This window comes from Conexibacter sp. W3-3-2, assembly GCF_009707605.1.
GTDB lineage: Bacteria > Actinomycetota > Thermoleophilia > Solirubrobacterales > Solirubrobacteraceae > Paraconexibacter > Paraconexibacter algicola.
The window spans coordinates 3252866-3365499 of record NZ_WLYW01000001.1; the positions used below are offsets into that span (position 1 = coordinate 3252866).

Annotated in this window: 104 protein-coding genes, 2 pseudogenes and 2 riboswitches (2 of these 108 running past the window's edge); of the genes and pseudogenes, 53 read left to right on the forward strand and 53 right to left on the reverse strand. The window is 75.3% G+C overall.

What is annotated here, in order from left to right; translation table 11 throughout:
• Positions 1 to 816, reverse strand: the 5' portion of a protein-coding gene (locus tag GKE82_RS15810; protein WP_196189263.1) for a glycosyltransferase. 237 nt of this gene lie to the left of the window's left edge; only the first 816 of its 1053 coding nucleotides appear in the window; it begins with the start codon at positions 814 to 816; its stop codon lies beyond the left edge, outside the window.
• Between the two features lie 48 nt (positions 817 to 864).
• Between GKE82_RS15810 and GKE82_RS15815 the strand changes: the two genes are divergently transcribed.
• Entirely contained in the window at positions 865 to 1572 is a 708-nt protein-coding gene (locus tag GKE82_RS15815; protein ID WP_107567957.1) for a DUF554 domain-containing protein, read from the forward strand.
• On the opposite strand, the gene GKE82_RS15820 is transcribed toward GKE82_RS15815, so the two are convergent.
• Both GKE82_RS15820 and otsB read right to left on the reverse strand, forming a co-directional pair.
• Positions 1565 to 1738: a hypothetical protein gene (locus GKE82_RS15820; protein WP_154733949.1), complete on the reverse strand. Its 174-nt coding sequence runs from the start codon at positions 1736 to 1738 to the stop codon at positions 1565 to 1567. The two genes, GKE82_RS15815 and GKE82_RS15820, sit on opposite strands and share 8 nt — an antisense overlap.
• Before the next feature lie 349 nt (positions 1739 to 2087).
• Positions 2088 to 2921: a trehalose-phosphatase gene (gene otsB, locus GKE82_RS15825; RefSeq protein WP_309233632.1), complete on the reverse strand. Its 834-nt coding sequence runs from the start codon at positions 2919 to 2921 to the stop codon at positions 2088 to 2090.
• Positions 2922 to 2939: 18 nt separating this feature from the next.
• On the opposite strand from otsB, the gene GKE82_RS28685 reads away from it, so the two are divergent.
• From GKE82_RS28685 to GKE82_RS15840, 4 genes are read left to right on the forward strand one after another with little or no spacing between them, the layout of a single operon-like run.
• Positions 2940 to 3302: a sulfite exporter TauE/SafE family protein gene (locus GKE82_RS28685; RefSeq protein ID WP_233243756.1), complete on the forward strand. Its 363-nt coding sequence runs from the start codon at positions 2940 to 2942 to the stop codon at positions 3300 to 3302.
• On the forward strand, positions 3299 to 3667 hold the full coding sequence (locus GKE82_RS28690) for a sulfite exporter TauE/SafE family protein (protein ID WP_309233634.1): 369 nt from the start codon (positions 3299 to 3301) through the stop codon (positions 3665 to 3667). The genes GKE82_RS28685 and GKE82_RS28690 overlap by 4 nt, the downstream gene beginning before the upstream one ends.
• Positions 3668 to 3692: 25 nt before the next feature.
• Positions 3693 to 4451, forward strand: coding sequence for a bifunctional 2-polyprenyl-6-hydroxyphenol methylase/3-demethylubiquinol 3-O-methyltransferase UbiG (locus GKE82_RS15835; RefSeq protein WP_154733950.1), 759 nt, complete (start codon positions 3693 to 3695; stop codon positions 4449 to 4451).
• Positions 4452 to 4458: 7 nt separating this feature from the next.
• Positions 4459 to 4872 (forward strand): thioesterase family protein, encoded by a 414-nt coding sequence (locus GKE82_RS15840; protein ID WP_107567963.1) that lies wholly within the window; start codon positions 4459 to 4461, stop codon positions 4870 to 4872.
• Between the two features lie 4 nt (positions 4873 to 4876).
• On the opposite strand, the gene GKE82_RS15845 is transcribed toward GKE82_RS15840, so the two are convergent.
• A complete protein-coding gene (locus tag GKE82_RS15845) occupies positions 4877 to 5410 on the reverse strand; it encodes a glycine cleavage system protein R (protein ID WP_154733951.1) in 534 nt (177 codons plus the stop codon).
• 20 nt (positions 5411 to 5430) lie between these two features.
• Entirely contained in the window at positions 5431 to 6330 is a 900-nt protein-coding gene (locus tag GKE82_RS15850) for an OB-fold nucleic acid binding domain-containing protein (RefSeq protein WP_309233635.1), read from the reverse strand.
• A gap of 25 nt (positions 6331 to 6355) precedes the next feature.
• Here GKE82_RS15850 and GKE82_RS15855 point away from each other — a divergent pair, with 25 nt between their 5' ends.
• Positions 6356 to 7228 (forward strand): PAC2 family protein, encoded by an 873-nt coding sequence (locus GKE82_RS15855; RefSeq protein WP_154733952.1) that lies wholly within the window; start codon positions 6356 to 6358, stop codon positions 7226 to 7228.
• Positions 7229 to 7303: 75 nt separating this feature from the next.
• On the opposite strand, the gene GKE82_RS15860 is transcribed toward GKE82_RS15855, so the two are convergent.
• Positions 7304 to 10498, reverse strand: a complete 3195-nt coding sequence (locus tag GKE82_RS15860) for an ATP-dependent DNA helicase (RefSeq protein WP_196189264.1) — start codon at positions 10496 to 10498, stop codon at positions 7304 to 7306.
• 19 nt (positions 10499 to 10517) lie between these two features.
• On the opposite strand from GKE82_RS15860, the gene GKE82_RS15865 reads away from it, so the two are divergent.
• The 5 genes from GKE82_RS15865 (at position 10518) to GKE82_RS15885 (ending at position 20029) form a co-directional block, all read left to right on the forward strand.
• The gene (locus GKE82_RS15865) at positions 10518 to 11387 is read left to right on the forward strand and encodes an inositol monophosphatase family protein (protein ID WP_107569663.1); all 870 of its coding nucleotides are present in this window, start codon (positions 10518 to 10520) and stop codon (positions 11385 to 11387) included.
• Positions 11388 to 11482: 95 nt separating this feature from the next.
• Positions 11483 to 12430 carry a zinc-dependent metalloprotease gene (locus GKE82_RS15870; protein ID WP_309233814.1) on the forward strand — a complete coding sequence of 316 codons (948 nt, stop codon included), beginning with the start codon at positions 11483 to 11485 and terminating at the stop codon, positions 12428 to 12430.
• A gap of 198 nt (positions 12431 to 12628) precedes the next feature.
• Positions 12629 to 13399 carry a hypothetical protein gene (locus GKE82_RS15875; RefSeq protein WP_154733955.1) on the forward strand — a complete coding sequence of 257 codons (771 nt, stop codon included), beginning with the start codon at positions 12629 to 12631 and terminating at the stop codon, positions 13397 to 13399.
• A 238-nt stretch (positions 13400 to 13637) separates the two neighbouring features.
• Entirely contained in the window at positions 13638 to 14804 is a 1167-nt protein-coding gene (locus tag GKE82_RS15880; protein ID WP_107567977.1) for an Mrp/NBP35 family ATP-binding protein, read from the forward strand.
• 245 nt (positions 14805 to 15049) lie between these two features.
• Positions 15050 to 20029, forward strand: coding sequence for a kelch repeat-containing protein (locus GKE82_RS15885; protein WP_154733956.1), 4980 nt, complete (start codon positions 15050 to 15052; stop codon positions 20027 to 20029).
• A gap of 75 nt (positions 20030 to 20104) precedes the next feature.
• Here the strand turns inward: GKE82_RS15885 and GKE82_RS15890 are convergent, their stop codons facing one another.
• Both GKE82_RS15890 and GKE82_RS15895 read right to left on the reverse strand, forming a co-directional pair.
• Positions 20105 to 20671: a hypothetical protein gene (locus GKE82_RS15890; RefSeq protein ID WP_107567980.1), complete on the reverse strand. Its 567-nt coding sequence runs from the start codon at positions 20669 to 20671 to the stop codon at positions 20105 to 20107.
• A gap of 67 nt (positions 20672 to 20738) precedes the next feature.
• The gene (locus tag GKE82_RS15895; protein WP_107567982.1) at positions 20739 to 21002 is read right to left on the reverse strand and encodes a ferredoxin family protein; all 264 of its coding nucleotides are present in this window, start codon (positions 21000 to 21002) and stop codon (positions 20739 to 20741) included.
• A 99-nt stretch (positions 21003 to 21101) separates the two neighbouring features.
• Here GKE82_RS15895 and GKE82_RS15900 point away from each other — a divergent pair, with 99 nt between their 5' ends.
• Genes GKE82_RS15900 through GKE82_RS15910 form a run of 3 tightly spaced genes read left to right on the forward strand, consistent with a single transcriptional unit; the run spans position 21102 to position 23305 of the window.
• Positions 21102 to 21725, forward strand: coding sequence for a sulfite oxidase-like oxidoreductase (locus GKE82_RS15900; protein ID WP_107567984.1), 624 nt, complete (start codon positions 21102 to 21104; stop codon positions 21723 to 21725).
• On the forward strand, positions 21725 to 22654 hold the full coding sequence (locus GKE82_RS15905; RefSeq protein ID WP_154733957.1) for an NAD(P)H-binding protein: 930 nt from the start codon (positions 21725 to 21727) through the stop codon (positions 22652 to 22654). The genes GKE82_RS15900 and GKE82_RS15905 overlap by 1 nt, the downstream gene beginning before the upstream one ends.
• A gap of 27 nt (positions 22655 to 22681) precedes the next feature.
• Positions 22682 to 23305, forward strand: coding sequence for a hypothetical protein (locus tag GKE82_RS15910; RefSeq protein WP_154733958.1), 624 nt, complete (start codon positions 22682 to 22684; stop codon positions 23303 to 23305).
• Here GKE82_RS15910 and GKE82_RS15915 read toward each other — a convergent pair.
• Positions 23302 to 24750, reverse strand: a complete 1449-nt coding sequence (locus GKE82_RS15915; protein WP_154733959.1) for an amidase — start codon at positions 24748 to 24750, stop codon at positions 23302 to 23304. The two genes, GKE82_RS15910 and GKE82_RS15915, sit on opposite strands and share 4 nt — an antisense overlap.
• Positions 24751 to 24816: 66 nt before the next feature.
• On the opposite strand from GKE82_RS15915, the gene GKE82_RS15920 reads away from it, so the two are divergent.
• Genes GKE82_RS15920 through GKE82_RS15930 form a run of 3 tightly spaced genes read left to right on the forward strand, consistent with a single transcriptional unit; the run spans position 24817 to position 27841 of the window.
• Positions 24817 to 25467 (forward strand): ABATE domain-containing protein, encoded by a 651-nt coding sequence (locus GKE82_RS15920; RefSeq protein WP_154733960.1) that lies wholly within the window; start codon positions 24817 to 24819, stop codon positions 25465 to 25467.
• Complete coding sequence (locus GKE82_RS15925) at positions 25464 to 26768, forward strand: MFS transporter (RefSeq protein WP_154733961.1); 1305 nt, start codon at positions 25464 to 25466, stop codon at positions 26766 to 26768. Before GKE82_RS15920 ends, GKE82_RS15925 begins: the two co-directional genes overlap by 4 nt.
• Positions 26765 to 27841, forward strand: a complete 1077-nt coding sequence (locus GKE82_RS15930) for a citrate synthase 2 (protein ID WP_154733962.1) — start codon at positions 26765 to 26767, stop codon at positions 27839 to 27841. Before GKE82_RS15925 ends, GKE82_RS15930 begins: the two co-directional genes overlap by 4 nt.
• On the opposite strand, the gene GKE82_RS15935 is transcribed toward GKE82_RS15930, so the two are convergent.
• Complete coding sequence (locus tag GKE82_RS15935; RefSeq protein WP_154733963.1) at positions 27838 to 28287, reverse strand: MarR family winged helix-turn-helix transcriptional regulator; 450 nt, start codon at positions 28285 to 28287, stop codon at positions 27838 to 27840. The genes GKE82_RS15930 and GKE82_RS15935 overlap by 4 nt on opposite strands.
• Before the next feature lie 103 nt (positions 28288 to 28390).
• On the opposite strand from GKE82_RS15935, the gene GKE82_RS15940 reads away from it, so the two are divergent.
• A complete protein-coding gene (locus GKE82_RS15940) occupies positions 28391 to 28972 on the forward strand; it encodes a hypothetical protein (protein WP_154733964.1) in 582 nt (193 codons plus the stop codon).
• A 290-nt stretch (positions 28973 to 29262) separates the two neighbouring features.
• On the opposite strand, the gene bluB is transcribed toward GKE82_RS15940, so the two are convergent.
• Entirely contained in the window at positions 29263 to 31074 is a 1812-nt protein-coding gene (gene bluB, locus GKE82_RS15945) for a 5,6-dimethylbenzimidazole synthase (protein ID WP_154733965.1), read from the reverse strand.
• Positions 31075 to 31162: 88 nt separating this feature from the next.
• A riboswitch (cobalamin riboswitch) is annotated at positions 31163 to 31282 on the forward strand.
• Positions 31283 to 31331: 49 nt separating this feature from the next.
• Here bluB and GKE82_RS15950 point away from each other — a divergent pair.
• From GKE82_RS15950 to GKE82_RS16020, 15 genes are all read left to right on the forward strand, one after another.
• Positions 31332 to 31520, forward strand: a complete 189-nt coding sequence (locus GKE82_RS15950; RefSeq protein ID WP_107568004.1) for a CbtB domain-containing protein — start codon at positions 31332 to 31334, stop codon at positions 31518 to 31520.
• Positions 31521 to 31538: 18 nt separating this feature from the next.
• Positions 31539 to 32291: a CbtA family protein gene (locus GKE82_RS15955; RefSeq protein ID WP_107568006.1), complete on the forward strand. Its 753-nt coding sequence runs from the start codon at positions 31539 to 31541 to the stop codon at positions 32289 to 32291.
• A gap of 211 nt (positions 32292 to 32502) precedes the next feature.
• Positions 32503 to 32982, forward strand: a complete 480-nt coding sequence (locus GKE82_RS15960) for a histidine phosphatase family protein (RefSeq protein ID WP_230316954.1) — start codon at positions 32503 to 32505, stop codon at positions 32980 to 32982.
• Positions 32979 to 33905 (forward strand): CobD/CbiB family cobalamin biosynthesis protein, encoded by a 927-nt coding sequence (locus GKE82_RS15965; RefSeq protein ID WP_154733966.1) that lies wholly within the window; start codon positions 32979 to 32981, stop codon positions 33903 to 33905. The genes GKE82_RS15960 and GKE82_RS15965 overlap by 4 nt, the downstream gene beginning before the upstream one ends.
• On the forward strand, positions 33902 to 35440 hold the full coding sequence (locus GKE82_RS15970; protein ID WP_154733967.1) for a cobyric acid synthase: 1539 nt from the start codon (positions 33902 to 33904) through the stop codon (positions 35438 to 35440). The genes GKE82_RS15965 and GKE82_RS15970 overlap by 4 nt, the downstream gene beginning before the upstream one ends.
• Positions 35425 to 39225 carry a cobaltochelatase subunit CobN gene (cobN, locus tag GKE82_RS15975; RefSeq protein WP_309233636.1) on the forward strand — a complete coding sequence of 1267 codons (3801 nt, stop codon included), beginning with the start codon at positions 35425 to 35427 and terminating at the stop codon, positions 39223 to 39225. The genes GKE82_RS15970 and cobN overlap by 16 nt, the downstream gene beginning before the upstream one ends.
• Positions 39222 to 41159: a VWA domain-containing protein gene (locus GKE82_RS15980; protein WP_154733968.1), complete on the forward strand. Its 1938-nt coding sequence runs from the start codon at positions 39222 to 39224 to the stop codon at positions 41157 to 41159. The genes cobN and GKE82_RS15980 overlap by 4 nt, the downstream gene beginning before the upstream one ends.
• The gene (cobO, locus tag GKE82_RS15985; protein WP_154733969.1) at positions 41156 to 41776 is read left to right on the forward strand and encodes a cob(I)yrinic acid a,c-diamide adenosyltransferase; all 621 of its coding nucleotides are present in this window, start codon (positions 41156 to 41158) and stop codon (positions 41774 to 41776) included. The genes GKE82_RS15980 and cobO overlap by 4 nt, the downstream gene beginning before the upstream one ends.
• Complete coding sequence (locus GKE82_RS15990; RefSeq protein ID WP_154733970.1) at positions 41773 to 42663, forward strand: hypothetical protein; 891 nt, start codon at positions 41773 to 41775, stop codon at positions 42661 to 42663. The genes cobO and GKE82_RS15990 overlap by 4 nt, the downstream gene beginning before the upstream one ends.
• Positions 42660 to 44033, forward strand: a complete 1374-nt coding sequence (locus tag GKE82_RS15995; protein WP_375337046.1) for a cobyrinate a,c-diamide synthase — start codon at positions 42660 to 42662, stop codon at positions 44031 to 44033. The genes GKE82_RS15990 and GKE82_RS15995 overlap by 4 nt, the downstream gene beginning before the upstream one ends.
• Positions 44030 to 45721 (forward strand): bifunctional adenosylcobinamide kinase/adenosylcobinamide-phosphate guanylyltransferase, encoded by a 1692-nt coding sequence (locus tag GKE82_RS16000; protein ID WP_309233638.1) that lies wholly within the window; start codon positions 44030 to 44032, stop codon positions 45719 to 45721. The genes GKE82_RS15995 and GKE82_RS16000 overlap by 4 nt, the downstream gene beginning before the upstream one ends.
• Positions 45718 to 46938 carry a precorrin-6y C5,15-methyltransferase (decarboxylating) subunit CbiE gene (gene cbiE, locus GKE82_RS16005; protein ID WP_154733973.1) on the forward strand — a complete coding sequence of 407 codons (1221 nt, stop codon included), beginning with the start codon at positions 45718 to 45720 and terminating at the stop codon, positions 46936 to 46938. The genes GKE82_RS16000 and cbiE overlap by 4 nt, the downstream gene beginning before the upstream one ends.
• Positions 46935 to 47687 (forward strand): precorrin-4 C(11)-methyltransferase, encoded by a 753-nt coding sequence (cobM, locus tag GKE82_RS16010; protein ID WP_107568024.1) that lies wholly within the window; start codon positions 46935 to 46937, stop codon positions 47685 to 47687. Before cbiE ends, cobM begins: the two co-directional genes overlap by 4 nt.
• Positions 47684 to 48445, forward strand: coding sequence for a precorrin-6A synthase (deacetylating) (gene cobF / locus GKE82_RS16015; protein ID WP_309233639.1), 762 nt, complete (start codon positions 47684 to 47686; stop codon positions 48443 to 48445). Before cobM ends, cobF begins: the two co-directional genes overlap by 4 nt.
• Positions 48442 to 49182 (forward strand): cobalt-precorrin-6A reductase, encoded by a 741-nt coding sequence (locus GKE82_RS16020; protein ID WP_154733975.1) that lies wholly within the window; start codon positions 48442 to 48444, stop codon positions 49180 to 49182. The genes cobF and GKE82_RS16020 overlap by 4 nt, the downstream gene beginning before the upstream one ends.
• Before the next feature lie 85 nt (positions 49183 to 49267).
• Here GKE82_RS16020 and GKE82_RS16025 read toward each other — a convergent pair whose 3' ends face one another.
• The 12 genes and pseudogenes from GKE82_RS16025 to GKE82_RS16080 form a co-directional block, all read right to left on the reverse strand.
• On the reverse strand, positions 49268 to 49450 hold the full coding sequence (locus GKE82_RS16025) for a hypothetical protein (protein WP_107568027.1): 183 nt from the start codon (positions 49448 to 49450) through the stop codon (positions 49268 to 49270).
• Between the two features lie 50 nt (positions 49451 to 49500).
• On the reverse strand, positions 49501 to 51063 hold the full coding sequence (locus GKE82_RS16030; protein ID WP_154733976.1) for a precorrin-2 C(20)-methyltransferase: 1563 nt from the start codon (positions 51061 to 51063) through the stop codon (positions 49501 to 49503).
• On the reverse strand, positions 51060 to 51698 hold the full coding sequence (locus GKE82_RS16035; RefSeq protein WP_154733977.1) for a precorrin-8X methylmutase: 639 nt from the start codon (positions 51696 to 51698) through the stop codon (positions 51060 to 51062). Before GKE82_RS16035 ends, GKE82_RS16030 begins: the two co-directional genes overlap by 4 nt.
• Positions 51695 to 52852, reverse strand: coding sequence for a precorrin-3B synthase (locus GKE82_RS16040; protein ID WP_154733978.1), 1158 nt, complete (start codon positions 52850 to 52852; stop codon positions 51695 to 51697). Before GKE82_RS16040 ends, GKE82_RS16035 begins: the two co-directional genes overlap by 4 nt.
• A gap of 37 nt (positions 52853 to 52889) precedes the next feature.
• A riboswitch (cobalamin riboswitch) is annotated at positions 52890 to 53016 on the reverse strand.
• 48 nt (positions 53017 to 53064) lie between these two features.
• Positions 53065 to 53715: a hypothetical protein gene (locus GKE82_RS16045; RefSeq protein ID WP_154733979.1), complete on the reverse strand. Its 651-nt coding sequence runs from the start codon at positions 53713 to 53715 to the stop codon at positions 53065 to 53067.
• Between the two features lie 4 nt (positions 53716 to 53719).
• Positions 53720 to 54454 carry an MOSC domain-containing protein gene (locus GKE82_RS16050; protein WP_154733980.1) on the reverse strand — a complete coding sequence of 245 codons (735 nt, stop codon included), beginning with the start codon at positions 54452 to 54454 and terminating at the stop codon, positions 53720 to 53722.
• Between the two features lie 27 nt (positions 54455 to 54481).
• Entirely contained in the window at positions 54482 to 54916 is a 435-nt protein-coding gene (locus tag GKE82_RS16055; RefSeq protein ID WP_154733981.1) for an organic hydroperoxide resistance protein, read from the reverse strand.
• Between the two features lie 32 nt (positions 54917 to 54948).
• A pseudogene (locus GKE82_RS31515) lies at positions 54949 to 56506 on the reverse strand (AMP-binding protein).
• Between the two features lie 190 nt (positions 56507 to 56696).
• Positions 56697 to 56879 carry a hypothetical protein gene (locus GKE82_RS16065; protein ID WP_154733982.1) on the reverse strand — a complete coding sequence of 61 codons (183 nt, stop codon included), beginning with the start codon at positions 56877 to 56879 and terminating at the stop codon, positions 56697 to 56699.
• 234 nt (positions 56880 to 57113) lie between these two features.
• Complete coding sequence (locus GKE82_RS16070) at positions 57114 to 57509, reverse strand: DUF2237 family protein (protein ID WP_107568047.1); 396 nt, start codon at positions 57507 to 57509, stop codon at positions 57114 to 57116.
• A gap of 16 nt (positions 57510 to 57525) precedes the next feature.
• Positions 57526 to 58371 carry an ABC transporter permease gene (locus GKE82_RS16075; RefSeq protein WP_154733983.1) on the reverse strand — a complete coding sequence of 282 codons (846 nt, stop codon included), beginning with the start codon at positions 58369 to 58371 and terminating at the stop codon, positions 57526 to 57528.
• Positions 58368 to 59351: an ATP-binding cassette domain-containing protein gene (locus GKE82_RS16080; RefSeq protein ID WP_309233640.1), complete on the reverse strand. Its 984-nt coding sequence runs from the start codon at positions 59349 to 59351 to the stop codon at positions 58368 to 58370. Before GKE82_RS16080 ends, GKE82_RS16075 begins: the two co-directional genes overlap by 4 nt.
• 147 nt (positions 59352 to 59498) lie before the next feature.
• Between GKE82_RS16080 and GKE82_RS16085 the strand changes: the two genes are divergently transcribed.
• On the forward strand, positions 59499 to 60962 hold the full coding sequence (locus GKE82_RS16085; protein WP_154733984.1) for an MFS transporter: 1464 nt from the start codon (positions 59499 to 59501) through the stop codon (positions 60960 to 60962).
• A 27-nt stretch (positions 60963 to 60989) separates the two neighbouring features.
• On the opposite strand, the gene GKE82_RS16090 is transcribed toward GKE82_RS16085, so the two are convergent.
• The 3 genes from GKE82_RS16090 to groES form a co-directional block, all read right to left on the reverse strand.
• Positions 60990 to 61589, reverse strand: coding sequence for a hypothetical protein (locus GKE82_RS16090; RefSeq protein ID WP_154733985.1), 600 nt, complete (start codon positions 61587 to 61589; stop codon positions 60990 to 60992).
• Positions 61590 to 63777: 2188 nt separating this feature from the next.
• Entirely contained in the window at positions 63778 to 65403 is a 1626-nt protein-coding gene (gene groL / locus GKE82_RS16095; protein WP_107568059.1) for a chaperonin GroEL, read from the reverse strand.
• A gap of 15 nt (positions 65404 to 65418) precedes the next feature.
• Positions 65419 to 65715 carry a co-chaperone GroES gene (gene groES / locus GKE82_RS16100; protein ID WP_107568061.1) on the reverse strand — a complete coding sequence of 99 codons (297 nt, stop codon included), beginning with the start codon at positions 65713 to 65715 and terminating at the stop codon, positions 65419 to 65421.
• 200 nt (positions 65716 to 65915) lie between these two features.
• On the opposite strand from groES, the gene GKE82_RS16105 reads away from it, so the two are divergent.
• Both GKE82_RS16105 and GKE82_RS16110 read left to right on the forward strand, forming a co-directional pair.
• Positions 65916 to 66074, forward strand: coding sequence for a hypothetical protein (locus tag GKE82_RS16105; RefSeq protein ID WP_154733986.1), 159 nt, complete (start codon positions 65916 to 65918; stop codon positions 66072 to 66074).
• A 12-nt stretch (positions 66075 to 66086) separates the two neighbouring features.
• Positions 66087 to 66899, forward strand: a complete 813-nt coding sequence (locus GKE82_RS16110) for an FkbM family methyltransferase (RefSeq protein WP_154733987.1) — start codon at positions 66087 to 66089, stop codon at positions 66897 to 66899.
• On the opposite strand, the gene GKE82_RS16115 is transcribed toward GKE82_RS16110, so the two are convergent.
• The 7 genes from GKE82_RS16115 to GKE82_RS16145 all read right to left on the reverse strand — a co-directional run bounded on the left by GKE82_RS16115 (position 66896) and on the right by GKE82_RS16145 (position 74060).
• Positions 66896 to 67135 (reverse strand): hypothetical protein, encoded by a 240-nt coding sequence (locus tag GKE82_RS16115; RefSeq protein ID WP_154733988.1) that lies wholly within the window; start codon positions 67133 to 67135, stop codon positions 66896 to 66898. The genes GKE82_RS16110 and GKE82_RS16115 overlap by 4 nt on opposite strands.
• Before the next feature lie 148 nt (positions 67136 to 67283).
• Entirely contained in the window at positions 67284 to 70589 is a 3306-nt protein-coding gene (locus GKE82_RS16120; protein WP_154733989.1) for a PKD domain-containing protein, read from the reverse strand.
• A 100-nt stretch (positions 70590 to 70689) separates the two neighbouring features.
• Positions 70690 to 71088, reverse strand: a complete 399-nt coding sequence (locus GKE82_RS16125; RefSeq protein WP_107568069.1) for an ASCH domain-containing protein — start codon at positions 71086 to 71088, stop codon at positions 70690 to 70692.
• Between the two features lie 11 nt (positions 71089 to 71099).
• Positions 71100 to 71531 carry an NUDIX hydrolase gene (locus tag GKE82_RS16130; protein WP_107568071.1) on the reverse strand — a complete coding sequence of 144 codons (432 nt, stop codon included), beginning with the start codon at positions 71529 to 71531 and terminating at the stop codon, positions 71100 to 71102.
• On the reverse strand, positions 71531 to 72214 hold the full coding sequence (locus tag GKE82_RS16135; protein WP_107568073.1) for a Crp/Fnr family transcriptional regulator: 684 nt from the start codon (positions 72212 to 72214) through the stop codon (positions 71531 to 71533). The genes GKE82_RS16130 and GKE82_RS16135 overlap by 1 nt, the downstream gene beginning before the upstream one ends.
• A 98-nt stretch (positions 72215 to 72312) precedes the next feature.
• Positions 72313 to 73575: a DUF4349 domain-containing protein gene (locus GKE82_RS16140; protein WP_154733990.1), complete on the reverse strand. Its 1263-nt coding sequence runs from the start codon at positions 73573 to 73575 to the stop codon at positions 72313 to 72315.
• Positions 73572 to 74060 (reverse strand): RNA polymerase sigma factor, encoded by a 489-nt coding sequence (locus tag GKE82_RS16145; RefSeq protein WP_233243763.1) that lies wholly within the window; start codon positions 74058 to 74060, stop codon positions 73572 to 73574. The genes GKE82_RS16140 and GKE82_RS16145 overlap by 4 nt, the downstream gene beginning before the upstream one ends.
• 94 nt (positions 74061 to 74154) lie before the next feature.
• Here GKE82_RS16145 and GKE82_RS16150 point away from each other — a divergent pair, with 94 nt between their 5' ends.
• Positions 74155 to 74676: a hypothetical protein gene (locus tag GKE82_RS16150; RefSeq protein ID WP_154733991.1), complete on the forward strand. Its 522-nt coding sequence runs from the start codon at positions 74155 to 74157 to the stop codon at positions 74674 to 74676.
• Here the strand turns inward: GKE82_RS16150 and GKE82_RS16155 are convergent.
• The 3 genes from GKE82_RS16155 to GKE82_RS16165 are packed head-to-tail and all read right to left on the reverse strand — an operon-like array spanning position 74666 to position 77549.
• Positions 74666 to 76060, reverse strand: coding sequence for an NAD(P)/FAD-dependent oxidoreductase (locus GKE82_RS16155; RefSeq protein ID WP_154733992.1), 1395 nt, complete (start codon positions 76058 to 76060; stop codon positions 74666 to 74668). The genes GKE82_RS16150 and GKE82_RS16155 overlap by 11 nt on opposite strands.
• Positions 76057 to 76776: a glycerophosphodiester phosphodiesterase gene (locus GKE82_RS16160; RefSeq protein ID WP_154733993.1), complete on the reverse strand. Its 720-nt coding sequence runs from the start codon at positions 76774 to 76776 to the stop codon at positions 76057 to 76059. The genes GKE82_RS16155 and GKE82_RS16160 overlap by 4 nt, the downstream gene beginning before the upstream one ends.
• Positions 76773 to 77549: an Fpg/Nei family DNA glycosylase gene (locus GKE82_RS16165; protein WP_154733994.1), complete on the reverse strand. Its 777-nt coding sequence runs from the start codon at positions 77547 to 77549 to the stop codon at positions 76773 to 76775. The genes GKE82_RS16160 and GKE82_RS16165 overlap by 4 nt, the downstream gene beginning before the upstream one ends.
• Positions 77550 to 77577: 28 nt before the next feature.
• Between GKE82_RS16165 and GKE82_RS16170 the strand changes: the two genes are divergently transcribed.
• Entirely contained in the window at positions 77578 to 78921 is a 1344-nt protein-coding gene (locus GKE82_RS16170; RefSeq protein ID WP_196189265.1) for an FAD-binding oxidoreductase, read from the forward strand.
• Between the two features lie 96 nt (positions 78922 to 79017).
• Positions 79018 to 80211 (forward strand): hydroxymethylglutaryl-CoA reductase, encoded by a 1194-nt coding sequence (locus tag GKE82_RS16175; protein ID WP_154733996.1) that lies wholly within the window; start codon positions 79018 to 79020, stop codon positions 80209 to 80211.
• Here the strand turns inward: GKE82_RS16175 and GKE82_RS16180 are convergent.
• Positions 80190 to 81233: a DMT family transporter gene (locus GKE82_RS16180; RefSeq protein ID WP_154733997.1), complete on the reverse strand. Its 1044-nt coding sequence runs from the start codon at positions 81231 to 81233 to the stop codon at positions 80190 to 80192. The two genes, GKE82_RS16175 and GKE82_RS16180, sit on opposite strands and share 22 nt — an antisense overlap.
• Positions 81234 to 81345: 112 nt before the next feature.
• On the opposite strand from GKE82_RS16180, the gene GKE82_RS16185 reads away from it, so the two are divergent.
• From GKE82_RS16185 to GKE82_RS16195, 3 genes are all read left to right on the forward strand, one after another.
• Complete coding sequence (locus GKE82_RS16185) at positions 81346 to 81801, forward strand: Lrp/AsnC family transcriptional regulator (RefSeq protein WP_154733998.1); 456 nt, start codon at positions 81346 to 81348, stop codon at positions 81799 to 81801.
• 230 nt (positions 81802 to 82031) lie between these two features.
• Entirely contained in the window at positions 82032 to 82472 is a 441-nt protein-coding gene (locus tag GKE82_RS16190) for a YciI family protein (RefSeq protein WP_230316188.1), read from the forward strand.
• A 62-nt stretch (positions 82473 to 82534) separates the two neighbouring features.
• A complete protein-coding gene (locus GKE82_RS16195; protein WP_309233642.1) occupies positions 82535 to 83731 on the forward strand; it encodes a DUF6596 domain-containing protein in 1197 nt (398 codons plus the stop codon).
• 102 nt (positions 83732 to 83833) lie between these two features.
• Here the strand turns inward: GKE82_RS16195 and GKE82_RS16200 are convergent, their stop codons facing one another.
• From GKE82_RS16200 to GKE82_RS16210, 3 genes are all read right to left on the reverse strand, one after another.
• The gene (locus tag GKE82_RS16200; RefSeq protein ID WP_154733999.1) at positions 83834 to 88411 is read right to left on the reverse strand and encodes a DEAD/DEAH box helicase; all 4578 of its coding nucleotides are present in this window, start codon (positions 88409 to 88411) and stop codon (positions 83834 to 83836) included.
• A 78-nt stretch (positions 88412 to 88489) separates the two neighbouring features.
• Positions 88490 to 89149 carry a uracil-DNA glycosylase gene (locus GKE82_RS16205; protein WP_154735208.1) on the reverse strand — a complete coding sequence of 220 codons (660 nt, stop codon included), beginning with the start codon at positions 89147 to 89149 and terminating at the stop codon, positions 88490 to 88492.
• 86 nt (positions 89150 to 89235) lie between these two features.
• Positions 89236 to 89919: a TetR/AcrR family transcriptional regulator gene (locus GKE82_RS16210; protein WP_154734000.1), complete on the reverse strand. Its 684-nt coding sequence runs from the start codon at positions 89917 to 89919 to the stop codon at positions 89236 to 89238.
• A gap of 27 nt (positions 89920 to 89946) precedes the next feature.
• Here GKE82_RS16210 and GKE82_RS16215 point away from each other — a divergent pair, with 27 nt between their 5' ends.
• Together GKE82_RS16215 and GKE82_RS30870 are read left to right on the forward strand one after the other, a co-directional pair.
• Positions 89947 to 90372, forward strand: a complete 426-nt coding sequence (locus GKE82_RS16215) for a nuclear transport factor 2 family protein (RefSeq protein ID WP_196189266.1) — start codon at positions 89947 to 89949, stop codon at positions 90370 to 90372.
• Between the two features lie 16 nt (positions 90373 to 90388).
• A complete protein-coding gene (locus GKE82_RS30870; RefSeq protein WP_154734002.1) occupies positions 90389 to 91597 on the forward strand; it encodes a lipase family protein in 1209 nt (402 codons plus the stop codon).
• Between the two features lie 20 nt (positions 91598 to 91617).
• Here the strand turns inward: GKE82_RS30870 and rfbD are convergent, their stop codons facing one another.
• Positions 91618 to 92466: a dTDP-4-dehydrorhamnose reductase gene (rfbD, locus tag GKE82_RS16225; protein WP_154734003.1), complete on the reverse strand. Its 849-nt coding sequence runs from the start codon at positions 92464 to 92466 to the stop codon at positions 91618 to 91620.
• A gap of 135 nt (positions 92467 to 92601) precedes the next feature.
• Between rfbD and GKE82_RS16230 the strand changes: the two genes are divergently transcribed.
• Positions 92602 to 93222, forward strand: a complete 621-nt coding sequence (locus GKE82_RS16230; RefSeq protein ID WP_107568100.1) for a hypothetical protein — start codon at positions 92602 to 92604, stop codon at positions 93220 to 93222.
• Between the two features lie 78 nt (positions 93223 to 93300).
• Positions 93301 to 93897 carry a hypothetical protein gene (locus GKE82_RS16235; protein ID WP_154734004.1) on the forward strand — a complete coding sequence of 199 codons (597 nt, stop codon included), beginning with the start codon at positions 93301 to 93303 and terminating at the stop codon, positions 93895 to 93897.
• 4 nt (positions 93898 to 93901) lie between these two features.
• On the opposite strand, the gene GKE82_RS16240 is transcribed toward GKE82_RS16235, so the two are convergent.
• The 4 genes from GKE82_RS16240 to GKE82_RS16255 all read right to left on the reverse strand — a co-directional run bounded on the left by GKE82_RS16240 (position 93902) and on the right by GKE82_RS16255 (position 99541).
• Positions 93902 to 94387, reverse strand: coding sequence for a pyridoxamine 5'-phosphate oxidase family protein (locus GKE82_RS16240; RefSeq protein ID WP_154734005.1), 486 nt, complete (start codon positions 94385 to 94387; stop codon positions 93902 to 93904).
• A gap of 30 nt (positions 94388 to 94417) precedes the next feature.
• On the reverse strand, positions 94418 to 95761 hold the full coding sequence (locus GKE82_RS16245) for a hypothetical protein (protein ID WP_154734006.1): 1344 nt from the start codon (positions 95759 to 95761) through the stop codon (positions 94418 to 94420).
• Between the two features lie 142 nt (positions 95762 to 95903).
• Entirely contained in the window at positions 95904 to 97346 is a 1443-nt protein-coding gene (locus GKE82_RS16250) for a calcium-binding protein (protein WP_154734007.1), read from the reverse strand.
• Positions 97347 to 97486: 140 nt separating this feature from the next.
• Entirely contained in the window at positions 97487 to 99541 is a 2055-nt protein-coding gene (locus tag GKE82_RS16255; protein ID WP_107568105.1) for a YafY family protein, read from the reverse strand.
• A 151-nt stretch (positions 99542 to 99692) separates the two neighbouring features.
• On the opposite strand from GKE82_RS16255, the gene GKE82_RS16260 reads away from it, so the two are divergent.
• Together GKE82_RS16260 and GKE82_RS29970 are read left to right on the forward strand one after the other, a co-directional pair.
• On the forward strand, positions 99693 to 100328 hold the full coding sequence (locus GKE82_RS16260) for a response regulator transcription factor (protein ID WP_146175288.1): 636 nt from the start codon (positions 99693 to 99695) through the stop codon (positions 100326 to 100328).
• Positions 100329 to 100330: 2 nt separating this feature from the next.
• Positions 100331 to 100528, forward strand: a complete 198-nt coding sequence (locus GKE82_RS29970; protein WP_158276704.1) for a histidine kinase dimerization/phospho-acceptor domain-containing protein — start codon at positions 100331 to 100333, stop codon at positions 100526 to 100528.
• Between the two features lie 4 nt (positions 100529 to 100532).
• Here the strand turns inward: GKE82_RS29970 and GKE82_RS16270 are convergent, their stop codons facing one another.
• The 4 genes from GKE82_RS16270 to GKE82_RS28715 form a co-directional block, all read right to left on the reverse strand.
• Positions 100533 to 101519 (reverse strand): 3'-5' exoribonuclease YhaM family protein, encoded by a 987-nt coding sequence (locus GKE82_RS16270; RefSeq protein WP_107568107.1) that lies wholly within the window; start codon positions 101517 to 101519, stop codon positions 100533 to 100535.
• 96 nt (positions 101520 to 101615) lie between these two features.
• Complete coding sequence (locus GKE82_RS16275; protein WP_107568108.1) at positions 101616 to 101951, reverse strand: hypothetical protein; 336 nt, start codon at positions 101949 to 101951, stop codon at positions 101616 to 101618.
• A gap of 28 nt (positions 101952 to 101979) precedes the next feature.
• Positions 101980 to 102429 carry a hypothetical protein gene (locus tag GKE82_RS16280; RefSeq protein WP_154734008.1) on the reverse strand — a complete coding sequence of 150 codons (450 nt, stop codon included), beginning with the start codon at positions 102427 to 102429 and terminating at the stop codon, positions 101980 to 101982.
• 4 nt (positions 102430 to 102433) lie between these two features.
• A complete protein-coding gene (locus GKE82_RS28715; RefSeq protein ID WP_154734009.1) occupies positions 102434 to 103102 on the reverse strand; it encodes an EcsC family protein in 669 nt (222 codons plus the stop codon).
• A gap of 52 nt (positions 103103 to 103154) precedes the next feature.
• Between GKE82_RS28715 and GKE82_RS31520 the strand changes: the two are divergent.
• From GKE82_RS31520 to GKE82_RS16305, 4 genes and pseudogenes are all read left to right on the forward strand, one after another.
• Positions 103155 to 103841 (forward strand): annotated as a pseudogene (locus GKE82_RS31520) (alpha/beta hydrolase); the annotation flags it as partial.
• 22 nt (positions 103842 to 103863) lie between these two features.
• The gene (locus tag GKE82_RS16295; protein ID WP_154734010.1) at positions 103864 to 104028 is read left to right on the forward strand and encodes a hypothetical protein; all 165 of its coding nucleotides are present in this window, start codon (positions 103864 to 103866) and stop codon (positions 104026 to 104028) included.
• Between the two features lie 39 nt (positions 104029 to 104067).
• Positions 104068 to 105144 carry a L,D-transpeptidase gene (locus GKE82_RS30875; RefSeq protein WP_309233644.1) on the forward strand — a complete coding sequence of 359 codons (1077 nt, stop codon included), beginning with the start codon at positions 104068 to 104070 and terminating at the stop codon, positions 105142 to 105144.
• An 83-nt stretch (positions 105145 to 105227) separates the two neighbouring features.
• Positions 105228 to 106676, forward strand: coding sequence for an alkaline phosphatase family protein (locus GKE82_RS16305; RefSeq protein ID WP_309233645.1), 1449 nt, complete (start codon positions 105228 to 105230; stop codon positions 106674 to 106676).
• Here GKE82_RS16305 and GKE82_RS16310 read toward each other — a convergent pair.
• Genes GKE82_RS16310 through GKE82_RS16325 form a run of 4 tightly spaced genes read right to left on the reverse strand, consistent with a single transcriptional unit; the run spans position 106673 to position 111648 of the window.
• Positions 106673 to 107884 carry an Nramp family divalent metal transporter gene (locus GKE82_RS16310; RefSeq protein ID WP_309233646.1) on the reverse strand — a complete coding sequence of 404 codons (1212 nt, stop codon included), beginning with the start codon at positions 107882 to 107884 and terminating at the stop codon, positions 106673 to 106675. The two genes, GKE82_RS16305 and GKE82_RS16310, sit on opposite strands and share 4 nt — an antisense overlap.
• A 26-nt stretch (positions 107885 to 107910) precedes the next feature.
• Positions 107911 to 109815: a glyoxal oxidase gene (locus GKE82_RS16315; protein WP_154734011.1), complete on the reverse strand. Its 1905-nt coding sequence runs from the start codon at positions 109813 to 109815 to the stop codon at positions 107911 to 107913.
• A gap of 46 nt (positions 109816 to 109861) precedes the next feature.
• The gene (locus GKE82_RS16320; protein WP_309233647.1) at positions 109862 to 110674 is read right to left on the reverse strand and encodes an HNH endonuclease family protein; all 813 of its coding nucleotides are present in this window, start codon (positions 110672 to 110674) and stop codon (positions 109862 to 109864) included.
• 56 nt (positions 110675 to 110730) lie between these two features.
• Positions 110731 to 111648, reverse strand: a complete 918-nt coding sequence (locus GKE82_RS16325; protein WP_107568116.1) for an oxygenase MpaB family protein — start codon at positions 111646 to 111648, stop codon at positions 110731 to 110733.
• 63 nt (positions 111649 to 111711) lie between these two features.
• Here GKE82_RS16325 and GKE82_RS16330 point away from each other — a divergent pair, with 63 nt between their 5' ends.
• Positions 111712 to 112634, forward strand: partial view of a CdaR family transcriptional regulator gene (locus tag GKE82_RS16330; protein WP_196189267.1) — the 5' portion only. It continues 346 nt past the right edge of the window; only the first 923 of its 1269 coding nucleotides appear in the window; the start codon lies at positions 111712 to 111714; its stop codon lies beyond the right edge, outside the window.

Below are 112634 nucleotides of genomic sequence, written 5' to 3' on the forward strand. Positions count from 1 at the left end.
CACCAGCGCGCAGCCGTCGGCGAGCGCCTCGAGCTGCGCGAGCCCGTAGTCCTCGCGGCGCGGCGCGGTCACGTAGGCGCGGGCCCGCCGCAGCAGCGCCCGGTACTCCGCCGGCGCGAGCGTCGGGTGGACCTCGACCCCCGCGGGCACCCCGGTCATGCCGCCCTCTCGCGCCGCGTCCAGCACCTGCGCCGGGCTCGCGCCGGCCACCGCGAGCGTCTCGCCGTCGCGCCGCGCATACGCCCACGCGGCCAGCACCCGGTCCAGGCCCTTCTTGCGCCAGTTCGTCGCGTAGGTGACCGCGGCGAGATCGCGTGGACCATCCAGGTCCGGCGCCGACGGCTCGACCGGGATCGGCAGCACGATCGCGGGCACGGTCGTCACCGGGGACTCCTCCAGCGTGCCCGGGGACTGCGGCAGCAGCAGGTCCGCCTCCTGCAGGCGACGGCGCTCCGCGCCCCGCTGCCACACGCCGTGGCGGCCCGGCCGGTTCGCCGCGGCGGGCGCGTCGTAGCGGATCGCGCGCCGCACGCCCGCCGGCACGTCGGGCCACAGCAGCGCGCTGGTCACCGTGGAGAACACGACCGCGTGCCGCGGTGGATGGCCGAGCAGCCCGGCCTGCGCGGCGCGCCGCGCCGCCCGCGCCCACTGCAGGTCGGTCAGCGCGAGCGTCCGCACGTCGCGCGGCGGGGAGCTGCGCACCACCCAGACGTCCGCGCCCGCCCGGCGCAGGCCGCCGAGCAGCTCGTCCTCCGCGGCGGCGAGGCCACCGGTCGAGCCGAGGGCCACGAGCAGGATGTCGCAGGGGGTCGCCACGGACCCGAAGCCTCGCACGCGGCGCCGCTCTGCGACGCTCCGCCGTGCATGACCGGCACGCTCATCAACGTCGGCACCGTCCTCGCGGGCACGCTCGTCGGCTGGCTCGTCGGGGCGCGGCTGACGCCGTCCCTGCAGGACCGGGTGCTCGCCGGGCTCGGCCTCGTGACGCTCGTCCTCGGGGTCGACCTCGCGCTCGCCTGGCAGGACACGAGCCCGCTCTACGTGCTCGGCGGCGTGCTCCTCGGCGGCCTGGTCGGGGAGGCCCTGGGCATCGAGGACCGCCTCCAACGGCTCGGGGACCGCATCCAGGCCCGCACGAGCCGCGGCGACGCGACCGGCTCGACCGTGAGCGAGGCGTTCTTCACCGCCTCGTTGCTGTTCTGCGTCGGGCCGCTGGCGGTCGTCGGCTCGATCCAGGACGGGCTGACCGGGGACTACGACGCGCTGGCCACGAAGGCGCTGCTCGACGGGTTCGCGTCGATCGCGCTGACCGCGTCGCTCGGGCCCGGTGTCGCGTTCAGCGCGCTCGCCGTGCTCCTCTACCAGGGGTCGATCTCGCTCGGGGCCGGCGTGTTCGAGAACGTGCTCGCCGAGGGCAGCGAGGCGCTCGCCGCGCTCACGAGCGCCGGCGGCGTCCTCATCATCGGCATCTCGCTGAAGCTGCTGGCGCTCAAGGACGTCAAGGTCGGGAACTTCCTCCCGGCCCTCGTGATCGCCCCGGGGCTCGTCGGGCTCGTGTCGCTCGTCAGCTGATCCGGCGCTCGCGCCGGAAGCCCGGCGTGCGCACGAGCCGGATCGCGCGCAGCGGCGACGTCGGGTCGACGTGGAACGTCACCCCGTCGCGCTCCTCGATCGCCCGGACCGCGAGGTGCTGCCGGCGCCACGACAGCGCCCAGATCAGCGTGAAGCCCGCGGCCACCGCCGGCACCTGCGGGGCGAGGGACCGCCATGCCGCCCGCGGCCACGGTGCTGAAGATCAGCGGCCACAGCCGGTTGACGACGATCGCGCCCGGGCGCTGCTCGGGCATCATCGTCGCCGCCTTGCTGTCGGCGAGCAGCCGGCCGATCGCCGGTGACGCGTCCTCGTGGCGGCCGAGCCAGGCGCCGATCAGCGACGCCAGGATCCACCAGCCGGCCGACACCCAGACGATGTTCTCGTCCTGCTCGCTCGTCGCCGCGCCGAGCGTCACGAGCGCCAGCGCGGTCGCCGCCGCGGCGCTCAGCAGGACCGTCGTGCGCAGGAGGTCCGTGAACCGCATCGCTCGCGCTCAGGCCGCGGTCGCGTCGGCGAGGACCTCGAGCACCGTGCGCACCCCGGCCGGCCCGTCGACGAGCAGGTCGGCGCCGTCGGTCAGCTCGTCGGGGGTCTCGTCGGAGGTGACCCCGACGCACAGCGCGGCGCGCAGCGCGCCTTCGGCGACGAGCTCGCGCAGCGTGTCGAACGCGTCGACGTCGGTGCGGTCGTCGCCCGCGAACAGCGCGACGTCGACGTCGTGCGCCTCGAGCAGCTTGCGGATGCCGGTGCCCTTCGTCGCCTCGACCGGCGCGCGGACCTCGAGCACCTTGCGACCCCAGTGGGTCGCGAGGCCCGCGGCGCGGGCGCGGTCGTCGACGCCCTCCATCGCCTTCTGCGCCGCCGCCTCGTCGGGCACGCCGCGCCAGTGGTAGGCGACGATCGTGTCCTTGTCCTCCTCGCGGATGCGCAGCCGCAGCAGCTCGTCGCTCCACACGTCCTTGGCGAACGCGCGCACGCGGCCCGTCCACTCGGCGATCTCGGGCTCGACGTCGACCGACGTGGCCCCGCCGCGCAGCACCTCGCCGCCGTGGTTGCCGACGTAGGTGATCGACCCGAGCGACACGATCCGCCGCGCGACGCTCGCCCGGCGGCCGCTGATGCAGGCCACGAGCCCGAAGCGCCGGGCGATCGCGATCAGCGGCAGCCGCGTCGGCTCCGGGACGTGCGCGTCGTCGGCGTGGCGGACGATCGGGGCGAGCGTGCCGTCGACGTCGAGCAGCACCCCGGCACGCCGGGGGTCGTCGACGAACGGGGCCAGAGCGGCCCGGAGGGCGGCATCGTCGGCGAGGACGTGATCCGCGGGCACCGTCCTAGTATGGCGATCGTGGATCGCCGCCGAACGCTCACCCTCGCGGTCATCGGCACCGCCGCGGGGCTGTTCAGCGGGCTGTTCGGCGTCGGTGGGGGCACCGTGATCGTCCCGCTGCTGATCCTCTGGCTCGGGTTCGGCGAGCGCGAGGCGACCGGCACGTCGCTCGCCGCCATCGTCCTGATCGCCGCCGTCGCGGCCGCCACCCAGGGCGGGTACGGCAACGTCCACGTGCAGGAGGGACTGCTCGTCGGCGTCCCCGCGGTGGCCGGCGTGCTCGCCGGCACCTGGCTGCAGCAGCGCGTCCCGCCGCGCGCGGTCAGCCTGCTGTTCGCCGCGCTGATCACCGTCGTCGCGATCGACTTCCTCGTCCCGTGACCGTCGCCGCGATCCTCGTCGGCTTCTGCGCCGGGGCGATGGCCGGCATGCTCGGCATCGGCGGCGGCGCCCTGTTCGTCCCCGGCCTGGTGCTGTTCCTCGACCTCACGCACGTCGAGGCGGAGGCCACGTCGCTGCTGGCGATCGTCCCGGTCGCGGTCGTCGGCGCGTGGCGCCAGCACCGCTACGGCAACCTACGGCTGCGCGACGGGCTGCTCGTCGGCGGTCTCGCGATCCCGGGCTCGATCCTGGGGGTCGTGCTCGTCAACGCGCTCCCGGAGCGGGCCGTGGAGATCGGCTTCGGACTGCTGCTGCTGTTCGTCGCCTCGCAGCTCGTGCGTCGGGCCCCGGACCCGTCGACCTGAGCCGGTCGGTACCGTGCCGGGACAGATGGCGCAGATCGAGGACCTCGAGCAGTTCTACGAGGACTGCTACGTGGCCGCGGCCACCCCGCAGGACGCGGAGCGCGCGCGGCGCTGGCGCGCCCTGAGCGCGGGGCCCAAGGCGGACCACGTCATGACGCTCTGCCGGCGCGCGAAGGTGACGCCCGCGACGGTCGCGGACGTCGGCTGCGGCGACGGCGCGATGCTCGCCGAGCTGGCCCGCCGCCGCTTCGGGACCACGCACGTCGGCTTCGAGCTGTCGTCGACCGCGGTCGAGATCGCGCGCAACCAGCCCGGGGTCGCGGCGGTGCACGGCTACGACGGCCGCCGTCTCCCGGCGCAGGACGGCGCGTTCGACCTCGGGATCCTCTCGCACGTGATCGAGCACGTCCCGCACCCGGCGGCGACGCTGCGCGAGACGGCGCGCGTGTGCCGCGCGGTCGTCGTCGAGGTGCCGCTGGAGAACAACGTGTCCGCCGGGCGGCCGGTGAAGCGGGCGCACGCCGAGGAGATCGGGCACCTGCACCGCTTCGACCGCGCGCAGGTCGACGCGTTCGTCGCCGAGGCCGGCCTGCGCGTCGTCGCCCGGCTCAGCGACCCGCTGCCGCTCGCGGTGCACACGTACTTCGCGACGACGCCCGTGCAGCGCGCGGCGGGCACCGCGAAGTGGGCGATGCGCGCCGGCCTCGGGCTCGTGCCCGCGGTCGGGGAGCGGCTCGTCACCGTGCACCACGCGGTGCTCTGCGTCCCCGCGCAGCAGCGGTAGGGATCGCGTGGCCGCGTTCGTGACGCCGCTGCGCGTGCGCTACGGCGAATGCGACCCGCAGGGCATCGTCTTCAACGCGAACTACGTCGCGTACTTCGACGTCGTGCTCACGGAGCTGTGGCGCGCCGCGTTCGGCAGCTACGACGCGCTCACCGACCGCGGCCTGGACATGGTCGTCGGCGAGGTCGGGGCGCGGTTCCTCGGCTCGGCGCGGTTCGACGACCTGCTCGACCTGTCGCTCACCGTCGAGCGGCTGGGGACGACCGCGATGACCTGCGCGATCGACGTCGTCCGCGACGGCGAGGTGCTCGTCGCCGGCTCGATCCGCCACGTGTTCGTGGACGCCGCGACGATGACGAAGACCGCGATCCCGGACGACGTGCGCGCCGCGCTCGCCCCCTGGACCGCCGCGGGCGCGTAGCCGCTCAGTCCTCCGGGGCCGGGCGCAGCTCGATGTCGAGCTCGCGCTCCCCGGCGATCGCCTGCAGGGCGGCGTCGAGGGTGCGCGGCTGCACGTCGGGCGGCAGCACGACCTCGAGCATCATCGCGTGCAGGGGCTCCTCGTCCTCGTCCCCGATCCGTCGGGTCTGGAGGTCGGTGATCCCCGCGCCGTGCCGGGCGAGCTGGTGCGCGACCGCGTGCACGATCCCCGGGTGGTCGGTGCCGCTGACCGTCACGACGTGCGTCGGGTCGGGGGTCCCGACGCGGTGCAGCGGGTCGATGCGGTTCGCGCTCACCACGTCCATGCCGAGATCGCGGCCGATCTCCAGCAGGTCGCCGAGGAAGACGCCCTCGTCGAGGTCGTCGGAGGCGTCGACGATGAGCATCATCGTGAAGCGCCCGGAGAGCACGCCCATCTGGGCGTCGGCGATGTCGGCCCCGTGGGCGACGAGCACGCCGGTGACGGCGGCGACGATGCCGGGACGGTCACGTCCGACGGCGGAGACGGCGAGCTGCATGCCCGACCTACCGTAGTGGGTCAGGGGCCGAGCCCGTGCTCCAGCGCGCCCTTGACGGTCGCGTCGAGCGCGTTGATGCGGTGCAGCGCGAGCGCCTCCGCCGAGGCGAACCGGCGGCCCGGGGCGGCGTCGGGGCCGTGGTGGGTGAGCACGCAGTGGGCGAGCGCGAGCCGCCGTCCCTCGTCGAGCCCGACCTGTGCCATCCGCGGCTCCAGCAGGCGCAGCCCGAGCTCGACGTGGCCGAGCAGGCGGCCCGCGTCGCTCAGCCCGATGTCCGCGCCGTAGGTGAACTCGCGGGTCTTGCCGAGGTCGTGGACGAGCGCGGCGCAGAGCAGCAGGTCGCTGTTCAGCCGCACGTGCAGCTGGCAGGTCTCGAGCGCCAGGGTGCCGACCGCGACCGTGTGCTCGAGCAGGCCGCCGAGGTAGGCGTGGTGACCGCCGCGGGTGCAGGGCGCGCGCCGCCACTGCGCGCGCAGCTCCGCGTCGCCCAGCAGCTGCCGCAGCAGCGCGCGGTAGCCCGTGTCGTGGACCTCGCCGGCGAGGTGCTCGAGGAAGCCGTCGAGCTCGTCGAGGTCGCGGTAGGCGACCGGCAGGAAGCTCGCGGGGTCCGCGGCGTCGGCGGCGGCCCGCGTGATCCGGTGCACGTCGAGCTGCAGCTCGTCGCGGAACCGCTCGACGCGGCCCGTGACGCGCACGAGGTCGCCGCGGTCGAACCCGGCGGCGAGGCGGTCCGCGTCGCGGAACACGCGCCCGGGGATCGAGCCGCTGCGGTCGCGCAGCTCGAGCGCCAGGTACGGGGTCCCGGACTTCGCGAGCAGCCGGTCCTTGCGCGCGCAGGCGAGCACGAGGTCGATCGCGTCCCCGGGACGGAGGGTCGCGACGGTCTGCACCGGGGGCGCCGGCGTCTGCGGTTCGGCCACGAACCCATCATGTACGGTGGATCGGATGCAGTCCTTGCACTGGGAACAGCGTCCCGACGGTCTCCGCGCCCCTGCGCTGGTGTGCGCCTTCACGGGCTGGAACGACGCGGGTGACTCCGCGTCCGCGGCGCTGCAGTTCGTCGGCTCCTCGCTGCAGGCGACGCGCTTCGCGACGATCGACCCCGAGGAGTTCTTCGACTTCCAGGCGACGCGACCGAAGGTCCGGATCCTGGACGGCCGCACGCGCGAGATCAGCTGGCCGGAGACCGAGTTCTACGCCGCCCGCGTGCCCCGCGCGCCCCGCGACCTCATCCTGCTGCAGGGCCCGGAGCCGTCGATGCGCTGGCGCGCCTACTGCCAGCAGATCGTCGACCTGGCCGAGGCGATCGGCGTGCAGCTCGTCGTGACGCTCGGGTCGCTGCTGGCCGACGTGCCGCACAGCGCGCCGGTGTCGATCACCGGCCTGGCCTCCGACGACGCGCTGATCGACCGGCTCGACCTGCGCGGCGCGTCCTACGAGGGACCGACCGGGATCACCGCGGTGCTGCACGACGCGTGCGCGGCGGCCGGGATCCCGTCGGCGTCGCTGTGGGCGAGCGTGCCCCACTACGTCGCGGCCGCCCCGAACCCGAAGGCGGCACTGGCGTTGACCCGCAAGCTCGAGGGCCTCGTCGGCGTGTCCGTCGACGCGTCCGAGCTCGAGGAGGCCAGCGCCGACTACGAGCGCCAGGTCTCGCTGGCGGTCCAGAGCGATCCCGAGGTGCAGGCCTTCGTCGAGCGCCTGGAGCAGGCCGCCCAGGAGGAGGCGCAGGAGGTCGACCCGACGGTCCCGTCCGGCGACGTCCTCGCCCGCGAGTTCCAGCGCTTCCTGCGCCAGCGCGGCCCGGACGCCCAGTAGCCCGCCCCCGGGCCCCCGCCGCACCCGCGGGCGCCCCGGCCGCCCCCGCCGCCCCCGGGGCGGGGCGGGGCGGGGTCAGCGCTCCGCGGCGGGGCAGGCGATGCGGAAGTCGCACATCGAGCAGGCTGCGTAGCTGGGGGTCGGCTCGAAGTTCTGGCCGAGGATCTCGTCGGCGACCTCGAAGACCGTCTGGCGGATCCAGTCGGGATCGAGGGCCTCCTGCGGCACCTCGATCTTCTCGTCGTCCAGGACGTAGTGGTAGGCCTGCGAGGAGGACTCGAGCTCCCACGCCTCGCGCGCGCCGACGGCGTACAGGGCGAGCTGCACGTCCTCGCGCAGCTGCGCCAGGGTGCGGGGGCGGCCGGTCTTGTAGTCGATCAGCTCGTGCGTGCCGTCCGGCTTGCGGTCCACCCGGTCGACACGGCCGCGCAGCACGTGCGGGCCCATCCGGAACTGGAACCCGCGCTCGAACCACACCGGCTCCGTCGCCTCCGCGCGGAACCGCTCGACGTACCGGTGCAGGCTGTCGACCGCCTTGGCGCGCAGCTGCCGCTCCTGGTCGGTGTCGCCGAAGCCGCCGCGACGCCAGCCGGTCTCGAACAGGTCGAGCAGGCCGTCGAGCGTGCCCGCCAGCGGGCCCTCGTCCTGGTGGAAGCGCTCGAGGGCCTGGTGGACGAGGATGCCGAAGCGCTGGTTCATCGTCGGCTCCTGCGGGATGCGGAAGACGCGCGCGAACTTGTACTTCAGCGGGCACGAGCGGTACGTCTCGATGTCCGACGCGCTGAGCACGAGCCCCTCACCGCGCGTGGGCAGGAACGGCGCGAGCGACGGCTCCTCCCGGGCGGCGACCGCCGCGGCCCGGGCGCGCGCGTCCTGCTCGGCGCCGACGATCACGTCGTCGAGCGTCGAGGACAGGAAGACCTCGCGCTGCTGGGCGGTCGCGGCCTGCAGCACGCGCGCGTTCACGTCCGGGAGCGCGTCGGCGATCGACACGCCCGGCGGGCGGTCCATCAGCGCCGCGAGCTTCACCAGCTCGAGGTAGCGGACCGCGCCGTGCGCCACGTCGAGGTCGGTGTCCAGGCGCATCTCGCCGAGCATGCCGCCGATCTTCGGCACGCCCGCCAGCAGCTCGTCGCGCAGCTGCTGGAAGGTGGCGTGCAGCGCCTCGTCCGGGCCGAAGAGCTCCTCCTCGCGGTCCTCCCAGCCGGTGCCCAGCGCGGCGCGCGCCTCCTCCGCGAACGGGGACGGCGGCTGCCGCGCGCCGCGGTCCGAGGAGGCGGCGTAGGCGAGCACGAGCCCCTCCCGCGCCCGGGTCATCGCCACGTGCAGCAGGCGCCGCATCGCGGCCGCGTGCTCGGCCGGCGAGTCGACCGCCTCGGGCGCCCCCGGTGGGGGATCGACGACCGTGCGCCGCGCCCCGGGCATCCGCGAGGACTGCAGGCCGAGCACGAAGACGCGGTCGACCTCCAGGCCCTTCGCGGCGTGCATCGCCAGCACGGCGACGCCGGCGCGGCCCGCGCCGCCCGCGGTGTGCTCGGCGGCCGCGGCCCGGTCCTCGTCGTCGAACAGGCCCGGGGCGCCCGCGTCGGCGACCGCGGACAGGTAGCGGGCGAAGTCGCGCGCCGACGCCTGCGGCGCCCGGCGCGTGTACGCGGCGGCCATCTCCCCGAGCCGGGCGAGCTGCACGAGCCGCTCGACGACGTCGGCCTGGGCGGCGAAGAGCTGCTGCCGGCGCAGCCCCAGGTGGTCGATCAGCCGGTGGACGAACAGGTCCGGCCGGGACGTGTCGATCGCCCCGGACGCGCTGCGGTACAGCCGCAGGAACCCCTGGATGCGGTCGCGCGCCTCCGGCGGGATCTGCGGCGACTCGGTCGCGGCGTGCAGCGCCCCGACCATGTCGACCTTGCGCCGCCGGGCGATCTGCACGCACCGCGCGAGGTCGATCGCGCGCAGCTCGACCGGCGGCCGCGCCAACGCCCGGACCACGGCGCCCGCGTCGGAGGGATCGGCCAGCAGCCGCAGCCAGGCGAGCACGTCCCGCACCTCGGCGCGCTGGAAGAACGCGGCCGCCCCGACCAGCCGGTACGGCACGGCGCGCTCGTCCATCGCGACCGCGACCGCCTGCCCCTCGCGGCGCACGCTGCGGACGATCACCGCGATGCGCTCGGGCGGCGTCCCGGCGCGGATCAGCCGCTCGACCTCGGCGGCGACGCCCTGCGCCTGCGCGCGCTCGTTGGCGCAGCGCCAGAACCGCACGCTGCCGCCCTCCGCCCCGACCAGCGGCTTGGACACGCGCCCGGGGATCGGCTCGACGACCGCCGCGGCCGCGCGCAGGATCCGGTCGCGGCCGCGGAAGACGCGGTCCAGCACGATCGTCTCGAGGTCGTGGTGGCGCGGCGACAGCGACGCGAGCGTGCGCCCGGCGCCGGACGCGCCGAGCCGGACGGCCTGGTCGTCGTCCCCGGCGACGACGAGCGCGGCGGGCGCGGCGCCGAGCAGCTCGACGAGCGCGACCTGGGCGGGCGGGAGGTCCTGGAACTCGTCGACGAGGACGTGCGGGCGCCGCGCGGCGACCCGCTCCCGGACCTCGGGGCGCGCGGCGAGCAGCGCGTGGGCGCGCAGCACGAGGTCGCCGGCGTCCAGCGGGTGCGCGGCGCTCTCGGCGAGCATCCGGTCGTGGGCGCGGTAGAGCGCGGCGAACTCGCGCTCGCGGTCGGCGTGCGGGGCCTCGTCGGGGAGGGCGGCGGCCCACGCGGCGACGTCGTCGGCGCTGCGCAGCTCGTCCTTGCAGGCGTCGATGCGGGCGACGATCCGCGCGAGCACGTTGGCGGGGGTGCCGCCGAGGTCGTGGTGGCGCAGCGGCAGCTCGTCCATGCGCTCGAGCAGCATCGCCAGCCGGTCCGACGGGGTCGCGGGCAGCGCGAAGGGATCGACGCCCGCGGCGAGCGTCTCCTCGTGCAGGACCCGGGCCGCGAGGTCGGGGACGGTGTGGACGGCGAGCTCCTCGAACGGCCGGTCGCCGAGCGCGTGCTCGATCTGCAGCCGCAGCTCGTCCGCGCCGCCGGGCGTGAGGGTCAGCACGAGGATCTGCTCGGGCGCGACACCCTCCGCGACGAGCCCGGCGAACCGCGCGACGAGCGTGCGGGTCTTGCCGGTCCCGGCCCCGCCGACGATCCGCAGCGGCCGTGGCTCCCGGAACGTGACCGCGCGGCGCTGCGCGGGCGTGAGCCCGTCGGGCCCGGCCACGGTCGAGAGGGAGCGGAGGTCCACCTGACTAGGATAGGAGCGAATGCCCGCTCCGACCTCGCCAGTTCTCGAGCACGACTGGCTCGGCGCGTGCCGGCGGGCGCGCGAGGGACTGCAGGCCGTCCTGGTGGAGCATCCGACCAGCCGCGAGCGGGTCCTCGAGACCGGTGAGCGCGGCGAGGGCGGGGACCGCACGCTCGTCATCGACGCCGCGGCCGAGGACTGCGTCTTCGCCGAGCTCGAGCGCCTGCACGAGGCGGGCGCCCGCTTCACCGCGGTGAGCGAGGAGCGCGGCACCGTCGACTTCGGCGCCGGAGGCGGTCCGCCGTTCGTCGTCGTCGACCCGATCGACGGGTCGATGAACGCCAAGCGCGGCATGGCCCACCACTCGATCTCGATCGCGGTCGCCGACGGGCCCACGATGGGCGACGTCGTCTTCGGCTACGTCTACGACCTGGGCCCGCGCGAGGAGTGGCACGCGGTCCGCGGCGAGGGCGCGTACCTCGACGGGGTGCGGATCGACGCCGCCCCGCCGGAGCGGCTGACCGAGGACGGCCGGCTCGAGCTCGTGGCGGTCGAGTCGGCGCATCCGTGGTGGCTGCGCCAGTCCTCCGATGCGCTGCTGGAGCACGTCCACCGTATCCGGGCCATGGGCTCGATCGCGATCTCCATGTGCCAGGTGGCGCTGACGCGGGTCGACGGCATGGCGACGCTGTGGCGCTCGCGCGCGATGGACGCCGCCGCGGCCCAGCTGATCGTCCGCGAGAGCGGCGGCCTCGTCGCGTTCCCGGGCTTCGACGACCCGCTCGGGGCACCGGTCGCCGACCTCACCCCGATCGCCCCGGTGATCGCCGCGCGGAGCGCGGCGTCGCTGCGACGGCTCGCCGCGCTGCCGGCGACGGACGGCGACTGACCCGATGGCCCTCGATCGCGGGGTCGCGGCGGCCGTCGGCCGGGTCATGTGCGGGGGAGGCGGGCCCGCCCGACGCCCCGCCGCCCGTCGACCTGATCGGCGTCTGCGACCGGGCCGCGGAGCGCATCAGCGCCTACACGGGCCTGGAGCCCCAGCGCGAGCTGCCGACCCCGGAGTGGATCGGTCGCGGCGAGTGGATCGATCTGAACGTCGACGCGCTCGCCCCCGCGATGGACGCGACCCTGCGCCGCTCGGGCGACTCGCTCGGGCCGCTCGGCGGGCTCGCCGGCGGGGTGGCGGGCGCGGTCGCCGGTGCGGAGGTCGGGGCCATGACCGGGCTGCTGGCGCACCGCGTGATGGGCCAGGTGGAGCCGGGCCTGCTGCGCGACGACGACCCCGCGATGCGGATGGTGCTCGTCGCCCCGAACCTGACGATCGGCGCCGAGGCCATGGAGGTCGATCCGGCGGACTTCGTGCGCTGGGTCACCGTGCACGAGCTGACGCACGCCGTCCAGTTCACGGCGGTGCCGTGGCTGAAGCCGGAGATCGAGCGGCTCGTGCGCGAGCTGATGGGGTCGCTGGAGGTGCGCCTGGACGTCAAGGCGCTGCTGCGCATGCCGCGCCCGGCCGACCTCGCCTCGCTGATCGCGTTCGTCCGCAGCGGCGACCTCCTGTCCGCGGTCGCGGGTGAGGAGGGTCGCGAGCGGCTCGAGGCGGTGCAGGCGCTGATGAGCCTCGTCGAGGGCCACGCCGAGCACGTGATGGACGCCGTCGGCGGGGAGCTCGTGGGGGACCTCGCGAAGCTCCGTGGCGCGATGGACGAGCGGCGCGCGCTGCGCAGCTCGATGGTGCAGGCGTTCCTCGGCCGGATCCTCGGGCTCGACGCGAAGCTGCGCCAGTACGGGGACGGCAAGGCGTTCTGCGACGCGGTCGTCGTGGCCGGGGGCCCGGACGCCCTGCACCGGGCCTTCGCCGGGCCGGATCTGGCGCCGTCGCTGGCCGAGCTCGGCGATCCCGCCGGCTGGCTGGCCCGCACCGCCTGAGCCCTCCGGGCCGCTCGGTCGTATCGCTCTGCGAGCCCCCGGACCGGCGGGGCCGGGCACCGTGTTCGTGCGAACGGCCGTTCCGGGTGTAACGCCGGTCGTTCGGAGGTTTACAAACAGGTGTTCGCAGGGTACGCTCCGTGCGAACGACTTAGAAGTAATAACCTTAAGTCGCCAGCAGAGGAAGCAGAGACCACCATGGCCGAGACGAAGAGCACCCCCTCCACCTCCACCCCCGCCGCGAAGACCGCCGCCACGAAGCGGTCGACGGCCGCCAAGAAGGCCGCCGCGACCCGTGCGAAGAACGCCGCGGCCACGACGCGGAAGAGCGCGGCGACCCGCGCCACCACGAAGGCCAAGACCGCCGCGAAGTCCGAGGCCACCAAGGCTCGTACCGCCGCGAAGTCCGAGGCCGCCGAGGTCAAGACCACCGCCGAGACCGTCGCCGAGATCGCCGAGAAGGCCGTCCTCGTGCCCGTCGGCGCCGCCCTCATCGGCCGCGACAAGCTCGTCGCCACCGTCGAGGACCTCCGCTCCAGCTACGGCACGCGCGACGCGGCCGAGAAGGAGCTGAAGGCCCGCCAGAAGAAGCTCGAGACGCAGCTGAAGAAGTTCGAGCGTCGCGGCACGACCGCCCGCAAGAAGGTCGAGCGCGAGCTGAAGAAGACCCGCACCCAGGTCGAGCGCGAGCTGCGCCAGCGCCGCACCCGCCTCGAGCGCGAGGTCAAGAAGACCCGTACCCAGGCCGAGAAGGAGCTCTCCAAGCGGTTCGCGCCGTTCGAGAAGGAGCTGCAGGCCTTCCGCGCCGACCTCGAGAAGCAGGCGCAGGGCGTCTCCAAGGACCTGAAGGACATCTCCGCCCGCGCCGAGTTCGTGACCGCGCGCGTCGAGAACCTCGTGCAGACCGGCCGCACCGAGGCCGCGAAGGCGAGCAAGACCGTCCAGGAGCGCGTCGCCTCCCTCGTCTAGTGATCGCGGGGGCGCCACGTCCCCGTACCCACCACGACTTCCCGCCGCGGGTCCGGAGAGGGCCCGCACCCGGCGGAAGATCTGGCGGCCTCATATCCCGCCGTCAGACGTAGCACCCTCTCCTCCCTCGGCGTCGGGCCTGGTCTTCGGACCGGGCCCGACGTCTTGGTGCGCCCGCTGCGGCGTCGGGCGCGCCACGCGCACCGAGGACCCGGCCGCACTTTGAGACAATGACGGCATGCCTTCCCGCGAAGCCGTCATGGAGTCCCTCGGCGCCGTCATCGACCCCGAGCTGCGCGAGGACATCGTCACGCTCGGCATGGTCCGCAGCGTCGAGATCGACGACGCGACGGGGGCCGTCGCGGTGACCGTCTCGCTGACCACGCCGGGCTGCCCGATCAAGAACCAGTTCCAGACCGAGGTCGCCCGCGTCGTCGGCGAGCTCGAGGGCGTCACCGCCGTCGACGTCGCGTTCGACGTCCTCTCCGACCAGGAGAAGGGGGAGCTGCAGCGCAAGCTCGGCCGCGGCACGCTGCCCGCCGGCGCGCTCGCCCAGGTGCAGAACGTGATCTGCGTCGGCTCCGGCAAGGGCGGCGTCGGCAAGTCGTCGATGACCGCGAACCTCGCGGCCGCGCTCGTCGCCGACGGCAAGACGGTCGGCATCCTCGACGCCGACGTGTGGGGCTACTCGATCCCCCGCATGTTCGGGCTCGGCGGCCAGCGCCCGCCCGTCAGCGCCGCGCGCAAGATCGTCCCGATGGAGGCCGGCGGCGTGAAGGTCATGTCGATCGGCTTCTTCGTGCAGGAGGACAGCGCCGTCGTGTGGCGTGGCCCGATGCTCCACAAGGCGCTCACGCAGTTCCTCGAGGACGTCGAGTGGGGCGCCCTGGACTACCTGCTCGTGGACCTGCCCCCGGGCACCGGCGACGTCTCGATGACGCTCAGCCAGCTGCTCCCGCAGGCGAAGTTCCTGCTCGTCACGACCCCGCAGCCGACCGCGCAGAAGGTCGCGCGGCGCTCCGCCGAGATGGCCCACAAGGTCAACATGGAGGTCGCGGGCGTGATCGAGAACATGAGCGGCTTCACGACCCCGTCGGGCGAGCGCTACGCGATCTTCGACGAGGGCGGCGGGCAGGAGCTCGCCGACGAGCTCGACGTGCCGCTGCTCGGCAAGGTGCCGCTCACGATGCCGCTGCGCGAGCAGGCCGACGCGGGCGTGCCGGTCGTCGCCTCCGACCCGGACGACCCCGCCTCGCAGGCCGTCCGCCGGGCCGCGCGCGGCCTCATCGCGCTGACCCCGGCGCCGCTGCCGCTCGCGACCGCGGGCGCCCCGGCGCCCGCCTCGCCGCTGGACGTCATCCCGCCGTCGCCACCGGCGTCCGGGATGTCGCTCCCGATGGCCTGAGCGCCCGTCCGGCGCACCCTGGAGGTCCACGGCCGGCGCGCGGGCGCCGACCCGCGCGCGGTCGGCGTGGGGCAGATCGGGCGCCCACCGGCCCGCCGAGGGTGCATCCCGCGCGTCGGTCGTCCGTCCACGGGTGGCGGGAAATACCCACGCGGCGTTCGGCGTGGCGGGCGGTGCGGTGCTAGGTTCGCCGCCGTCACGCGACCGGGGGCGGTCGCGGCTTCACACCTCTTGGGGGATCCCGCATGGACTCGACCCGGACTCCGGGCCCGGTCGTCGGCGCGCTGCCGCGCCCGCGACCGATCATCGCCACACTCATCGCGCTCGTCGTGCTGCTCGTCGCACCCGCGGCCGTGCAGGCCGCGCAGGGCTGGCAGACGACCACGACCGCGCCGATGAGCACGGCCCGGTCGTACCACGTCCAGACGACGCTCGGTGACGGCCGTGTCCTCGTCGCGGGCGGGATCGACACCGCCGCGGCGAGCGGCGGCGAGGTCTACGACCCCGCGACCAACCAGTGGACGGCCACCGGACCGCTCGCCGCGTCGCGCTACGGCGCCGCGTCGATCCTCCTCGGCACCGGTCCGACCGCGAAGGTCCTGGTGGTCGGCGGGCGTCAGCCGGGATCCGGCACGTCGCGCGCCAGCGCCGAGCTCTACGACCCGGCGACGAACGCCTGGACCGCGACGCCGACCGTCCCGCACGCCCACGGCGACCCGATCCTCATCCCGCTCTCCGCCACGCGGATCATGGCCATCAGCGCCGTGGGCGTCGACGTCTACGACACGACGCTCGGCACCTGGGACGACGCGGGCACCCCGCCCGCCGCCGCAGCCCTCACCGAGCTGGGCGCGGTCAAGCTGCAGAACGGCAAGGTGCTCGTCTACGGCGGATCGGAGTTCACCCCGCCGTTCTTCTCCACGGTCAAGGACACGGCGCACGTCTTCACCCCGCCGACCGACCCCAACGACACGGGCAGTTGGGCCCTCGTGCCCAACGGCATGGTCGTCGCCCGCAGCCGCGCGCCGGGCACGCTGCTGAACGACGGCCGCGTGTTCATCTCCGGCGGCTACAGCGGCGAGTCGCTCGGCGGTCGGCGGCAGTCGACCGAGATCTACGACCCCGCCACCAACAGCTTCACGGCCGGTCCGAGCCTCGGCAGCCTGCGCCACCTCCACACGCAGACGCTCCTCTCCGACGGCTCCGTGCTCGTCGCCGGCGGCCAGACGGACAACAACAACACCTCCCTGTCCTCGTCCGACCTCTACACCCCGGCGACCGGCGCCATCGGGACGATCGCCTCGGGCGGCACGATGAACGGGCCGCGCCAGGCGCACGGCGTCTCGGCGCTCCCCGGCGGCAAGCTGCTCCTCACGGGCGGCACCGGCAACGGCTCGACCAACAGCTCCACCGAGGTCTACCAGGACGGCTCGCCGCCGACCGCGACGCTCACCGCCCCGGCCGACGGCGCGGTCTTCACCCGCGACCAGGTCGTCACGTCGAGCTTCGCCTGCGCGTCGACCACGTCGACGATCGCGTCCGGCGGCTGCGTGCTCGTCGTCGCCCACTCCTCCGGCACGCCGACCGTCACGCAGACCACCAGCGGCGGTGCCCTGCCGACCGCGGTGGCCGGCGACTACACCGCCACGCTCACCGCGACCGACGCCAACGGGCTGACCGCGACGACGACCGCCGACTACGCGGTCGCGGCGCCGCCGACCGCGACGATCACCGCCCCGGCGGGCGAGACCGTCGCGCTCGACGCCACGCTCACGGCGGACTTCGCCTGCGCCGCGGACACCGCGACGACGCTCGCCACCACCGGCGGCTGCGTCGCCAGCGTGTCCGGCCCGACCGTGACCGCCACCGCGGTCGCCGACGGGGACACGCTGCCCACCGCCGCGGCCGGCACCTACACGCTGACCGTGACCGCGACCGACGCGCTCGGCCAGACCACCACCGAGACGGCCACGTACACGGCGACCGACGGCCCGGCGGTCCAGCTGACCTCCCCGGCCCCGAACGCGGTGTTCGCGCGCAACCAGGCCGCGACCCTCACGTACACCTGCACCGCGGCGGCCACGGCGGTCGTCAGCTGCGGCGCGACGGTCACCCCGCCCGGCGGATCGGCCACGCCGCTGCCGTCCGGCAGCGCGCTCCCGACGACGGTCGAGGGCGTCCACGCCGTCGAGGTCCTGTCCACCGACACGCTCGGCCAGGTCAGCACCGTCACCCGCACCTACCGCGTGGTCGCCCCGCCGACCGCGACGATCACCGCGCCGACGAACGACCTGCTCCTGAAGAGCGGGGCGGGCGCCGTCGCCGAGTTCGCGTGCGCGTCGGCGACGTCGACGATCGCCTCGTGCGTCGCCCGGCTGACCAACCCGGCCGGCACCGAGACGACGGTCGCCCCCGGGGCCGCGCTGCCCACGGTCGTCGCCGGTCGCTACACGCTGCGGCTCACCGCGACCGACGCGGTCGGCCAGACCGCGAGCGCGACCGTCGCGTACACGGTCGCGGCACCGCCGACCGTGCGGATCGACGCGCCCGCCGAGCGGGCCGCGTTCCAGCCCGGTGACCGCGCGACCGCCTCGTTCGCGTGCGCGTCGGCGGCCTCGACCGTGAGCTCGTGCGCCGCGAAGGTCCAGCCGCCCTCCGGTGACCTCGTCACGGTCGAGAACGGCGGCGCGCTGCCGACCGGGACCGCCGGGACCTACACGATCGTGGCCACCGCCACCGACGCCCTCGGGCAGACGAGCACCACCTCGCGGCAGTACCTCGTCGCGGTCTGCGAGAAGCGCGTCGCGTTCGGCCTCGTCGAGATCACCACGAACGACTGCTTCGCCCGCTCCGGCAGCGAGGCCGTGCCGCGCTACGAGACCACCTCGGCGGTGACGGTCAACGGCGTGCCGCTGCCGGCGCCGCCGTCCGGTCAGCGGTTCACCGCGATCGCCCCGTCCCAGGGACGCCCGGGTGGCCGCATCCAGCTGTCGGGCGCCTCGATCAAGGTCGGCTCGCTGACCGTCTACAACGGCGACATCGGCTGGGACCTCCCCGCCGGTGGCGAGGGCGACGAGAAGAAGGTCGCCACCCTCGCGGTGCCCACCGGGACGACGTTCCAGGGCCTCAAGGTCCCCGGCTCGGCCGACATCCGCTTCGGCTTGCGCGGCGGCACCTACTACTCGGTGTTCACGCTGAACATCGGCCTGCCCGAGCAGTTCACCACGATGCCCGGAGCCCGAGGCGGCAGCCAGGGCGTCACCGGGCAGGGCTCGATCCGCGTCGACCGCAACGGCGTCCGCTACGACGGCATGATGCTCCACGTCCGGGACATCTACCTGGGCAAGCTCAAGGTCGACGAGGCGTGCCTCTCGTTCGTGCCCGCCGGCTCGAGCCAGGCCGTCGCCCCGTGCCCGGCCCCCGAGCTCAACGGGGAGCCGTACATCGAGTGCCCCACCGACTCGAACACGGCCCGCTGGAACGGCAACGCGAAGATCACCCTCCCCACGGAGGCGGAGACCGAGCTCGCGATCTTCGGCGGCCTCGCCGACGGTCAGGTGTCGAGCTTCGGCGGCTTCGTCAACAACCTCGGCACGAGCGTCCCGCTCGCGACCGGCGTGTACCTGAACCAGATCGGGGTCGGCCTCTGCCTCAAGCCGCCGCCCTTCAAGCTCAAGGGCTCGGTCGGCGTCTCGATCCTGCCCGCGGGCAAGAAGGACACGATCGCGCTCAACGGCGCCTTCACGTACACCGACTCGACGCCCGACTCGGTCTGGTCCGTCCAGGTCGAGGGTGACGTCGTCGTGCTCGGCACGAAGGTCGGCGGCGGTGGGGTCACCTACCGGCCCAACGGCCTGATCGACTTCTACGCCCGCGCGGCGCTGAAGTTCAGCGTGCTGTCGGTCGAGGGTCGCGTCGACGGCTTCCTCGACACCCGGGCCAAGCGGTTCAACATCGACGGGCAGGCCCGGATCTGCGTCGCACCGCTGTGCGCCGAGGCCCTCGCGGTCCTGTCGAACATCGGTGCCGCCGGCTGCGTCACGCTCGGCACGATCACGATCCCCTACCCGTGGCTCACGGGCTTCCCGCCGCGCTACGAGACGCGGTACAAGAAGATCCCGCTGAAGGCCGGTGCCGGCGTCAAGTGGTCCGGCGGCGCGGACGTCTGGGGTGGCTCCTGCGACCTCGACTCCTACCGCGTCGAGCGGCCGACCGCCCGCGCGGCGCAGGCCGGCCAGCTGACGTTCGGCGTCGCCGGCGGCCAGCCCGCCAACAGCGTCCGGCTCACCGGCCGCGACGCGCCGCCGTCGGTCACGCTGACCGGGCCGGGCGGCACGACGTTCACCAGCCCGACCGACGGCAGCGGCTACAAGCGCACCGACGACTTCATCCTCGTCGAGAACCCGGAGGACAAGACGACGTCGATCCTCATGATCAAGCCCAAGGCCGGTCGCTGGACCGTCACCGCCGGGCCGGGTCCGGAGGGCGCGGTGTCGATCGAGACCGCCGACTACAGCCCGCCGGCGAGCTTCAAGGGCTCGGTGACGTCCACGAAGAGCAAGGGCACCAAGCGCCTGGAGCTCCTCTACTCGCTCGACGAGGGCTCCAACGTCCAGATCGTCGAGGAGAGCGCCGACGGCCGGCTGACCGGCACGCTCGTCGAGCGGCTGACCGGCACGCGGTGCGGCAAGGGCGTCCCGTCCGAGCTCGGTGGCGTCCCGGTGCGCTGCGCCTCCGTGGCGTTCACCCCGACCGAGGGCCCGGGCGGACCGCGCGCGGTCTCCGCGGTGGTGACGAACGCCGCCGGCATGCCCCGTGAGCGGGTGCGCCTGGCGACCTACATCGCGCCCGACCAGGTCCTGCCGAGCCGCCCGCAGCGCGTGCGGATCCGGCGCACGGCGAAGAACAAGGTCGTCGTGACCTGGAGCCGCTCGACGCCCGCGATCGAGCAGATGGTCGGCCTGAAGCTGTCCGACGGCCGGCAGTTCGGCGTCTCGCTGAAGCGCTGCTCGTCGTTCGTGCTCCACGGGGTGCCCGCGGGCGTGGCCGTCGAGGCCCGCATCGCCGGCCGCCGTGCCGACAGCGAGCTGGGGACCGCCTCGCAGACGCTGCTGAAGCGGACCGCGAAGACCGCCGGCTGGAAGGGCAAGGACAAGCCGCGGACCTGCCGGCCGGAGTTCTATCCCGGCGGCTTCCAGTCCAAGCCGGAGCCGGGAGTCCGCTAGACGGGCCGCGACGCGGACGGGCGGCCTGTCGCAGGCCGCCCGTCCGGGTCCGTCACGGATGTCGGTACCGCCGCGTCAGCTCTTGGAGAGCTCGTCGCACTTCGGTGCCGCGTCCTGCAGCTTCTTCGGCGCCTTGAGGCTGTCGAGCGGGTTCTGCTGCTTGGCGAGATCGCCGAGGGCGCTCTGCAGCTCCATCAGGCCGCTCGTGTCGCCCTTCGCCACGCCCGACAGGTCGATGCCCTCCAGGCGCGTCGCCGTCGTGCTCGCGATCTTGGCGACCGCGTTGATGCCGGTCGTGAGCGTCCGGTCGAACGACTCGTACTCCTGCGGCACGTCCGCCTCGCCGAGCTTCTTGATCTCGGCGGTCAGGGTGCTCGAGTAGGACGACAGCACGTCCGCGAGCGCGCCCGCCGCCTTCTGCGGGTCGGCGCCCGCGCCGGAGGCGGCACGCTGCACGTCGGTCTGGAGCGACTGCTGCTTGGTCAGCAGGTTGCCGCAGAAGGTGTTGAGCGCCGCCGGGTAGTCCTTCGCGGAGGACCCGCCGTCGTCGTCGCCGCCGCAGGCGACGAGACCGAGGCTCGCGGACAGTCCGAGCACGACGGCCCCGGTGCGCGCCCGGGAGCGGAGGGAGGTGATGACCATGGGCGCAAGCCTAGTGCGTCCGCGCCCACGGCCACGCCGGGCCGGAGCCCGGCGCCCTCACAGCGGACTACTTTCCGGCGAAGTACTCCTGGTTGATCTGCACGAACTTCGCCCACTCGTCCGGGAGCTGGTCCTCGGCGAACGCCGCGTCGACCGGGCACGCCTCGACGCACGCGTCGCAGTCGATGCACTCCTCCGGGTCGATGTAGAGCTGATCGACCTTGTCGTAGTCGGGCTCGTCGGGCGTCGGGTGGATGCAGTCGACCGGGCAGACCTCCACGCAGGAGTTGTCCTTGGTTCCGACGCAGGGCTCCGCGATGACGTAGGCCATGTGTTTCCTCGTGTTCTCAGGACGGCAAGGGTGCGGCGTCATACTACGACAGGAACGCCACAGGTCCTCTCCTACCGACGGAAGAACGAGCACCCCCGAATGGGCATCACCTCCAAGATGATCGGCGAGCGCGGCCGGCGACAGGCCGGGAAGCTGGGGATCGACCCCGCCCGCGTCCCGCCCGGCCAGTACCTCACCGAGCGCTTCCCGGTGCTCACCGTCGGCCGCAACCCGACGGTCGACATGACCCGCTGGGACCTGAAGATCTGGGGCGAGGTCGACGAGCCCTACACGCTCACGTGGGAGGAGCTCCACGCGCTCCCGCAGACCACCGTCACCGTCGACATCCACTGCGTCACCCGCTGGTCGAAGCTCGACACCACCTGGACGGGCGTGCGCGTCAGCGACCTGCTCGACCGCGCGGGCGTCCGCGCGACCGGCACGCACGTCATGGCGCACTGCGACGGCGGCTACACGACCAACGTGCCGCTCGAGGCGCTGCGGGCCCCCGACGTGCTCGTCGCCCACAGCTACGAGGGCGCCCCGCTGGAGCCCGACCACGGCGGCCCGCTGCGGCTGCTCGTCCCCTCCCGCTACTTCTGGAAGTCCGCGAAGTTCCTGCGCCAGCTCGAGGTCATGCCCGAGGACCGGCAGGGCTTCTGGGAGCTCAACGGGTACCACAACGACGCGGACCCGTTCACCGAGCAGCGTCACTGGTTCTGATGCTGCTGCTCACCGGAGCGACCGGCACGACCGGCGCGGCGCTGCTGCGCCGCCTCACCGCCGCGGGCGTCCCCACGCGCGTCCTCGTGCGCGATCCCAAGCGGCTCGGGCCCGAGCGCGTGCGGGTGCAGATCGCGCTCGGCGACCTCTCCGACCCGCCGTCGTTCCGCAACGCGCTGCGCGGCGTGCGGACCGTCGTGCACCTCGCCGCCGCCAGCCGCGACCAGGAGCAGGGCTCGATCGAGGAGCTCGGCGGGATCGCCACCTGGCGCATGGTCGAGGCCGCGGAGAAGGCCGGGGTCGAGCACTTCGTGTTCTTCAGCGCGCTCGGCGCGTCCGCGCACAACCGCACGCGGTTCCTGCGCTCCAAGGCCCACGCCGAGGAGGCGGTCCGCTCCAGCGGGCTGCGCCACACGATCTTCGCGCCGTCGATGGTCTACGCCCCCGGCGACGAGGCGATGACGCTCATCGCCCGCCTGGCGCTGCTGCCGGTCGTGCCGATGAGCGGTCGCGGGCGCGCGCACTTCCAGCCGATCTGGGGCGACGACGCCGCCGACTGCGTGATGAGCGTCCTCGGCTACCCGCCGGTCGGCGCCACCGCCGAGCTGCCGGTCGCCAACGGCAGCCCGTACGTGCCGACCGAGAACGCCCGCTACGAGCTGGCCGGCCCGGACACGATCACCGGCCGCGAGATGTTCGAGCTCGCCGTCCGCGCCACCGGCCGGCCGCGGCCCGTCGTCCCGGTCCCGACCGCGGTCACCTACCGCGTGCTGCGCGCCGCCGAGATGCTCGTGTCCCACCGTGCGCTCGCCACGTGGGACGAGGCGGAGCTGCTCGAGGTCTCGATGACCTCGCGCTCGGGCACCGCCGACGCCGAGCGCCTCGGGGTCCGCCCGCGGCGCATGGCCGCGGTGCTCGGCGCCGCCTGAGCGCCGGCCCGCTACCGTGGCCCGCCCATGCGCGCCACGGTCCTCGCCCTGCTGCTGCTCGCCCTCGGCGCCACCCCGGCCGCCGCGGCCGGGCGCACCGTCGTCTTCGGCCTCACCGCCACCCCGCAGGAGCGGCCCGCGCAGGTCCCCCTCCAGGCCGACGCGGGACCGTCGCTGCAGGAGCTGACCTGGACGGACTGGGGCGCGGCGAGGACCACCGGCACCGGCACCTGGGTCCTCGACTGCACCCGCGGCGGCCCCTCGTGCGGGACCGACACGGGCGTCACCCGACACCCCGCCCGCTACACGCTCACCCGGCCCGCCGCCTGCCCGCGCCTGGGGCCCGACGTGCGCGCCTACACGCGCGGGACGCTCGTCGTCGACGAGCCCACCGGTCCCCGGACCGTCCGCCTGGACCCGGGCCGGGAGGCGTGCGCCCGCGCGCCCTCGCTCGCCGCCGCGACGCGCGCGATCCGCCGCTTCCTGCTGCGTCGCGGTCCCGTGGAGCGCCTGCGCGTGCGCTGCGACCGGCCGACCGGCGGCGACCGCGAGTGCCGCGCGCGGTACCGGTCACGCGGCCGCGCGCGCACCCTCGACGTGTTCGTGCTCGGGCGCCTCGCCGGCGCGCCCGAGGTCCGGCCGGTCGGCTAGCTGACCGGGGCGCGGCGCGCCGCCCAGGGGGCGGCGGCTTCAAGCTGCGCGCCGACCGCCAGCAGCGTGCCCTCGCCCGCGGGCTGCCCGACGAGCTGCACGCCCACCGGCAGGCCCGCGTCCGGGTCGCCCGCCGGGCGCTCGTACAGCGGCAGCGAGATCGCCGGGGAGCCCGTCAGGTTGCTGATCGCCGTGTAGGGGGTGAAGAGGCCCGAGCGCGCGAAGTCCTCCATCGGCGTGGCCGAGCACGCGTCGATCGTGCCCAGCGGCACCGGCGCCTCCGCCAGCGACGGCATCAGCAGCAGGTCGTACCCGGCGGTGAAGGTGACGATCGCCCGCGCGAAGCCCTGCAGCTGCGCGTCGGCGAGCGCCGCCTGCGTCGCGCTGATCCCCTGGCAGAGCTCCCAGATCGCCCAGCTCAGCGGCTCCATGTTCTGCGCCGAGGGCTCGGTGCCGTTGACCATCCCGGCGAAGGCCATCTGCATCGTCAGCGCCGGGCCGAACGACGCGCTGAACAGCTGCAGGACCCCCGGCACGGTCCAGGGCACGTCCTCCACCTCGACGACCTCGTGGCCGAGGCCGCTGAGCAGCTCCGCCGCGTCGCGCAGCGCCTGCGCGTGCACCGGGTCGAGCGTCGCGTCCTCCAGCGGGGAGCGGGTGACGAGCGCGATCCGCAGCCGGCCCGGATCGCGGCGCGCGAGCTCCGCGAACGGCGCCTCGGGCGCCGGGGCCCAGGCGATGTCGCCGAGCTCCGGTCCGGCGAGGACGTCGAGCAGCTCGGCGGTCTCCTGGACGGTGCGGGTGAGCACCCCGTCCTGGACGAGCAGCTGATACCCGAGCTCGGGAGCCAGGGAGATCCGGCCGCGCTGCGGCTTCAGGCCGACGAGCCCGCAGCACGCCGCCGGGATGCGGGTGGAGCCGCCGCCGTCGTTGGCGTGCGCGATCGGCACCATGCCGCTGGCGACCGCGGCCGCGCTGCCGCCGGAGGAGCCGCCCGGGGTGCGGCCGGTGTCCCAGGGGTTGCGGGTCGCGCCGAAGCGGCGGGTCTCGGTGACCGGGAGGATCCCGTACTCCGGCAGCGTGGTGGAGCCGACGATCACGAACCCGGCGTCCTTCAGGCGGCGGACGGTGTTGTGGTCGGTCGGCGCGACGAAGTCGCCCATGAGCTCGGCGGCGAACGTCAGGCGCCGGCCCGCGATCGAGCGGTTGTTCTTGATCGCGATCGGCACCCCGGCGAACGGGCGCGGGTCGCCGGGCGCGATCCCGTCCGCCTCCTCGAGGGCGTCGTCGTAGACGTCGACGAAGGCGTTCAGCTGCGGGTTCAGCGCCTCGATGCGGTCGAGCGAGGTCTGGACGAGCTCGCGGCTCGACAGCTCCCCGGAGCGGACCTGCGCCGCCAGCTCGGTGACGGGGCGGAAGAGGACGTCCTGCGCGGTCTCGGGCATGCGGCGACCCTATCCGGCGACGGACGACCCGCCGAGACGTAACCAGTTGACTGCTAGCATGTGGTTATGCAGCTGCGGGGCCTCGACGAACGCACCGACCTCGACCTCCCCGAGCAGCTCGAGCTGCCGCTGCGCTCCGGCGCGCCCTACTGGTACTGGCTGGGCGGGCGGCCCTCCCTCGACCTCGTCAACACCCGGCGCGAGCGCTGGCGCCGCGGCGTCGAGACGCTCTGCAGCGCCGCCGACCTCGGCGCCTGGCTGCACACCGCCGGGCTCATGGACCGCGTGCCCGCCCGGGTCGGGCGCGACGTGCTGGACGAGGCGCGGGCGCTGCGCGAGGCGATCGACCGGCTCGTCCTCGCCACCGTCACATCCGAGCGCGCCCGCCGCGACGACGTCGCCCTCGTCGACGAGTGGCTCGCCTTCGCCGGGACCCGCCCGCAGCTGCGCCTGGCGGACTCCGGCCTCGTCGTGCTCGGCGAGCGCGCCGCCGCCGACTCCCCCCGCCGCGCGCTCGGCGTGCTCGCGCAGGACGCGGCGACGATGCTCGGCACCGACGCCGGCCGCGCCCGCGTGCGGATCTGCGCCGCCGACGACTGCAGCGCCCGCTTCTACGACCGCTCCCCCGCCGGACGGCGCCGCTGGTGCTCGATGCGCACCTGCGGCAACGCCGCCAAGGCCAGGCGCCACCGCGCCCGCGCCCGGGGGGACGCATGAGCGGCGAGGAGCGCGCCCACACGCTGCGCTACCGCTGGGTCGTGCTCGCCGTCGGCGCGCTGGGCGCCGGGGCGTTCAACTCGCTGCGGATGGGCCTCCCCGCGATCTCCCCCGAGCTGCGGTCCACCTACGCGCTGTCGCTCCCCGAGGTCGGCCTCGCGTTCACCGCGCTCAGCGTCGGCGTGCTCGTCACGCTCGTCCCCTGGGGCCTGCTGAGCGACCGGATCGGGGAGCGGCCCGTCATGACCGTGGGCCTCACCGGCACCGCCGGGGCGCTGCTGCTCGCCGCGTCCGCCCGCAGCTTCGGCGCGCTGCTCGCCGCCTTCACCCTCGCCGGCATGTTCGGGGCCAGCGCGACCGGGGCGTCCGGCCGCGCCGTCATGGGCTGGTTCCCGCGGCGCGAGCGCGGCTTCGCCCTCGGCATCCGGCAGATGGCGCTGCCGCTCGGCGGGGCGATCGCCGCGGTCACGCTGCCCGCACTCGCCCACCACGGCGGCCTCGAGCTCGCGCTGCACGCCCTCGCCGGGGCGTGCGCCGGGGCGGCCGTCGCCGCCGCGATCTGGCTGCGCCCCGCCCCGCCCCTGCCCGCCTGGCAGGCCGCCCGGATCGCCGCCGCGCACGCGGGCGAGCCGCCCCCCACGCGCGACCCGCGCGCCTGGCGGCTCGGCGCCGGCAGCGCCCTGCTCGTCACCGCGCAGGCCGCGCTCATCGGCTTCCTCGTGCTGTACCTCGTCGACGTCGAGGGCCTCGCCCCCGGGCCGGCCGCCGCCGCCCTCGCCGCGACCCAGTTCGCGGGGGCGATGAGCCGCATCGTCGCCGGCCGCAGCAGCGACCGCGCCGGCGCGCGCCTGCCGCTCCTGCGCCGCATCGCGCGCCGCAACGCGCTCCTGCTCGCCGCCGTCGCGGCGCTCGTCGCGCTCGGCACGCCGCTGGCGATCCCGCTCGCGCTCGCCGCGACCGTCTCGACGATGTCGTGGAACGGCCTGGCCTTCACCGCCGCGGGCGAGATCTCCGGCCGCGACCGCGCCGGGGTCGCCATGAGCCTGCAGAACACGATCGTCGCGCTCGGCACCACGGTCGCCCCCGCGGTCTTCGGGCTCGTCGTCGCGTCCACCTCGTGGGCGCTCGGCTTCGCGCTCGTCGCCGTCGCGCCCGCCCTCGCCGTCGTCGTCCTCGCGCCCCTGGAGGGCGACGAGACCGCCCGCAACGCGCGCCGCGAGCGCGCGCGGCGATCGCGCCCGCCGGGCGGCGACGGCCCGGAGCGCCTGTCCACCACCACCCTCGGAGGGTCACCCGCATGAGCGACGTCCAGTCCGGCCTCGAAGGCGTCGTCGCCTTCGCCACCACCATCGCCGAGCCCGACAAGGAGGGTGGGGCGCTGCGCTACCGCGGCGTCGACCTCGAGGACCTCGTCGGCAGCGTCCCCTACGAGCAGGTCTGGGGCCTCCTGGTCGACGGGACCCTGCGGCCCGGCCTCGCGCCCGCGGAGCCGCACCCGCTGCTCGTGCGCTCCGGCGACCACCGCGTCGACGTCCAGAGCGCGCTGGCGATGCTCGCGCCCGAGTACGGCTACCGGCCCGTCATCGACATCAGCGACGAGCAGGCCCGCGACGACCTCGCGCGCGCGTCGGCGCAGGCGCTCTCGTTCGTCGCCCAGTCCGCCCGTGGGCTCGGCCGGCCGTGGGTGCCGCAGGAGGAGGTCGACCGCGCGACGACGCTCGCCGGCCGCTTCCTCACCCGCTGGCGCGGCGAGGTCGACCCGGCGCACGAGAAGGCGATCGACGCCTACTGGATCGCCGCCGCCGAGCACGGCATGAACGCCTCGACGTTCACCGCCCGCGTCGTCACCTCGACCGGGGCGGACTGCGCCGCCGCGCTCTCCGCCGCCGTCGGCGCCCTCTCCGGGCCGCTGCACGGTGGCGCGCCCTCCCGCGTGCTCGCGATGATCGAGGGCGTCGAGCGGACCGGGGACGCCGAGCGCTGGGTCAAGGACGCGCTCGACCGTGGCGAGCGGCTGATGGGCTTCGGCCACCGCGTCTACCGGGCCGAGGATCCGCGGGCGCGCGTGCTGCGCCGCACCGCGAGCGAGCTCGGCTCCCCCCGCTACGAGGTCGCCGCCGCGCTCGAGCAGGCGGCGCTCGCCGAGCTGCAGGCGCGCAAGCCCGACCGCGTCCTCGCGACGAACGTCGAGTTCTGGAGCGCGGTGATCCTCGACCTCGCCGAGGTCCCGGCGGACCTCTTCACCCCGATGTTCACCTGCGCGCGGGTCGCGGGCTGGTCCGCGCACATCCTCGAGCAGAAGCGCGAGGCGCGGCTGATCCGGCCGACCGCCCGGTACGTCGGCGAGGGGCCGCGCCCGGTCGGAGCGGTCTAGTCCTCGTCGGCGGCGCGCTGCGCGGCGACCGCGCGGCGCAGCAGGTCCCGCAGGACGCGCTGCTCCTCGCGGGGGAGCGCGGCCAGCGGGTTCGGTCCGGCGTCGAGCGCCGCGGCGATCTCGGCGTGCAGCGCGCGGCCGTCCTGCGTGATGACGAGGTGCTTGACACGCCGGTCGTGCTCCGCGGCGCGGCGCTCGACGAGGCCCCGCCGCTCCAGCCGGTCGACGATCCCGGTGACGTTGGAGTTGTCGCAGTGGAGCGTCGCGGCGAGCTCGCCCATCGGCGTCGGCTCGCCGCAGCTGAGGCGGCGCAGCGCCAGCCACTGCGGCGGCGAGAGGTCGCGCTCGCGCAGCGTGTCGAGGAACCAGCCGCGCGCCGGACCGGTGAGCTCGTGGACGAGACGCCAGGCCTCGACCGCGGGGGCCTGTCGGGTGCCGGTGGCCATCTCCCCGGATGGTAGCTGAGGTCCGCGATCGTTGATGACCTCAACGGTCGTGGGTGGGTGCGTATGCTTCGCGCCTGCGCCGTACCTCCGACCCACCGGATCGATGAGCGACTCCCGTCCCACCCCGTCCCCCGCGGCCGAGCGTCCCGCCGTCGCGCGGCGCTGGACGCCGCGCTGGATCGCCGGCGTGATCGCGCTGGTCGTCGCCGTGGTCGGCACGATCGCGGTCGGCCTGCAGGCCGGCTCGGACCTGCCGGGCGGACCCGACGTGCTGCGCGTGGCGTCCGCGACGCGCCTGGCCCCGACCGACCCCGCACCCGCGGCCCGCGACGGGCGGCTCGCGCTCGCCGTGGAGGGCGTCGCGTTCCCGGACCTCACCGGCCGCCCGCTGCGCTGGCAGGCCGTCGGCGCGCGCCGTGACGAGCTCGGCGGCCGCGCGATCACGACGGTCGCCTATCGCGACCCGGCGGGCGTCGCGATCGGCTACTCGATCGTCGCGGGGGCCGCGCTGGCCGCGAACCCCGGGGACGGCTCCGTCGAGCGCGACGGCACGACCTACCGCGTCTTCAACCGCGGCGGCCGCATCACGCTCGCCTGGGAGCGCGACGGCCACACCTGCGTCGTCGACGCCCCGCCCTCGGTCGACGTGCAGCGCCTCGTCGACGCGGCCACCGCCGGCGCGTAGCCGGGCCGCGCCCGCGATCCGGGCGTTCTGGGTGATCTGGAATCCATATGTGGCGCTCAGGTCACCCAGTACGGGGTGCGGGCCGTGCGGCGCCGGCGTTCTGGGTGATCCGGGACCCATATGTGGCGCTCGGATCACCCAGTACGGGGTGGGGTGCGTGGCGTGGGCGCGGCGCGGTGGCCGCGCGGACCGTGCTCGCCGTGGGCGTTCTGGGTGATCCGGGACCCATATGTGGCGCTCGGATCACCCAGTACGGAGGTGGGAGGTGCGCCCGCGCCCGCCGCGCGGCGTCAGGGGCGCTCGCGGAAGGCGCCCATCTCGCGGTGCAGGCGGCCGGCCTGGGCGATCAGGGGGAGGGCGAGCAGGGCGCCCGAGGCCTCACCGAGGCGCAGGCGCAAGTCGAGCAGCGGCTCGAGGCCGAGCTCGGCGAGCACGAGGCCGTGCGCGGGCTCGGCGGAGCGGTGACCGGCGATCAGGTGCTCGGCCAGGAGCGGCTCCTCCCGGACCGCGCACAGCGCCGACACGCTCGCCGCGTACCCGTCCAGCACGACCGGAAGCCGGCGGGCCGCCGCGCGCGCGGTCGCCCCGGCGAGCGCCGCCAGCTCCAGGCCCCCGGCCGTCCGCAGCGCCTCGTGGCCACCGAGCGCGCGCCCGCCGACCCGGGTCAGCACCGCCTCCACCGCGGCGCGCTTGCGGGCGATCCCGGCGTGGTCACTGCCGGTGCCCCGCCCGACCAGCCGCTCCGGGCCGGCCACGCCGAGGACCGCGGCCAGCGCCGCCGCGGTCGTCGTGTTGCCGATGCCGATCTCCCCGAGCACGACGCAGTCGACGCCCGCGTCGGCGAGCTCGTCGACGAGCGTCGCGCCCGCCTCGAGCGCCGCCCGCAACTGCGCCGCCGACAGCGCGTCCTCGCCGACGAGATCCGCCGTGCCGTCCGCGATCCGCAGGTCCCGCACGCCCGGCACCCGCGGTCCGCGCAGCCCGACGTCCGCCGCGAGCAGCCGGTGACCACCCGCCGCGCACAGCACCGCGACCGCGGTCTCACCGCGGCCGGTGGCGGCGAGGATCTCCCCCGACACGGTGCCGTCGAAGAGGCTCGTCCCGCGGCCGACGTGCCCGTGGTCGGCGGCCGCCACCAGGACCCCGGCGCGCAGCTGCGCGGGCGGGGCGGCCCCGGTGATCGACGCCCACCGCTCGACCACCGCGTGCAGGGCGCCGAGGCTCCCCGTGGGCGTGACGAGCTCGTCGAAGCGGTCCCGGGCGGCGACGAGCGCCCGGACGTCCGGCCCCGCACCGCCGAGCCCGTCACGGCCGGCGGAGGACGAGGCCCCGGCCGCTCGGGCGCGGGCGCTCACCGGCGCGGCGTCGTCCCAGCGGTCCTCCATCACCACGTCCCGCAGCGGCAGCCGCGCCGCCCAGCCCGCGGCCTCCAGGCCCGGCCGCACCGGTCGCTCGTCCGGCCAGCCGAGGCACAGCCACGCCATCGGCTCGACCCGCGCCGGGATCCCGAGCAGCTCGCGCAGGTCGTCGGGCCGGTAGAAGCTCACCCAGCCGACGCCCAGGCCCTCCGCCCGTGCGGCGAGCCACACGTTCTGGATCGCGCACGCCGTCGAGTACACGTCGGTCTCCGGGATCGTGCCGCGGCCGAACACCTCGGCCCCGTCCTCGCCGCGGTCGCAGCAGACGACCAGGCCGATCGGGGCCTCCACGACCCCCTCGATCTTCTGGTCCAGGAAGTGCCCGGCGCGCTCGTCGAACCGCTCCGCCTGTCGCAGACGCTCCCGCTGCGCGATCGTCCGCATCGCGCTGCGCGTGCCCCGGTCGCGCACCACCACGAACCGCGTCGGCTGCATCAGCCCGACGCTCGGCGCCCGGTGGCCGGCCGTCAGGACGCGCTCGAGGACGTCGTCGGGGATCGCGTCCGGGCGGAACCGGCGGATGTCCCGGCGCTGCTCGATCACCGCGTGGACCGCGGCACGGGCGTCGTCCGCGAACCGCCACGCGCGAGGGTCCGCCGCCCGCTCCGCGGCCCGTGACGGATCGAATCCCGCCGGGGTCGGCGGGCGCACGAACGCGTCGGAGGACGACGGGGGCCGGGACATGGGGGCGACAACGGTAACGCGACACGGCGTCGTTGACGTTCGTGCGTCGCGTTCGCTAGGTTGGCCGACGAACCACGTGGCGGCGCGCAGGAACCCGGTTGAAATCCGGGGCGGTCGCGCCACTGTGTCCGGGGAGCGACCCTCAAGCAGCCACGGCCCGCAACGGGCTGGAAGGCGAGGCGAGCAGCGATCCGGGAGCCAGGACACTCCGCCCGCCACGGCCCATCGATTCGGGACGCCTGATCCCGGGAGGCCTCATGAACACCACCGCTGCGCCCACGCCCGTCCCCGTCCGCGATCTGCTCCCCGCGATCGTCGCGGCGGCCGCGATGCTGGTGCTGCTGTACCTCGTCCAGTTCGACCAGGGCGCCGTCTCGCAGACCGGCAGCTTCCTGCACGAGCTGGTCCACGACGCCCGGCACCTGCTGGGCGTGCCCTGCCACTAGCGGCCAGGGGACATAGCCATGACCTGGGCTCCCATCCGCCGGGGGGTCGTCGTCGGCGTGCTCGCCGGGCTGCTCGCCGGCCTGTTCGCGTACCTCGTCGGCGAGCCGCTCGTGCAGGACGCCATCGACATCGAGGAGTCGAAGGCCGCCGCGCACGCCGGCCTGACCTTCATCCCCGCCCACATCTCCGACGTCGTCGTCTCCCGGGACGCGCAGCGCGGAGGCCTGTTCCTCGGCAACGTCCTCTACGGCGTCGCCATGGGCCTGATCTTCGCGGTCGTGTTCCTCGCGGTCCGTGGCCGCGGCCGCGCCCGCAGCGACTGGCAGCTGTCGCTCGTCATCGCCGGCTGCGCGTTCGTGGCGCTCGTCGCGCTCCCGTTCGTGAAGTACCCGGCCAACCCGCCCGCCGTCGGCGACCCCGACACGATCGGGGACCGCACCGCCTACTACGTGATCCTGCTCGTCGCCGGCGCCCTGTCGGTGCTCGCCGCGATCCGCGTCGGCCGGCTCGCCGAGAGCGGCGGGGAGGAGCCGTGGCGCCGGCCGCTGGCGATGGTCCTGACGTTCGGGGTGCTCGCGCTCGTCCTCGTGCTCGCGCTGCCCGACGTCGACGAGGTGCCGTCGGACTTCCCGGCGTCGCTGCTGTGGCAGTTCCGGCTCAGCTCGCTGGGCACGCAGCTCGTCTTCTGGACGTCGCTGGGCATCGGCTACGGCATCGCCGCCGACCGGGCGCTGCGCCCCGCCGCCGCGCGGGCCGCGGTGACGACCTAGGAGGCCCGGTGCGACGGCTGGTGCTGGTCCGGCACGCGCGCACCGCCGCGGTGCGCGCCGCCGGCTTCCCCACCGACGACGAGCCGCTGGACGCGACCGGCGTGGCCGCCGCCCGCGCCGGGGCCGCCGCGGTCGCCGCCGCGGGCTGGGCGCGTGACGGCGCGCTGCGCTCCCCCTGCCGCGGGCGGGCGAGACCGCCGCGCTGCTGGGCCTGCCCGACGCGACGCCCGTCGCCGCCCTGGCCGAGGCCGACTTCGGACGCTGGGCGGGGCGCACCCTCGCCGAGGTCGCCGCGGGGGACCCCGACGCGGTCACCGCCTGGATGACCGATCCCGCCGCGGCGCCGCACGGCGGCGAGTCGCTGGCCGACGTCGTCGCGCGGGTCGGCGCGTGGCTCGACACGCGGGCCGCGCCCGACGGGCCGGAGGGCCGGATGCTCGCGGTCACGCACGGCGGCGTGGTGAAGGCCGCGCTCGTCCACGCGCTCGGCGCGCCGCTCGACGCCTTCTGGCGCCTGGACGTCGCCCCGCTCGGCGTGACCGAGCTGCACGCCCACGACGGCCGCTGGACCGTCGCCGGGGTCAACCGGCCGCTCGTCGCCGCGCCCGCCCCCGCCGCCGACGCGGCCGTCACGCCCGACCGCCGCGGCCGCGAGCCGCGCGCACTCGGCGCGGTCTGGGGCAGCCGATGAGCGCGGTCGCGCTGCTCGGCGGCTGGACCGCCGACGCGCTCCTGGGCGACCCGCGCCGCGGCCACCCGGTCGCCGGGTTCGGCCACGTCGCGTCCCGCGTGGAGGCCGCCGCGCACGCCCCGCGCCGCGGCCGCGGCGCGGCGTGCGTCGCCGCGCTCGTCGGCGGGACCGCGCTGCTGGCCGAGCTCGCCGCCCGTCGGCTCGGCCGCGGCCCGGTGCTCGTCGCGGTCACCTGGGCGGCGCTCGGCGGCCGCTCGCTCGGCACCGTCGCCGCGCGGATCGCCGCGCACCTGCACCGCGACGATCTCGCCGGCGCGCGCACCGCGCTGCCCGCGCTCGTCGGCCGCGACCCCGCGGCGCTCGACGCCGACGGCGTCGCCCGCGCGGTCGTCGAGAGCGTCGCCGAGAACACGAGCGACGCGGTCGTCGGCGCGCTCTTCTGGGGTGCGGTCGCCGGGCCCGCCGGGGTCGCCGGGTTCCGTGCCGCGAACACGCTCGACGCCATGTGGGGGCATCGCTCCGACCGCTACGCCGACTTCGGCTGGGCGGCCGCCCGGCTCGACGACGCGCTCGGCGCCGCGCCCGCCCGGCTCACCGCGGCGCTCACCGCCGCCGCCGCACCGCTCGTCGGCGGCTCCCCCGCCCGGGCGCTCGCCGCCGCCCGCTCCCCGGCCGCGCTCGCCCACCCGTCCCCCAACGCGGGCGTCGTCGAGGCCGCGTTCGCCGGGGCGCTCGGCGTGCGGCTCGGCGGGCGCCTGAGCTACGGCGGTCGCACCGAGGACCGCCCCGTCCTGCACGCGACCGGACGGTCCGTCGCGGTCGGCGACGTCGCGCGCGTGGTCCGGCTCTCCCGCGCGGTCGGGCTCGGGGCCGCGGGCGTCTGCGCGCTCGCCCGCCACGCCGCCCGGAGGACCGGGCGATGAGGGGCGCGCTGCTCGTCACCGGCACCCACTCCGACGCGGGCAAGTCGCTCGTCACCGCCGGCATCTGCCGCTGGCTGCACCGCCAGGGCGTGCGGGTCGCGCCGTTCAAGGCGCAGAACATGGCGCTCAACAGCGTCGTGACGCGGGACGGCGGGGAGATCGGCCGCGCCCAGGCCGTGCAGGCCGCCGCCTGCGGCCTCGAGCCGCAGATCGCGATGAACCCGATCCTCATCAAGCCCTCCGGCTCCGGGCACAGCCAGGTGATCGTCAACGGCCGCCCCTACGCGGACGCCGACGCGCGCAGCTACCAGTCGCTGAAGGACGAGCTGAAGCCGATCGTCGCGCAGGCGCTCGCCGACCTGCGCGCCCGCTACGACGTCGTCATCTGCGAGGGCGCCGGCTCCCCCGCGGAGATCAACCTCCGCCACGCCGACCTCACGAACATGGGGCTCGCGCGCGCCGCCGACCTCCCGGTCCTGCTCGTCGGCGACATCGACCGGGGCGGCGTCTTCGCGTCGCTCATCGGGACGCTCGCCGCCCTGGATCCCGACGACCAGGCGCACGTCGGCGGCTACCTCGTCAACAAGTTCCGCGGCGACCTCGGGATCCTCGCCCCCGGACTCGAGGACCTCCGCGCCCGCACCGGCCGCCCGACGCTCGGGGTGCTGCCGTTCGCCGAGGACCTGTGGCTCGACGTCGAGGACTCGCTCGCGCTCGACGCGCGCGCCGACCGCACCGCCCCCGACGTCGCCGCCGCCGACGTGCTCGACGTCGCCGTGCTGCGCCTGCGCTGGATGAGCAACTTCACCGACGTCGACGCGCTCGCCTCCGAGCCCGGCGTGCGCGTGCGCTTCACGCGCTCGCCCGCCGACGTCGCGCGCGCCGACCTCGTCGTCATCCCCGGCACCAAGGCGACGGTCGAGGACCTCGCCCGCCTGCGCGCCGACGGCCTCGACCGCGCGCTCGCCGACCGCGCGGCCGCCGGGGGCGCGATCCTCGGCATCTGCGGCGGCTACCAGCTGCTCGGCGCCCGGATCGAGGACGAGGTCGAGTCGCGGCGCGGCGTCGTCGACGGGCTCGGGCTGCTGCCGGTCACGACGCGGTTCGCCCCCGACAAGGTCCTGCGCACCTGCACCGGGACCGCCCCGGACCTCGACGCGCCCGCCGGCGGCTACGAGATCCGGCACGGCCGCGTCGCGACGACCGGCGGACGGCCGTGGCTGCGTCACGACGACGGCACCGACGAGGGCTGCGTCGCCGGCGCGGTCCGCGGCACCTCGTGGCACGGCGTGCTCGAGCACGACGCCCTGCGCCGCGCGCTCCTGCGCGACGTCGCCGCGCGCACCGGCCGCGCGTTCCGTCCCGGGACCGCGTCGTTCGCCGCCGTCCGCGCCGCCCACCACGACACGCTCGGCGACCTCGTCGAGCAGCACGTCGACACCGCCGCGCTCACCGACCTCATCACCGGCGGGGTCCCCGCCGGGCTGCCCTCGCTCACCCTGACCCTGGAGGCGCCCGCGTGCTCCGCTTCGTGACGACCGCCGACACCGAGATCCTCGCCACCGCCGGAGCGGTCCGCCGGCTCCCCGACGACTTCCCCGAGGTGCGCTGCGCCAACCCGCGCGGCACCCGCGAGATCGAGGCGTTCTGCGACCACGTCCTCGACGGGGCGCGCGTCGTCGTCCTGCGCGTGCTCGGCGGCCGCCGCGGCTGGGACGGCGGCGTCGACCGGCTCGCGCAGCGCTGCCGCGAGGAAAGCGTCGCGCTGATCGCGCTCGGCGGCGAGGCGCGACCGGACGCGGAGATGACCGCGCTCTCCACCGTGCCCGCGGGCGCGGTCGCGCAGGCGGGCGAGTACCTCGCCTCCGGGGACGTCGGCAACGTCGAGCAGCTGCTGCGGTTCCTCGCCGACACGTTCCTGCTCGAGGGTTTCGGCTTCGAGGCGCCCGCGCCCGTCGAGCAGGTCGGCGTGTACCTCCCCGGCCGCGGCGACGTCACCGTCGAGGAGGCGCTCGCCGACCGCGACCCCGCCCGGCCCGTCGTCGGCATCACCTTCTACCGCTCCCACCGCCTGACGGGGAACACGGACTTCGTCGACGGGCTCTGCGCGGCGATCGAGCGCGCCGGGGGGACGCCGCTGCCCGTCTGGTCCTACACGCTGCGCCGCGGCACCCACGACGGTCGCGTCGCCGCCCTCGACCTCCTCGACGGGCACGTCGACGCGCTCATCACCACGATGCTCGCGACCGGCGGCTCCAACGCCGGGGACGCCGCCGACCCCGCCTCGGGCGAGGACCGCATGGACTGGGACGCCAGCGCGCTCGAGGCGCTCGACGTCCCGGTGATCCAGGCGCTCTGCGTCACCCGCAGCCGCGCGCACTGGACCGAGCACGACGAGGGCCTGCCGCCGATCGACGCCGCCACCCAGGTCGCGATCCCCGAGTTCGACGGGCGCATCATCGCCGGCCCGATCTGCTTCAAGGAGGCCGTCGAGGAGGAGGGCGTGCGCGGCGTCGGCTGCCCCGTCCCCCGCTACGTGCCCGACGCGGAGCGCTGCGACCGGCTCGCCGGGCTCGTGCTGCGTCACGCCCGGCTGCGCGACCCGTTCCGGCCGACGTCGCCGCGGATCGCGATCGTGCTGACCGCGTTTCCGACGAAGCACGCCCGCATCGGGATGGCCGTCGGCCTCGACACGCCCGCGAGCGCGATCCGGCTCCTGCACGCGCTGCGCGAGGACGGCGTCGACGTGCGCGACATCCCCGCCGACGGCGACGCGCTCATGCACGAGCTCATCGCCGCGGGCGGCCACGACCCCGAGTTCCTCACCGACCGCATCCTCGCGCAGGCCCCGCTGCGGCTGCGCTCCCAGGCGTACCTCGACTTCTACGCGACGCTCGACGAGGACCTCCGCGCGTCGATGGAGGAGCAGTGGGGCCAGGCGCCCGGGGACCGCTACCGCGACACCTCCGACGGCCGCGACGACCTGGTCATCGCGGGCGTCGAGTACGGCGACGTCGTCGTCCTCATCCAGCCGCCGCGCGGCTACGGGGAGGACCAGGTCGGCATCTACCACGACCCCGAGCTCGCCCCCGCCCACCACTACCTCGCCGCCTACCGCTGGCTCGACCGGCACTGGCGGGCCGACGCGGTCGTGCACCTCGGCAAGCACGGCACGCTGGAGTGGACGCCCGGCAAGATGCTCGCGCTGTCGCGCGGCTGCGCCCCCGACGTCGCGCAGGCCGACATGCCGCTCGTCTACCCGTTCGTCGTCAACGACCCCGGGGAGGGCGCGCAGGCCAAACGCCGCGCGCACGCCGTCGTCGTCGACCACCTCGTGCCGCCGATGATGCGCGCCGAGAGCTACGACGAGCTCGCCGACCTCGAGGGCCTGATGGACGAGTACGCGCGCCTGGAGGTCCTCGACCCGAGCAAGCTCCCCGGCCTCGGCGCGGAGATCTGGAAGGCGATCCAGGCCGCGAACCTCCACGACGACCTCGGGCTGTCCGCCGAGGAGGAGCCCGACGACGCCGGCACGCTCGTCGAGCACCTCGACGGGTACCTCTGCGAGGTCAAGGACGTCCAGATCAAGGACGGCCTGCACGTCCTCGGCGCGCCGCCCGCGGGGCCGCAGCTGCGCGGCCTCGTCGCCGCGATCGCGCGCCACGCGACGACCGTCGCCCCCGGTCTGCGCGAGGCGATCGGCGCGGCGTTCGGCCTCGACGAGCCCGCGCTCGTCGCCGCGCCCGGCGAGCGCGTCCCCGCCGACGCGAGTGCCGCGCTGCTGGCCCGCTTCCCGGGCACCGGCTACCGGGGCAGCGACCTGCTCGACCGGCTGCAGGAGGCGCAGGACACGCTGCTGGACGACCTCGCCGACCGCGACTGGGACCCGGCGCAGGCGCCGGGCGCGGTCCGCGACGTGCTCGGCCTCGACCCGGCGGTCGCGGGCGCCGGCATCGTCCGCGCGCTCGAGCACGCGGCCGGCACGATCGTCCCCGCGCTGCGGCGCTCCACCGACGAGATGACGAACGTGCTGCGCGCGCTGCACGGCCACCACGTGCCCGCCGGACCGTCCGGCTCCCCGACCCGCGGGCGCTTCGACGTCCTGCCGACCGGGCGTAACTTCTACACCGTCGACCCGCGCGCGCTGCCGTCGCCGCTGTCGTGGGAGACCGGGGTGAAGCTCGCCGACGCGGTCCTCGAGCGGCACGTCGCCGACACCGGCGAGCTGCCGCGCATGGTCGGGCTCGTGGCGTGGGGCACCGCGGCGATGCGCACTCAGGGCGACGACGCCGCCGAGGTCCTGGCGCTGCTCGGCGTGCGGCCGACCTGGCATCCGTCCTCGCGTCGCGTCACCGGCCTGGAGGTCGTGCCGCTGGAGGAGCTCGGCCGTCCCCGGATCGACGTGACGCTGCGGATCTCCGGGTTCTTCCGCGACGCGTTCCCGCACCTGCTGACGCTGCTCGACGACGCGGTCGCGACGGTCGCCGCGCTCGACGAGCCCGACGAGCAGAACTACGTGCGCGCGCACGCCCGCGCGGAGGCGGCGGCGCTCGCCGACACCCTCGACGAGGCGGCCGCCTGGCGCCGCGCGACGACCCGCGTGTTCGGCTCCAAGCCCGGCACGTACGGCGCCGGCCTGATCCAGCTGCTGGAGACGCGCGACTGGCGCGACGACCAGGACCTCGCGCGCGTCTACGAGGCGTGGGGCGGGTTCGCGTACGGGCGCGGCCTGGACGGCGTGCCCGCCGGGGAGGCGATGCGCGCCGCGTTCCAGCGGATCGACGTCGCGGTCAAGAACGTCGACTCGCGCGAGCACGACCACCTCGACTCCGACGACTACTACCAGTACCACGGCGGCATGGTCGCGACCGTGCGGGCGCTCTCGGGCCGCGAGCCGGCCGCGTACCTCGGGGACTCCTCGGACCCGGCGCGCGTGCGGATGCGGACCGTGCAGGAGGAGACGCGCCGGATCTTCCGCGCGCGCGTCGCCAACCCGCGCTGGATCGGCTCGATGACCCGGCACGGCTTCAAGGGCGCCGCCGAGCTGTCGGCGACCGTCGACTACCTGTTCGGCTACGACGCCACCACCGGGGTGGCCGACGACTGGATGTACGAGCAGGTCGCCGAGAAGTACCTGCTGGACGAGGACATCGCCGCGTTCATGGACGAGGCGAACCCGTGGGCGGCGCGCGCGATCGCCGAGCGGCTGATCGAGGCCGCCGACCGCGGCCTGTGGGCGGCCCCGGCACCCGAGACGCTCGCCGCGGTCCGCGACCGCTACCTGGCGCTGGAGGGCGAGCTGGAGGAGGCCTCGGCGTGAGCACGTTCCCGCTGAGCGCGATCGTCGGCCAGGAGCCGCTCGTCGAGGCGCTGCTGGTCTGCGCCGTCGACCCCGGCGTCGGCGGCGTGCTCGTGCGCGGGGAGCGGGGGACCGCGAAGTCCACCGCGGTGCGGGCGCTGAGCGACCTGCTCGCCGACGGCGGCCGGCTCGTGGAGGTGCCGCTCGGCACGACGCTCGACCGGCTCGTCGGCGCGCTGGACCTCGGGCGGGCGCTCGCCGGGGAGGCGGCCTACGAGGAGGGCCTGCTCGTGCGCGCGGACGGCGGGATGCTCTACGTCGACGAGGTGAACCTGCTGGCCGACCACCTCGTCGACGCGCTGCTGGACGCCGCCGCGACCGGGGTCGTGCGGGTCGAGCGGGAGGCGGTCTCGGTCACGCGCGAGTCGCGCTTCCTGCTCGTCGGGACGATGAACGCGGAGGAGGGCGAGCTGCGCCCGCAGCTGCTCGACCGCTTCGCGCTCGGGGTCGACGTGACGACCCCGCGGGACCCGGCCGTGCGCGCCGAGGTCGTCCGTCGTCGCCTGGCGTTCGAGGCGGACCGGGCCGGGTTCGTCGCCGCGTGGGCGTCCGCCGAGGCGGCGCTGCGGGCGCGGATCGCCGCCGCCCGCGCGGTCCTGGCGCGCGTCGTGCTGCCGGAGCGCGAGCTGCTGCGGATCACCGGGGCGTGCGCGGCGCTCGGGCTCGACGGCGTACGCGGCGACGTCGTCTGCGCGCGGACCGCCCGGGTCCTGGCCGCGCTCGACGGGGTCGAGGTCGTCGACGCCGGGCACGTCGAGCGGGCGGCGCAGCTCGCGCTCGCGCACCGCCGCCGCCGCGACCCGCTGGAGCGGGCCGACGCGGGCCAGGCCGAGATCGCCGACGCGGTCGCGGGCGCCGCACCCGACGGCGACCCGCCGCACGAGCCGCCGCCGGACGGGCCCGAGGGGCCGGACGGGCCGGGGGGCGGCGGAGGGTCGCGGCCGCCCGCCGGGGACGACGGCCCCGCGCGCGGCGGCGACCGCTCCCACGACGGACCCTGGACCCCGCCGTCCCGTTCCCAGGACGCTCCGGCCCGTGCGCAGGGCGGCGCGGCGCCCGACCCCTCCCGCGCGCAGGACGACCCGTCGGCTCGGCCGGGCGGCGAGCAGCCGGACCCGTCGGCTCGCGCCGCGGCCGCGGGCGGCGTCCCGGACCCCGAGCGTGCGGCGCTGCGCGCGCGGCTCGCGCTCGCCGGGCGCGGCGAGGGCCCGGCCGGGCGGCGCGGGCGCAGCGTCGGCCCGGACGCGGGCGTCATCGACACGCGCGCGGCCGAGCCCGGGGACCCGCTGGCGCTCGTCCCCACCCTGCTCGCACGACTGCCGTACGAACCCCCGCACCCAGCGCGGGAAACGCACGGCGGTCGCACCGCGGTCCGTGCCGGCCGGGAGGGGGCGCTGCTCGTGCTCGTCGTCGACACCTCCGGCTCGATGGCCGCCCAGCGGCGCCTCGCCCGCGTCAAGGGCGCGCTGCTCGACACGCTCCGCGACGCGTACGCCCGCCGCGACCGCGTCGCGATCCTCGCCTTCCGCGACGCCGCCGCCACGCTCGTCGCCGCGCCCGGCACGCCGCTGGAGCAGGCCGCCGCGGCGGTCCGGGCGCTCCCCGCGGGCGGCCGCACGCCGCTGGCCGCCGGCCTCGACGCGGCCGCCGACGTCGTCCACCGCGAGCGCGTCCGCGACCCGCGGCGCCGCGCGCTCGTCGTCGTCCTCACCGACGGCCGCGCCCCGCAGGACCAGGCGGCCGCCACGCACGCCGCGGGGCGCCGCCTGGCGCAGCTCGCCGACGTCCACCTCGTCGACACCGAGGACGGCCCCGTCCGGCTCGGGCTCGCCGCCGAGCTCGCGCGCGCCGCGGACGCCACCGTCACCACACTCAGCACCCGGAGGGCCGCATGAGCACCCCCACACCGCTCCAGAAGCACGGCGCGGACGTCGACGTCCCGCACACCCCCGACGACCGCGGCTCCGCCGAGCCCAAGCGCCGCAAGCCGCGCGACCGGCCGCTGGTCATCGTCATCACCGGGCACGGCAAGGGCAAGAGCACCAGCGCGTTCGGGATGCTCCTGCGCGCGTGGGCCCGCGGGTACCGCTGCGGCGTCTTCCAGCTCGTCAAGAGCGGCAAGTGGAAGGTCGGGGAGGCGAAGGCGGCGGAGGCGCTCGGCAACATCGACTGGGAGAAGATGGGCGACGGCTGGTCGTGGCTCTCCAAGGACCTCGAGGAGTCCGCCGACATGGCCCGCGCCGGCTGGGAGGAGGTCAAGCGCCGGATCGGCGACGAGCGCTACGAGTTCCTCGTCCTGGACGAGCTGACCTACCCGGTGAAGTGGGGCTGGATCGACGTCGAGGACGTCGTCACAACGATCCGCGACCGGCCGGGCTTCCAGCACGTCGTCATCACCGGCCGCGACGCCGCCCCCGAGCTGCTGGAGCTCGCCGACCTCGTCAGCGACATCGGGAAGGTCAAGCACCCGATGGACCAGGGCATCCGCGCGCAGCAGGGGATCGAGTGGTGACCGCGTTCGAGGTCGTCCTCGACGGCGCCACCGAGCCGGTCGGCCCGCACCCGACGTCGCTGGAGCGCGCCGCCACCCCGACCCTCGACGAGCTCGCGCTGCGCGGCGAGGTCTCCTGGCGGCGGACGATCCCGCGCGGCCTGCCCGTCGGGACCGAGACCGCGATGCCGGTCCTGCTCGGCTGGACCCCGACCGCCCCGGTCGCGCGCGGCGCCCTCGAGGCCGCGGCGCGCGACCTGCCCGTCCCGGCCGGCCGGCGCGCCCACCGCCTCGACGGCCCCGGGATCGGGGACCTGCGCGCGCTGCGCGACGCCGGCTTCACGCTGCACGACCTCACGCGCCGCCGCGCGCTCGTGCCCGGTCACGGCGCATCCGTCCGGGGCGGGCTGGAGCCGCCGCGGACGGTCCTGGCGATCGGCGCCGGGCCGCTGCCCGCGCTCGGGTCCGACGTGCGCATCTGGGCCGACGGGCTCGTGCCCCCGCCGGTGCTCGACGCCCGGACCGTCGTCGTCGCCGCGGTCGGCGCGGCCGCCGGGGTCGCACGGCTGCTCGGCGCGGACGTGATCGTCCCCGACGGCGCCACCGGGGACACCGACAGCGACCTGCGCGCGAAGGCCCGCGCCGCGCTCGCCGCCGCCGACCGGCCCGGGGTCACGCGCGTGGTCGTGCACGTCGGCGCGCCCGACGCGGCCGCGCACCGCCGCGACGCGGAGGCGAAGGTCTGCGCGATCGAGGCGGCCGACCGTCACGTGCTCGCCCCGCTGCTGGCCGCGGTCGCCGCCCGCCCCGGGCGCGCCTCGCTGGCGGCGGGCGCCGACCACGGCTGCGACCCCGCCACCGGCCGCCACCACGGCGCGCCCGTCCCGTGGGTCCGGTGGGCGTCGTGATCCCGCGCATCGTCGTCGCGGGCACCTCGTCCGGAGCCGGGAAGACCTCGGTCGCCTGCGGGATCATCGGCGCGCTGCGCGCCCGCGGGCACCGCGTGCAGGGGTTCAAGGTCGGCCCCGACTACATCGACCCGACCTACCACGCGCTCGCCGCCGGCCGCCCGGGCCGCAACCTCGACGCGTTCCTCAGCGGCCCCGAGCTGATCGCCCCGCTCGCCCGCCACGGCGCGACCGGGGCGGACATCGCGGTGGTCGAGGGCGTCATGGGCCTGTTCGACGGGGCGTCGGGCCGCGGCGAGCTCGCCTCCACCGCGCACGTCGCGAAGCTCCTGCAGGCCCCGGTCCTGCTCGTCGTCGACGCGGCGGCGATGGCCCGGTCCGCGGCGGCGATCGTGCACGGGTACCGCACGTTCGACCCCGAGGTCGACATCGCGGGCGTCGTGCTCAACCGCGTCGGCTCGGAGATCCACGAGCAGCTGCTGCGCGAGGCGATCGAGCCGCTCGGGGTCCCGGTCGTCGGCGCGATGCGGCGCGACGAGCGCGTCGCCGCGCCGGAGCGCCACCTCGGCCTCGTCCCCGCAGTCGAGCGGGAGACCCGCACGCGCGCCGCGCTCGACGCGCTGGCCGAGTGCGCGACCCGCTACGTGGACCTCGACGCCGTCGAGCGGCTCGCGCGCGCCGCGCCCGTGCTCCACGGGGAGGCGTGGACGCCGCTGGCGGCGGGCGACCGCCGCGCCCGCGCCCGCGTCGCGATCGCGCGCGGCCCCGCGTTCAGCTTCCACTACACGGAGAACCTCGAGCTGCTCGAGGCCGCGGGGGCGGAGCTCGTCCCGTTCGACCCGGTCGCCGACCCGCGGCTCCCGCAGGATGCCGACGCGCTCGTCCTCGCCGGCGGCTTCCCGGAGGTGCACGGCGAGGCGCTGGCGGAGAACCGCACGCTGCGCGAGGAGATCGCCGCGTTCGCGGCCGCGGGCGGACCGGTGCTCGCCGAGTGCGGCGGCCTGCTGTACCTCGCCCGCACGCTCGAGGGCCGCGCGATGTGCGGCGTGCTCGACATCGACGGCGTGATGGCCGGGCGGCTCACGCTCGGCTACCGCGAGGCGGTCGCGGCCGCCGACTCCCCGCTGTGGTCGGCGGGGGACACCGTCCGCGGGCACGAGTTCCACTACTCCACGGTCGTGCCGGGGGAGGGGACCGACGCCGCCTGGACGCTCACCGCGCGCGGGCGGTCCCGGCGCGAGGGCTTCGTCGCCGCGGGCGTGCACGCCAGCTACCTGCACACGCACTGGGCGGCGACCCCGGCGGCGGCGACGCGGTTCGTCGACGGTGCCGTCCGCCATCGCGCGTCCCGGGTGGTCGCGCGCGCGTGAGCCTCGTCGTCGTCATCGGCGGGACCCGCTCCGGGAAGAGCGCGCGGGCGGAGGCGCTCGCGGCCGCGTCCGGGCTGCCCGTGACCTACGTCGCGACCGGCGCGGTCATCGACGGGGAGATGCGCGAGCGCGTCGCCCGCCACCGCGCGCGACGCCCGGCGCGGTGGGCGACCGTGGAGCCGGACGCCGACCCGCTCGCGGTCGCCGCCACGATCGCGCGCGACGGCGGCTGCGCGCTCGTCGACGGGATCGGCGGCTGGCTGGCGACCGCCCAGCACCACGGCACGGACCTCGCGGCGTGCGTCGCGGCGGCCCGCGAGCTGTCGACGCGCGGCGGCCGGGTGATCGTCGTGGCCGAGCACGCCGGTGCGGGCGTGACGCCGATGGACGCGCTCACCCGCGCGTGGGTCGACGCGGTCGGCGAGGTCACCCAGGCGCTCGTCGCCCGCGCGGAGGTCGCGGAGCTCGTCGTCGCCGGACGGGTCGTCCCGCTCGCCGCGGGTGCCCCGGCGGGGGGCGACCGGCCCGCTGTCGGCACGCCGGAGGGGGACGAGGTGCGCCCGGTGCGGGACCCGCTGCGCTCCGATGCCCTCCCCGACCGGGCGCCGAGCCCGGCCGCGCCCACCGCCGGCGCGGGCGGCGGCCCGCCCGACGACGCCCTCGCCGACCTGCGGGTGCACGGTGACGCGGCGCTGGCGCCCGGCCTCGCGGACCATGCGGTGAACGTGCTCGACGGCGGCCCGCCCGGCTGGCTGCGCGCCGCGCTGCGCACCGCGCTGGAGACAGCGGTCGATCGCTACCCCGGCGAGCGCGACGCCTGCGCCGCGCTCGCCGCCCGTCACGGCCGCACGCCCGCAGAGGTCGTGCCGACCAACGGGGCCGCCGAGGCCCTGTGGCTGCTCGGTCCCGCGCTCGCGCCCCGGCACGCCGCGGTCGTCCACCCCGCGTTCACCGAGACCGAGGCCGGCCTGCGCGCCCACGGCATCCCCGTCACGCGCGTGCTGCGCGACCCCGACGCGGGCTTCGCGCTGCACCCGTCCGCCGTCCCCGCCGACGCGGACCTCGTCGTCGTCGGCAACCCCGCGTCCCCCTCCGGCACGCTGGACCCGGCCGCCGCGCTCCTGGCCCTGCGCGCCCCGGGCCGCACGGTCGTCGTCGACGAGGCGTTCCTCGACCTCGTGCCGGGGGAGCCGGGATCGCTCGCCGCCGAGCCACTCCCGGACATGATCGTGGTGCGGTCGCTGACGAAGTCGCTCGCGCTCGCCGGGGTGCGCGCCGGCTACGCCCTGGCCGCCCCTGCGCTCGCGCAGCGCCTGCGCGACGTGCGCCCGCCGTGGTCGGTCAACGCGCTCGCGCTCGCCGCGCTGCGGGCCGCGGCGCAGCGGCCCGACGCGCTCGCCGACGCCGCGCGCCGCGCCGAGGCCGAGCGCGAGGACCTCGTCGCGCGGCTCGCCGACGCCGTTCCGGGCCTGCGGACCTGGCCGTCGGTGACGAACTTCGTGCTCGTCGAGCTGCCCGACGGGCCCGGCGCCGTCGCCCGGCTGCGGGCCGACGGCATCGCGGTCCGGCACGCCGCCTCGTTCCCGGGCCTGCACGCGGGGCACGTGCGGCTCACCGCGCGCGACCCGCAGGCCAACGCGCGACTCGTCGCCGCCCTCGCGGCCGCTGTCCCGGCGGGGGTCCGATGAGCGCCCCGGTCCAGGTCGTGGGCGTCGGCGCCGACGGCTGGGCGGGCCTGGGCCCGGCGGCCCGCACCGCGATCGCGGACGCGCGCAGCCTGCTCGGCTCGCCGCGCCAGCTCGGGCTCGTCCCCGCCGAGGCGACCGCGGCGGACCGTCACGCCTGGCCGTCGCCGCTGCGCGACGCGTACGCCACGACGCTCCCGGCGCTCGCCGACGCGGGCGGGCTGGCCGTGCTCGCCTCCGGCGACCCGATGCTCCACGGCGTCGGCGCCACGCTCGCGGACCGCCTCGGTCCCGGGCGGCTGCGCGTCCACCCGCACGTGTCGGCGTTCCAGCTGGCCTGCGCCCGGCTGGGCTGGGCGGCGGCGACCGTCGAGCTCGTCAGCGCGGTCGCCCGGCCTGCGGACGTCGTCGCCACCCAGCTGCAGCCCGGCCGGCGGCTCGTCGCCTACGTCACGGGTCGTGACGGTGCGGCGCGCCTCGCCGCGGCGCTGCGCGAGCGCGCCCACGGCGCCAGCACGCTCGTCGTCGCCGAGCGGCTCGGCGCGCCGGACGAGCGCGTGATCCGCACGACCGCGGCGGCGTTCGACGAGGACGCCGACCCGCTGCACCTCGTCGCCGTCGAGGTCCGTCCCGACCACGCCGGGGTCCCGCTGCTCCCGCGCACCCCGGGCCTGCCCGACGAGGCCTACGCCCACGACGGCCAGCTCACCAAGCGCGACGTCCGCGCGATCACGCTCGCCGCCCTCGCCCCCGTGCCGCACGCCCTGCTGTGGGACGTCGGCGCGGGCTCCGGCTCGGTCGGCATCGAGTGGTGCCGCGCGGAGCCGACCGCGCGCGCCCTGGGCTTCGAGCCCGACCCGGTCCGGGCCGCCCGGGCCCGCGAGAACGCGCGCACGCTCGGGGTGCCCGACCGGGTGGAGATCCGCGAGGGACGCGCCCCCGACGCGCTCGCCCAGGCGCCCGGCCCGGACGCCGTGTTCGTCGGCGGCGCCGTCAGCGTCCCCCGCGTGCTCGACGCTGCATGGTCGGCGCTCGCGCCCGGCGGCCGGCTGGTCGCCAACGCGGTGACGGTCGAGTCCGAGCAGGCGGTGATCGCCGCCCGGGCCGCCCACGGCGGGCGGCTCGTGCGGATCCAGCTCGCGCACGCCGACGCGGTCGGCGCGTTCACCGCGATGCGCCCCGCGCTCCCGATCACGCAGTGGGCGGTGCGCAAGCCGTGACGGTCTTCTTCGTCGGCGCGGGCCCGGGCGCCGCGGACCTCCTGACGCTCCGCGCGGCCCGCGTGCTCGCCGCCGCCCCCGTCTGCGTGTACGCGGGCGCGCTCGTGCCCGAGGAGGTGCTCGCCCACTGCCCGCCCGGCGCCGAGCTCGTCGACTCCCAGCACCTCACGCTCGACGAGATCGAGGCGGTCCTCGCGCGCGCGCACGCGCGAGAGCAGGACGTCGCGCGCCTGCACTCGGGGGACCCGTCGCTCTACAGCGCGGTGACCGAGCAGGCGCAGCGCCTGCGCGCCCGCGGCATCCCGTACGAGATCGTGCCGGGCGTCCCCGCCTACGCGGCCGCCGCGGCGACGATCGGCCGCGAGCTCACCGTGCCCGGGGTCGCGCAGACGGTCGTGCTGACCCGGCACGCCCGCCAGGCCACCGCGATGCCCGCCGGGGAGGAGCTCGACGGGCTCGCCGCGCACGGCGCGACGCTCGTGCTGCACCTCGCGACGCAGGCGCTCGACGAGCTCGCCCCGCGCCTCGCGCACCACTACGGGGCCGACTGCCCGGCGGTCGTGGTGGCGCGCGCCTCGTGGCCGGACGAGCGGGTGCTGACCGGCACGCTCGCGACGATCGCCCGCCAGGTCGCGCAGGCCGGGGTCCGCCGGACCGCGACGATCCTCGTCGGTCCCGCGCTCGCGGGCGCGGACGCCGACGGGGCGTGCGCGTCGCACCTCTACAGCGCCGCGCGGGAGCGGCCGTGAGCGGCCGGCTGTTGCTCATCGGGATCGGCTGCGGCGACCCCGAGCACCTGACGCTCCGCGCCGCGCGCGCGATCGCCGAGCTCGACGTCCTGTTCGTCGTCACCAAGGGCCGCGGGCCCGACGACGAGCTCGTCGGGCTGCGCCGCGAGCTCGTCCGTCGCCACCGCCCGCCGGGCGCGCCGCTGCGCGAGGTCGAGCTGGCCGACCCGCCGCGCCCGTGGCGGACCGCCCCGGACTACGCGGAGGCGGTCGCGACGTGGCGCGCCGGTCGTGCCGCGTTGTGGCGCGCGGCGCTCGCCGACATCACCGACGGGCGGACCGGCGGGTTCCTCGTGTGGGGCGACCCGTCCCTGTACGAGTCGACGCTCGCGGTCGTGCAGGAGGTCCGGGAGGGCCTCGCTCTCGAGCTCGAGGTGATCCCGGGGGTGAGCAGCGTCCACGCGCTCACGGCCCGCCACGCGATCCCGCTCAACCGCGTCGGCGGGGCCGTCCAGATCATGCCCGCGCGCCGCCTGGCCGCGCACGGCATGCCCGACGATGTCGACGACGTCGTGGTGATGCTCGACCCCGACTGCGCGTTCACGACGCTCGACCCCGACGGCCTGGACATCCACTGGGGCGCGTTCGTCGGGACCCCGGACGAGCTGCTGCTCGCCGGGCCGCTCGCGCAGACCGGGCCGCGGATCGTCTCGGCGCGCGCCGCGGCGAAGGCCCGCAAGGGCTGGATGTTCGACCTCTACCTGCTGCGCCGCCGATGACCGCGGGCCGCGTGCTCGTGCTGGGCGGCACCGGCGAGGCGCGCGACCTCGCCGGGCTGCTCGTCGCCGACGGGGTGCCGGTGACGAGCTCCCTGGCGGGCCGGGTCGCCCGTCCGCGCCTGCCGGCCGGGGAGGTCCGGGTGGGCGGCTTCGGCGGCGTCGACGGCCTGCGCGCGTACCTGCGCGAGCGCGCGGTGCGGGCCGTGGTCGACGCCACGCACCCGTTCGCCGAGCGCATCGGCGCGAACGCGGCCCGGGCCTGCGCGGTGGACGGCGTGCCGCTGCTGCGCCTGGCCCGGCCCGGATGGACGGAGCGTCCGGGGGACCGCTGGCACCGCGTGCCGGACCTGCCCACGGCCGCCGCGCTCGTCAGCGATCTCGGGGCGCGGGTCTTCCTGACGAGCGGCCGGCAGGGGCTCGGTGCGTTCGCGGGTGACGCGACGACCTGGTTCCTCGTCCGCACGGTCGACCCGCCAGACCCGGCGGACCTCCCGCCCCGTCACGAGCTGCTCCTGGACCGCGGGCCGTACCGGCGGGAGGGCGAGGGCGCGTTGCTCGACGCGCACCGCATCGACGTGCTCGTCACGAAGGACTCGGGGGGCGCGCTGACGGTCGCGAAGCTCGACGCGGCCCGCGAGCGCGGCCTGCCGGTCGTCGTCGTCGACCGGCCGCAGCGGGCGGCCGTCGAGCAGGTGACGGACGCCGCCACGGCGGCCGCCTGGGTGCTGGCCCGCTAGCCCCGGCGACGCTGCCAGCGCACGCCGCGCAGCTCCAGCCGCGCGTCGGCGCTGCCGTCCTCGTCCGAACACGGGCCGGATCGTGTCAGGCGGGACGGGCGGCCGTCGCGGACCGCGGGTCCAGCACGGGGACGGGGGGTGACGCGGACGGCGCGGTCCGCCGGGGGGCCGGCAGCGGGGTGCCGCAGCGGACGCAGTCGTCGCGGGTCGACCAGCGCGCCGCCGTGTAGGCGGGCAGCGCGCAGGTCGGGCAGGTCACGAGGGGCATGTCCTCTCGACGTACCCGGGATGCGCAGGTCACGGCCCTTCTGTCCCGATTCAGGCGCGTACCGGATACGAACGTGGCGTGTGGACGATGCTGCGGCCGTCGGCGCCGGTGGTCACCCGGGACTGCGACGACCCGACGAGCAGCAGCGTGCGCATGTCGACCACGGCGGTGTCGAGCTCGCCGAGGCCGACGACGTCGACCGTCTCCTCGGGTGCGCCGACCGCGCGGGCGACGACCACGGGCGTGTCCGGCGCGCGGTGGCGCCGCAGCACCTCGACGGCACGGTCGAGCTGATCGCGGCGGGTGCGCGAGGCCGGGTTGTAGAGCGCGAGCGCGAAGTCCGCGGCACCCGCGGCGTCCAGGCGTCGCTCGACGACCTCCCAGGGCTTGAGGATGTCGCTCAGCGACACGACCGCGAAGTCGTGGCCCAGCGGTGCCCCGACGCGCGCCGCGGCGGCCTGCATGGCGCTGATGCCCGGCACGACGCGCACGTCGACGTCGCCGAGCGGGGAGCCCGCGGCGCGCTCCTCCTCCCACGCCTCGAGCACGGCGGCGGCCATCGCGAAGATCCCGGGGTCCCCGGAGGACACGACCGCGACGCGCCGTCCGGCGGCCGCGAGCTCGAGCGCGTGGCGGGCACGGTCGAGCTCGACGCGGTTGTCGGTCGGGAACCGCTCGAGGCCCGGCCGGTCGGGCACGCGCCGCACGTAGGTGTCGTAGCCGATGAGGGCGTCGGCGGCGTCGAGCGTGGCGCTCGCCTCGGGCGTGCGCCACGCGGGGCCGGCGGGACCGAGCCCGACGACGCTGACCCAGCCGCCCGCGCCGTCCGTCGCAGCGGTGGCCGGCGGGGTGTCCGCGACCGCACGGGGTCGGTCGCGCTCGCGGCGCAGCCGGTCGTCGGCGCTCGTCGGCACGAGCACGATCGACATGTACGGCACCCCGCCCGCGTCGACGTCCTCGAGCGCGGCGACCCGCTGGTCGGGATGGGAGGCCCGCTCCACGTAGACGCCGCGGTCCGCGACCCCGGCGTCCTGCGCGGCCGCGCGCGCACCGGCGAAGGTGCGGCCGAGCTTCATCACGACGGCGGCGTCGCCGTCGGCCAGGCGCCGGGCGAGCTCGGCGCGCGGCAGCGTGCCCGGCAGCACGGTGAGCACGTCGTCGTGCTTGCACAGCGGGGCGCCCGCGGCGGCCGCGGCGGCGCTGAACGCGGTCACGCCGGGCACGACCTCGGTCGGGTAGCGGTGCGCGAGCCGTTCGTGCAGGTACATGTAGGAGCCGTAGAAGAACGGGTCGCCCTCGCAGAGCACGACGACGTCGCGGCCCGCGTCGAGGTGGGCGGCGATCGCCTCCGCGCCCGCGTCGTAGTAGTCGCGCAGCGCCCGGTCGTAGGCCTGCGCGTCGTCGGCGCCCTCGACCGTCGTGGGGTACACGAGCGGCAGCTCGAGCTGGTGGTCGCGCAGGTGCGGGGCGGCGGCCGAGCGCGCGATCCCGCGGCGGCCGCGGGCGATCGGGTACGCGACGACGTCGGCGGCCTGCAGGATCCGCAGCGCCTTGACGGTCAGCAGCTCGGGGTCGCCCGGGCCGACGCCCAGGCCGGTCAGTCGCCCGCTCATTCGACGGCGCTCGCGAGGGCGTTGACGGCTGCGGCGGCGATCGCGCTGCCGCCCCGGCGGCCGCGGACGATCACGTGCTCGACGCCCAGGGCGGGGGCGCGCAGCGCGAGGTCCTCCTTGGACTCGGCGGCTCCGATGAAGCCGACGGGCGCGCCGACGATCGCGGCGGGGCGCGGCAGCCGCCCGGCCTCGAGCAGGTCGAGGAGGTGGAACAGGGCGGTCGGGGCGTTGCCGATGACGACGAGCGCTCCGGCGAGGTGGTCGGCCCAGAGCTCGACCGCGGCCGCCGTGCGGGTGTTGCCGATGGCGGCGGCGTGGTCGGCGACGCGCGGGTCGGTCAGGGTGCAGAGCACCGGGTTGTCGGCGGGGAGCCGGCGGCGCGTGACGCCCGACGCGACCATGTTCGTGTCGCACAGCACCGCGGCGCCCGCCTGCAGCGCGGCCTCGCCGGCGGCGCCGAAGCCGGGGGAGGCGGCGACGTCGCCGATCAGGTCGGTCATGCCGCACGCGTGGATCATGCGCACGACGGTCCGCTCGAGCACCGGGTCGAGCGCCTCCAGTCCCGGGGTCTCGGCGCGGATCGTGGCGAACGACTGCCGGTAGATCTCGGCGCCGTCCTGGATGTACGTGCTCATGCCTGCACCTCCCAGCCGCCGTCCGGACGGGCGGTGACGGCGCGCCGGACCTCCGGGGTCTGGCCGCAGCGTCGCGGGCAGGCGGACCAGTGCTCGCGCGGGGCGTCCGCCGGGCGCTCCGCGGCCCGTGCGGCCGCGGCGGCGCGCACGTCGGCGAGCGCCGACCCGCAGGCCCCGCGTCCGGCGCACGCGGTCAGGCCCTCCCAGCCCGTCCCGGGGGTGACGACCAGCCCGCTGGCGGCGAGGGCGGCGAGGACGCCGCCGGCGCGACCGGGCTCCAGGTCCACGAGCGCGACGGTCCGCCGGTGCGAGACCCGGGCGCGCGCGCCGCGCCCGACCTCGTCGGCGAGGAGGTCGAGCGTCTCCGCGGCGAGGCGGCCCAGTGGGGCGAGCGCCCCGACCGCGTCGCGCCCGTCGGGCTGGCGCAGCACGCCGACGAGCGGCGGCGCGGCGGTCCCGGCGGCGGGGGCCGACGGGGTCGCGCACGCGCCGGGCAGCTCGGCGATCCGCCACGCGCCCGGCGGGCGCACCGCGAGGAAGCGGCGGGCGAGCGCGACGGCGGCCGCGACCGGGTCGGTCTCCACGCGGGTGCCGAGCGGGCCGGCCCCCACCTCCCAGCGGCCGTCGGGGCGCGCGGTGAGGCGCACGTCCGCGTCGACCGTGGCGGTCGCGCCGCTGCCGTCGTCGATCACGTGCAGGTAGCGGCCGGGGAGCGTCGCGAGCCGCGGGTCGGCGCACAGCGCGTCGTCGAGCGCGTCGAGCAGGGCGTCGATCCGGCGGGCGTCGGCGAGCGAGCCGACGCGGCGACCGGCGAGCGGGTCGGCGAGCGCGTTGCGGACCCGATCGTGCGTGGCGGAGCGCAGCAGCCCGGTCGCGGCGAACGTGGCGGCGAGCGGCTCGAGGTCGGCGGCCGCGAGGCCGCGCACCTGCAGGTTGGCGCGCGCGGTCAGCTCGACGATCCCGTTGCCGCGACGGGCGGCGCCTGCGACGGCGCGCAGCGCGGCCGCCCCGATCCGCCCGCCGAACGGGCGGGCCCGGACGAGCAGGCCGTCCTGGGCCTCGTGCGGCCGCAGGAGCCCCGGGCAGCGATCGTGCGCGGAAGCGCGGTCTGACGGCGCGCGACGCGCCGATGGGTCCTTCACCGTGACGGGCACAGCACTCCATCCATCGTGGACTGTGATGCGCGAAGCCGAGTCTCCTGACTCCCGGATCGTCGCTTCCCTCCGCCTTCCCGGACCGGTGGGTCCAGTGGCTCGATGGGGGTCGCTCCCCGGTCACAGTGGCGAGGACCGTCCCGGAGTTGCACCGGGTTCCTCGTGCGTCGCGTGGCGCATGCTATCGGTCGGCGCCCGCTCCGGGGGAGGGGTCAGCCCGACAGTCGCCAGACCGCTTCGGCGACGAGCGCCACCGCGAGCGCGACGCCGAGCCGCCGGCTCCGGTCGCGGCCACGCCGCAGCGTGCCCGCAACGGCGACGGCGGCGGCGACGCCCGTGAGGACGGCGGCGGCCGTGCCGCTCAGCACGGCGACCACGACGGCGGCCGCTGCCGGATGCGCGACACCGGGACGGACGGTGGCGAGCCCGACCGCCACCGCGGCGAGCGCGGACAGCGGCGGGACCGCCCAGGCGTCCCCGGCCGTCGCACCGAGCGTCCCGACCGTCGACGCGACGGCCAGCAGCGCGGCGCGCGTCGCCGCCTGCGCGTGCGCCGCGTCGCGTGGACCGGGCAGCAGCAGCGTCCCGTCGCGCCGACCGGTGACGGGACCGGTCCCGCCGGGGACCGCGTCGGGGGCGCGCCGGCCGCGCCGCAGCGGCAGCCGCTCCCGCAGCCGGCGCCCGCCGACGGTCGTGCCGAGCGCCAGGACGAGCCGCCACCAGGGACGGCTGCGCTCCTGCCCGCCCTCGGGATCGTCGAGGCGTCGTGAGGCGGCGGACGGCACGCCCGGACCGCCGGCGAAGCGGTGGGCGAGGGCGGCCGCGACGGCCGTCACGGCGAGCAGCAGCAGCGCGTGGCCCACGCGCTCAACGGCCGGGCGGCGCGATGGTCACGGTGTCCCCGACGCGCAGGACTCCGCGGGCGGTCGGCCGGGCGTTCATCCCGAACAGGCCGCTGCGCGCCCGCGTGATCCAGCGCAGGATCTCCGGGCGGCGCTCCGCGGTGTCCGGGTCGCGCGTCGGGATCACGCAGCGCACGCACGGGTGCAGGAAGGTGAACGGCACGCCGCCGATCTCCATCGACCCGCCCTCCCAGTCCTCCTCCGCGTACGCGGGCACGCCGTCGAGCCGGACGTGCACGTTCGTGCGCCAGCGCCGCAGGTCGAGGTCGCCGAGCACGTCCTCGACCGCCTCGTGGGTGGCGGCCGTCGTGAGCAGCACGGTGCCCCCGAGATCCTGCTGGCCGGCCACGTCGCGGCGCAGCGTCACCGACCGGCCGAGGTCGGCGGCCAGCGCGCCGGGCAGCGCCGGGTCGTCCCACCGCCACGGGCCGGCGCCGTCGGGTGCGGTCAGGTGCGGCAGCGGCGGGTCGTCGGGGTCGAGCGCGTCGGGCGCCACGTCCGGGTAGCGCGCCGACCAGCGCAGCATCCGCGAGGCCTGCCGGGCGGTCAGCCGCCGCGAGGCGTCCTGGTGGACGTCGTAGAGCGCGTGCGTGCGGTCGCCCGCCGCGCCGCGCCCGTCGACCACGAGCGCGTCGACCTGCTCGCCGCCCATCGACTTGACGGGCCAGCGGTGCAGCGAGACGACCGTGCCGTGCAGCATCCGCGCAGGACGCCTTATCCGGCGAGGCTAGACGGCGGCCCCGTTGGCGGTGAACGTCACGTCGATGTTGCCGCGCGTCGCGTTGGAGTACGGGCAGACCTCGTGCGCCGCGCGGACGATGTCGGCGGCGGCCGCCGCGTCCGGCACGCCGGGGAGCGTCACGTCCATCTCGACCGACAGCGCGAAGCTGCGCTCGGGCGTGGGGTGGAGGTTCACGCGCGAGGTGATCGACACGTCCCCGAGCTCCGCCTTCGTGCGCCGGGCGACGGCCCCGAGCGCGCCCTCGAAGCAGGCGGCGAAGCCGATCGCGAACAGCTGCTCGGGGTTCGTCCCGCCGCCCTCGCCGCCGAGCTCGGCCGGCATCCGCAGGTCCACGGCGAGCGCCCCGTCGGAGGTCTCGCCGTGGCCGTCGCCCCGGCCCCCGGAGACGGTGGCCTGGGCGGTGTAGAGGATCTTGCTCATGGGGGCGACGATACCCACCCCCGTGCGGCGGGTCAGACGGCCGCGATCTCGCGGCCCTCGGCGGCCGCCTTCGCGTACTCGTCCTTGAGGATCCGCTTGAACAGCTTGCCGGTGTCGGTGCGCGGCAGCTCGGCGCGGAAGTGCACGGCCTTCGGGCACTTGATCTTGGAGAGCTTCGACTGGCAGTACGCGATCAGCTCGGCCTCCAGGGCGGCGGCCTCCTCCGCGGAGGACGGGAGCGTCCGCGGCTGCACGACCGCCTGGACGGCCTCGCCGAAGTCGGCGTCCGGCACGCCGAAGACGGCGGCGTCCATCACTGCGTCGTGCGCGAGCAGCACGTCCTCGGCCTCCTGCGGGTAGACGTTCACGCCCCCGGTGATGATCGTGTACGACGCCCGGTCGGTCAGGTAGAGGAAGCCGTCCTCGTCGAGGTGGCCGATGTCGCCGAACTGCGCCCAGCCCTGGTCGTTGACGACGGTCGCCGTCTTCTCCGGGTCCTTGTGGTACTGGAACGGCGGGCCCTCGGCGAAGTACACGGCGCCCGTCTGCCCGGGCGCGACCTCCTGCCCGTCCTCCCCGAGGATCTTCGGCTGCCCGATGACGGCCTTGCCGACGGACCCGGGGTGCTCGAGCCACTGGCCCGCGGTGATCCAGGTGACCCCGCAGCCCTCGGTCGAGCCGTAGTACTCGTGGATGATCGGGCCGAGCCAGTCGATCATCTGGTGCTTGACCTCGGGCGGGCACGGGGCGGCCGCGTGCGTGACGGCCTTCAGCGACGACACGTCGGCGGCGTCGCGCACCTCCTGCGGCAGGCGCAGCAGCCGCACGAACATCGTCGGGACGACCTGCATCGAGGTGACGCGGTGCTGCTCGATCAGCCGCAGCATCTCCTCGGCGTCGAAGCGCTCCATCATCACCACGGTGCAGCCCATCTGCTGGTAGCTCATGACCCAGCGCAGCGGGGCCGCGTGGTACAGGGGGGGCGGGCGACAGGTACACGTCGTCCGGGGACGCGCCGAGCAGGCCCTTGAGCACCGGGGTGATGAGGTGCGGCGCGTCGTAGGGCGCCTCCAGCGAGCGGGGGGTGATGCCCTTCGGCTTGCCGGTCGTGCCGGAGCTGTAGAGCATGTCGCGCCCGCCGATCCGCTCCTCGCCCAGCGGCGTGTCCGGCAGGCCCTCGATCGCGTTCTCCAGCGACGTGTAGCCGTCGATGTCACCGCCGACGGAGTAGTAGTGCTCGACGGTCGGCGTCGCGGCCTTGATCGCCGCAGCCTTGTCGGCGTACTTCGCGCTGAGGACGTAGATCCGCGCGTCGCAGTTGTCGACGATGTAGGAGAGCTCCTCGGCGCTCAGCGCGGTCGACGTCGCCGTGTACAGCAGCCCGGCGTAATGGGCGCCCCAGAGGACGTCGAGGAACACCGGGGCGTTCTCGATCGTCATGGCGACGTGGTCGCCGACGCCGAGGCCGTGCTGGCGGAAGAGGTGCGACAGCCGGTTCGCGGCGGTCTCGAGGTCGCCGAAGGTCGTGACGTGGCCGCTGCCCGCCATGACGAGCGCGGGCTTCGAGGGATCGTGGGCTCCAGGGTGCATGGCCCATCCCTATCGCGCGCGGGAACGGAAGTCAGGAGCGAACCGTCCGCCCGGGGGGTGCGGATCCTTCGCGCGGGAGAGCGTCGATCGGTGGGGGGCCGATCGGGTGCCGCGGTTGGGGTTCATCCCAGTCTCCGTCGATCCCGGTCCCGCCCTGCTCGGCGACGGGCGTCTCGCGTCGCCGCGTTGCTCACTCTTCGCCGGAGTCGGGGTCGAAAATCCGTGCGACTACGACCTCAGATCCAAGGGCGATTGCGGCGATCATGCCAAAGGCCGCCGCCTCCGCCCAATTCGCCTTGGCCGCCGACGTCAGCGCCGGGACACTCGTAGCCATGAACACGAGGTAGAGCAACAAACGCGTCGCGATCAACATAGGGCTCGTGCTGGCCGAAGGGCGACGTTGTGGACCGGCCGCCAGCCTTCCGAAAATTCCCCGGGATTCCCAGTCTCTGAATGATCTTCTTGCCGCCGTGGTGTGGGCGAGCCTACGCGCCAGCCGGTCCTGACGTTGGCGCGCCCGACAAGCTCGCGTGAACCCGGTGACTGAGGGGCGAGCACCTCGACCATCCGCCGGACCGCGTCCGGGGACGGCTCCAGCGACCGCGTGTCAGTCATCGAGCAGCGACGATGGGTCCGCGGGCACGTCGACCGCGTGCTCCTGCAGCGCCTCGAGCGGGACGAGGTCGAGGGTCCGCTCGTTCGTCGCCGCGAGCACGACGAACGCCGCGGCCCCGTCCTCGTGGGCGCGCAGCCAGTTGCGCGCGGTGACGCACCAGCGGTCCCCGGGCACGAGGCCCGGGAAGCGGAAGGCGGGCACCGGGGTGGAGAGGTCGTTGCCGATCGACCGCTGGTGCGCGAGGAACTCCTCGGTGACGACCGCGCAGATCGTGTGCGCCCCCAGGTCCTCGGGCCCGGTGGCGCAGCATCCGTCACGGTAGAAGCCGGTGAGGGGGTCGGTGCCGCACGGCTCCAGCGGCCCGCCCAGGACGTTGCGCTCGCTCATCGTCGCGCAGTCTCCCCTACCTGGTCCTCCCGTACATCCGCGCGGTCAGCGGCGCGAAGACCGCGGTGATGACCGCCGCCTCGCCGAGCACGAGCAGGACGTCGCCGGCCGCGGCGCTGCCGGCCATCAGGTCGCGTGTGGCGGTCACGAGGTGCGAGATCGGGTTGACGTCCACGAACGCCTCGAGGCCGGCGGGCATCGTCGCCGGGTCGACGAAGATGTTCGACAGGAACAGCAGCGGGAAGACGGCCATGAAGCCGGCGTTGAGCACCGCGTTGGGGGTGCGCATGATCAGGCCGAGGGTCGTGAAGACCCAGCTCAGGCCGAACGCGAACGCGATCACGAGCGCGACGGCGGCGACGGCCGCGAGCAGCCCGCCCTCGACGTCGAAGCCGAGCGCGATGCCGACGAGGATCGTCATCGCCGACGCGATCAGGTACCGGACGCAGTCGCCGAGGACCGCGCCGACGAGCGGGGACGGCCGCCAGATCGGCAGGGTGCGGACGCGGTCGACGACGCCCTTGGTCATGTCGGTGTTGAGCGTCACCCCCGAGTACACGGTGGTGAAGAGGACGGCCTGCACGAGGATCCCGGGGAGGATGTACTGGAGGTACTCGCCGGTCCCGCCGGCGACCGCGCCGCCGAACAGGTAGGTGAACATCACCAGGAACAGCACCGGCGTCACGAGGACGTCGAGGAGCTGCTCGGGCACGTGCTTGATCTTCAGCATGCCGCGCCAGCCGAACGTCATCGCGGTCGACAGCGCGCCGGGGCGCGGCGGGCGCTCCCCGGACTGCAGGGCGGCGTGGAGCGCCTCCCCGGTGGTGAACGTGTCCTGCTGGTCGTGCTCGACGGTGCTCATCGCGCGGTCGCCTCCTGCTGCGGGGTCTGCTCGTCGGGGGTCTGGCCGGTGAGGGCGAGGAAGACCTCGTCGAGGCTCGGCTGGCCCAGGCCGAAGCTCTCGACGCGGACGCCGAGCCCATCGAGGTCCCCGAGGGCGCGCGCGGCGAGCGCCGCGTCGGCCACCGGGATCGTCAGGGAGGCGGGCTCGGGGAGCAGCTGCGCCTCCCCGCCGATCGCGCGTTCGAGTGCCGCGCGCGCGTCGGCGCGGCGGTCCGGGTCGGCGAGCCGCACGTGCAGCGTGCTCTGCCCGACGGATCCCTTCAGCTGCCCGGGGGTGCCCTCGGCGATCACGGTGCCGCGGTCGATCACCGCGATGCGGTCGGCGAGCTGGTCGGCCTCGTCGAGGTACTGCGTGCACAGCAGCACCGTCGTGCCCTCGCCGACGAGCGCGCGGACGATGTCCCAGACCTCCGCGCGCGAGCGCGGGTCCAGGCCGGTGGTCGGCTCGTCGAGGAACATCAGCTGGGGGGTCACGACGATGCTCGCCGCGATGTCCAGCCGCCGGCGCATGCCGCCGGAGTAGTGCTTGGCCTGCCGTCCGGCGGCCGCCTCCAGGCCGAAGGCGGCGAGCAGCTGGTCGGCGCGCGCGGCGGCGGCGCCGCCGCGGTAGCCGAGCAGGCGGGCGAGCAGCAGGAGGTTCTCGCGACCGGTGAGGTCCTCGTCGACGGAGGCGAGCTGGCCGGTGAGGCTGATCCGCTCGCGGACCCGGTCGGCCTCCGTCACGACGTCGTGCCCGAGCACGCGGGCGGTCCCGCCGTCGGGGCGCAGGAGCGTGGCGAGCATCTTGATGGTCGTCGTCTTCCCGGCCCCGTTGGGGCCCAGGACGCCGTAGACGGTGCCGCGGCGCACGGCGAGGTCCACGCCGTCGACGGCGCGGTGCTCGCCGAACGTCTTGATCAGTCCGGTGGCCTCGATGGCGAGGCCGTTGTCGCGTGACACGGGGTCTCCTTCGGTGGTCGTCTGTGCGTCTGACCGGGGAGCAGGCGGGAACTCATCGCGGACCCGCCAGGTCCGTCACCGACGCGATGCTACGACAGTCGCCGCACCAAAAGCGGAGCCGTGCTTCCGCTTTGGTAGCGTGGACCCATGGTCACCGCACAGACCCAGGATCCCCACTTCGAGCGACGCTGGCTGATCCTCGGCGTCATCGGGATCGCGCAGCTCATGGTCGTCCTCGACGCGACGATCGTGAACATCGCGCTCCCGTCCGCCCAGGCGGACCTCGGCTTCTCCGACGCCAACCGCCAGTGGATCATCACCGCGTACGCGCTGCCCTTCGGCAGCCTGCTGCTGCTCGGCGGGCGCATCAGCGACCTGTTCGGGCGCAAGCGGGCGTTCATCACCGGGCTGCTCGGCTTCGCCGCCGCGTCCGCGCTTGGCGGCCTCGCCCAGAGCTTCGGGGTGCTCGTGACCGCCCGCGCGCTGCAGGGCGCGTTCGGGGCGCTGCTGGCCCCGGCGGCGCTGTCGCTGCTGGCGGTGACGTTCACCGACCCGGCCGAGCGTGGCAAGGCGTTCGGCATCTACGGCGCGATCGCGGGCGTGGGCGGCGCGGTCGGGCTGCTGCTCGGCGGCGTCCTCACCGAGGTCCTCGACTGGCGCTGGTGCCTGTTCGTGACGCTCGTGTTCGCGCTGCCCGCCGCCGCAGCGGGGTCGCGCCTGCTGCACCACCTGCCCTCCCCGATGCGCCCGCCACTGGACCTGCCCGGCACCGTCACCGCGACGACCGGCCTGCTGGCGCTCGTCTACGGCTTCTCGCACGCCGAGAGCGACGGCTGGACCGACGCGCTGACGCTCGGCCTGTTCGTGGTCGCGGTCGTCCTGCTGACCGTGTTCGTGCAGTTGCAGCGCCGCGCTGAGCACCCGCTGCTGCCGATGCGCGTCGTGGTCGACCGCAATCGGGGCGGCGCGTACTTCGCGATGATGAGCGCCGGCGTCGGCATCTTCGGCGTCTTCATCTTCCTGACGTTCTACCTGCAGCAGACGCTCGACTTCTCGCCGATCGAGACCGGCGTGGCGTTCATGCCGATGAACCTCTCGATCGTCTCGACGTCGATCCTCGTGAACACCCGGATCCTCGCCCGGACCGGTCCCCGGCCGCTGATCCCCACCGGCATGGGGCTCGCCGCGGTCGGTCTCGCGCTGCTGACCCGCATCGAGGTCGACGGCGGCTACGCCACCCACGTGCTGCCGTCGCTGATCCTCGTCGGCATCGGGTTCGGTCTCGTCTTCGCCCCCGCCTTCCAGGGTGCGACCGCGGGCGTCGCCCCGCAGGACTCCGGCGTCGCGTCGGCGATGGTCAACACCTCCCAGCAGGTCGGCGGCGCGATCGGCACCGCGCTCCTGACGACGCTCGTGGTCTCGGCCACCAGCGGGTACGTCGAGGACCGCGTGCCCGGCCCCGCGGTCGCCGCGGAGGCGGCGGTGCACGGCTACACGGTCGCGTTCTGGGTCGGAGCGGGGATCTTCGTGGTCGGGGCGATCATCACCCGGCTGCTGCTGCGCCCCGGGGTGCTGGCGAGCCCCCACGCCGCGCCCGCCGCCGCGCACTGAGCGGCGCGGACCGTCCTGCGCGCGGGATCAGTCCAGGGGGAGCGAGACGGCGCGGCTGCCGATGCGCACCGCGACCGTCTCGCGGTCGCGCAGCGCGAGCGTCGTCGCCCCCGCGGTCTCGAACCGCAGCTCGCCCTGGACGCTGCGGCCGGCGGGCAGGCGCGCCGCGAGCGGCCCGGCGGGCTCGACCGCGCGCGGGTCGGGCTGCACGCGGTCGTCCCCGGCGACGAGCCGCAGCCGGGCCAGCGGCCCGGCCGGGAAGGCGTCCAGCGCCCTCGTTCCGCCGTTGCGCAGCCGCACGACGACGGCGACCCGCGCGCGTCGCCGCTCGCGGCCGCGCTTCGTCGTCGCGGCCTCGAACGTCGCGCGGACGAGCCGCACGCGCACGCCGTCGGCCAGCGGGATCTCGCGCGGATCGACGGTCGCGTCGGCGTCGGGACGGTCCGCCGCGGTGGCGGTGCCGGTCGCCGCCGTGGCGGCCTGCGTCGTCGTCGATCCGTCCCCGTCGTCGTCCCCGCCGAGCGCACCGGCGGCGGCGCCGATGCCCAGTCCGATCGCCAGCCCGGCGGCGATCGCCGCGAGGGCCTTGAGGATCCCGAGCAGTCGCTCCAGCGGCGTCCGTGGCACTCCGGCAGTATCGCAGGGTCATGTCCCTGGCCCTGCCGGTCGATGACCCCGAGTGATGCGCCGCCCCGTCCTGCTGCTGTCCGCGACCCTCGTCGCACTCTCCTCCCTCCCCGGCCCTCGGGGCCCCGTCGCTGCGGCAGGACGGGCGCACCGTGCGGTTCGCCGACCCGACCGTCACGGCGACCACGACCGCGACCCTGCAGGGCGACCTCGTCGAGCTCAGCCACGGCCCCGAGCGCTATCTGCTCGAACGTCCGTCCGGTGAGCTCGTGCCCGTCGACTTCGGGGACGTGGAGCTGCCGGAGGCCGCCCTCGACAACCCGGTCACCGCGACCGTCACCGACGCCGGGGAGGTGCGCCGCGCGACGCTCGACACGTCCCCGCGCTCGGCGACCGGCCCCGTCAGCGCGCACCGGGCGTACGTGGCGAAGGTCGGCAACCGCGGCACGCTGGACAACGGCGACGGCACCACCGCGACCGACGCGCAGATCGGCGCGCTCGTCGACACCGCCCTGGCCCGCTGGCAGGAGGAGAGCAACGGCGCGATCTCGAGCTTCACGCGCGTCGACCTGCGGACCTTCTCGACGGCGTCGGACTGCTCGAGCGGCTCGACGCTCTACAACGAGGCCGCCACGAACGCCTACCCGGGCGTCTCGTTCTCCTCGACATCGGGCAACCACCTGATCGTCGTCGGCGGCACCAGCTGCGGCGGCGGGATCGGGACGGTCGGCACGAGCATCGCCAGCGGCGGCCGGCTGAACTTCAACTGGAGCCCGACGAAGAACCTCCACACGCTGCTGCACGAGCTCGGTCACAACCTCAGCCTCGGGCACGCGCACGCCTGCACGGACTCGCTGCCCGGCTGCGCGAGCGTCGGCGAGTACGGCAACCTCTACGCGATCATGGGGGCGACGGTCGTCGCCGACCCGCCGTTCACCCCCGCGGCGCTCGACAGCTTCGAGCGCGCCCGGCTCGGGATCGCGGACCCGGACGAGATCGCCGACGTGCGGCTGCCGGCCGGACGGCGGACCGTCCGCGCCACCTACGACCTGCGCGCCCGCGGGACCGCCGCCGGCCTGCGCGGGCTGCGGCTCGTCGACCCGGTCGGCGGCGCGGTGCGGTTCGTGGACTGGCGCAGCGGCGGCGCCCGCGACGCGCTCTCCTACTACGCGTCCTCGCTGGCGACGTTCCAGACCCGGATCCCGAACCCCGGGATCACCGTCGAGCAGGTCGAGGCCGACGGGCGCACCGCGACGCTGCAGGCGTACCCGAAGACGAACCCGGCCGCCGGGGACGTATTCGGCCTGACCGCGGGCCGCTCGTTCACCCGGGGCGGCACGACGGTGACCGCGGTCGCCCTCGGCACCCCGGGCGATCCGGGCTCGACCGCGCGCGTCGAGGTGGCGCTCACCGACCCGACCGTGGCGCCCGACACCGCGATCGTCGCCGGGCCGGACGAGGGCGCGACGATCCTCGACCCGTCCCCGGTCCTGCGCTTCGGCCCCGACCCCGCCGAGCCCGGCCTGCAGCTCGACTGCCGCCTGGACGACGCGGCGTGGGCGCCGTGCACGAGCCCGCTGACCCTGCCCGAGCTCGCCGACGGCCTGCACGTCTTCCGCGTCCGCGCGCGCGACGGCGACACGCTGCTGGACGACTCCCCCGCGGTGCGGACCTTCGCGGTCCTCCGGGGTGCGCCCGCCCCCGCGGAGGACACGGCCGCCCCGGCCGAGCCGTCCCCCTGCCGCCGCGACCCCGACCACCGTCCCTGCCATCCCGGTGACCGCCACGCCGGCGACCGCCGTGCCCGCAGCCGCCCGGCGACCGGCGAAGCTCACCGTGCGCCGCGCGTCGCTGTCGGCGGCCAGGCGCCGGCTCGTCGTCGTCGCCCCGATCAGCGCCCGCGCCTCCGGTGCCGTGCGCGTGACGCTGCGGGCGGCCGGACGGACGCTGCGGTTCCGGGCGCCGGTCGTCCCGGCCCGGGGCCGGGTGACGATCCGCCGCACGGTCGGCCCCGCGATCGCGCGCGCCCGCACCGCGACGTTGACGCTCGCCTACGCGGGCGACGCGGACACCGCGCCGCAGACCGTCACGGTCCGCCTGCCGCTGCGCCCCGGGCGCTGAGACGACGGAGGGCCCGGCGCGAACGCCGGACCCTCCGATCAGACCTGCAGTCCCCGGGGGGACGTGGCTACATCATGCCGCCCATGTCGGGCATGCCGCCACCCATCCCGCCGCCGTCCTTCTCGGGGATCTCGGCGACGATGGCCTCGGTGGTGAGAATGTTCTTCGCGATCGACGCCGCGTTCTGCAGCGCGGAGCGCGTGACCATGGCCGGGTCGATGACGCCCTCGGCGATGAGGTCGACGATCTCGCCGGTCGCGGCGTTGAGGCCGTGGCCCTTCTTCGCCTTGCGGACGTCGTTGACGACGACCGAGCCCTCGAGGCCGGCGTTCTCGGCGATCTGACGGAGCGGCTCCTCCAGCGAACGCAGGATGATGCGCGCGCCGGTCTGCTCGTCGGAGTCGTAGTCGTCGAGCTTCAGGGTGTCGGCCGCCTGGAGCAGCGCGACGCCGCCACCGGGGACGATGCCCTCCTCGAGCGCCGCACGGGTCGCCTGCAGGGCGTCCTCGACGCGGTGCTTCTTCTCCTTGACCTCGGTCTCGGTGGCCGCGCCGACCTTGACGACCGCGACGCCGCCGGACAGCTTCGCGAGGCGCTCCTGGAGCTTCTCGCGGTCGAAGTCGGAGTCGGTGTTCTCGACCTCGGACTTGATCTGGTTGATGCGGCCCTTGATGGCGGCCGCATCGCCGGCGCCGTCGACGATGGTCGTGGCGTCCTTCGACACGACGACGCGACGGGCGCGACCGAGCTGCGTGATCTGGGTGTTCTCGAGCTTGAGGCCCATCTCCTCGGTGATGACCTCGCCGCCGGTCAGGATGGCGATGTCCTCGAGCATGCGCTTGCGGCGGTCGCCGAAGCCCGGCGCCTTGACCGCGACGCCCGTGAAGGTGCCGCGCAGCTTGTTCACGACGAGGGTCGCGAGGGCCTCGCCCTCGAGGTCCTCGGCGATGATGAGGATGCTCTTGCCGGACTGGATGACCTGCTCCAGGACGGGCAGGACGTCGCGGACGGAGCCGATCTTCTGGTTCGCGATGAGGATGAACGGATCCTCGAGCACGGCCTCCATGCGGTCCTGGTCGGTGACCATGTAGGGCGAGACGTAGCCCTTGTCGAACTGCATGCCCTCGGTGAACTCGAGCTCGAGGCCGAAGGTGTTGCCCTCCTCGACGTTCACGACGCCGTCCTTGCCGACCTTGTCGATCGCGTCGGCGATGACGTCGCCGATCTCGTCGTCACCGGCGGAGATGGACGCGACGCGCGCGATCTGCTCCTTGCCGCTGACGGGCTTGGACTGCTTGGCGATGTTGTCGACGATCGAGTTGACCGCCGTCTCGATGCCCTTCTTGAGCGCGAGCGGGTTGGCGCCGGCCGCGACGTTCTTCAGACCCGCGCGGACGATGGCCTGCGCGAGGACGGTCGCGGTGGTGGTGCCGTCGCCGGCGACGTCGTTGGTCGCCGTGGCGACCTCGCGGACGAGCTGCGCGCCCTGGTTCTCGAAGACGTCCTCGACCTCGATCTCACGAGCGATGGTGACACCGTCGTTGGTGATCGTCGGGGCGCCGAACTTCTTGTCGAGGACGACGTAGCGGCCCTTCGGGCCGAGCGTCACCTTGACGGCGTTGGCGACGGCGTCCACGCCGGCCTCGAGGGCCTTGCGCGCGGACGAGTCGAACTTGATCTCCTTGTGAGCCATATCTGGTTCCTCTTCCTACTTCGTGACCTTGGCGAGGACGTCGGACTCGCGAAGGACCAGGAGGTCCTCGCCGTCGACCTTGATCTCGGTGCCGCCGTACTTGCTGTACAGGACGGTGTCGCCGGCGGCGACGTCGAGCGGGATGCGCTTGCCGTCGTCCTCGAGCTTGCCGTCGCCGACCGCGAGGACCTCGCCCTTCTGGGGCTTCTCCTTGGCGGTGTCGGGGAGCACCAGGCCGCTGGCCGTGGTCTCCTCCTCGTCGATGGCGCGGACGATCAGGCGATCACCCAGCGGCTTCAGGTTCAGGGACATGCTTCCTCCGTGGGGAGCAGGTGGTTCGGTGACGTCGGGTTTGGCACTCACCGGTCGAGAGTGCCAACCACTCCGCCGCAGGATACACACCGGAGCGTCTCGCGCCAGTCCGGTTGGCACTCTTTTCACACGAGTGCCAACGACTGGCGGGGGTCCGGTCGCCGGGTGACCCCGCCGCAGCCGGCGGACGTACCGCTGAGGTGGTCGCCCGCTCCGCCGTCATCGCCGTCGTCGCGGCGCTGAAGCTCGCCGTCGTCCTCGCCGTGCTCGGCGCCACGACGGCGGTCGTCGCCGTCGCCGCCGCGGCGCTCGCCGCGCTCGTGCTCGCCCAGGGAGCCCGGACGGCCCGCCGCGGGTAGCCTGCGGCGACCGTGTCCGCCACCCCCGAGATCGCCAAGGCCCGCGTCCGCGAGCTCCTCCTGCGCGCCGCCGACAGGGCCGGGCTCGAGGTCCGACGCCGCGGCCGCGGCGTGCGCCGCACCCTCACCGAGGTCCTCGAGCACTACGCGGCGCTCGGCGTCGCCCCCGCCACCCTCGTCGACGTCGGGGTCGCCGCGGGCACCCCCGTCCTCTACGACGCGTTCCCGCACGCCCGCCGGCTGCTCGTCGAGCCGCTGCGCGAGTGGGAGCCGACGCTGCGCGACCTCGTCGCCGCCGCGCCCACCGGGTCCGCCTACGAGCTGTGCGCGGCCGGCCCGCAGCCGGGCGAGCTGGAGATCGGCGTCCACCGCGTCCTGGCCTGCTCGAGCATGGTCGGGGACCGCGCCGGAGACGGGGCCGACGTCGAGCGGCGCGTCGTGCCCGTCCGGCGCCTGGACGACGTCGTCGCCGCCCACGGCCTCGACGACGGTCGCCCGGTCGTGCTGAAGGCCGACGTCGAGGGCGCCGAGCTCGAGGTCCTCAAGGGCGCCCCCGCGACGCTCGAGCGCACGCAGCTCGTGCTCCTGGAGGTCTCGCTCTTCGCGCTGAACCCCGGCGGCGCGCAGCTCGCCGAGGTCGTCGGCTGGATGGCCGAGCACGGCTGGGCGGTCGCCGACCTCTACGACGGGCACGTCCGCCCGCTCGACGGGCAGCTCGCCCAGATCGACATCGCGTTCACGCGCGAGGACGGCCCGCTGCGGGCCGACCACCGCTACGCGCGGCCCGAGCAGGCCGACGCGCTCTACCGCTCCTGGGGGCTCTAGCGGGCCGCCAGGCCGCGCACGGGCCGCGGCTCGCGCGGCCGGTAGCGCAGCGGCCCGACCGGCCGCCCCGTGTCGTCGGTCTCGTAGCCGACGACGGTCAGCAGCTCCGCGCGTTGCAGCCGCGCGACCGCCTCGAGCGCGGCCGCGGGCCGCAGTCGCGACCGCTCGGCCAGCTCGCGGACCCCGAGGGGCGCGCCGGCGCGGTCGAAGGTGCGGAGGAGCTCGTCGTCGGTCACGCCCCGGTGATCGGCCGGGGCGCCCGGCGGACCCACCGCGACGGACGGGTGATGGAGGTTCCGGCCGCCAAGCGGCACGGAACCTGTGCGACCGGGATCCGGGCCGGCCGGTGGCAGCGAGCCCCGGCCGACCCGCCACCAGCGGCCGCTAGTTGAGCCCGCCCGCCGCGATGACGTTCCCGCCGCCCGCGGCGATGACGCCGAGGCCGTTGTCGGAGATCAGGTTGAGCCCGCCCGGGGCGATGACGTTCGCGCCGCCGGGGGCGATGACCTTGGCGCCGTCCGGCAGCGTGATCAGGTTGCCGCCGCCCGGGGCGATGACCCCGAGGCCGTTGTCGGAGATCAGGTTCAGGCCACCCGCCGCGATCACGTTCGCGCCGCCGGCCGCGACGACGTTCGCGCCGCCCGGGGCGATGACGTTGCCGCCCCCGGAGGCGACGACGCCGTTCGGGCCGATCCGCCACAGGCCGCTGGTCACCCTGGTCACCTGCGCGGCCTGCGGGTCGCCGCTGACGGTGCCCCGGCCGAGCGACATGATCGACACGCCGAACTGCTTCGTCGCGCCGACGACCTGCTCGGTGGCCCCGCCGGTGAGCTGGGCCACCTGTCCGCCGAGCGCCTTCAGGCACGACGTGATCGCGGCGAAGAACTCCGGGAGGCCCGCCGCGCTCGCGCGCGGCGCGCTCGACAGCGTGAACCGCCGCGAGGATCGCGACCAGGTGTACGTGCGGCCCGTGACGGTCGTGAAGCCGCCCTTCTCGCCGCGGTCCCGCACCCGGAAGCTCGTGTAGCCGTAGATCCGCTCGCCGGAGCGGTCCGCCCACTCGCTGAGCACGTGGATGGTGCCCGCCTTCTTCGGCGTGACGGTCGCCGCGGTGACGCCGGCGGAGCTGGTCTGCCGGGTGACGTCGCTCCCGCCGACCTCGTGCAGGTCGATCCGGACGCGGGCGCCCTGGACGCGACGGCCCGCACGGTCGCGGAGGGTGACGCCGAACGTGTTCGGCTGCCCTGCGGTGAGCGAGAAGTCGTCGGCCACCGGGCCCGGGTCGGTCGAGCTCAGGACGCCGGAGGTGCGCCACGTGACGATGTCGAGCTTCGACTGGTCGGTCGGCACGTTGACCGTGACGTCGCCGTCCTTGGCGATCGACTTCACGATCGGATCCGCGGCGCTCTTCGTCGGCACGAGGACGAGGTCCGAGCCGCTGCCGCACCCGGCGGCCTTCAGCTGGGCGAGCGCGAGGTCGAGGTCGTCCTGCTTCAGCGACACGCGCAGCGCCGAGCAGTGCGACCGGTCGCCCTTCTCGCCCGCCCAGTACTGCAGGCGGACCGCGAGCTGCGCCGTCGTGCTGGTGGCGTGCGTGCTCTTCGCGGCGGGGGTCTGGGCGATGACCTCGCCGACCTTCCACCTCCCGCCGCCCGGACGCTTGGGGAGGTCCTCCGCGTCGCGGATGACCCGGTCGGCGGTGACGTCGGCGTAGACGACACCGCGCAGGACCTTGTCGCGGGCGTCGTCGAGGCTCCGCCCGACGACCGCGGGCATCGCCCGCGAGGCCGCCGTGTCCTGCGTGCCGCCGACCACGAAGCCGAACGGGGCCGGCGGGGTCACGACCACCGGCGGGCTCGCGCCACCGCCACCGCTGCCACCGCCGCCGGGCGGCGGGGTGGAGCCGCCGGGCGGGGTCGGTCCGCCGTCCCCGCCGCCCGCGGGCGCCGGGGCCACGGTGATCTGCCGCGAGGCCGTCGCGGTCTCGCCGCCGTCGTCGGACACCCGCACCTCGACGGTGTAGGTGCCCGCCTGCGTGAACGTCGCCTGCGCGGTCGTCCCGACCAGGTCGTCGAAGTCCCCGTCGTCGTCGAGGTCCCAGCGCGTGTCGGAGATCGCGCCGTCGGCGTCGGTCGAGGTCGAGGTGAACGTCGTCACCTGCCCGGCCACCGGGGCCGCGGGCGCGTAGTCGAACGACGCGGTCGGCGCCTGGTTCACGGTGCCCCGCAGGACGCTCGCGCGGATCGGGGAGCCGGCCGGTCCCTGCGCCCACCACGTGACCACCGGCGGGCCGTCGCCCCCGGCCGAGACGAAGGGGTAGTAGGCGTGGTCGTCGGGGTCGCTGATGCGCTGCGCCGAGGTCCAGGCACCGTCGCGCGGATGGCGCGCGACGTACACGTCGCGGTAGCCCGAGTCCTGCTGCGGCTGGGTCCAGATCACCGTGGCGGTGCCGTCCGTCTCGAGCGCGGCGCCCGGGACGAACTGGACGCTGCCGGCCGAGGTCGTGTTGACGGGATCCAGCACGTGCTCGGTCCAGACGCCGTCGCGCCGCGTGAACGCCGTGGGGAGCACGTCGGGGAAGGAGCCGATGGCGCCGGGGACGTCCGCGTAGACGGCCAGCACCGCGTCGCCCGCGGCGTTGGTCACGAGGGGCCGGACGTCGTCCTCGTAGGCGGTGTCGTTCGCGTTCCACAGCCCGCGGCGATCGCTCACGAGCTGCGGGGCGGACAGGCTGTCGTCCGCCCCGATCGTCCGCGCCTGGATCGACCAGTCGCGGCTGCCGCTGACGAACTGCGACCAGCTGTAGGTGGCCAGGACGCCGTCGCCATCACGGGTGATGGCGAAGCTGATCGCCGCCGCGTTGAGGATCTCGCAACTGCCGTGGTTGAGCTGCGCCGGCGGATCCCAGGACCCGTTCACGTTCTGCGTCGCGTAGCGGACGGTGCTGCACCCGCCGTCGTAGTGGGTCCACGCCGCCACCGCGGTCCCGTCCGTGCGCGTGGTGACGACGACGTTCTCGTTGCGGAGGTAGCTCCCGCCCGAGGGGCTCAGGCCGGCGACGGCCCCCGCCGCATACGTGCCGTTCTCGTCCTGCAGCGTCACGGCCTGGACCACGCTGCTCGCGTCGGCGTTCGCGTGACGGTCCCACGCGATGGTCACGTCGCCTTCGTCGTTGATCGCGACCGCCGGCTGGGTGGGCCACTCGCCGTACGGCGCTGCGACGGCCGCGGCCGTCGCAGCGGGCGTCCACGTCGTCGTGCCGCGGCGCTTCACCGCAAAGCGCACGCGACACGCGTACGGCTCGCCGTTCGTGGACGGGTCCAGGCACGAGACCCAGGCGACCACGACGTCGCCGGCGGAGTTCGACGCGATCGGGAATCGCGCGTCGACCGAGCCGTTGGACAGCTTCTCGTCCTCCTCGCCGGTGAGGCGGCGTTCCGGCCCGAAGGTCCCGCCGGCCGAGCGGGTGCGGGCGAAGAGGTCGCAGCGGCCGCCGACGCACTCCAGCCAGGCCACGGTCGTGGCGCCGGTGCCGTCCGAGGCCGACACGTTCTTGGTGTGCGAAGCGCTCCCGTCGGGCGAGGACAGGGTCTCCACCTGCCACGTCGGCCCGGCGGCGGACGCCGGCGAGCAGCAGAGGACGGCGAGGAGCGTCGTCGCGAGGGCGACGACCCGCTGGACCGGGCGCATGAGGGACCTCCGGAAGAGTCTGGACCTGTAGAGACCCTGCCGTGCGCTGCCGGGCCGCGCGGCAGCCTACCGCGCCGCGCCCCGATATGCGACCGATGCTCTAGTTCTGTGCCCCACCGATGCCGTGCAGGCGATCGGTGAAGGTCGGCGGGTTCTCGATGATCTGCGAGAACCGCACGACGGTGACGATGTCGTCCATCGTCACGGACTTGCCGTAGATCTGCTCGAGGAAGTGGATCATCTCCTCGTGGCGGCGGAACTCGGGGTTGTCGTGCTCGATGTCCCGCGGCGTCAGGTCCTTCACGCGCTTGACCTCGACCTGGTCGATGACCGCGTCGAAGATCTTCTCGCGCGGCGAGTGCTGGTACCCGATGGTGACCATCACCGCCTGGTTCTTCTTGTACTTGTGCGACTTGTCACCGAGCCGGATCGTGGCCGTCTTGCGGCCGCGCTTGAGCTGGTCGGCGAAGATCGTCGAGTAGAAGTTCAGGACCTGCATGGACCGCAACCCTACCCGGTGCCGATCACGAGGGACACCGCCTTCTCGGCCATGCTCCGCTCGCCGTCGTAGGTGAGCGTCCGCGCGGCCTCCTGCAGCGGCACCCAGCGGGCGTCCTCGACCTCGTGGTCGTGGTCGGCCGGGTCCCCGTCCACGTAGTCGAGCAAGAAGAAGGCGACGACCTTCGCGATCCGCCGACCGTCGCGCTGGTACCAGTAGCGGACCTCGCCGAGCTTCTCGCGGACCTCGCAGGTGACGCCCGCCTCCTCGCGGACCTCGCGCAGCGCGGCCTGCTCGGGCGTCTCGCCCGGATCCGGGTGCCCCTTCGGCAGCGCGAGCACCTTCGAGCCGTCCGCGGCGCGCCGCGTCGGCACGATCACGATGCACTGGCCGTCACGGACGACGACGCCGCCGCAGGAGAACTCGGGGTCGGGGCGCGCCATCAGTAGATGTAGCCCCGCAGCGCGCCCGGCTGGTGGATCGTGACGCGGCCACGGCCCTGCGTGAGCACGCCCGCCCGCTCGAGCACCGCCATGAAGCGGCTGGCCGACTCGCGGCTGGAGCCGGCGAGCTGCGCGATGTCCGCCTGGGTGATCGTGACGAGCACGTCCTCCTCGCCCGCGCCCTCGTTGCGGGCCTGCTCGCAGAGCTGGACGAGCACCTCGGCGACGCGGCTCTGCACCGTCTGGAAGGACTGGCGCGCGAGGCGCTCGTTGGCCTCCCGCAGCCGCCGCCCGAGTCCGACGACGAGATTGACCGCGATGTCCGGGTGGTCCCGCATCAACCGCCGCATGTCCTGGCCGAGGATCGCCAGCGCCTCGACCTCGTCGAGCGCCTCCACGGTCGCCGAGCGCTTCTCGTCGTCGAACATCGCCAGCTCGCCGAAGATGTCGCCCGGACCGAAGTGCGCGAGCGCGATGCTGCGCCCGTCGCCGTGCTCGCGCAGCGCCCGCGCGTGGCCCTGCCGCACGAGGTAGCAGGTGTCCGAGGTGTCGCCCTCGCGGAAGATCACCTGGTGCGGCGCGAAGCGCCGCGGAACGGCCACGCGGGCGATGTGCTCGAGGTCGGTGTCGCCCAGCGCCTCGAAGACGGGAACCCGGGAGAGCAAAGCGGTCGTCTCGGCCACGGACCGATCCTACGCGCCCGGGGCACCACCGCGGCGCCGAGCGCGGGTGTCGTCCCGCCATCGGGCGGGATTCCCGCGTCCGGCCCGCAGGTCGGATGCTACGCCGCGGCGTCCAGGGCGCGGGCGCGGCGCCGGCGGACGGTGGTGCGCGCGGCCGCCCAGGCGAGCAGCGCGAGCAGGCCCAGCGGCACGAGCGCGGCGGCGGCGATCACCGCGACCCCGGCGGCGACCTGCAGCAGCCGCCAGGCGTCCCCGGCCGCGTCCCCCGGCGTCCAGGCGCCGCCCCCGTCCTCGTCGGACGTCGCGCCCGCCCCGGCGGACGGGTCGCCGCTGACGAGGACCGTGACGGTCGCGCGGTCGGTGCGGGCGCGCAGCCGCTGGACGTCGCCCTGCGCGGCCGCGATCCGGCGGCGGCTGTCGGCGATCCGCGCCCGCAGGCTCGACACCTGCCGGTCGGTCTGCGCCCGTCCGAGCGCCTTCAGCAGTGCGGCGCGCTCGTCGCGCGCGTCCTGCAGCCGGTCCGTGGCGGAGACCACCGCGCCGGTGATGTCCTGGCTGTCCTGGTCGAGTCCGGCGACGCTCGCGAGCTTCGAGAGGTCCGCGATCGCGCGGTCCAGCCGGGAGGTCGGGATCCGCAGGTCGAGCGTCGCCTCGCCACCGTCCGGGGACGTGCTGATGCGCGAGGAGGCGACGATGCCGCCGAGGCCCTGCGCGGTGCGGATGACCCCGTCGGCGACACCCTGCACCTCGTCGGGCCGGGCGGTCAACGACAGGGCCGCCGAGCGCTCGACGCGGCGGGTCCGCTGCCCGGGCGCACCGGCCGAGGGGACCGCGGGCGCCGGGCTCGCGACGGACGGCGCCGCGCCGGACGGGCCCGGCAGCGACGAGGCGGGCGCGCCGGCCGCCGCCTGCGGGGCGGACTCGCGCGCGGCGTCCGGCGCCTCGGGCGGCGTCGCGGTGGCGCCCGCGTCGGTCGCCGGGCGCGTGTCCTGCGCCACCGGGGCGCCCAGGCCGCTCACGTCCTGGGTCTCGCTCCCGGTCAGCGCCGCGGTCGTGACCGTGACGCCGGCGACCGCGACCGCGGCGACCGCGAGCACGGGCCGCAGGCGCAGGCCCGACGGGCGCACGCGGGCGAGCAGGCCGGCGCTGCGGGACGGGCGGGGAAACCCGTCCCGGACGCGCTCGTCGAGCGCGACGCGGGCGGGGCCGGTGAAGCGGGGTGCGCTCGCGCGCGTCTCGCGGACGAGGTCGGTCAGCAGCGGGTCGGCGCCCGCGTCCCCGCCGAGTGCGCGCTCGAGCTCGGCGAGCTCGGCGGCGACCACGGGATCGAGGTCCTGGGGGGTGTTCTGGCGGCGGGTCATGAGCAGGCCTCCCGGAGCTTCGTCACGGCACGGTGGATGCGGGTGCCGGCGTTGGCCTCGGAGATGCCGAGGACCCCGGCGATCTCGACGTTGGTCAGGCCGGCGTGGAACTTCAGGGCGATGAGCTCGCGGTCGCGCGCCTCGAGCCGCGCGACGGCGGCCCGGACGGTGGCGCGGCGGTCCGCGGCCTCCGTCTCCTCGTGGGCGGCGTCGAACGCGGCGGCCGCGTCGGGGTCGTCGGGCTCGACGACGAGCGCGGCGGTCCGCGACCGTCGTCGCAGCTCGTCGAGCGCGGCGTTGCGGGCGATCCCGAACAGCCAGGCGCGCTCGCTGCCGCGGTCGGGCCGGTAGCTCGATCGCCTGCGGTACGCCCGCTCGTAGACGGCGGCGGTGACGTCCTCCGACGCGCTGCGGTCCCGCAGCAGCGAGACGACGTACGCGTACACGTCGTCGACCGTCTGCCGGTACAGCGCGTCGAATGCCACCCGTGCCGTGTTCTCCCTCGGTAGAGCCATGGTCAAGGTGTCACTCATGCACGTACTACGACGCGCCCCGCGAACCATCACGTATCGTCGTGGCATGGTCGCCCGGCGCGCAACCTCGCTGTCCGCGGCGGCCCTCACGGCCGTCGCCGTCGCCGCCGTCCCGGCCGCCGGGCAGTCCGACAAACCGCGGCCGATCAGCGAGTCCCCGCTGCTGTGGGCGACGGTCAACGTGTGCGACACCGCGGACCGCCCCGACACGATCGGCATCCGCGCCTCGATGCCCGGCAGCGGCATCAGCGCCGAGCGGATGTTCATGCGCTTCCAGGTCCAGTTCTTCTCCCGCACGGACAACCGCTGGCACAACGTCGGGCGCGGCGGCGACAGCGGCTTCCTGGCCGTCGGCTCCGGCCGCTACCTGCAGCGCCAGTCCGGCCGCAACTTCGTCATCCAGGCCCCGACCGCGGGCGGCTACCGGCTGCGCGGCGCGGTGACGTTCGAGTGGCGCCAGGACGGCGAGGTCGTGCGGCGCGCGCGCACCCGCACCACCAGCGGGCACGGCAACACGCGCGGCGCCGACCCCAAGGGCTACAGCCGCGCCAGCTGCATCATCCGCTGAGCGCGAGGATCTCCCGCGCCGCGCGGCGGCCCTCGAGCAGCGCTCCGTGCACGGTCGCGGAGCGCCGCGGGTGCGTCGCCTCGCCCGCGATCCACAGCCGCCCGCCGACCGGCCGGCCGAGCGCCCGACGGTCCGCCGGGCCGGCGCCCGCCGGGGCGTAGGAGTAGGCGCCGCGCGTGAGCGGGTCGCGCGCCCAGTCCGTCGTGCGCACGCCGACCGGCTCGGGCATCCCCGCACCGTGGATCGTCCGCAGCGCCGCCACCGCCCGGGCCACCCGCTGCGCCGGGGGCAGGCCGGCCAGCGCGCGGGCCGCGCCACCGCCGTTGAGCGCCATCAGCGCGGGCGCGTCGCCGACGCGGTCGAGGTTGAAGAACGCCGAGAACGGCGCGCCCGGCCGGGTGCGGCGCGCGATCAGGTCGACGTCGTCCCAGAACGCCTCCTCGAACCGCAGCACGACCTTCTCGTAGCGGCCCAGCCGCAGCCGCCGCAGCGCCCGCGCGTGCGCCGCGGGCAGGCCCTCGGGCAGCCGGATCGCGCCCGCGGCCAGCACGCCGATCGACGGCGTCAGCACGGCGAACGCGGCGCGCGTCCGGCCGGACGGGGTGTGGACGACCACCCCGCCGGCGGAGCGGTCGATCCGCCGAACGGGGGAGCGCAGCACGACCCGCAGGTCGCGGGCGAGCGCGCCCGCGAGGCGGTCCAGGCCGTCCGGGACGACGAGCTGCGGTCCGGGGAAGTCGCCCTCGGCGAGCATCTCGCCCAGCGACAGCTGCGCGAGCGTCGCGCCGTGGTCCTCCGCCAGGGCGGTGAGCGACAGCCGCAGCTCGCGCGCCCGGTCGGCGGGCACGCCGTACGCCTCGATCCCGGCGGCCAGCACGTCGCCGACCGCGGCGCGCGGATCGCCCTCTTCCTCGGCGAGGTCGTAGAACCGCTCGACGTCGCGCTCGAGCCGCTCGAGCGTCGCCTCGGGGACCCGCTCCCCGTCACCGTCGTACACCACGACGGTGCCGTCGCCCTGCTCCCCGCCGACGTCGAAGACCGCGGTCTCGACGTCCGCGTCACGGGCCAGCGCGGTCAGCGGGTTGCCGTCGCGGCCGTGGATCCAGGAGGCGCCGAGGTCGACCGGCATGTCCTCCCAGCCGCGGTCGGTGTGCACGCGACCGCCGATCCGCTCCCCGGCCTCGAGCACGAGCACGTCGAGGCCGCCGTCCTGCAGCGCCCGGGCGGCCCCGAGGCCGGCCATGCCGGCCCCGACCACCACGACGTCGACCCGGCGGGCGGGCTCCTCGTCGCCGCCGCACGCGCCGAGCGCGGTCGCGGAGACGGCGGCCAGCGACGTGGCGAGGAACTCGCGGCGCCGCAGGCCCCGGACCGGGTCGCTCACCGCGACGCGTCCGCGGGGAAGAGGCGCGGGTCGTTGGTGATGATCCCCGCGACCCCGAGGCGCTCCAGCGCGGCGATCCGGGCGGCGTCGTCGACCGTCCAGACGTACAGCTCGCCGCCCGCGTCCGCGACCGCGCGGGCCAGGCGCGGGGTGACGAGCGACCAGTGCGCCATCAGCGCGTCGACCCGGCCGGCGCGGATCGCGGCCGCCGCCTGTCGCGGCACGGTGCGGCGCAGCACGCCGACCGCCCCGTACGCGAGCGGGCGGGTCAGCGGGTGCGCGAGGTAGTCGCGGCGGACCTTCGGCACCGACCAGCCCAGGCGGATCTCCGGGGCGATCGCGCGCAGCCGCGCCAGCGACGCGACCTCCATCGTCGAGATCAGCGTCCGCTCGGCCAGGCCGTGCTCGCGCAGCGCGGCGACGACCCGGTCCTCGTAGCCGGGGAGCTTCAGGTCGACGTCCAGCTCGATCCCCGCGAAGGCGGGCGCGGCGAGGTGCGCGAGGCCCTGCTGGAGCGACAGCGGCTCGCGTGCCGCGGCGTCCTCGTAGTCGTGGGCGAGGAGCAGGGCGCCGGTGCCGTCCTGGTGGGCGGGGAGGACGTCGAACTCGATCATGTCGACGCCCAGCCCGAGGGCCGCGTCGAAGCTCGCGGCCGTGTTGCCGTGCGCGAGCGCGTGCGCGCCCTTGTGCCCCACGCGCCGGGGCCGGTCCCTCACCGCTGACATCCCGGGCACCAGTATGTCGAGCGGTTGTCGTCCCCGAGGCGTCCCATGACGATCGTGGTGCGGCAGCGCGGGCACGGGCGACCGTCGCGACCGTAGGCGCGGGCGTCGCGCCCGTTGGTGCCGGAGGTGGCCGAGTCGACCATCCGCGGGTGCACGAGGTCGACGAGCGCGCGCGCCTCGTCGTCGGACACCTTCCCGGCCTTGCGCCGCGGGTCGACCTGTGCCTCCCAGCAGGCCTCGCTCTTCCAGATGTTCCCGATCCCGGCGACCGTGCGCTGGTCCAGCAGCGCGTCGCCGATCGGCCGGGTGGGGTCGTCCTGGCGCAGCCGTCGCAGGAACCGCTCGGTGTCGAACGGCGGCACGCAGATGTCGGGTCCGAGCGCCTGCAGCCGGTGGTCGAAGCGGGTCCGCGACTCGGTCAGCAGCTCGAGGACGGGACCGTCGAACTGCACGACCTCGTGGCCGCGCGCCCGCAGGATCAGCCAGGCCCGCCGGGGCGAGCGCCGCCACCGCCTGCCGACCATGCCCGTGTGCCAGGAGCCGGTCATCCGCAGGTGCGAGTGCAGCGTCAGGTCCCCGTCGAAGCGGATGAACAGGTGCTTGCCGTGCGCGTCGACCGACAGCACCTCGCGGCCCGCCAGGCGCTGCGGCCAGCCGTCCCGGCCGAATCGGGGATGGGGGGTGAGGATCTCGTCCGGGACCGTGCCGCCGATGATCGGGCGGATGCGGTTCGCGGCGTGGTGGATGGTGTCGCCCTCGGGCATCGCGCTGTCCCCAGGGTACGGTTGCGGGGTGCTCGCCGACCTCCGTGCGCTCGTCGGGGACGATCACGTCGTCGCCTCCCCGGACCCCGCGCTGCTCGCCGACGCCAGCGCCTACGCCGGGGTGACCGGCAGCGCCGCCGCGCTCGTGCGGCCCGGGTCCGCGCAGGAGGTCGCCGCGGTCGTGTCGTGGTGCGCGCAGCGCGGGGTGCCCGTGGTGCCGCGCGGGGGCGGCACGGGCTTCAGCGGCGGCTGCGTGCCGCAGGACCCGGCCTCCGTGGTGGTCGCGGTCGACCGGCTGGACGCGGTCCGGTCGCTGGACGTGCTGCAGTGGCGCGCGCACGTGGAGGCGGGGGTCACGACGGCGCGGCTCGCGCGGCTGGCGCGCGAGAACGGGCTGCGGTTCCCGGTCGACCCTGGCGCGGCCGAGCAGTCGCACATCGGCGGCAACATCGCGACGAACGCGGGGGGCCCGCACTGCTTCAAGCACGGCGTCACGCGCGCGTGGGTGCTCGGGGTGGAGGCGGTGCTCGGCAACGGCGAGCTCGTGACGGTCGGCGGGCCGACGCGCAAGGACGTCGCCGGCTACGACCTGGCGGGCCTGCTCTGCGGCAGCGAGGGCACGCTGGGGATCATCACCGCGGCCTGGATGCGGCTGATCCCGGCGCCGCCGGTCGAGATCGCGATCGCGGCGGTGCTGCCGGACGCCCGCGCCGGGCAGGAGGCGCTCGACGCCGTGCTGGGCAGCGGCGTGGTCCCGGCGGTGGTCGAGTTCCTCGACGCGGGCGCGGTCGCGGCGGCGGCGGGGTCGTTCCCGGGCGGGGCGCTGTCGCCCGACGCGGGGTTCGTGCTGATCGTCGAGGTCGACACCTCGCCGCAGGACGCCGACGAGGTCGTCGCCGCCCTGCGGTCCGCCGGGGCGACCGTGTCGCAGCCGTCGTCGGGCGCGCTGTGGCGCTGGCGCGATGGCGTGTCGATCGCGGTGGCGGCGGTGCACGGCGGCAAGCTCTCCGAGGACATCGCGGTGCCGGTCGAGCGGCTCGCCGAGGCGGTCGAGCGCACGGTCGAGATCGGCGCCCGCCATGGGCTGCAGGCGTGCTCCTGGGGGCACGCGGGCGACGGCAACCTGCACTCGACCTTCCTGCTCGACCCGGCGGACGCGGCACAGCGCGCCCGCGCCGACGACGCCGCGGCGGACCTCTTCGCGATGGCGCTCGAGCTCGGCGGCACCGTGTCCGGCGAGCACGGCCTGGGCCTGCTGAAGAACGGCTGGCTGTCGAAGCAGTGGTCCCCGGCCGCCGTCGCCGCCGCCGACGCGGTGCGCAAGGCACTGGACCCGGCGGGGATCATGAACCCGGCCACCAAACGCCCCTGACCCCCCCTGTGCCGGTCGAACAGGGAGTTTGTCGGCGTGGAGCCGAACTTCTCCCTGTTCGGCCGCGGGGGGGCGGGGGGCGGGTAGCGTTTGGGTATGACTGAGGGACTTGGGCGTCCGGGGCGGGTTGCTGTGCCGCGCGACAGGGAGAACGACTACTCGCGCGAGGCCGCCGCGATGCGGCGGGCGTTCGCGCAGGAGCGCACCGGTGCGGCGCTCGAGCACGTCGGCTCGTACTCGTTCGACCCCGCGGTCCTGGCCGGCAACATCGAGCACTTCGTCGGCGTCGCCCAGGTCCCGATCGGCCTCGCGGGACCGCTGCTCGTCAACGGCGAGCACGCGCAGGGGGAGTTCTACGTGCCGCTCGCGACCGCCGAGGGCACGCTCGTCGCCTCGTACAACCGCGGCATGCGCCTGCTGCACGAGGCCGGTGGCGTGACGGTGACCGTCATGGACGACCACATGCAGCGCGCCCCCTCGTTCATCTTCCCCAGCGCGCGCGAGGCACGGGACTTCGACGGCTGGCTCGACGAGCACTTCGACGAGATCAAGGCCGCCGCGGAGACCACGACGTCGACCGGCAGGCTGCAGGAGATCGAGCGCTACTCCGCCGGCCGCATGCTCTACACGCGGTTCAACTACACGACCGGGGACGCGGCGGGCCAGAACCTCACGGGCAAGGCGACGCAGGAGGCGTGCCGGTGGATCCGCGCGAACAACGACACGATCGAGCACCACTTCCTCGAGTCGAACTTCGCGACGGACAAGAAGTCCTCGACGGTGAACATGCTGCACACGCGCGGCAAGCGCGTGATCGCCGAGGCGACCGTCCCGAACGAGCTGTTCCAGCGCGTGATGCGCTCGGACTCGCGGCTCATGTACCGGGCCCGGCAGATCTCGAACCTCGGCGGCTTCATGGCCGGGGTCAACAACAACGGCGCGCACTCCGCCAACGGCATCACCGCGATGTTCATCGCGACCGGGCAGGACGCCGCGAACGTCGCCGAGTCCTCCGCCGCGTACGTGTACGCGGAGCTGCGCGACAACGGCGACTACTACTTCTCGATCACGATCCCGTCGCTGATCGTCGCGACCTACGGGGGCGGCACCGGTCTGCCGACCCAGCGCGAGTGCCTGGAGCTCATGGACTGCTACGGCGCGGGCAAGGTCCGCAAGCTCACCGAGATCGTCGCCGCGACCGTCCTCTGCGGCGAGCTGTCGCTCGGCTCGGCGATCGTCGCGGAGGAGTGGGTCGACGCCCACGACGCCTACGGCCGCAACCGGCCGTAGCCCGCACCGCGCGCGCGGGTGCGCCCTGACCGGTGGGCGCTCGCGCAGCGGGCCCAGTCGCCTGCGGCGACCCGGACCCGCCGCGCGGTCCCAAGGGCACGCACGGCCTCGGGCCGCAGGGTGGCGGCGACCGGCGCGTAGCCCGGCCGCGGCCGCGCGGGCGCGGGCCGGACCGGCCGGGCGGCGAGGGCGACGCCGGCGACGACGGTGCCGAGCCCGAGGACCGCGGCGACGGTCAGCGGCTCGCCCGCGGCGACGACGGCGGCCACGAGCGCCACGACCGGGGTGAGGTAGATGACGAGCAGCCCGCGGGCCGCGCCGACGCGGCGGACGAGCGTCACCAGCAGCACCACCGCGACGCCGAGGGTCAGCGTCCCCAGGAGCAGCGTGCCGCCGATCGCGGTCGCGGGCACGCCGCCGAGCGGCAGCAGCGCGAGCGCGACGAGCGCGACGGGGAGCGCGGGCAGCGTCGTGAGGCCGGCGGTGACGAGCACGGGCGTGTCGGCGAAGTGCCGGCGCATCGTGACCGCGGCCACCGCGTAGCAGGCGCCGGCGGCGAGGAAGGCCCCGGCGCCGGCCGCCGAGCCGACGTGCGCGCCCGCGCCGACGAGCACGACCCCGGCGAGCGCGAAGCCCATCCCGGCGAGCTGCGCGGTGCCGAGCGGGGTGCGGTCGCCGGTCGCGCGGGCGAGCATCGCCGCGAGGATCGGGGAGGGCGCCACGAGGATCGCCGCCGCGCCGGTCTGCACGCTGCCGACCGCGAGGGCGATGAGCGTCAGCGGGACGACGGTCTGCGACAGCGCGAGGAGGGCGACCGGTCCCGGGGCGCGCCGCGCGAGCGCGAGCATCGGGCGCAGCGCCCGGCCGGCGGCCAGCGCGACGAGCAGGAACAGCCCGGCACCGAGCACCTGCAGCACGACGACGGCGATCGGCGGGAGCGCACCGAGCGCCCACTGGGTCGGCAGATAGGAGCAGCCGCGCAGCAGCGCGATGACGGCGAGCAGGGCCCACGGGGACGGCATGCGGACGACTGTGCGCGATCGGCGCCCGGGGGCGTCGATATTTTCGCTCCGACTCCGTTAGGGACGCAAGAACATTGCGCTGAATCAGTTTGTGGGCGATGATCGTTGCGCCATGGCGCTGGACGAGACCGACCTGGAGATCATCGACCTGCTCGAGCGCGACGGTCGCGCGAGCTACGCGGAGATCGGCCGCGCGGTCAGCCTCTCGACGGCGGCGGCGAAGCGCCGCGTCGACCGCCTGGAGGCCGACGGGGTGATCACGGGCTTCCGCGCCCAGGTCGACCACCGCAAGCTCGGCTGGACCCTGGAGGCGTTCATCGAGCTGCGCTTCGCGGGCACGACGGGCATCACCGGGGTCCACGAGCGGGTCGCGTCGATGCGGGAGGTCCGCGCGGTCTACGCCATCGCCGGCGACCCGGACGCGATCGTGCACCTCCGCGCCCGCGACATGGAGCACATCCAGCAGGTCATCGAGCGCCTGCGCGGCAGCGGCCGCGTGACCGGCACGAAGACCCTCATGGTCCTCGGCGCCTGGCAGCGCGTCGGGACGGGCCGCCCCACGCCCTGACGGCGCGGGCGCGCCCGCCCGCCCGCGCGCCCGCCTGCCCGCCCGCCCGCCCACATGCCCGCCCGCGCGCCCACCTGCCCGCCCGCCCGCCTGCCCGGGGCGTTCTGGGTGATCCGGCGCCCATATCTGGGCTCGAGATCACCCAGTTCGGCGAGGGCGCGGGCGGGCTCCCGCGAAGCTGGCGCTTCAGCGCTCTTGTCTCGGTCGATCCGGTCGTCTGTCGTTCGTCCATGGGTCGAACCGCGGCGGTCACCGAGGCCACCGCACCACCGCCCGAGGAGGGACATGACATGCAGTACCTGCTGACGATCTGGATGGAGGAGCCGGAGGAGCTCGAGCTGACGCCCGAGACGATGGCGCCCTGGGCCGCGTTCAACGAGGAGGCGGCCGCCGCCGGGGTGCTGCGCGGCGGCTCGGGCCTGCAGCCGTCGGCGACGGCGACGACCGTCCGCGGTGGCGGTGAGGTCGTGCTGACCGACGGCCCCTTCGTCGAGACCAAGGAGCAGCTCGCCGGCTACTACCTCCTCGAGGTGGCCGACCTCGACGAGGCGCTCGCCTGGGCCAGGAAGGTCCCGGCCGTGCAGTGGGGCGGGGCGATCGAGGTGCGTCCGACGGCCGGCGGCACCGACATCGCCGAGAACCGCGACGCCACCGGGACGGCCGCTCCCTGACCGCCGGCGCCACGCTCGAGGTCGACCGCCTGTTCCGCGACGGCGCGGGACGGGCGGTCGCCGTGCTGGCCCGCGTGCTCCGCGACGTCGACCTGGCCGAGGAAGCGGTCCAGGAGGCCTTCGTCGTCGCGCTCGAGCGCTGGCCGCACGACGGCGTGCCCGCCGAGCCCGCGGCCTGGATCGCCCGGACCGCGCGCAACAAGGCGATCGACCGCCTGCGGCGCTCCCGGCGCCTCGCCGAGAAGGCGGAGGTGCTCGCCGCCGAGCTGCGGCGCGCGGTGCCCGGTGACCAGGACGACGACCCCGTGCCGATCCCCGACGACCGCCTCGCGCTGATCTTCGCCTGCTGCCACCCGGCGCTCGCGCTCGAGGCACGGGTGGGTCTCACCCTGCGTCTCGTCGGTGGCCTGCAGACCCCGGAGGTCGCGCGTGCCTTCCTCGTCTCCGAGACGACGATGCAGCAGCGCGTGGTGCGCGCGAAGCGCAAGCTGCGCGACGCCGGCATCGCCTTCGCCGTCCCGCGCGACGCGGCGCTGCCCGACCGCCTGCCCGCGGTCCTCGCCACGATGTACCTGATCTTCAACGAGGGCTACGCCGCCTCCAGCGGGGACGCGCTGGTGCGGCACGAGCTCTGCGCCGAGGCCATCCGGCTGACCTCGATCCTCTGCGCGCTGATGCCCGACGAGCGCGAGGCGCTCGGGCTGCTGGCGCTGATGACGCTGCACGACGCGCGGCGCGGAGCGCGCACCGACGCGGACGGCGAGCTGGTGCTGCTCGCCGACCAGGACCGTGCGCGGTGGGACCGGTCAGCCATCGCGCAGGGCCGCCGGCTCGTCGATCGCGCGGCACGCCTGGGGCCTCCCGGTCCGTACGTCCTGCAGGCCGCGATCGTCGCCACCCACCTCGCCGACGGCCCGACCGACTGGCCGACCGTGCTCGCCTTCTACGACCGCCTCGTCGCCGTCCAGGACACCGCCGTCGTGCGGCTCAACCGCGCGGTCGCCCTCGCGGAGGTCCGCGGTCCGGACGCGGCGCTCGACGAGCTCGCGGGCCTCGAGCGCGCGCTGGACGGCTACCACCTGCTGCACGCCACCCGCGCCGAGCTGCTCCGCCGCGCAGGGGGACCCCGACGGCGCCCGGCTGGCGGACGCCCGGGCGCTGCAGCTCGCGCCCTCGCCGGCGGAGCGCTCGCTGCTGCGGCGCAGGCTCGACACGCCGGCGTGACGCGCCACCGCCCCGAACCGGGACGTTCTGGGTGATCCGGCGCCCATATGCGGGTGCGAGATCACCCGGTTCGGCGGAAGCTGGGAGCTGCGGGCGGGCGCGAGCCGGGGCGCGGCGGCCGGGCGCGGCCCGGCCGGTCAGGCGCTCAGGGTGAGCTTCGTCGGGTTCTGGCGGAAGCCCGCGGCGACCAGCAGCGGCTCGAGGACGTGGGCGATGACGGTCTCGCCGTCGATCTTCTCCAGGGCGAGCTTGCGACCGCGACCGGCGCGGACCCAGTCCGCGAGCGCGTCCAGCGCGGTCGGCAGGCGCGGGTCGTCGAACGCGCACAGGACCCGCAGCGACCGCCCGCCGCGCTCGACGTAGAGGACCGGCTCGGCGCCGCTCAGCACCACCACGGCCCCCGCGACCCGCTGTGGCGCCCGCGTCTCGCCGTCGTCGCGCTTGGGCCACGGCAGCACCGCACCGTAGGGCTGGGCGGGGTCGGTCGCGCCGAGCACGAGCGGCGGCGCCTCGTCGTCGGCCTTCTGCGCGCGCAGCCGCTCGACCGCGCTGGGGAGCGCGAACTGCGCGCCGCCGAGACCCTCGACGAAGTAGCCGCGGCGGCAGACGCCGAGCGTCTCGAGGTCGCCGAAGACGTCGTAGAGGCCGCTGAAGCCGCCCGCGACCCCCTCGCCGACCACGTGCTCGCGCGTGACGATCCCGTGCCGCTCGAGGAGCAGCTCCGCGACGGTCCGCCGTCGCGCCCGCGGGTCGAGGACGTCGGCGGGCCCGGCGGAGAACAGCGGCGCGGCGAACGCCCAGCGGCCCACGACCTGCGCCTGCGCGCCGAGCCGCCGCGAGGCGAACCGCGTCCCGGCCCGCCGCGAGGAGCCGGACCGCGATCGCGCCGCCGCCTGCGCGGAGCGCGCGAGCGTCAGCCGCGGCGCGCGCAGCGGCGCCCACGCGTCGTTGGTGACCTCGCCCGCCCACACGAGATCCCACAGCGCGTCCTGCAGCGCCTCGGGCGCCGCGTCGACGAACTCCGCCAGCAGATCGGTGAAGAACGCGGGAGCGTGCTGCAGGCGGCCGCGCAGCGCGGCGTGCAGCTCCCCGTCGACCTCCTCGACCGGCCGCAGGCCCGGAGGACCGATCGCCGCCGCGTCCTCGCGGAAGTACAGCGCCACACGACCCGACCGCCGGCCCAGCGCACCCGAGCCGACCCACACGACCTCGCCGGAGGCGCACAGCTGGTCCAGCCACGTCGGCGAGTACGCGCCGATGCGCCGCGGCAGCACCTCGGACTCCCACGTCTCCACGGGCAGCGCGAGCCCCTGCAGCGGTACGAGCGTCTCGCGCAGCCGGTCGATGCCCGCCCCGGCGGGCGGGTGGCGGTCGATGCCGTGCCAGGACGGCATGAAGCGCCCGAGCGCCCGCTGGTCGGCCGCCTCGATCTCGTGCCGCAGCGCGGCGAGCGACGCGCGCCGCAGCCGTCGCAGGACGTCGGCGTCGCACCACTCGCGCACCGTGCCGCCCGGGCGCAGCTCGCCGTTGACGAGCGTGCCGTCGCGCTCGAGCGCCTGCAGCACGAGGTCCAGTCCGCCACCGGAGGCGAGCCCGTAGCGGGCGCGCAGCTCCGCGGTCGTGAACGGGCCGCGCGTGCGCGCGTACCGCGCGACGAGCTTGCGCAGCGCGTCGGGGACGTCGGCGACGAACGCGGCGGGCAGCCCGCCGGGCGGGACGGTGCCGAGCGCGTCCCGGTAGAGGCCGGCGTCGTCGGCGGCGATCCAGCGGTCCTCGCCGCCGACGCGCACGAGCACGGCGCGACGCTGGTCGGCGAGCGCCGCGAGACCGGCGGCGACGTCCACGCCCTCGTGCGCGCGGGCGCGCAGCTCGTCGAGCGACAGGTCGCCGACCCGGCGCAGCACGTCGGCCAGTTCGTCCCGGGTGGTCGCGCGCGTGCGCTCGGAGAGGTGCTGCAGGTCGGCCTCGACCTGCTCGAGCGCGCCCGCGTCGATGAGCTCGCGCAGCTCGTCCTGCCCGAGCAGCTCGCGCAGCAGGTCCTTGTCGAGCGACAGGGCGGCGGCGCGCCGCTCGGCGTTGGGCGTGTCGCCCTCGTACATGTAGGTCGCGACGTAGTCGAACAGCAGCGACCCGGCGAACGGCGACGCGGTCTTCGTCTCGACCGGGACGAGCGCGATCTCGCGGCGGTGCAGCGCGCGCAGCAGCTCGATCGTGCCGGGCACGTCGAGCACGTCGCGCAGGCACTCGCGGTAGGTCTCCAGCACGATCGGGAAGTCCCCGTAGCGCTTGGCGACCTCCAGCAGCGACTGGGCCTTGAGGCGCTGCTGCCACAGCGGCGTGCGCTTGCCCGGGTAGGCGCGCGGGATCAGCAGCGCGCGGCCGGCGTTCTCGCGGAAGCGCGCCCCGAACAGCGCGGAGGAGCCCAGCTCCCCGACCACGAGGTCCTCGAGCTCGTCGGGCTCGACGAGGATCAGGTCGAGCACGTCCTCGACCCCGGCACGGTACGGGGGCCCGGCGTCGGCGTCATGTGACGCCGACGCCACCCCGAGATCCGCGTCGGGAAGGTGGACGATGATGCCGTCGTCGGACCAGATCGCGTCGGACTCGAGCCCCAGCTCGTCCCGGATCCGGGCGGAGAGCGCGAGCCCCCACGCGGCGTGCACGCGCCCGCCGTACGGGGACAGGACGCAGACCCGCCAGTCGCCCAGCTCGTCGCGGAACCGCTCGACGACGATCGCGGTGTCGGACGGGATCACGCGCGTGGCGTCCTGCTGCTCGGCGAGGAACGCGAGCAGGTTGCGGGCCGCGCGCGGGTCGAGGTCGTAGTCGCGCTCGAGCTGCTCGGCCGGCAGGTCGACCGCGGTGCGCGCGAACTCGCCCATCGCCTGCCCGAGCTCCTTCGGGCGGCCGATCGTGTCGCCGCGCCAGAACGGCACTGCGCCGGGCGCGCCGGGCGCGGGGGTGACGATGACGCGGTCGCGCTGGATCTCCTCGATCCGCCAGGTCGACGCCCCGAGCAGGAACGTCTGCCCGGGCCGTGCCTCGTAGACCATCTCCTCGTCGAGCTCGCCGACCCGCCGGCCGTCCGGCAGCGTCACCGAGTAGAGGCCGCGGTCGGGGATCGTGCCCGCGTTGACGATCGCCAGTGCGCGGGCGCCCTTGCGCGGACGGATCGTCCCGGCGACGCGGTCCCAGACGATCCGCGGGCGCAGGTCCCCGAACTCCTGCGACGGGTAGCGCCCGTCGAGCATGTCGAGGACGTTCTCCAGCAGCTCGCGTGGCAGCTCCGCGTACGAGTACGTGCGGGTGATCAGGGCGTACAGGTCGTCGACGGCGACGACGCCCTCCTCGTCGGACGAGGCGTCCGGGGCGGCGGCGGACGCGGCGATCGCGACGATCTGCTGGGCGAGCACGTCGAGCGCGTTGCGCGGCACGACCGTGGGCTCGATGCGCCCGTCGCGCATCATCCGCGCGACGACCGCGCACTCCAGGAGGTCGCCGCGGAACTTCGGGAAGATCCGGCCCTTGGAGACGTCCCCGACGTTGTGCCCGGCGCGGCCGATCCGCTGCAGGCCGCGCGACACGGACTTCGGCGACTCGACCTGCAGGACGAGGTCGACGGCGCCCATGTCGATGCCGAGCTCCAGCGACGAGGTGGCCACCAGGCACGGCAGCTCCCCGGTCTTCAGCAGGTCCTCGACGACCAGGCGCTCCTCGCGCGCGAGCGACCCGTGGTGGGCGCGGGCGATGATCTCGACCTCGCGCTCCGCCTGCGGCGCCCCGTCCTCGTCCCCCACCTCGTTGTGCAGGTCGTTGAGCCGCAGCGCCAGCCGCTCCGCGGCGCGGCGGTTGTTCACGAAGACGATCGTGGACCGGTGCTCGTGCACGAGCCGCAGCAGCTCGGGGTAGATCGCCGGCCAGATCGACCGGCGCGTCGCCTCGCCGCCGACGACCGGGTCGAGCGGGTCGCGGTCGATCGACTCGTCGGGCTCGACCATCGACTCGACCGGCACGTGGATCTGCAGGTCCAGCGGCTTGCGCACGCCCGCGTCGACGATCGTGCAGGTCCGCCGCGGCCCGACCATGAAGCGGCCGACCTCCTCCAGCGGGTTCTGCGTCGCGCTCAGGCCGATGCGCTGCACGTCGCGATCGGGGTGCTCGGCGGCGACGAGCGCGCTGAGCCGCTCGAGCGTCAGCGCCAGGTGCGAGCCGCGCTTCGTCCCGGCGACCGCGTGGATCTCGTCGACGATCACCGCCTCGACCCCGGTGAGCATCGCGCGCGCCTGCGAGGTGAGCATGAGGTACAGCGACTCGGGCGTCGTGATGAGGACGTCCGGCGGGGTGCGCTGCATCTGCGTGCGCTCGCGCTGCGGCGTGTCCCCGGTGCGGATCGCGACCGTCGGGACGCGCGCCTCGTCGCCCCCGGCGATGCCGCGCAGCGGCGCCCGCAGGTTGCGCTCGACGTCGTGCGAGAGCGCCTTCAGCGGCGAGACGTAGACCAGCCGCACGCCGGGCTCGGTCGACGGCTCGGCGACCAGCCGGTCGAGGCCCCAGAGGAACGCGGCGAGCGTCTTGCCGGACCCGGTCGGGGCGGAGATGAGGACGTGCTCCCCCGTGGCGATCGCGGGCCACGCCTGCTCCTGCACGGCAGTGGGACCGGCGAACGCGCTCGTGAACCAGTCGCGGACGGCCGGGGTGAACGCGCGCAGGGACATCGCCTCCGAGGGTACCCGGGGCCTGCGGTCAGGAACGGTCCTGATTGCGGTCGGGGCGGGCGGCTGGCGCGCCCGCGGTCAGCGCCCGTCGGCGATCGCGCGTGCCTGCTCGAGCACGCCGTCGATCATCGGCTCGGTCAGCCGGCCGGTGAACGTGTTCTGCTGGGAGACGTGGAAGCAGCCCAGCAGCGGCAGCCACGCCCCGTCGTCGAACAGCGCGCCGTGCCCGAAGCGCGGCTTCGGTGGCCCGGCGGCCGGTGCGCCCGCGGCGCGGCGCAGCCGCAGCGCCGCCTCCCAGGCGAACCCGCCGAGGCACAGCACCACGCGCAGGCGGGAGAGCAGCTCGAGCTCGCGCACCGCCCAGGGCAGGCAGGTGTCGCGCTCGTCGGGCGTCGGCTTGTTCGCGGGCGGCGCGCAGCGGACCGCCGCGCTCACCCAGGTGTCGTGGAGCGCGAGCCCGTCGTCGCGCGCGACCGAGGTCGGCTGGTTGGCCAGGCCCGCGCGGTGCAGCGCCGCGTAGAGGAAGTCGCCGGAGCGGTCACCGGTGAACACGCGGCCGGTGCGGTTCGCGCCGTGCGCGGCGGGTGCGAGGCCGAGGACGAGGATCCGGGCGTCCGGGTCCCCGAAGCCGGGCGCGGGCCGGCCCCAGTACTGCTCGTCGGCGTAGGCGGCGCGCTTGACGGTCGCGACCTCCTCGCGCCAGGCGACGAGGCGCGGGCACGCCCGGCACTCCGTCATCCGCTCCTCGAGGACCGGGAGCGCCGGCGCGTCGGCGGCCTGGGCGACGACGTCGCGCGGCTCGAGCGCGGGCGGTGGTCCCGCGGTCACTCGCCGGCGTCGGCGAGCTCGGCGGCCTGGCCGAGCAGCCCGAAGAACAGCCGCTCGATGACGGGCTCGAGGTCGGTGGGGTCCTCGGGGACGCCGTGGCGCAGCTGGCGGTCGACGAGCGCCGCGATCGCGCCGACGATCGCGTAGGTGTCCTCCAGCGACGCGAAGTTCGGGGCGTCGTAGTGCGGGGCGACGGCCTTGTTGTCGTCGTAGAGCAGCTCGGCGAACAGCTGGAAGACGCGGTCGCGGCGCGCGAGCGCCGCGGGGCCGGCGCCGACGACCTCGACGAGCAGGGTCCGCGACGCGTCCGGGAACTGCGTGAGCGTCCCGAGGAAGGCGCGGACACCGCGCTCGATCCACTCGTGGTAGCTCTCCGACTCCCGGCGGTTGGCCCGCTGGTTGTCGGCCATCTCGCGCATGATGATCGCGGCCGCGTCGTCGAACAGGGCGATCAGGCACTCCTCCTTGTTGGAGAAGTGCTCGTAGAACGTGGCCTTCGACATGCCCGCCTCGCGGGCGATCGCCTCGGCGCTCGCGTCGGCGTACCCGACGCGGGCGAACACCGCGGCCGCCGCCTCGAACAGCCGCTTGCGCTGCACCTCGACGCGGACCTCGAGGGGCGGGGCGTGACGCCCGCGCGGCACGCTGCCGCCTGCGCTGCTGGTGGACGCCTCGGCCATGAGGCCATGCAAGGTACCCTCTCGCCGATGCCGACCGCCGCCCGCCCGCTCCTCGCCGTGCTCGTCGCCGCCACTGCGCTGGCGGGCTGCTCGGGCTCCGAGGAGAGCTCGTCGCCCGACTTCCAGGGCGAGCAGAAGCTCGTCGCCAACGTCGTGGAGGACCTCCAGGACGCGGGCCGCGAGCAGGACGCCGACCAGGTCTGCCAGCTGCTCAGCGAGCAGCTCATCACGACGATCCGCGCGACCGCGGGCGGCAAGGCCACCTGCGCCGAGGCGATCGACGACGCGATCCAGGACGCGGACTCCTTCGACCTCTCCGTGAAGTCGGTGACGGTCACCGGGACCACGGCCAAGGCGGTCGTCGAGTCCGAGGACCGCGACAAGAACGTCCGCGACACCATCCAGTTCGTCAAGGACGGGCAGCGCTGGAAGATCAGCGCGCTCGCCGGCTGACCCGCGGGCCGACGCCGTGCGGGCCGCGGTCCTCGCCGCACTGACCGCGGCCGCGACCCTCGCGCCGCTCGCCGTGGGCCCGGCGACCGCGGCCGCCGCCGTCCCGAAGGGCCCGTCGGGCAGCGCGTTCTACCGCGCCCCCGCGTCCGTCGTCCGCGGCCCGGCCGGCACCCCGATCCGGGCCCGCGCGGTCTCGCGCTCCAGCCACAACGCGGTCCCGGGCGCGTCCCGCACGCTGCTGGTCCTGTACCGCTCGCGGACCGCGGCCGGCCGTGCCGCCGCGACGTCGGGGCTCGTGTCGCTGCCGCGCGGCCGCGCGCCGCGGGGCGGCTGGCCGATCGTGTCGTTCGCGCACGGCACGAGCGGGATCGCGGACGCGTGCGCCCCCTCGCGCGACCGCCGTCCGTCGTCGGTGCGCGCCAACCGCGCGTACCTGACGCCGCTGCTGACGCGCTGGCTGAAGCGCGGCTACGCCGTCGTGCGCACGGACTACCAGGGCCTCGGGACCGCGGGCGCGCACGAGTACCTCGTCGGACGCTCGGAGGCCGCCGCGGTGCTCGACCTCGCGACCGCCGCGCGGCGACTGGACCGGCGCGTCGGACGGGCGCTGATCGTGGCGGGCCACTCGCAGGGCGGGCACGCGGCGCTGTGGGCCGGGGCGCGGGCGCGCGCGGTCGCCCCGGGCCTGCGGCTGCGCGGCGTCGTCGCCTACGCGCCCGCGTCGAACCTCGCCGACCAGATCGGCCTGGCGCGCGCGTACGTGACGCCCGGGTTCGGCTACTCCGCGTTGATCGGTCTGATCGTGCGGGGCCTCGACGAGGCCGGCCAGGTCGACCCGCGCGAGGCGCTCTCCGACGCGGCGCTCGCGCTGTACCCGAGCACGCTGACCACGTGCATCGGCGAGCTCAGCGGCCTCTCCTCCTGGGGGCGCCTGTCGCCGCGCGCGGTCCTGCGCTCCGACTACGACACCGCCCGCATCGCCGGGGTGCTGCGCGCCCAGGGACCGGAGACGCTGCGCTTCGGGCGCATCCCGGTCTACGTCGCGCAGGGCACCGCCGACCAGACGGTCCTGCCGGTCTTCACCCGCTCGCTCGTCGCGAAGCTGCGGGCCGGCGGGGCGCGCAGCGTCAGCGACCGCACGTTCTCGGGGGCCGACCACGGCACGATCATCACCCGCGCGGCCGCGTCGTCGACCGCGTGGATGGCCCGCCGCCTCGGCCGCTGACGCGCGGCCCGCCGGCGCGCTCAGGCCGCGCCGGCGCGCGCGTCCAGGTAGGCGGCCAGGCCGTCCTGCCACGGCGGCAGCACGACGGCGGGGTCGCGCTCGGTCCCGAGCACGCTGTACGCGGGCCGGGCGGCGGGACGGGGGAACGCGTCGCTGGTGGTCGGCACGACGCGGCAGGCGACGCCCGCCCGGTCGAAGATCTCGATCGCGAACTCGTTCCAGGAGACCGCGTCCTCGCCGGTCGCGTGGAAGAGGCCGGTGTCCTCGCGGCGCTCCGCGAGCTCCAGCAGGGCCGGGGCGAGATGGCCCGTCCAGGTCGGCCGCCCGATCTGGTCGGTGACGACGCTGATCTCGTCGCGGTCGGCGCCCAGGCGCAGCATCGTCTCGACGAAGTTCGTGCCGCCCGCCCCGTACACCCAGGCGGTGCGCACCACGGCGTGCCCGGCGTCCGCCTCGAGCACGGCCCGCTCGCCGGCGAGCTTCGTGGCGCCGTAGACGTTCAGCGGTCCGACCGGGTCGGACTCGACCCACGGCTCGGTCTTCGACCCGTCGAACACGTAGTCGGTCGACACGTGCACGAGCCGCGCGTCGATCGCCTCCGCCGCGTTGGCGAGCAGCCCGGGCGCGGTGCCGTTGGCGAGCATCGCGCGGTCCCCGTGCTCCTCCGCGCCGTCGACGTCCGTCCACGCCGCGCAGTTGACGATCGCGGTCGGCTGCGTGCGGCGCAGCGCCGCCTCGACCGCGTCCGCGTCGGTGATGTCGAGCTCGGCGCGCGTGAACGGCACGACCTCCAGGCCGAGGCGTCGCGCGTGCTCGACGGTCGCGCGGCCGAGCATGCCGGCCGCGCCGGTGACGACGAGCCGGGTCACGAGACGGGACGGCGGGCATCGGTGCGGAACGGCGACCCGTGCCGCGGGCACAGGGTCGCGCGACCGCCGGGGATCGGGCGCACGGGAGCGGACATCGACCGCAGAGCGTAGACACCTGCCATCGTTGCCGTCCGCATGGTGCAGCCCAACGACCACGACCGCTTCGTCCTCCGCCAGCGGGTGAAGCTCGTCATCAACCAGTACGCGTTCTCGGTCCCGCCGACCGATCCGGAGGCGGACGACGACGGGGAGGCGTTCTGCTTCGTCGAGCAGAAGCGGTTCTCGTTCAAGGAGGACATCCGCTTCTTCACCGGGGAGTCCAAGGAGGAGGAGCTGCTGCGGATCCTCGCCCGGCAGCGGTTCGACCCGCGCGCCACGTACGACATCAGCTCCGGCGGGCACGTCGTCGGCAAGATCCAGAAGGTGTTCGGCCGGTCGCTGCTGCGCTCGACCTTCACGCTCTACGACGCGCAGGAGAACGAGGTCGCCACCGTGCGCGAGCGCAGCATGGCGGTCGCGCTGTTCCGGCGTTTCGTCGGGCTGGTCCCGTACGTCGGGGATCTCGCCGACTGGCTGCCGATCCCCTACGACTTCGAGTTCCTCCGCGGCGAGGAGCAGGTCGGCATCATCCGCCGGCGCCGCTGGAAGTGGCGTGACGTCTACGACATCGACATGACGGCGGATCCGGGGAAGGCGATCGACCGCCGTCTCGTGCTCGCGACCGCGGTCGGCACCGACGCGCTGATGGCCCGGTAAGGATTTCGTCAGCGGGTTGTCACATCTGGGCTCCACGCTGGGTGGTGCAGGTCCCAGCCATCCAGTGAAGGAGACCCGATGCCCCGCACGACCACGTTTCTCACCGCCGCGCTCGCCGCCATGGCGCTCGCGAGCCCGGCCGTCGCGCTCGCCCAGAGCGCCCCGTCCCTGACCGATCCCGCGGGTGACGCGGTGGACCGCTACGGTCGCACCGTCGACGCCGCGGATCTGCGCGAGGGGAGCCTGCGGATCGAGGGCGACCAGCTCGTCGCCCGTACCCGCGTCACGGGCCTCGCGTCCTTCGTGTCCGCGTCGACCACCCTGCGGATCCCGGTGGAGAACGCGCGACCGCTGGACATCGGCCAGGTCATCGAGCTGACCGTGACCGCCGGTGACGTGAACGCCGGCGGGTTCGTCCGGGACGCCGACCCGCTCGACGGCACCGGCGGCGTCCCCGTGACGGGCACGGCAACCACCGACACCGCGACGGGCGTGCTGACGGCCCGGTACGCGCTGGAGGACATCAACCGGGCGCTCGACGCCCGCGAGGCCCAGCGCATCGGCGCGGGCACGTCGGTGTCCTACCTCGACGCGACCGCGACGGCCCGCCAGCGGGGGATCCTGCCCCGTGCCGCGAACGACCAGGCGTCCGCGCTCGGGCCGTTCACGCTCTAGCGCGTCAGTACACCCCACCGAGCTTGCGGTGGTCCCAGGTCGCGCGGCGCGTCTCGACGAACCGCATCGCGACGCGCTTGGCGGCCTGGGCGGCGATCAGCTGCCTGGCCTCGTCGGAGGACGCGGCGAGGTCGCCGCCGTAGCGGGCGGTGATCTCCAGGCCCAGCTGCGTGACCGCGTCGACGTCGCGGACGAGCTCGACGTCGGTCTCGAGCATCACGCCGCGCAGCAGGTGGTACTCGGTGCCCGCCTCGACCTGCAGGGTCGCGCGCGGGTCGCGCTCGAGGTTCTTGATCTTCTGGGACTTGCCGAACGTCCAGGCCCAGAGCTCCGGGGCCCCGTCGGGCCCGGTGTCGCGCACGACGTACCAGAGCGGCATCAGGTGCGGGAGACCCCGCACGCCGTTGGTGGCGCAGATGACGGTGCGCTCCTCCCCGAGGAAGGAGCGCACCTCATCGTCGGTCATCTGGATCTGCCCGCGGCGACTCATGCCGCGCAGCCTATCCGGGCGGCGGGCCGCCTAGAACTTCGGCTTGCCCTGGCCCTTCGGCGCCTTGGTGACAAGCTTGCCGCGCGCGTCACGGACGTTGATCTGCAGCGTCTGCCGGCTCGTGACCCGCGAGGAGCTGAGGTCGCCGCGGTACTCGAACACGAGCTTCCGGGTGAACAGGTTGCGCGGCATGATCTGCGTCAGCCGGCCGAGCTCGCGCGAGCGCAGGCCCGTCTTCACCAGCCGCTTCGTGCCGCCCGGGAGGACGTGGAACACGTCGATCCGCGCCCGCACGATGCTCTTGCCCGAGCAGTTGACGATCCGGCCGCGCGTCACGACGCGCTCCTGGCCGAAGCGCACGCCCAGCGTCTTGCGCCGGTTCTTCGCGAAGAACATCGTCAGCCGGCCACAGCCGCCGTTGGTGCCGTTGCGCACCGGGCTGGTGCCCGCACCGCTGACCGAGCCGGGCGTCGTCACCGTGACCGGGACGGGCACCGGGACCGTCTGGGTCGGGCCGGGGACCGTGGTCGTGGGGCCCGGGACGGTGGTCGTCGGACCGGGGACCGTGGTGGTTGGGCCGGGGACGGTCACGGTCGGGGGCGGCGGCTCCGCGTCGCAGGCGTTGCCGTTCTGCGAGGAGACGCGGCTCTCGCCGAGCACGACCGTCGCGAGCGGCTTGCCGATCACGTCGGCCAGCGCGCCGAGGACCTCGATCCGCAGCGCGGTCTGGGTCAGCGCCTTGCTGCCGTCGGCCGCGGTCGACGTCTCCTGGCGGTTGACGTACACCTTCGCGACTGCGCCGAGCGGCGAGTCGGTGAGCGGCACGGCGATGCCGTCGAGGACGGAGTCCAGCGGGATCGCGTTGCCCGCGATGCGCAGGTTCGTGACCTGGCTCGACCCGGTGAGGGTCGGCACGCCGGCGACGCACGAGGCGCTCGCCGTGCTCTGCACCGCGTCGGCGGTCACGAGCACGCCGCCCGGGATCGCCGACTGGATCAGCAGGTTCAGCTTCTCCGCCGAGGTCGTCGCCGTGTTCGTGCGCGTGTTGCGCGCCACGCCCAGCCCGGGCGTCACGGTCGTCTCGGCCTTCAGCACGTCGCCGACGACGGTCAGCGGCGTCACGTCGATGCGCTCCTGCGCGGACTGGCTGTCCGGCAGGCACGCCGGGCTGTCCGGCGCGGTCGCGCTGTTGCGGCCGTTGGCGAGCAGCGGCTCGACCGGGCTGGCCGGAAGGCCCAGCAGATCGGTCAGGCCCTGATCGACGCGGATCAGGCTCGCGCGACAGTTCCAGTTCGGTTGCGTGGTCGGCGCCTGCGCGGAGCCGATCGACGACCCGATGAGGACGCCCGTCCCTGCGAGCGCCGTGGTGAGCATCACTGCTCGGGTACCCCTGCCCATGTCGTGTCCTCTTGGTCGAGGGCCGGCCTCCCACAGCCGACCACGTGTGTACGAATCTTCCCCGATCGACCCGGGGCGCGCGAGGAATACCCGCGCACCCCGGGGGGCAATCAGGCGATCAGCGCTTCGGCCGGAAGGTGCTGATCGTCTCGCAGCCCTTGGAACGCCGGACCTCGTCCGGGTTCACGCGGGCCTTGTCGCGGCCACTGCCGCAGCTGACCGTCGCGGGCTTGCCGGCGGTCGCGGTGTTGATGAAGTCGTTGCCGGCCCCACCGAACACCTTGTCGGCGCCGAACGCCGCGTTGATGCTGTCGTTGCCCGAGCCACCGGAGAGGTAGTCCACCCCGGGGCCGCCGTTGAGCGCGTCGTTGCCGGCCAGACCGAACACGCGGTCGTTGCCGATCGCGCCGTTGACGTTGTCCTTGCCGGCCCCGCCGTCGAGGCAGTCGCTGCCACGGCCACCGTCGACCGCGTCGTTGCCGCCACGCGCGATGACGCGGTCAGCGCTGTTCGTGCCGGTGATGCGGTCCGCGCCGTTGGTGCCGGCGACCGCGAACTTCGGGCCGGGGCCCTTCACGCACGGGCTGTTCTTGTACAGCTGGCGCGCGACGTTCAGCGAGATGACCGTGCCACCGCTCGGGCCCTCGAACGGGCGGCCGATGACGACGATGCCCTGGCCGCCCGAGGCGGACGCGGGGATGATGCAGACGCCGTTGACCGCGTCGAACGACGAGCCGTTCGGGCACGCCTTGCTCGTGTTGGCCCCGCCGACGGACCCCTGCTCGTCGATGTCGGCCACGCCGTCACCGTCGGAGTCGATGTTCTCCGGCACGTTCGGGTTGCACGGCTCGCCCTGACCGCTGACGCGGGACTCGGCGATGATCACGTCCGCTAGCGGCGCGGCGCCCGCGGAGGGCAGCAGCTGGATGTGGGCGCCACGCTGGATCAGCGTGTTGCCGTCACGGATCTGCTCGTTGAGCTTGACCTTGACGATGACGCCGAGCGCGTCGCTGACCGCGTCGGTCAGCGGGCCGAGCAGCGGGTCGAGCGCGATCGGCTGGCCGCCGATGGTGAGCTTGACCGCGTCGCCGCCGCCCGAGAGCTCGAGCGCGCCGTTGACGCACTTCGCGGTCGCGAACGAGCTGACCGCGTCGGCGCCGATGACGATCGTGTTGCCGGCGTTGAGGCTGAGGTTCTCGACCGCGGCGCCCGAGGACGTCACGGTGTCGAGCGGACGGACGCCGTCGGGCGTCACGTCGGTGATGGCGTAGGCCGACTTGGCCTTGATCGCCGGCGCCAGCGCGACGGCGTCGGTCGTGTTCGGCAGGCCCGCCGAGCTGTCCACGCACTTGGCGCGCGCGGTCGTGACCGGGTTGAGCGTGCTCTGCCCGGCGACGGTCGCCTTCACGGCGTCCGCCGAGCAGTCGACCTGGTTGGCGGCGGCGGCCGGAGCGGCCGGCGCGACGGCGAACGCCGCGGCGATGGCGGCGATGGCGAGCGGCGTCCGACGCCGCGTGATGTGGCCGCGCGCCCCCGCGCGACGGCCGTGTCCCTGATTCATGTGGTCCTCCGTGTCGTGCGAGCCAGGCGTGGGACGGCTCACTCTGCCCGACCCAAGCGTAGGCCCTTTCGCGCCCGACCGCTTTCCCGGGAAACGGCTCGACGACGGGCCCGGATCACCTGATCCGTCCAGCGGACGGCTCAGCGCAGGCGCGCCACGGCCTGCGCGACGGCCCGCCGCGCCTCGGCGGGCTCGAGGACCGCGGCGTCCCCGGCCTCCTGGAGGACCGTCCGGACCAGGTAGTCCGTGCCCTTGTAGGGCCACTCGACGACGATCGCCCCGTCGGCGAGCTCCTCGGCGACCGGGCGCTCCTCGCGCAGCCACCGGGCCCGCTCGGGGGAGACCCACAGGCGCGCGGTGTGCGACGCCTCGACCTCGCCGGTGGTCAGCCATCCGTCCACGGCGGCGGCCGCGTCGACCTCCGGCCGGGGCACGAAGGTCTGCTCGAGGACCTCGACCTCCTTGATGCGGTCCAGGCGGAAGTGGCGGACGTCGTCCTTGTTCGGGTCGAACGTCGCGACGTACCAGCCCTCGCGGCCGTTGGTCAGCGCGTAGGGCTCGAGCGTCCGCTCGCTGAACTCGTCCTCGTTGCTCTTGTAGTAGACGATCCGCACGAGCCGGTGGGCGACGATCGCCTCGGACATCGTGCGGGCGATGTCCGCGTCGTCGGCGCCGCTGCGGGCGACCTGCAGGCCCTGCTCCATCGGGTCGTGCCCGAGCGCCTCGACGATCTTCTGCCGCGCGGGGGTCAGGGCGCCCTCGGGCAGGTGGTCGCCGATCAGGTCGATCGCGGCGATCAGCGCCTTCGCCTCCACCGGCAGCAGCCGGGCGGGGCGGTCGAAGTTGTCGGAGTACGGCTCCGGGTCGACCTCGATCGTGCCGTCGGCGAGCACCTCGGCGTAGAGGACGTAGGAGCCGCCCCCGAAGTTCACGACGTTCAGGACGTTGATGTCCTCGGCCAGCTCCTGCTCGGAGATCTGCAGGCGCTCGAGCACGTCGGCGACGACGAGCCGCTCTCCGGCCCGGCCGGCGTGGATGAGGATGCTGGCGAGCGTGACGAGCCGCGCGAACCGCTCCGGGCGGATCGCGGTCTCGCGCCGCGCGGACCCGGTGTCGGCCTCGACGGCGGCCCCGGCGGCGCCGTTGCCGAGCACCACGGGCGCGTGCTCGAGGGCGTCGCCGTCGTGGCGACGGGCGAGCAGCTCGATGCGCTCGTCGATGACGTCGCGCAGCGCGGGGGGCCCGAGCACGCGGGCGTGCTCGCCGAGGCGCAGCACCCAGGCCGCGAGCTGGCGGTCCGACGCGTAGGGGGTCGAGAAGACGATCGCGCCGTCGCCCTCGTCGGCGGGGCGGACCTCGCCGAAGCGGCCGAAGTGCCGCTCGACCTGCCAGGCGATCCGTCCGCCGATCCACACCTCGGCCGTGTCGACGACGTCCCCGTACTGCCACTCCGCGCGGTTGGAGTACGTGCGCGGGTCGAAGTCCGCGGGCTTCTTGAAGTCGTGCTCGGCCTTCGTCGCGTAGGCGACCTTGCCGCGGATCCGCGAGAGCCGGAACACGCGCAGCGCGCCGCGCTCGTGGCTGTGGCCGAGCAGGTAGAACTGGCCGCCCTGGAACAGCAGGTGGTACGGGTCGACCTTCCGGGCGCCCGTCTCGTCGCGGGCCATCGTGTAGTAGTCGAAGGTGATCGTCTTGTTGCGGAAGATCGCGGTCTCGACCTTCGCGAGGCGCTGCGACAGCTCGTGGCCGCCGGCGTTGCCGCGGACCCCGAGCGCGAGGCCCGCCTGGTCGGGGGTCTGCAGCGGGCTCGGCCGGCCCCAGGTGATCTGCTGGAGCGCCAGACGCAGCGGCTCCGCGTAGGCGAACTCGCCGTCCAGGAGGCTCAGTGCGGTCTGCAGCGACGCGAGCTCCTCGTCGGAGAAGGCGATCGGCGGCAGGTGGAAGTTCTCGGGCCGCAGCGAGTAGTTCTCCTGCTCGGCGACGCCGTCGACGGGCTTCTCGACGGTCAGCTGGATGCCGAGGGACTCGAGCTCGGCACGGTCCGCGTAGAACCGCCGCGCGAACGCGTCCTCGTTCATGCCGCTGTAGCCCTCGACGTCCCTGCGGATCTCCAGCGCCGTCACCGGACGGCGCTCAGCCATGAGGTACGAGATCAGGGAGAGCTGGCGAATCAGCTTCTCGGTGTCCTTCGCCATCGGCTGGTCACCTTAGACGCACGGGGCGGGCGGCGGGCTTCGGTGGCGGCCCGCGCGCCGGATTCCCCGCATTCTCCGGTCGTTCGTGGGAGGGTCGGTGACCGCTGTGACGAAGGTCACGGACGCGGTAGCCTCGCTGCCGGGAGAGACCATGACCAAGCTCGTAATCGTCGACGACCACGAAGCGCTGCGGGAGGGCCTGGCCGCGCTGCTGTCCGGGAGCGGCCTGGAGATCGTCGGGGCGGCCGGCAACGTCGCCGCCGGTCTGGATCTCGTCGAGCACACCGGGCCGGACGTCGCGCTGCTCGACATCCGCCTGCCGGACGGCAGCGGGATCGCGCTGACCCGCGAGCTGCTCGCCCTGCATCCCGATCTCGGCGTCGTCCTCTACACGGGGGACAGCGACGCCGAGCTCCTCTACGACGGCCTCGACTCGGGCGCGCGCGGCTACGCGCTCAAGGCGGGCTCGATGGACGAGCTCGTGTCCGCGATCGAGCGCGTCGCCGCCGGCGGCACGTACGTCGACCCGCGCCTGGACCGCATCCTGCTGTCGCCGCGCGCCACCGCCAACGTGCCGCAGCTCTCGCCGCGCGAGCGGGAGATCATGCACCTGATGGCCGAGGGCATGACGGCGGAGCGGATCGGCGAGGAGATCACCGTCAGCGTCGAGACCGTCCGCACCCACGTGCGCAACGTCATCCGCAAGCTGCAGGCGCGCAACCGCGTGCACGCGATCGCGATCGCGCTGGAGCGCGGCGAGATCGCGCTCGACCACTCCGAGGACTGACCGTGGACGACGCCGAGGAGCGGCTCGCCCGGCTCGTGCACGACGTCCGCACGCCGCTGACGATCGTGCTCGGCTTCAGCGACATGCTGCGCCGCCGCGGCGAGGACCTCGAGCCCGAGCAGCGGGCCGAGTTCGTGCAGCGCCTCGACGAGGCCGCGCGCGACATCCAGCGGCTGCTGGACGAGGCGCGCCCGACCTGACGGGTCAGGCCGCGTCGCGCGCCGCGCCCGCCGGATCGGTCCGGGCGGGTCGCGCGCCGAAGTACGCGCTGCCGCTGATCGCCCGGTCGTAGCCCGACCAGGAGGCGCCGGGCGCGAGCTCCTTCTCGAGCCGGTCGAACGAGCCGAGACGGCCGCCGAGGTTGTCGATCATGTGGACGAGCGTCGCCTCGCGCGTGACCGGCACGACGGGGCTGCCGTGCTCGAGCGTGCCGTGGTGGCTGAGGATGATGTGGAGGATCGCGTCCGCCGTCGCCTGCGGGAAGCCGGGCAGGTCCTCGATCAGCCGCCGGACGCGGTAGTAGCCCATCGGGATCTCGCCCTGCAGGCGCCCGAGGTCGGTCATGTCGGGGGCGGCGGGCTCGCGCGTGTACGCGTCGAGCTTGCCGATGTCGTGCAGCAGCGCGCCGGTGACCGCGACGTCGCGGTCGATGCCCGGGAACGTCGCACTGATCGCGCCGACCGCCTGGGCGACCGTCAGCGAGTGCTCGAGCAGGCCGTGCGTGTAGGCCTGGTGGTAGCGCTTGGCCGCCGGGGCGACGGAGAAGTGCTCCCACGTCGCGGTGTCCGCGCCGAAGACCGCGTCGAGCAGCCGGCCGAGGTGCGGGTCCTGGACGGTGGCGATCAGCTCGCGCAGGTCGGCCTCCATCCGCGCGAACGGCTGCGGCGGACCGTCCTGCAGCGCGGCGGCGTCGTAGTCGCCCTCGGCGACCGGGACCCACTGGGCGACCTCGAGCTGGCGGCCGTAGCGGGCGTCGTCCACGAGCTCCCCGACCACCCGCACCGCGATCCCGGGGGCGAGCGCGGCGCCGAGCTCGTCGAGGTCCTCGCGCACGATCGCGGTGACCGCCCCGCTGCGGTCGCCGACGGTCACGCGCAGGTACGGGCTCCCGTCCTTGCGGGTGCGGGGCTCGGCCCGACGCACCAGCAGCACCTCGTCGATCGGGCCGGGCTCGAGATCGCGCAGCAGCATCGCGGCGAACGGTAGGGGCGCGCCCGGACGACGCCCCCGTTCGCCGGCGAGGAAGTCCCTGCAAATGAGCGATTCGGGTCGGGCGCCGTCCGGCGTTCAGGGCTGCTGGCGGCGGCGCCGCGCGTCGCGCCGCAGCAGCTCGTCGCTGGCCTCGTCGGGCCACACGCCGTGGCGGTCGAAGAAGGCGCGGGCGTCCGCCTCGTCGTGGCGGTCGCGCTCCCCCGAGTAGCTCATCCGCAGCAGCACGTTGAACAGCCAGATCGACAGGCCCGCGCCGATGATCCCGGCGCCGCCCTCCAGAGCGATCTCGTCGCGCCCGATCACGATCACCGCCAGCCCGCCGACCACGACGATCGCCGGGAGCCAGGTGCGGACGAACGAGATGACGACACGGGCGGTGATCGGACCACCATCGCACACCGCGCAGGCCACGGGCGGGCGCCGGTCGCGCCGCGTGGGGTCAGCCCGAGCCGTCCGCTCCGGGAGCCCGGACGCCCGCCGGCGGCGCCGCCTCGCCGCGCTGCAGCGCCGCGACGTCCCGGCGCCAGAGCTCGCGCTGGATCCGCCAGCGGCCGAAGCCGATCACCGACCGCAGCGCCACGAAGGTCAGCAGCACGAACACGACCGCGACCGCCAGCGCGCCCTGCACCGGCCGGCCGGAGTTCACGACCTCCTCCGCGGCGCCCCGCCAGTCGACGCCGACGACGGTGGAGACGGCGAACGCGATCAGCAGCACGGTCGTCAGGCGCCCGACGAGCTCCAGTGCCTGGTTCAGCCGGGTCAGCTGCGCCCACGTCAGGCGGCCGACCGTGTGGCGCTCGAAGAACGTCGCGCGGCGGGTGCGCTCGGGCGTCAGGCGGCGCGCGACGAGCCGCGAGGCGCGCGCGGCGACCGTACGGGCCCGGCCCACGCGCTCACCCGCCGTAGAAGTGGATCGCCCGGTCGGCGATCGCGCGCGTGTCGCGCTCGTTGGAGACCGCGTTGAAGACGGACGCCACGCCCGGTATCAGCCGTCCCGCGACGCGCGTGCCCATCTGCTTGCCGACCATGTTCATCAGCGTCCGCGTGAGCTTGCGGTCCTGCGAGTCGGTGATCTTCTTGTCGACGAACGCGCTCGCGACCGGGGTGCCCGTCCCGTCGAGCGCGGCGCGCGCCTCCGCCGGGTCGGGGTAGAGGCCCTGCAGCACGAGCAGCTCGGCCGGGCGCATCGGGTCGTAGGGGTCGAACCCGTAGGCGCCGGCGACGTAGAAGACCACGCGCGACTGGATCCAGGCGAGCGCCACGAGGTCGGGGACGACCGTCACCCAGCCGCCGAGCCCGGTGGCCGCCCCGCCGAAGCGGGCGAGCGTCGCGTGGCGTCGCTTGGCGCGCTTGGCCAGCTCCTCGGGGCCCATGCGGAACTCGCGGCGCATCTGGTCGAGCCAGACCGTGGCCGACGGCGCGTGCTGGTCGGCGGCGGCGAGCGCGAGCGTCTCGGGGGCGCGGACCGGATCGGCGCGCAGCCGGTCGATGATGCCCTCCGGGATCAGCGGGCGGTCCCCGTCGTCCCCGTCGTCGGCGTGGTCGGGCGGCGTCGTGGACACGCACGGAGGATCGCAGAGCGGCGCTTGCACGGCGTCTGGCCGCCCGGCCAGAATGGCGCTCGTGAAGCAGCCCCTGATCGAGGAGCGCCGCAGCTACGGCGACGTCACGACCCGCGTCCTGGAGCTGCCCGGTGCCGGTCCGCCGGTGGTGCTCTTCCACGGCTACGCCGACAGCGCCGACACCTGGCGGTCCGCGCTGGACCTGCTCGCGCGCGAGGACCGTCGCGTCCTCGCCGTCGACCTGCCGGGCTTCGGTCACGCCGACCGCCTGGACCGGGACGAGCCGATCCTCGAGCAGCTCGACCGCTTCGGCGCCGCCGTCGTGCGCGAGGTCGCCCGCGAGCACGGCGACGTCACCGTCTGCGGCAACTCGCTCGGCGGCTGCCTGTCGCTGCGGCTCGCGCAGGACCCGCAGCTGCCGATCGCCGTCTGCGTCCCGGTCGCGCCCGCCGGCTTCGACCACCCGCTCTGGTTCCGGGCGATCGAGGGGGACCGCTTCGTGCGCCTCGCCCTGCGCGCCCCGCTCCCCGGGCCGGTCCTGCGCTCGGTCGTCGGCGAGGCGTACCGGCAGCTCGCGTTCGCCCGCCCGCGCGACCCGGGCGCCGCGGTCGTCGCCGCGTTCACGCAGCACCTCGCGACCCAGCGTGACGTGCGGCGCATCCTCGCCACCGGCAGCCGCATGCTCCCGGAGCTCTCGCGACCGTTCCGGCTGCGCGAGATCGGCGTGCCCGTCGTGCTGATCTGGGGGGGACCGCGACCGGATGGTCGCCCACCGCGGGTCGCGGCACGTCCTCGCCGCGCTCCCGGACACCCGGCTGGAGCTGCTGGAGGGGATCGGGCACTGCCCGCAGGTGGAGGCGCCCGTGCGGTTCGTCGACCTGCTGCTCGAAGCCGCGCCTGCAAGCGCGCTTGCGGCCGGGCGCTGACCGGCCCGGCGGACCGGGGGCGCCCGCTACCCTCGACCGGTGAAGAACCGCCGTCTCGCCCTGCTGTGCGCCGCCACCGGCGCCCTCTCGCTCACCTCCGCGGGTGCTGCGACCGCCCAGGACCCCGCCGCCACGCCGACCCCCGCGGCCACGCCCGCGCCGGCCACGACGACGCCCGCCCCGGAGCGCCGGATCGCCGACGGGATCACCGCCGGGGGCGTCGCGCTCGGCGGTCTGACGCTCGACGAGGCGGCCGCCCGGCTCGAGCAGCTGCTCGGCGCGAAGGTCCGCCGCGACGTCGTCCTGAAGGTCGGCGGCCGGACCTTCCGGCTCGACGCGCAGACCGCGAAGCTCGAGTTCGACACCGTCACCACCGCCAAGCGCGCGCTGTACGCCAAGGCGCCGGGCGGCGCCGGCAGCGGCGGCACCGCCGCCGGCTCGGCCGTGCCGCTGGCGATCACCAGCTCGACGCTCGCGATCCGCTCCTGGGCGCAGTCGGTCGCCGGGAAGGTCTCGCGCGCGCCGCGCGACGCCGAGCTGCGCATCGGCCTCAAGCGGCTCGACGTCCGCGCCTCGAAGAAGGGCCGGCGGCTGGACTGGAAGGGCACCGAGAAGCTCGTCAAGGGCGTGCTCGCGGACGCGAGCACCTCGCGCGTGCTCAGCCAGAGCGTCAGCGCCGTGAGGCCCGCGGTCACCTACGCGACGCTGCAGCGCCGCTACTCCACGGTCCTCACCGTCTCCAAGAGCGAGTTCAAGCTCCGTGTGTTCAAGCGCCTGAAGTTCTCCAAGAGCTACGGGGTCGCGGTCGGGCAGCCGGCCTACCCGACGCCGTCCGGGCGCTTCGCGATCCAGAACAAGCAGGTCAACCCGACCTGGTCGGTGCCGAACTCGCCGTGGGCGGGTGAGCTCGCGGGCACCACCGTGCAGGGCGGCACCGCCGCCAACCCGCTGAAGGCCCGCTGGATGGGCATCGTCAACGGGGTCGGCATCCACGGCACGGGCGAGGAGTACTCGATCGGGTCGCGGGCGTCGCACGGCTGCATCCGCATGCGCGTCGCCGACGTGATCGACCTGTACCCGCGCGTGCCGGTCGGCACGACCGTGCTGATCCGCTGAGCCACCGCCGCCGCGCGCCAGGTCGCGTGAACGCGACGTGAACGCCCCTGTCCCGCGGCGCGGTCGTGGGGCAGGATGGCGGGGTGACGCGCACACGTCTGCTTCCGTCGCGGCTCGCCGCGCTCGGCCTGCTGCTGCTGGCCGCGATCACCTGGGCGCCCTCGGCGGCCCGGGCCGCCGGTCCTCCGGACATCCGCCACGTCTGGACGATCGTGCTCGAGAACAAGGACTACGAGGACAGCTTCGGTCCCGACACCGAGGCGCCGTACCTCGCCCGCGAGCTCACCGCGCGCGGCAAGCTCCTGACGAACTACCACGGCACCTCGCACGCGTCGCTGGGCAACTACCTGACGCTCGTGTCCGGCCAGGCGGTGAACGTCGTCACGCAGGCCGACTGCGCGATCTTCAGCGACATCTTCCCGGGCACCCGCACCCCGGACGGGCAGACGCTCGGCGCGGGCTGCGTGTTCCCGCGGTCGGTCCGGACGATCGCCGACCAGCTGCAGGAGCGCGGCCTGCGCTGGCGCGGATACATGGAGGACATGGGCAACACGCCCGGGCAGCCGCCGACCTGCCGGCACCCGCGCATCGGGGCGGTCGACGACACGCAGGCCGCCCGCGCCGGCGACCAGTACGCGACGCGGCACAACCCGTTCGTCTACTTCCACTCGATCATCGACGACCCGGCCCGCTGCGCCGAGCACGTCGTCCCGCTGGATCGTCTCGAGCAGGACATCGCGCGGCCGGAGACGACCCCGAACTACGCGTTCATCACCCCGGACCTCTGCAACGACGGGCACGACGCGTCGTGCGTCGACGGGGGTCTCGGCGGCCTGCCCGCGGCCGACGCGTTCCTGCGCCGGTGGGTGCCGAAGATCCTCGCCTCACCGGGCTTCGCGCAGCACGGCATGCTGATCATCACCTGGGACGAGGCGAACATCGACCCGGACTCCTCCACCGCGTGCTGCGGCGAGCCGACCGGGCCGAACACGCTCGCGCCCGGCCTGCTCGGGCCGGGCGGCGGTCGCACCGGGTCGGTCGTGCTGTCGCCGTTCGTGCAGCCGGGATCGCGGACCGACACGCCCTACAACCACTACGCGCTGCTGCGCTCCGTCGAGGACGTCTTCGGCCTCGACCACCTCGGCTACGCGGCGATGCCCGGCCTGCGCGCGTTCGGCGAGGACGTGTACGACCGGACCGCGCCCGCGCCGGTGCCGGCCGGTCCGCCGCGGTGCGTGTCCGCCCGCTCGGGGCGCGTGGTCGCCGCCGCCCGGCTGCGGCCGTCGGCGCGCGGCGTGCTGTTGACGTTCCGCGCGCGGCGCACCGCGCGCGTGCGGATCACGGTCACGCACCGCTCGGGCCGCCGGGTGACGCTGCGCCGCCTGACGCGGGTGCGCGCGTGCCGCGCCTACCAGGTGCGGCTGCCCGACGACGTCGTCCGGGCGCGCGTCGTCGGGGCGGGCCGGACGGTCGCGGTCGCGCGCACGGCGAGCGCCGAGCACGACGAGGAGGCCGAGGGCGCGGCGTCCTAGCCGGCGATCGTCTGGACGAGCAGGAAGACGTTCAGCGCGACGATCAGGGCGGCCACGATCGCGGCGACCGCGGTCGTGACCGGCCGGTTCACGAGCGCGCCCATGACCGCGCGGTCGCGGGTGATGAGGACGACCGGGATCAGCGCGAACGGGATGCCGAAGCTCAGCACCACCTGGCTGAGCACGAGCGCGTCGGTGGCGTTGATGCCGAGCGCGAGCACGACGAGGGCGGGCGCCATCGTGATCCCGCGGCGCAGCGCCAGCGGCAGGGTGCGGTCGATGAACCCCTGCATCACGACCTGGCCCGCGTAGGTGCCGACGCTCGAGGACGCCAGGCCGGAGGCCAGCAGCGCGAGCGCGAACGCGAGCGCGGCCCCGCTCCCGACGAGCGTGTCGAAGCCGGCGTGGGCCTCCTCGATCGTGTCGACCGGGACGCCCCCGCCGAAGAACAGCGAGGCGGCGATCACGAGCATCGACATGTTCACGAGGCCCGCGATGCTCATGGCGATCGTCACGTCGATCCGCGAGAACCGCAGCAGCCGGCGGCGCTCCTCGTCGTCGCGGGCGACGACCCGGTCCTGGGTCAGCGCGGAGTGCAGCCAGATGACGTGCGGCATGACGGTGGCGCCGAGGATGCCGGCGGCGAGCAGGACGCTGTCGGTGCCTTCGAACGACGGGACGAACCCGGCCGCGGCGTCTCCGGCGTCGAAGCCGATCCGCAGCGTGTCGTAGAGGAAGCCGCCGAGGATCACGAGCAGGAAGCCGACGATCGCGACCTCGAAGCGCCGGTGGCCGCGCGCGGTCAGCCCGAGCACGACGAACGAGACGGCGGCGGTGATGAGCCCGGACGCGAACAGCGGCACGCCGAACAGGAGGTTCAGGGCGATGGCCGCCCCGATGAACTCGGCGAGGTCGGTGGCCATGGCGATCAGCTCGGCCTGGATCCACAGGCCCCAGCGCACCGGCTCGGGGTAGCGCTCGCGGCAGAGCTCGGCGAGGTTGCGCCCGGTCGCGATGCCGATCTTCGCCGTGAGGTTCTGGATCAGCATCGCCATGAGGTTCGCGGCGAGGATCACCCACAGCAGCAGGTAGCCGTACTCGGCGCCCGAGGAGATGTTCGTGGCGAAGTTGCCCGGGTCGACGTAGGCGATCGAGGCGACGAACGCGGGGCCCAGGAGGGCGAGACGGCTGCGCTTCGCATCGAGCACGACGCGAAGTTTGGCACATCAAAAAATCAGCGGACGGTCGTCCAGCGCGCGACCGACGGCGCGCCGTCCTTGCTCAGCGCGAACAGCATCCACGGGCCGGGCGGGGCGACCGACGGCCGCCGCGGACCCTGCACCGTGAGCACCGTCCGCGTCCCGACGGTCCGGCGGCGCAGGACCCGGAGCTCGACGAACCGCTGGTTCATGTCGAGCGCGTGCGTCGTCGCCGACGGGGCGAGCATCGTCACGCGCCCGGGCGCCGGGCCCGTCACCGTCAGGGTGAAGGACCGCCGCGCGCCCACGCGGCGCGGCCCCGCCACGATCCGCGGACGCTCGCCGCGGAACAGGTACGGCGGCTCGTACAGCTCGGCCGTGTCCCCGTCGCGGTTGGGGTTGGCGTCGTCGCCCGCCGACCAGACGCGGCCGTCGGGCAGCAGCACCCCGACCGAGTGGTAGGTCCGGTCCTCGCGCTGCGACGGGCCGAGCCGCCACCGCTTCGTGCGCGGGTCCCACAGCTCGACCGCGCGGTTCTTCGGGTCGGCGGTGAACGCCGCGTCTCGCTTCGTGATCCCGGTGCCGCCGCCGAGCGTGACCATCGACCCGTCCGGCAGCAGCACGGTGTTCGGCCAGTTGCGCCCGCGGTGCTGGGAGGGGGACGGCTCGAAGCCGCGCGCGCTGCGCCGCTCGTCGAACGTGACGGTCGTGCGGTAGGCGGCCTGGTCCTGCCCGGTCCGCGACGGGGCGAGGAAGTCGGCGCCGCCGATGAGCATCGCCTCCGGCGAGGCGCCGGTCCGCGACGGCACCGGGACGAGGTTGCCGCCGCCGCGGTCGGCGGGCAGCGGCGACGTCGCCTTCCAGGTCAGCGTCCGGGGGTCCAGCAGTCCGACGTCGCCCTTGATCGGGCCGGCGAGCAGCACGCGCGAGGAGGGCATCAGCAGCATCCCCGGGTACGTCCAGGTCAGCCGGTCGCCGCTCGGGGCGTGCGTCACCGTGCGGCCGTCGGCCGAGATGATGTCGAGCGTCTGCGTGAACGACGTCGGCTTGCTCGCGTCGAAGCCGCCGAGCACCGCGACCCGCCCGTCGGCGAGCTTCACCTGCGTCGGGTACCAGCGCGGCACCGTCATGTCCTGGGAGCGCGCCCAGGTCTCGGTCCGCGGGTCGAAGATCAGCACGATCTTCAGGCCCGGCGGGTTCGTGTAGCCCTTCTGGAACCAGCGCAGGTCCAGCGTGCCGCCGGTGACGAGCACGCGCCCGTCGGCGAGCAGCAGCTGGCCGGAGCAGTAGAGCGGGACCCGCTCCTCCACGCCGTCCCCGTCGACGTCGATCAGCGGCGGCGGCACCGGCTTGAACGCCGACGGCCCGGTGCCCTTCGCCGGGTCCCAGATGGTCGCCGCGCCGCTGGTCTGCTGGTGCGAGGTCGGGTTGGCGGTGATGATGTGCTGGGTCCAGTCGAAGCCCCAGAACAGCACCTTGCCGGTCGGCATCAGCGTCGCGTGGATCGCGTAGTGCGGCAGGTCGGAGGTGTCCGCCGACCAGCGGCCCAGCCGCGCCAGGGCGGCCTTCGTGCGCGGCTGGCGCGGCAGCGTGGAGCAGCGCTCCTGCCCGGTCGGGCGCCCCAGCGGTGGCCGCGGCCGCTCCTCGAACTGGTTGGCGGCGCCGCGCGGCCGGCACGGGTCGAAGCCGGGATCGCCGTCCGGGGCGGGCGGCAGGACGGCCTGGCGCTGGGCGAGGTGCTGCAGCGCGTGCTCGCGCCCGAGGATGCTCGTCTCGACCGCGAGCTGGACGCGACCCTGCGCGTCGAGCGTGCGCGTGTACAGCCCCGGGTTCTCGACCCGGGGTCCGTGGGCGCTCGCGGGAGCGGCGGCCATCCCCAGGACGGGGATCGTGCACGCGACCAGACCCGTGAGCGCGAGCCCCCTGAAGCGCGCTCCCATGCGCGGCACTGTAGTGGCGGCGCGGACGGCGCGCGCCGCCCGCGTCTCACCCGGCGCAGCGGCGTCGCATGTCCGCCTTGTCGGCCGGGGTGACGGGCAGGCGGTAGCGGGTCGCGACGCGCGCGATCCGCACGACGTACGCGCAGCGGATCGCCCGGTTGGGCGGCAGCCAGGACGCGGGGCCGGACGCGTTCTTGCGCTGGTTGGCGGCGCCGTCCACCGCGAGCAGGTTGAGCGGGTCGTTGGCGAACTGCGCGCGGCGCACCGCGGGCCAGTCGCGGGCGCCGAGCTGCCAGGCGTAGAACAGCGGGATGACGTGGTCGATCTGCACCTCGGTCGGGCGCGCCTTGGAGAACGCGATGGTGCGACCCGTGTACGGGTCCGGGAGCAGGCCGTCGAGCACGACGCAGTCGCGGCCGGTCGCGTCGGGGGTGCCGGGGCGCAGCGTGGGGGCGCGCAGGTCGCGGCGCAGGACGTCCTCGCGGGTGCGGCAGTCGTTGCCACCCCAGGTGATCGGGGCCTCGTCGGTCCAGTCGGGGCCGAACGCCTCGCGCGCGTAGCCGCCGCGACCGCGGCGCGGTCCGGTCCGCACGCCCGCGATCAGGGCGCGCACGCGCGGCGCCTCCGCGGCGGTCGGGGGCGTCAGGCCCGGGTGGACGCCGAGCACGTCGGCGACCGCGCTGCGCGGGGTGGGCGCCTGGCCGGGACCGGTCCGGACGGGCGCGACGCGCACCGCCCCCACTGGCGCCGGGGTGTCGTCGTGGGCCCGGTCGGCGCTCGCGCCCGCGCGCGGGCCGGTGTCCGCGCAGGCGCCGAGGGCGAGCACGGCGAGGAGCAGGGGAATGGCGCGCGCGGGCACCACCCCATGGTGGCCCGTGCCGCGGCGGCGTGGGCGCCGTCGTGCAGGACGGTCGCTCAGGCGGCGGCGGGGACCCGGGGGGTCGGCGTCGCCGCGGTGCCGGAGCCGAAGCTGCCGCGCGCGATCTCGCGGTGGCGCCAGCGCAGGTAGTCGGGCCCGAGCGTGCGCGCCACGCGCGGGAGCACCGGGGTCGTCGCGCGCGAGGCGGCGCCCAGCGCCTGCAGCTCGCGGCGCTGGCCGGGGGTGAGGCGCAGGTGGAGCTTGCGCTGGGCGCTGACGGGCAGCAGGCCGATCGTCGCGAGCTGCAGCGTGCGCGTGGCGGGCAGGCGCAGAGCCTTCCAGGTGCGCGGCCCGAGGCCGGGGACGGGCGGGGCGGCGGGCTCGACGATCGTGCGGAGCACGAGGTCGACGACGTCGTTGCGCTCCAGGCGGGTGTCGACGATCTCCTCGACGTAGGCCTGGAAGCCGCCCCAGGTGGCGGGGAGGTCGCGCTCGCGGATGCCGAGCAGCCGGCCGAGGCCGCGCCACTCGCCCCAGAACCGCTCGGTCTGCGCGGGGCTGAAGGGCCGGCCGAACCGCTGGTGCGCGCCGACGATCGAGACCGCGAGCGTCGCGTGGACCCAGGCGTAGGCCTCGGGCTCCAGCGCGTGGTAGCGGCGGCCCTGCGGGTCGACGCCCTTGATCCTCGTGTGCATCGCGCGCATCCGCCGGCCGGTCTCGGCGGCGCGCTCGGGGCCGCCGTAGACGAGCAGGTTCACGTAGTCGAGCGTGCGGAACAGCCGACCCCACGGGTCGGTGACGAAGTCGGAGAACTCGCGCACGCCCCCGGCGACGGTCGGGTGGGCGACCTGGAGCATCAGGGCGGTCCCGGCGCCCGTCATCGCGCGGGCGTCCCCGGCGCGCCGCCAGGTGATCGACGACGCGTCGACGGCGTAGCGGTGGGCCTCGGCGGGATCGGGCAGGACGGACGCCATGCCGCGATGGTACTCGCATGCACATCTGAGTACCACCCTTCGCGTCTAGGATCGCCCCAGCGCATGCGCACCGTGCCCGCCACCGACGACCGTCAGGAGCTCGCCGAGCCCGCCCGCGCGGCGATCTCGGCCTCCGCCGCCGACCTCGCCGCACGCATCGAGGAGGTCCGCGAGCTCGTCGACGAGCGCATCGTCGGCAGCGTCGCCGACCTCGCCGTCGGCGGCGACGAGCTGTTCGAGAACCTCGCCGCCTCGACCCGCGCGCACATGGTCCTCATCTCCGGGATGCTCGGCGCCTGGGCCGACCCCCGGGAGGCGCACCCGCCGCCGGAGTCCGTGCGCTGGGCGCGGGACTTCCTGCGCGTCGGGGTGCCCGTCGACCGGCTCATGCGCAGCTACCGGCTCGGGCACGCCGCGTTCTGGGCCTGGTGGCAGGAGCGCCTGCGCGAGCACGCCGACGACGTCGACGTGCTCGCCGAGGCGATCGCCGCCACCTCCGCCTGGACCTTCGCCTACGTCGACGCGGTCCTGCAGCCCCTGATCGACGACCACGTCGAGCAGCAGTCCCGGGCCGGCGCCCGGGCCGAGAGCGTGCGGATCGCCGAGGTCCGCGCCCTGCTGGACCGCAGCGCCCCGGCCCCCGATCCCGACCGCGCCGGTGCCCGCCTGCGCTACCTGCTCCGTCGCGGCCACGTCGCGTTCGTCGCCGTCGCCGTCCCGGGCGCCGACGGGCGCGACCCGGACCCGCAGACCGCGCTCGAGCGGCTCCCGCGCACCCTCGTCGAGCAGCTCGCGCTGCCCGAGCCGCCGCTCGTCGTGCCCGCCGCCGGGGACGCCGTGCACGGCTGGATCGGCGGGCGCGCCCTCCCCGCCCCGGCCGACCTCGCCGCCCTGCGGTTGCCCGGCGTCGTGCTCGCGTTCGGGGGAGCCGGGGACGGACTCGACGGCTTCCGCGACAGCCACGAGGAGGCGCGCGAGGCGGCGCG

Excerpts from the sequence above, each read along its gene's own strand:
- GKE82_RS16150 (WP_154733991.1), top strand. The coding sequence starts at position 74,155 with ATGGTCGCCCGGCGCGCAACCTCGCTGTCCGCGGCGGCCCTCACGGCC.
- GKE82_RS15955 (WP_107568006.1), top strand. The coding sequence starts at position 31,539 with ATGACCTGGGCTCCCATCCGCCGGGGGGTCGTCGTCGGCGTGCTCGCC.
- GKE82_RS15880 (WP_107567977.1), top strand. The coding sequence starts at position 13,638 with ATGCCTTCCCGCGAAGCCGTCATGGAGTCCCTCGGCGCCGTCATCGAC.
- GKE82_RS16200 (WP_154733999.1), bottom strand. The coding sequence starts at position 88,411 with ATGTCCCTGCGCGCGTTCACCCCGGCCGTCCGCGACTGGTTCACGAGC.
- GKE82_RS16245 (WP_154734006.1), bottom strand. The coding sequence starts at position 95,761 with ATGCTCACCACGGCGCTCGCAGGGACGGGCGTCCTCATCGGGTCGTCG.
- GKE82_RS16315 (WP_154734011.1), bottom strand. The coding sequence starts at position 109,815 with ATGGGAGCGCGCTTCAGGGGGCTCGCGCTCACGGGTCTGGTCGCGTGC.
- GKE82_RS15890 (WP_107567980.1), bottom strand. The coding sequence starts at position 20,671 with ATGGTCATCACCTCCCTCCGCTCCCGGGCGCGCACCGGGGCCGTCGTG.
- GKE82_RS15815 (WP_107567957.1), top strand. The coding sequence starts at position 865 with ATGACCGGCACGCTCATCAACGTCGGCACCGTCCTCGCGGGCACGCTC.
- GKE82_RS15900 (WP_107567984.1), top strand. The coding sequence starts at position 21,102 with ATGGGCATCACCTCCAAGATGATCGGCGAGCGCGGCCGGCGACAGGCC.
- GKE82_RS15910 (WP_154733958.1), top strand. The coding sequence starts at position 22,682 with ATGCGCGCCACGGTCCTCGCCCTGCTGCTGCTCGCCCTCGGCGCCACC.
- GKE82_RS15935 (WP_154733963.1), bottom strand. The coding sequence starts at position 28,287 with ATGGCCACCGGCACCCGACAGGCCCCCGCGGTCGAGGCCTGGCGTCTC.
- GKE82_RS16125 (WP_107568069.1), bottom strand. The coding sequence starts at position 71,088 with ATGCAGGTCCTGAACTTCTACTCGACGATCTTCGCCGACCAGCTCAAG.
- GKE82_RS16205 (WP_154735208.1), bottom strand. The coding sequence starts at position 89,149 with ATGACGGAGTGCCGGGCGTGCCCGCGCCTCGTCGCCTGGCGCGAGGAG.
- GKE82_RS16230 (WP_107568100.1), top strand. The coding sequence starts at position 92,602 with ATGGTGCAGCCCAACGACCACGACCGCTTCGTCCTCCGCCAGCGGGTG.
- GKE82_RS16130 (WP_107568071.1), bottom strand. The coding sequence starts at position 71,531 with ATGGCGCGCCCCGACCCCGAGTTCTCCTGCGGCGGCGTCGTCGTCCGT.
- GKE82_RS16050 (WP_154733980.1), bottom strand. The coding sequence starts at position 54,454 with ATGCTGCACGGCACGGTCGTCTCGCTGCACCGCTGGCCCGTCAAGTCG.
- GKE82_RS16020 (WP_154733975.1), top strand. The coding sequence starts at position 48,442 with ATGACCGCGGGCCGCGTGCTCGTGCTGGGCGGCACCGGCGAGGCGCGC.
- GKE82_RS16260 (WP_146175288.1), top strand. The coding sequence starts at position 99,693 with ATGACCAAGCTCGTAATCGTCGACGACCACGAAGCGCTGCGGGAGGGC.
- GKE82_RS15905 (WP_154733957.1), top strand. The coding sequence starts at position 21,725 with ATGCTGCTGCTCACCGGAGCGACCGGCACGACCGGCGCGGCGCTGCTG.
- GKE82_RS16240 (WP_154734005.1), bottom strand. The coding sequence starts at position 94,387 with ATGAGTCGCCGCGGGCAGATCCAGATGACCGACGATGAGGTGCGCTCC.
- GKE82_RS16295 (WP_154734010.1), top strand. The coding sequence starts at position 103,864 with ATGGTCGCCCACCGCGGGTCGCGGCACGTCCTCGCCGCGCTCCCGGAC.
- GKE82_RS16180 (WP_154733997.1), bottom strand. The coding sequence starts at position 81,233 with ATGCCGTCCCCGTGGGCCCTGCTCGCCGTCATCGCGCTGCTGCGCGGC.
- GKE82_RS15885 (WP_154733956.1), top strand. The coding sequence starts at position 15,050 with ATGGACTCGACCCGGACTCCGGGCCCGGTCGTCGGCGCGCTGCCGCGC.
- GKE82_RS15855 (WP_154733952.1), top strand. The coding sequence starts at position 6,356 with ATGCAGTCCTTGCACTGGGAACAGCGTCCCGACGGTCTCCGCGCCCCT.
- cbiE (WP_154733973.1), top strand. The coding sequence starts at position 45,718 with ATGAGCGCCCCGGTCCAGGTCGTGGGCGTCGGCGCCGACGGCTGGGCG.
- GKE82_RS15925 (WP_154733961.1), top strand. The coding sequence starts at position 25,464 with ATGAGCGGCGAGGAGCGCGCCCACACGCTGCGCTACCGCTGGGTCGTG.
- GKE82_RS16210 (WP_154734000.1), bottom strand. The coding sequence starts at position 89,919 with ATGGCCGAGGCGTCCACCAGCAGCGCAGGCGGCAGCGTGCCGCGCGGG.
- groES (WP_107568061.1), bottom strand. The coding sequence starts at position 65,715 with ATGTCCCTGAACCTGAAGCCGCTGGGTGATCGCCTGATCGTCCGCGCC.
- GKE82_RS16065 (WP_154733982.1), bottom strand. The coding sequence starts at position 56,879 with ATGTTGATCGCGACGCGTTTGTTGCTCTACCTCGTGTTCATGGCTACG.
- GKE82_RS15875 (WP_154733955.1), top strand. The coding sequence starts at position 12,629 with ATGGCCGAGACGAAGAGCACCCCCTCCACCTCCACCCCCGCCGCGAAG.
- GKE82_RS16075 (WP_154733983.1), bottom strand. The coding sequence starts at position 58,371 with ATGAGCACCGTCGAGCACGACCAGCAGGACACGTTCACCACCGGGGAG.
- GKE82_RS16030 (WP_154733976.1), bottom strand. The coding sequence starts at position 51,063 with ATGAGCGGGCGACTGACCGGCCTGGGCGTCGGCCCGGGCGACCCCGAG.
- GKE82_RS16250 (WP_154734007.1), bottom strand. The coding sequence starts at position 97,346 with ATGAATCAGGGACACGGCCGTCGCGCGGGGGCGCGCGGCCACATCACG.
- GKE82_RS16270 (WP_107568107.1), bottom strand. The coding sequence starts at position 101,519 with ATGCTGCTGCGCGATCTCGAGCCCGGCCCGATCGACGAGGTGCTGCTG.
- GKE82_RS15950 (WP_107568004.1), top strand. The coding sequence starts at position 31,332 with ATGAACACCACCGCTGCGCCCACGCCCGTCCCCGTCCGCGATCTGCTC.
- GKE82_RS16140 (WP_154733990.1), bottom strand. The coding sequence starts at position 73,575 with ATGACCCGCCGCCAGAACACCCCCCAGGACCTCGATCCCGTGGTCGCC.
- GKE82_RS16215 (WP_196189266.1), top strand. The coding sequence starts at position 89,947 with ATGCCGACCGCCGCCCGCCCGCTCCTCGCCGTGCTCGTCGCCGCCACT.
- GKE82_RS16035 (WP_154733977.1), bottom strand. The coding sequence starts at position 51,698 with ATGAGCACGTACATCCAGGACGGCGCCGAGATCTACCGGCAGTCGTTC.
- GKE82_RS16120 (WP_154733989.1), bottom strand. The coding sequence starts at position 70,589 with ATGCGCCCGGTCCAGCGGGTCGTCGCCCTCGCGACGACGCTCCTCGCC.
- GKE82_RS15835 (WP_154733950.1), top strand. The coding sequence starts at position 3,693 with ATGGCGCAGATCGAGGACCTCGAGCAGTTCTACGAGGACTGCTACGTG.
- GKE82_RS15915 (WP_154733959.1), bottom strand. The coding sequence starts at position 24,750 with ATGCCCGAGACCGCGCAGGACGTCCTCTTCCGCCCCGTCACCGAGCTG.
- groL (WP_107568059.1), bottom strand. The coding sequence starts at position 65,403 with ATGGCTCACAAGGAGATCAAGTTCGACTCGTCCGCGCGCAAGGCCCTC.
- GKE82_RS16235 (WP_154734004.1), top strand. The coding sequence starts at position 93,301 with ATGCCCCGCACGACCACGTTTCTCACCGCCGCGCTCGCCGCCATGGCG.
- GKE82_RS16070 (WP_107568047.1), bottom strand. The coding sequence starts at position 57,509 with ATGAGCGAGCGCAACGTCCTGGGCGGGCCGCTGGAGCCGTGCGGCACC.
- GKE82_RS15845 (WP_154733951.1), bottom strand. The coding sequence starts at position 5,410 with ATGCAGCTCGCCGTCTCCGCCGTCGGACGTGACCGTCCCGGCATCGTC.
- GKE82_RS15920 (WP_154733960.1), top strand. The coding sequence starts at position 24,817 with ATGCAGCTGCGGGGCCTCGACGAACGCACCGACCTCGACCTCCCCGAG.
- GKE82_RS16190 (WP_230316188.1), top strand. The coding sequence starts at position 82,032 with ATGGGTCGAACCGCGGCGGTCACCGAGGCCACCGCACCACCGCCCGAG.
- GKE82_RS16085 (WP_154733984.1), top strand. The coding sequence starts at position 59,499 with ATGGTCACCGCACAGACCCAGGATCCCCACTTCGAGCGACGCTGGCTG.
- bluB (WP_154733965.1), bottom strand. The coding sequence starts at position 31,074 with ATGTCCCGGCCCCCGTCGTCCTCCGACGCGTTCGTGCGCCCGCCGACC.
- GKE82_RS15865 (WP_107569663.1), top strand. The coding sequence starts at position 10,518 with ATGCCCGCTCCGACCTCGCCAGTTCTCGAGCACGACTGGCTCGGCGCG.
- GKE82_RS16175 (WP_154733996.1), top strand. The coding sequence starts at position 79,018 with ATGACTGAGGGACTTGGGCGTCCGGGGCGGGTTGCTGTGCCGCGCGAC.
- GKE82_RS15965 (WP_154733966.1), top strand. The coding sequence starts at position 32,979 with ATGAGCGCGGTCGCGCTGCTCGGCGGCTGGACCGCCGACGCGCTCCTG.
- GKE82_RS15930 (WP_154733962.1), top strand. The coding sequence starts at position 26,765 with ATGAGCGACGTCCAGTCCGGCCTCGAAGGCGTCGTCGCCTTCGCCACC.
- GKE82_RS16255 (WP_107568105.1), bottom strand. The coding sequence starts at position 99,541 with ATGGCGAAGGACACCGAGAAGCTGATTCGCCAGCTCTCCCTGATCTCG.
- GKE82_RS16165 (WP_154733994.1), bottom strand. The coding sequence starts at position 77,549 with ATGCCCGAGGGCGACACCATCCACCACGCCGCGAACCGCATCCGCCCG.
- GKE82_RS16325 (WP_107568116.1), bottom strand. The coding sequence starts at position 111,648 with ATGGCGTCCGTCCTGCCCGATCCCGCCGAGGCCCACCGCTACGCCGTC.
- cobO (WP_154733969.1), top strand. The coding sequence starts at position 41,156 with ATGAGCACCCCCACACCGCTCCAGAAGCACGGCGCGGACGTCGACGTC.
- GKE82_RS15970 (WP_154733967.1), top strand. The coding sequence starts at position 33,902 with ATGAGGGGCGCGCTGCTCGTCACCGGCACCCACTCCGACGCGGGCAAG.
- GKE82_RS16025 (WP_107568027.1), bottom strand. The coding sequence starts at position 49,450 with ATGCCCCTCGTGACCTGCCCGACCTGCGCGCTGCCCGCCTACACGGCG.
- GKE82_RS15940 (WP_154733964.1), top strand. The coding sequence starts at position 28,391 with ATGAGCGACTCCCGTCCCACCCCGTCCCCCGCGGCCGAGCGTCCCGCC.
- GKE82_RS15895 (WP_107567982.1), bottom strand. The coding sequence starts at position 21,002 with ATGGCCTACGTCATCGCGGAGCCCTGCGTCGGAACCAAGGACAACTCC.
- GKE82_RS16185 (WP_154733998.1), top strand. The coding sequence starts at position 81,346 with ATGGCGCTGGACGAGACCGACCTGGAGATCATCGACCTGCTCGAGCGC.
- GKE82_RS16055 (WP_154733981.1), bottom strand. The coding sequence starts at position 54,916 with ATGAGCAAGATCCTCTACACCGCCCAGGCCACCGTCTCCGGGGGCCGG.